Annotated in this window: 97 protein-coding genes, 3 pseudogenes and 3 riboswitches (1 of these 103 cut by a window edge); of the genes and pseudogenes, 51 read left to right on the forward strand and 49 right to left on the reverse strand. The window is 72.7% G+C overall.

Going from position 1 to position 113901, the window contains the following annotated elements; all coding sequences use genetic code 11:
* Positions 1 to 96: the final stretch of an NAD(P)/FAD-dependent oxidoreductase gene (locus ABZW10_RS08485; RefSeq protein ID WP_355361726.1), read on the forward strand. The gene continues 1410 nt to the left of window position 1, outside the view; 96 of the gene's 1506 nt are visible here — the last part of the coding sequence; its start codon lies off the left edge, out of view; its stop codon occupies positions 94 to 96.
* 151 nt (positions 97 to 247) lie between these two features.
* On the opposite strand, the gene ABZW10_RS08490 is transcribed toward ABZW10_RS08485, so the two are convergent.
* On the reverse strand, positions 248 to 1150 hold the full coding sequence (locus ABZW10_RS08490; RefSeq protein WP_355361728.1) for a hypothetical protein: 903 nt from the start codon (positions 1148 to 1150) through the stop codon (positions 248 to 250).
* Positions 1151 to 1273: 123 nt separating this feature from the next.
* A complete protein-coding gene (metF, locus tag ABZW10_RS08495) occupies positions 1274 to 2188 on the reverse strand; it encodes a methylenetetrahydrofolate reductase [NAD(P)H] (protein WP_355361730.1) in 915 nt (304 codons plus the stop codon).
* A 221-nt stretch (positions 2189 to 2409) separates the two neighbouring features.
* Here metF and ABZW10_RS08500 point away from each other — a divergent pair, with 221 nt between their 5' ends.
* On the forward strand, positions 2410 to 3516 hold the full coding sequence (locus tag ABZW10_RS08500; RefSeq protein ID WP_355361732.1) for a polyprenyl synthetase family protein: 1107 nt from the start codon (positions 2410 to 2412) through the stop codon (positions 3514 to 3516).
* Between the two features lie 50 nt (positions 3517 to 3566).
* On the opposite strand, the gene thiE is transcribed toward ABZW10_RS08500, so the two are convergent.
* From thiE to ABZW10_RS08515, 3 genes are read right to left on the reverse strand one after another with little or no spacing between them, the layout of a single operon-like run.
* Positions 3567 to 4211 carry a thiamine phosphate synthase gene (gene thiE, locus ABZW10_RS08505; RefSeq protein ID WP_355361733.1) on the reverse strand — a complete coding sequence of 215 codons (645 nt, stop codon included), beginning with the start codon at positions 4209 to 4211 and terminating at the stop codon, positions 3567 to 3569.
* A complete protein-coding gene (locus ABZW10_RS08510) occupies positions 4208 to 4573 on the reverse strand; it encodes an Rv2175c family DNA-binding protein (protein WP_355361735.1) in 366 nt (121 codons plus the stop codon). Before ABZW10_RS08510 ends, thiE begins: the two co-directional genes overlap by 4 nt.
* A 59-nt stretch (positions 4574 to 4632) precedes the next feature.
* Positions 4633 to 5871, reverse strand: a complete 1239-nt coding sequence (locus ABZW10_RS08515; RefSeq protein WP_355361737.1) for an FAD-dependent oxidoreductase — start codon at positions 5869 to 5871, stop codon at positions 4633 to 4635.
* A 98-nt stretch (positions 5872 to 5969) separates the two neighbouring features.
* Positions 5970 to 6076, forward strand: a riboswitch (TPP riboswitch).
* Between ABZW10_RS08515 and thiO the strand changes: the two genes are divergently transcribed.
* The 4 genes from thiO (at position 6071) to pknB (ending at position 10177) form a co-directional block, all read left to right on the forward strand.
* Positions 6071 to 7234: a glycine oxidase ThiO gene (gene thiO / locus ABZW10_RS08520; RefSeq protein WP_355361739.1), complete on the forward strand. Its 1164-nt coding sequence runs from the start codon at positions 6071 to 6073 to the stop codon at positions 7232 to 7234. Its footprint overlaps the riboswitch before it by 6 nt.
* The gene (thiS, locus tag ABZW10_RS08525) at positions 7231 to 7452 is read left to right on the forward strand and encodes a sulfur carrier protein ThiS (RefSeq protein ID WP_350549453.1); all 222 of its coding nucleotides are present in this window, start codon (positions 7231 to 7233) and stop codon (positions 7450 to 7452) included. The genes thiO and thiS overlap by 4 nt, the downstream gene beginning before the upstream one ends.
* 3 nt (positions 7453 to 7455) lie before the next feature.
* Positions 7456 to 8253: a thiazole synthase gene (locus ABZW10_RS08530; protein ID WP_355361741.1), complete on the forward strand. Its 798-nt coding sequence runs from the start codon at positions 7456 to 7458 to the stop codon at positions 8251 to 8253.
* 139 nt (positions 8254 to 8392) lie between these two features.
* Positions 8393 to 10177 (forward strand): Stk1 family PASTA domain-containing Ser/Thr kinase, encoded by a 1785-nt coding sequence (gene pknB, locus ABZW10_RS08535; protein ID WP_355362105.1) that lies wholly within the window; start codon positions 8393 to 8395, stop codon positions 10175 to 10177.
* 46 nt (positions 10178 to 10223) lie between these two features.
* On the opposite strand, the gene ABZW10_RS08540 is transcribed toward pknB, so the two are convergent.
* Positions 10224 to 10853, reverse strand: coding sequence for a molybdopterin-dependent oxidoreductase (locus ABZW10_RS08540; RefSeq protein ID WP_355361743.1), 630 nt, complete (start codon positions 10851 to 10853; stop codon positions 10224 to 10226).
* A 249-nt stretch (positions 10854 to 11102) separates the two neighbouring features.
* On the opposite strand from ABZW10_RS08540, the gene bfr reads away from it, so the two are divergent.
* Complete coding sequence (gene bfr, locus ABZW10_RS08545; protein ID WP_355361745.1) at positions 11103 to 11582, forward strand: bacterioferritin; 480 nt, start codon at positions 11103 to 11105, stop codon at positions 11580 to 11582.
* A 10-nt stretch (positions 11583 to 11592) separates the two neighbouring features.
* Here bfr and ABZW10_RS08550 read toward each other — a convergent pair whose 3' ends face one another.
* Complete coding sequence (locus ABZW10_RS08550) at positions 11593 to 11871, reverse strand: (2Fe-2S)-binding protein (RefSeq protein WP_355361747.1); 279 nt, start codon at positions 11869 to 11871, stop codon at positions 11593 to 11595.
* Positions 11872 to 12060: 189 nt separating this feature from the next.
* On the reverse strand, positions 12061 to 13398 hold the full coding sequence (locus ABZW10_RS08555) for a class II 3-deoxy-7-phosphoheptulonate synthase (RefSeq protein ID WP_355361749.1): 1338 nt from the start codon (positions 13396 to 13398) through the stop codon (positions 12061 to 12063).
* 309 nt (positions 13399 to 13707) lie between these two features.
* Between ABZW10_RS08555 and ABZW10_RS08560 the strand changes: the two genes are divergently transcribed.
* Entirely contained in the window at positions 13708 to 15666 is a 1959-nt protein-coding gene (locus ABZW10_RS08560; RefSeq protein WP_355361751.1) for an anthranilate synthase family protein, read from the forward strand.
* Positions 15667 to 15718: 52 nt separating this feature from the next.
* Here ABZW10_RS08560 and ABZW10_RS08565 read toward each other — a convergent pair whose 3' ends face one another.
* The 3 genes from ABZW10_RS08565 to ABZW10_RS08575 all read right to left on the reverse strand — a co-directional run bounded on the left by ABZW10_RS08565 (position 15719) and on the right by ABZW10_RS08575 (position 18599).
* Positions 15719 to 16417, reverse strand: coding sequence for a response regulator transcription factor (locus tag ABZW10_RS08565; protein WP_355361753.1), 699 nt, complete (start codon positions 16415 to 16417; stop codon positions 15719 to 15721).
* A 68-nt stretch (positions 16418 to 16485) separates the two neighbouring features.
* A complete protein-coding gene (locus ABZW10_RS08570) occupies positions 16486 to 17658 on the reverse strand; it encodes a DUF5931 domain-containing protein (protein WP_355362107.1) in 1173 nt (390 codons plus the stop codon).
* A 101-nt stretch (positions 17659 to 17759) separates the two neighbouring features.
* The gene (locus ABZW10_RS08575; protein WP_355361755.1) at positions 17760 to 18599 is read right to left on the reverse strand and encodes a lysophospholipid acyltransferase family protein; all 840 of its coding nucleotides are present in this window, start codon (positions 18597 to 18599) and stop codon (positions 17760 to 17762) included.
* 249 nt (positions 18600 to 18848) lie between these two features.
* Between ABZW10_RS08575 and ABZW10_RS08580 the strand changes: the two genes are divergently transcribed.
* Both ABZW10_RS08580 and ABZW10_RS08585 read left to right on the forward strand, forming a co-directional pair.
* Entirely contained in the window at positions 18849 to 19643 is a 795-nt protein-coding gene (locus ABZW10_RS08580; protein ID WP_355361757.1) for an alpha/beta fold hydrolase, read from the forward strand.
* A gap of 10 nt (positions 19644 to 19653) precedes the next feature.
* Entirely contained in the window at positions 19654 to 20439 is a 786-nt protein-coding gene (locus ABZW10_RS08585; protein WP_355361759.1) for a hypothetical protein, read from the forward strand.
* A 26-nt stretch (positions 20440 to 20465) separates the two neighbouring features.
* Here the strand turns inward: ABZW10_RS08585 and ABZW10_RS08590 are convergent, their stop codons facing one another.
* The 5 genes from ABZW10_RS08590 to ABZW10_RS08610 form a co-directional block, all read right to left on the reverse strand.
* Positions 20466 to 21227 (reverse strand): endonuclease/exonuclease/phosphatase family protein, encoded by a 762-nt coding sequence (locus ABZW10_RS08590; RefSeq protein WP_355361760.1) that lies wholly within the window; start codon positions 21225 to 21227, stop codon positions 20466 to 20468.
* Positions 21228 to 21363: 136 nt separating this feature from the next.
* A complete protein-coding gene (locus ABZW10_RS08595) occupies positions 21364 to 22308 on the reverse strand; it encodes an ROK family glucokinase (protein WP_355361762.1) in 945 nt (314 codons plus the stop codon).
* A 192-nt stretch (positions 22309 to 22500) separates the two neighbouring features.
* Positions 22501 to 22875, reverse strand: a complete 375-nt coding sequence (locus ABZW10_RS08600) for a DUF5304 family protein (RefSeq protein ID WP_355361764.1) — start codon at positions 22873 to 22875, stop codon at positions 22501 to 22503.
* 93 nt (positions 22876 to 22968) lie between these two features.
* Positions 22969 to 24144 carry an ArsA-related P-loop ATPase gene (locus ABZW10_RS08605; RefSeq protein ID WP_355361766.1) on the reverse strand — a complete coding sequence of 392 codons (1176 nt, stop codon included), beginning with the start codon at positions 24142 to 24144 and terminating at the stop codon, positions 22969 to 22971.
* Positions 24145 to 24194: 50 nt separating this feature from the next.
* Positions 24195 to 24650, reverse strand: coding sequence for an SRPBCC family protein (locus ABZW10_RS08610; protein ID WP_355361768.1), 456 nt, complete (start codon positions 24648 to 24650; stop codon positions 24195 to 24197).
* A 347-nt stretch (positions 24651 to 24997) separates the two neighbouring features.
* Here ABZW10_RS08610 and ABZW10_RS08615 point away from each other — a divergent pair, with 347 nt between their 5' ends.
* Positions 24998 to 26791, forward strand: coding sequence for an AMP-dependent synthetase/ligase (locus tag ABZW10_RS08615; RefSeq protein ID WP_355361770.1), 1794 nt, complete (start codon positions 24998 to 25000; stop codon positions 26789 to 26791).
* Positions 26792 to 26859: 68 nt separating this feature from the next.
* Here the strand turns inward: ABZW10_RS08615 and ABZW10_RS08620 are convergent, their stop codons facing one another.
* The gene (locus tag ABZW10_RS08620; protein ID WP_355361772.1) at positions 26860 to 27996 is read right to left on the reverse strand and encodes a glycosyltransferase family 4 protein; all 1137 of its coding nucleotides are present in this window, start codon (positions 27994 to 27996) and stop codon (positions 26860 to 26862) included.
* A 253-nt stretch (positions 27997 to 28249) separates the two neighbouring features.
* Between ABZW10_RS08620 and ABZW10_RS08625 the strand changes: the two genes are divergently transcribed.
* Positions 28250 to 29689 carry a glycosyltransferase family 87 protein gene (locus ABZW10_RS08625; RefSeq protein WP_355361774.1) on the forward strand — a complete coding sequence of 480 codons (1440 nt, stop codon included), beginning with the start codon at positions 28250 to 28252 and terminating at the stop codon, positions 29687 to 29689.
* On the opposite strand, the gene ABZW10_RS08630 is transcribed toward ABZW10_RS08625, so the two are convergent.
* From ABZW10_RS08630 to ABZW10_RS08655, 6 genes are all read right to left on the reverse strand, one after another.
* Positions 29690 to 30646 carry a hypothetical protein gene (locus tag ABZW10_RS08630; protein ID WP_355361776.1) on the reverse strand — a complete coding sequence of 319 codons (957 nt, stop codon included), beginning with the start codon at positions 30644 to 30646 and terminating at the stop codon, positions 29690 to 29692.
* 236 nt (positions 30647 to 30882) lie between these two features.
* A complete protein-coding gene (locus ABZW10_RS08635) occupies positions 30883 to 31947 on the reverse strand; it encodes an NlpC/P60 family protein (protein ID WP_355361778.1) in 1065 nt (354 codons plus the stop codon).
* 248 nt (positions 31948 to 32195) lie between these two features.
* Positions 32196 to 33398, reverse strand: coding sequence for an NlpC/P60 family protein (locus ABZW10_RS08640; RefSeq protein WP_355361780.1), 1203 nt, complete (start codon positions 33396 to 33398; stop codon positions 32196 to 32198).
* A 10-nt stretch (positions 33399 to 33408) separates the two neighbouring features.
* Positions 33409 to 33565: riboswitch (cyclic di-AMP (ydaO/yuaA leader) on the reverse strand.
* Positions 33566 to 33910: 345 nt separating this feature from the next.
* On the reverse strand, positions 33911 to 34954 hold the full coding sequence (locus tag ABZW10_RS08645) for an NlpC/P60 family protein (protein ID WP_355361782.1): 1044 nt from the start codon (positions 34952 to 34954) through the stop codon (positions 33911 to 33913).
* Positions 34955 to 35164: 210 nt separating this feature from the next.
* Positions 35165 to 36466 (reverse strand): NYN domain-containing protein, encoded by a 1302-nt coding sequence (locus ABZW10_RS08650; protein WP_355362109.1) that lies wholly within the window; start codon positions 36464 to 36466, stop codon positions 35165 to 35167.
* Positions 36467 to 36816: 350 nt separating this feature from the next.
* Positions 36817 to 37071, reverse strand: a complete 255-nt coding sequence (locus tag ABZW10_RS08655; RefSeq protein WP_355361784.1) for a hypothetical protein — start codon at positions 37069 to 37071, stop codon at positions 36817 to 36819.
* A gap of 202 nt (positions 37072 to 37273) precedes the next feature.
* Between ABZW10_RS08655 and ABZW10_RS08660 the strand changes: the two genes are divergently transcribed.
* Positions 37274 to 38095 (forward strand): rhomboid family intramembrane serine protease, encoded by an 822-nt coding sequence (locus tag ABZW10_RS08660; RefSeq protein ID WP_355361786.1) that lies wholly within the window; start codon positions 37274 to 37276, stop codon positions 38093 to 38095.
* Positions 38092 to 38373 (forward strand): Lrp/AsnC ligand binding domain-containing protein, encoded by a 282-nt coding sequence (locus ABZW10_RS08665; protein WP_355361788.1) that lies wholly within the window; start codon positions 38092 to 38094, stop codon positions 38371 to 38373. The genes ABZW10_RS08660 and ABZW10_RS08665 overlap by 4 nt, the downstream gene beginning before the upstream one ends.
* 16 nt (positions 38374 to 38389) lie before the next feature.
* Here the strand turns inward: ABZW10_RS08665 and ABZW10_RS08670 are convergent, their stop codons facing one another.
* The 3 genes from ABZW10_RS08670 to ABZW10_RS08680 form a co-directional block, all read right to left on the reverse strand.
* Complete coding sequence (locus ABZW10_RS08670) at positions 38390 to 39754, reverse strand: aminotransferase class V-fold PLP-dependent enzyme (RefSeq protein WP_355361790.1); 1365 nt, start codon at positions 39752 to 39754, stop codon at positions 38390 to 38392.
* Positions 39755 to 39805: 51 nt separating this feature from the next.
* Positions 39806 to 39923, reverse strand: a riboswitch (SAM riboswitch).
* Positions 39924 to 40030: 107 nt separating this feature from the next.
* A complete protein-coding gene (trpD, locus tag ABZW10_RS08675; RefSeq protein ID WP_355361792.1) occupies positions 40031 to 41107 on the reverse strand; it encodes an anthranilate phosphoribosyltransferase in 1077 nt (358 codons plus the stop codon).
* A 164-nt stretch (positions 41108 to 41271) separates the two neighbouring features.
* Positions 41272 to 41697 carry a hypothetical protein gene (locus ABZW10_RS08680; RefSeq protein ID WP_355361793.1) on the reverse strand — a complete coding sequence of 142 codons (426 nt, stop codon included), beginning with the start codon at positions 41695 to 41697 and terminating at the stop codon, positions 41272 to 41274.
* 393 nt (positions 41698 to 42090) lie between these two features.
* Here ABZW10_RS08680 and ABZW10_RS08685 point away from each other — a divergent pair, with 393 nt between their 5' ends.
* The 5 genes from ABZW10_RS08685 to ABZW10_RS08705 all read left to right on the forward strand — a co-directional run bounded on the left by ABZW10_RS08685 (position 42091) and on the right by ABZW10_RS08705 (position 46941).
* Positions 42091 to 42711, forward strand: coding sequence for a heme-copper oxidase subunit III (locus tag ABZW10_RS08685; RefSeq protein ID WP_355361795.1), 621 nt, complete (start codon positions 42091 to 42093; stop codon positions 42709 to 42711).
* 187 nt (positions 42712 to 42898) lie between these two features.
* Positions 42899 to 43708, forward strand: coding sequence for a c-type cytochrome (locus tag ABZW10_RS08690; RefSeq protein WP_355361797.1), 810 nt, complete (start codon positions 42899 to 42901; stop codon positions 43706 to 43708).
* An 8-nt stretch (positions 43709 to 43716) separates the two neighbouring features.
* Positions 43717 to 44775 carry a Rieske 2Fe-2S domain-containing protein gene (locus ABZW10_RS08695; RefSeq protein ID WP_355361799.1) on the forward strand — a complete coding sequence of 353 codons (1059 nt, stop codon included), beginning with the start codon at positions 43717 to 43719 and terminating at the stop codon, positions 44773 to 44775.
* Complete coding sequence (locus ABZW10_RS08700; RefSeq protein ID WP_355361801.1) at positions 44772 to 46430, forward strand: ubiquinol-cytochrome c reductase cytochrome b subunit; 1659 nt, start codon at positions 44772 to 44774, stop codon at positions 46428 to 46430. The genes ABZW10_RS08695 and ABZW10_RS08700 overlap by 4 nt, the downstream gene beginning before the upstream one ends.
* 127 nt (positions 46431 to 46557) lie before the next feature.
* Positions 46558 to 46941 (forward strand): GntR family transcriptional regulator, encoded by a 384-nt coding sequence (locus ABZW10_RS08705; protein ID WP_355361803.1) that lies wholly within the window; start codon positions 46558 to 46560, stop codon positions 46939 to 46941.
* A 9-nt stretch (positions 46942 to 46950) separates the two neighbouring features.
* On the opposite strand, the gene ABZW10_RS08710 is transcribed toward ABZW10_RS08705, so the two are convergent.
* The 4 genes from ABZW10_RS08710 to coxB all read right to left on the reverse strand — a co-directional run bounded on the left by ABZW10_RS08710 (position 46951) and on the right by coxB (position 51427).
* The gene (locus ABZW10_RS08710) at positions 46951 to 48213 is read right to left on the reverse strand and encodes an Ig-like domain-containing protein (RefSeq protein WP_355361805.1); all 1263 of its coding nucleotides are present in this window, start codon (positions 48211 to 48213) and stop codon (positions 46951 to 46953) included.
* Positions 48214 to 48384: 171 nt separating this feature from the next.
* On the reverse strand, positions 48385 to 48801 hold the full coding sequence (locus ABZW10_RS08715; RefSeq protein ID WP_350549522.1) for a cytochrome c oxidase subunit 4: 417 nt from the start codon (positions 48799 to 48801) through the stop codon (positions 48385 to 48387).
* Positions 48801 to 50486: a cytochrome c oxidase subunit I gene (gene ctaD / locus ABZW10_RS08720; RefSeq protein WP_355362111.1), complete on the reverse strand. Its 1686-nt coding sequence runs from the start codon at positions 50484 to 50486 to the stop codon at positions 48801 to 48803. The genes ABZW10_RS08715 and ctaD overlap by 1 nt, the downstream gene beginning before the upstream one ends.
* An 86-nt stretch (positions 50487 to 50572) precedes the next feature.
* Entirely contained in the window at positions 50573 to 51427 is an 855-nt protein-coding gene (coxB, locus tag ABZW10_RS08725; RefSeq protein ID WP_355361807.1) for a cytochrome c oxidase subunit II, read from the reverse strand.
* 335 nt (positions 51428 to 51762) lie between these two features.
* Between coxB and ABZW10_RS08730 the strand changes: the two genes are divergently transcribed.
* On the forward strand, positions 51763 to 53343 hold the full coding sequence (locus ABZW10_RS08730) for an aminotransferase class V-fold PLP-dependent enzyme (RefSeq protein WP_355361809.1): 1581 nt from the start codon (positions 51763 to 51765) through the stop codon (positions 53341 to 53343).
* Here ABZW10_RS08730 and ABZW10_RS08735 read toward each other — a convergent pair.
* The gene (locus tag ABZW10_RS08735; RefSeq protein ID WP_355361811.1) at positions 53336 to 54313 is read right to left on the reverse strand and encodes a carbohydrate kinase family protein; all 978 of its coding nucleotides are present in this window, start codon (positions 54311 to 54313) and stop codon (positions 53336 to 53338) included. The two genes, ABZW10_RS08730 and ABZW10_RS08735, sit on opposite strands and share 8 nt — an antisense overlap.
* Before the next feature lie 275 nt (positions 54314 to 54588).
* On the opposite strand from ABZW10_RS08735, the gene ABZW10_RS08740 reads away from it, so the two are divergent.
* Positions 54589 to 54807 carry a hypothetical protein gene (locus tag ABZW10_RS08740; RefSeq protein ID WP_355361813.1) on the forward strand — a complete coding sequence of 73 codons (219 nt, stop codon included), beginning with the start codon at positions 54589 to 54591 and terminating at the stop codon, positions 54805 to 54807.
* 115 nt (positions 54808 to 54922) lie between these two features.
* Positions 54923 to 55621 carry a hypothetical protein gene (locus tag ABZW10_RS08745; protein ID WP_355361815.1) on the forward strand — a complete coding sequence of 233 codons (699 nt, stop codon included), beginning with the start codon at positions 54923 to 54925 and terminating at the stop codon, positions 55619 to 55621.
* Between the two features lie 114 nt (positions 55622 to 55735).
* Here the strand turns inward: ABZW10_RS08745 and erpA are convergent, their stop codons facing one another.
* Positions 55736 to 56089 (reverse strand): iron-sulfur cluster insertion protein ErpA, encoded by a 354-nt coding sequence (gene erpA / locus ABZW10_RS08750; RefSeq protein ID WP_355361817.1) that lies wholly within the window; start codon positions 56087 to 56089, stop codon positions 55736 to 55738.
* 242 nt (positions 56090 to 56331) lie between these two features.
* Here erpA and ABZW10_RS08755 point away from each other — a divergent pair, with 242 nt between their 5' ends.
* A complete protein-coding gene (locus ABZW10_RS08755; protein ID WP_355361819.1) occupies positions 56332 to 57201 on the forward strand; it encodes a GNAT family N-acetyltransferase in 870 nt (289 codons plus the stop codon).
* A gap of 86 nt (positions 57202 to 57287) precedes the next feature.
* Here the strand turns inward: ABZW10_RS08755 and ABZW10_RS08760 are convergent, their stop codons facing one another.
* The 3 genes from ABZW10_RS08760 to ABZW10_RS08770 form a co-directional block, all read right to left on the reverse strand.
* Positions 57288 to 58655: a pyridoxal-dependent decarboxylase gene (locus tag ABZW10_RS08760; protein ID WP_355361821.1), complete on the reverse strand. Its 1368-nt coding sequence runs from the start codon at positions 58653 to 58655 to the stop codon at positions 57288 to 57290.
* A 193-nt stretch (positions 58656 to 58848) separates the two neighbouring features.
* Positions 58849 to 59313 (reverse strand): Lrp/AsnC family transcriptional regulator, encoded by a 465-nt coding sequence (locus ABZW10_RS08765; protein WP_355361823.1) that lies wholly within the window; start codon positions 59311 to 59313, stop codon positions 58849 to 58851.
* Positions 59314 to 59464: 151 nt separating this feature from the next.
* The gene (locus ABZW10_RS08770) at positions 59465 to 60388 is read right to left on the reverse strand and encodes an NADP-dependent oxidoreductase (RefSeq protein WP_355361825.1); all 924 of its coding nucleotides are present in this window, start codon (positions 60386 to 60388) and stop codon (positions 59465 to 59467) included.
* A 213-nt stretch (positions 60389 to 60601) separates the two neighbouring features.
* Between ABZW10_RS08770 and nadA the strand changes: the two genes are divergently transcribed.
* Complete coding sequence (gene nadA / locus ABZW10_RS08775; RefSeq protein WP_355362113.1) at positions 60602 to 61774, forward strand: quinolinate synthase NadA; 1173 nt, start codon at positions 60602 to 60604, stop codon at positions 61772 to 61774.
* Positions 61775 to 61867: 93 nt separating this feature from the next.
* On the opposite strand, the gene ABZW10_RS08780 is transcribed toward nadA, so the two are convergent.
* Positions 61868 to 62161, reverse strand: coding sequence for a hypothetical protein (locus ABZW10_RS08780; protein WP_355361827.1), 294 nt, complete (start codon positions 62159 to 62161; stop codon positions 61868 to 61870).
* 60 nt (positions 62162 to 62221) lie between these two features.
* Positions 62222 to 63031 carry a PspA/IM30 family protein gene (locus tag ABZW10_RS08785; protein ID WP_355361829.1) on the reverse strand — a complete coding sequence of 270 codons (810 nt, stop codon included), beginning with the start codon at positions 63029 to 63031 and terminating at the stop codon, positions 62222 to 62224.
* 300 nt (positions 63032 to 63331) lie between these two features.
* Between ABZW10_RS08785 and ABZW10_RS08790 the strand changes: the two genes are divergently transcribed.
* Together ABZW10_RS08790 and ABZW10_RS08795 are read left to right on the forward strand one after the other, a co-directional pair.
* On the forward strand, positions 63332 to 63931 hold the full coding sequence (locus ABZW10_RS08790) for a DUF3043 domain-containing protein (RefSeq protein ID WP_355361831.1): 600 nt from the start codon (positions 63332 to 63334) through the stop codon (positions 63929 to 63931).
* A gap of 242 nt (positions 63932 to 64173) precedes the next feature.
* The gene (locus tag ABZW10_RS08795) at positions 64174 to 64869 is read left to right on the forward strand and encodes a methyltransferase domain-containing protein (RefSeq protein ID WP_355362115.1); all 696 of its coding nucleotides are present in this window, start codon (positions 64174 to 64176) and stop codon (positions 64867 to 64869) included.
* A 39-nt stretch (positions 64870 to 64908) separates the two neighbouring features.
* Here ABZW10_RS08795 and ABZW10_RS08800 read toward each other — a convergent pair whose 3' ends face one another.
* Positions 64909 to 65112, reverse strand: coding sequence for a hypothetical protein (locus ABZW10_RS08800; RefSeq protein WP_355361833.1), 204 nt, complete (start codon positions 65110 to 65112; stop codon positions 64909 to 64911).
* 124 nt (positions 65113 to 65236) lie between these two features.
* Between ABZW10_RS08800 and cobU the strand changes: the two are divergent.
* From cobU to ABZW10_RS08835, 7 genes and pseudogenes are all read left to right on the forward strand, one after another.
* Positions 65237 to 65791: pseudogene (cobU, locus tag ABZW10_RS08805) on the forward strand (bifunctional adenosylcobinamide kinase/adenosylcobinamide-phosphate guanylyltransferase); the annotation flags it as partial.
* Positions 65792 to 65819: 28 nt separating this feature from the next.
* Positions 65820 to 66935, forward strand: coding sequence for a nicotinate-nucleotide--dimethylbenzimidazole phosphoribosyltransferase (locus ABZW10_RS08810; protein ID WP_355361835.1), 1116 nt, complete (start codon positions 65820 to 65822; stop codon positions 66933 to 66935).
* Positions 66936 to 67049: 114 nt separating this feature from the next.
* A complete protein-coding gene (locus ABZW10_RS08815) occupies positions 67050 to 67781 on the forward strand; it encodes an adenosylcobinamide-GDP ribazoletransferase (protein ID WP_355361837.1) in 732 nt (243 codons plus the stop codon).
* Positions 67782 to 68080: 299 nt separating this feature from the next.
* A complete protein-coding gene (locus tag ABZW10_RS08820; protein ID WP_355361839.1) occupies positions 68081 to 69589 on the forward strand; it encodes a leucyl aminopeptidase in 1509 nt (502 codons plus the stop codon).
* A 411-nt stretch (positions 69590 to 70000) separates the two neighbouring features.
* Positions 70001 to 71389, forward strand: a complete 1389-nt coding sequence (gene lpdA, locus ABZW10_RS08825; protein WP_355361841.1) for a dihydrolipoyl dehydrogenase — start codon at positions 70001 to 70003, stop codon at positions 71387 to 71389.
* A 56-nt stretch (positions 71390 to 71445) separates the two neighbouring features.
* On the forward strand, positions 71446 to 73254 hold the full coding sequence (gene sucB / locus ABZW10_RS08830; protein ID WP_355361843.1) for a 2-oxoglutarate dehydrogenase, E2 component, dihydrolipoamide succinyltransferase: 1809 nt from the start codon (positions 71446 to 71448) through the stop codon (positions 73252 to 73254).
* A gap of 195 nt (positions 73255 to 73449) precedes the next feature.
* The gene (locus ABZW10_RS08835; RefSeq protein WP_355361845.1) at positions 73450 to 73965 is read left to right on the forward strand and encodes a DUF4240 domain-containing protein; all 516 of its coding nucleotides are present in this window, start codon (positions 73450 to 73452) and stop codon (positions 73963 to 73965) included.
* Between the two features lie 71 nt (positions 73966 to 74036).
* Here the strand turns inward: ABZW10_RS08835 and ABZW10_RS08840 are convergent, their stop codons facing one another.
* Positions 74037 to 75071, reverse strand: coding sequence for a DUF2510 domain-containing protein (locus tag ABZW10_RS08840; protein ID WP_355361847.1), 1035 nt, complete (start codon positions 75069 to 75071; stop codon positions 74037 to 74039).
* 199 nt (positions 75072 to 75270) lie between these two features.
* The gene (locus ABZW10_RS08845) at positions 75271 to 75771 is read right to left on the reverse strand and encodes a GNAT family N-acetyltransferase (protein ID WP_355361849.1); all 501 of its coding nucleotides are present in this window, start codon (positions 75769 to 75771) and stop codon (positions 75271 to 75273) included.
* Between the two features lie 138 nt (positions 75772 to 75909).
* Here ABZW10_RS08845 and ABZW10_RS08850 point away from each other — a divergent pair, with 138 nt between their 5' ends.
* The 3 genes from ABZW10_RS08850 to ABZW10_RS08860 all read left to right on the forward strand — a co-directional run bounded on the left by ABZW10_RS08850 (position 75910) and on the right by ABZW10_RS08860 (position 79928).
* Positions 75910 to 76815 (forward strand): TIGR01777 family oxidoreductase, encoded by a 906-nt coding sequence (locus tag ABZW10_RS08850; RefSeq protein WP_355361851.1) that lies wholly within the window; start codon positions 75910 to 75912, stop codon positions 76813 to 76815.
* Between the two features lie 433 nt (positions 76816 to 77248).
* Entirely contained in the window at positions 77249 to 78577 is a 1329-nt protein-coding gene (locus ABZW10_RS08855) for an NAD(P)/FAD-dependent oxidoreductase (protein WP_355361855.1), read from the forward strand.
* Positions 78578 to 78695: 118 nt separating this feature from the next.
* Positions 78696 to 79928 (forward strand): cation:proton antiporter, encoded by a 1233-nt coding sequence (locus ABZW10_RS08860; RefSeq protein WP_355361857.1) that lies wholly within the window; start codon positions 78696 to 78698, stop codon positions 79926 to 79928.
* Positions 79929 to 79967: 39 nt separating this feature from the next.
* On the opposite strand, the gene ABZW10_RS08865 is transcribed toward ABZW10_RS08860, so the two are convergent.
* The gene (locus tag ABZW10_RS08865; protein WP_355361859.1) at positions 79968 to 81836 is read right to left on the reverse strand and encodes a regulator; all 1869 of its coding nucleotides are present in this window, start codon (positions 81834 to 81836) and stop codon (positions 79968 to 79970) included.
* Between the two features lie 620 nt (positions 81837 to 82456).
* Between ABZW10_RS08865 and ABZW10_RS08870 the strand changes: the two genes are divergently transcribed.
* The 5 genes from ABZW10_RS08870 to ABZW10_RS08890 all read left to right on the forward strand — a co-directional run bounded on the left by ABZW10_RS08870 (position 82457) and on the right by ABZW10_RS08890 (position 87689).
* Positions 82457 to 84388, forward strand: coding sequence for a GAF domain-containing protein (locus ABZW10_RS08870; RefSeq protein WP_355361861.1), 1932 nt, complete (start codon positions 82457 to 82459; stop codon positions 84386 to 84388).
* A gap of 142 nt (positions 84389 to 84530) precedes the next feature.
* Positions 84531 to 85301 (forward strand): lipoyl(octanoyl) transferase LipB, encoded by a 771-nt coding sequence (lipB, locus tag ABZW10_RS08875; RefSeq protein ID WP_355362117.1) that lies wholly within the window; start codon positions 84531 to 84533, stop codon positions 85299 to 85301.
* Positions 85302 to 85510: 209 nt separating this feature from the next.
* Entirely contained in the window at positions 85511 to 86464 is a 954-nt protein-coding gene (gene lipA, locus ABZW10_RS08880; protein ID WP_355361863.1) for a lipoyl synthase, read from the forward strand.
* Between the two features lie 219 nt (positions 86465 to 86683).
* Positions 86684 to 86920, forward strand: a complete 237-nt coding sequence (locus ABZW10_RS08885; RefSeq protein ID WP_355361865.1) for a hypothetical protein — start codon at positions 86684 to 86686, stop codon at positions 86918 to 86920.
* Positions 86921 to 86999: 79 nt separating this feature from the next.
* Complete coding sequence (locus tag ABZW10_RS08890) at positions 87000 to 87689, forward strand: DUF4191 domain-containing protein (protein WP_355361867.1); 690 nt, start codon at positions 87000 to 87002, stop codon at positions 87687 to 87689.
* Between the two features lie 131 nt (positions 87690 to 87820).
* Here ABZW10_RS08890 and ABZW10_RS08895 read toward each other — a convergent pair whose 3' ends face one another.
* Positions 87821 to 88288, reverse strand: coding sequence for an RDD family protein (locus tag ABZW10_RS08895; RefSeq protein ID WP_355361869.1), 468 nt, complete (start codon positions 88286 to 88288; stop codon positions 87821 to 87823).
* A gap of 281 nt (positions 88289 to 88569) precedes the next feature.
* Here ABZW10_RS08895 and glnA point away from each other — a divergent pair, with 281 nt between their 5' ends.
* The 3 genes from glnA to ABZW10_RS08910 all read left to right on the forward strand — a co-directional run bounded on the left by glnA (position 88570) and on the right by ABZW10_RS08910 (position 92719).
* Complete coding sequence (glnA, locus tag ABZW10_RS08900) at positions 88570 to 89982, forward strand: type I glutamate--ammonia ligase (RefSeq protein WP_355361871.1); 1413 nt, start codon at positions 88570 to 88572, stop codon at positions 89980 to 89982.
* 811 nt (positions 89983 to 90793) lie between these two features.
* Entirely contained in the window at positions 90794 to 91327 is a 534-nt protein-coding gene (locus ABZW10_RS08905; protein ID WP_355361873.1) for a very short patch repair endonuclease, read from the forward strand.
* A gap of 81 nt (positions 91328 to 91408) precedes the next feature.
* Positions 91409 to 92719, forward strand: coding sequence for a DNA cytosine methyltransferase (locus tag ABZW10_RS08910; RefSeq protein WP_355361875.1), 1311 nt, complete (start codon positions 91409 to 91411; stop codon positions 92717 to 92719).
* On the opposite strand, the gene ABZW10_RS08915 is transcribed toward ABZW10_RS08910, so the two are convergent.
* From ABZW10_RS08915 to ABZW10_RS08930, 4 genes and pseudogenes are all read right to left on the reverse strand, one after another.
* A complete protein-coding gene (locus tag ABZW10_RS08915; RefSeq protein ID WP_355361877.1) occupies positions 92688 to 93575 on the reverse strand; it encodes a DUF6339 family protein in 888 nt (295 codons plus the stop codon). The genes ABZW10_RS08910 and ABZW10_RS08915 overlap by 32 nt on opposite strands.
* Positions 93572 to 94564 carry a hypothetical protein gene (locus ABZW10_RS08920; protein ID WP_355361879.1) on the reverse strand — a complete coding sequence of 331 codons (993 nt, stop codon included), beginning with the start codon at positions 94562 to 94564 and terminating at the stop codon, positions 93572 to 93574. Before ABZW10_RS08920 ends, ABZW10_RS08915 begins: the two co-directional genes overlap by 4 nt.
* Positions 94561 to 96468 (reverse strand): annotated as a pseudogene (locus ABZW10_RS08925) (transcriptional regulator); the annotation flags it as partial. The pseudogene ABZW10_RS08925 and the gene ABZW10_RS08920, both read right to left, overlap by 4 nt.
* 351 nt (positions 96469 to 96819) lie before the next feature.
* Positions 96820 to 97986 (reverse strand): annotated as a pseudogene (locus ABZW10_RS08930) (sigma-70 family RNA polymerase sigma factor); the annotation flags it as partial.
* Positions 97987 to 98135: 149 nt separating this feature from the next.
* Between ABZW10_RS08930 and ABZW10_RS08935 the strand changes: the two are divergent.
* The 4 genes from ABZW10_RS08935 to ABZW10_RS08950 all read left to right on the forward strand — a co-directional run bounded on the left by ABZW10_RS08935 (position 98136) and on the right by ABZW10_RS08950 (position 105892).
* Positions 98136 to 99752 (forward strand): NERD domain-containing protein, encoded by a 1617-nt coding sequence (locus ABZW10_RS08935; protein ID WP_355361881.1) that lies wholly within the window; start codon positions 98136 to 98138, stop codon positions 99750 to 99752.
* Positions 99749 to 102907: a helicase-related protein gene (locus tag ABZW10_RS08940; protein WP_355361883.1), complete on the forward strand. Its 3159-nt coding sequence runs from the start codon at positions 99749 to 99751 to the stop codon at positions 102905 to 102907. Before ABZW10_RS08935 ends, ABZW10_RS08940 begins: the two co-directional genes overlap by 4 nt.
* A gap of 4 nt (positions 102908 to 102911) precedes the next feature.
* Positions 102912 to 104795 carry a DUF1998 domain-containing protein gene (locus ABZW10_RS08945; protein WP_355361885.1) on the forward strand — a complete coding sequence of 628 codons (1884 nt, stop codon included), beginning with the start codon at positions 102912 to 102914 and terminating at the stop codon, positions 104793 to 104795.
* Positions 104796 to 104902: 107 nt separating this feature from the next.
* Positions 104903 to 105892 carry a hypothetical protein gene (locus tag ABZW10_RS08950; protein ID WP_355361887.1) on the forward strand — a complete coding sequence of 330 codons (990 nt, stop codon included), beginning with the start codon at positions 104903 to 104905 and terminating at the stop codon, positions 105890 to 105892.
* 440 nt (positions 105893 to 106332) lie between these two features.
* Here ABZW10_RS08950 and ABZW10_RS08955 read toward each other — a convergent pair whose 3' ends face one another.
* Positions 106333 to 108882 (reverse strand): FtsX-like permease family protein, encoded by a 2550-nt coding sequence (locus tag ABZW10_RS08955; RefSeq protein ID WP_355361889.1) that lies wholly within the window; start codon positions 108880 to 108882, stop codon positions 106333 to 106335.
* 50 nt (positions 108883 to 108932) lie between these two features.
* A complete protein-coding gene (locus tag ABZW10_RS08960; protein ID WP_355361891.1) occupies positions 108933 to 109667 on the reverse strand; it encodes an ABC transporter ATP-binding protein in 735 nt (244 codons plus the stop codon).
* A gap of 272 nt (positions 109668 to 109939) precedes the next feature.
* On the opposite strand from ABZW10_RS08960, the gene ABZW10_RS08965 reads away from it, so the two are divergent.
* Positions 109940 to 111175: a histidine kinase gene (locus tag ABZW10_RS08965; RefSeq protein WP_355361893.1), complete on the forward strand. Its 1236-nt coding sequence runs from the start codon at positions 109940 to 109942 to the stop codon at positions 111173 to 111175.
* On the forward strand, positions 111172 to 111852 hold the full coding sequence (locus tag ABZW10_RS08970; protein ID WP_355361895.1) for a response regulator transcription factor: 681 nt from the start codon (positions 111172 to 111174) through the stop codon (positions 111850 to 111852). Before ABZW10_RS08965 ends, ABZW10_RS08970 begins: the two co-directional genes overlap by 4 nt.
* Before the next feature lie 259 nt (positions 111853 to 112111).
* Here ABZW10_RS08970 and ABZW10_RS08975 read toward each other — a convergent pair whose 3' ends face one another.
* Positions 112112 to 113329: a cytochrome P450 gene (locus ABZW10_RS08975; protein WP_355361897.1), complete on the reverse strand. Its 1218-nt coding sequence runs from the start codon at positions 113327 to 113329 to the stop codon at positions 112112 to 112114.
* A gap of 174 nt (positions 113330 to 113503) precedes the next feature.
* On the opposite strand from ABZW10_RS08975, the gene ABZW10_RS08980 reads away from it, so the two are divergent.
* Positions 113504 to 113860: an arsenate reductase family protein gene (locus ABZW10_RS08980; RefSeq protein ID WP_355361899.1), complete on the forward strand. Its 357-nt coding sequence runs from the start codon at positions 113504 to 113506 to the stop codon at positions 113858 to 113860.
* The last annotated feature ends 41 nt before the right edge of the window (positions 113861 to 113901 follow it).

The raw sequence follows: 113901 nt of genomic DNA on the forward strand, positions 1-113901 counted from the left end.
CTCTACCTCACCGGCGGCGCCGCCCACCCCGGCGGCGGCCTCGCCCGCGTCGGCATGTCCGCCTGCATCGTCGCCAACCTCATCGGCCCCGCCTGACCCCCGCCGCAGAAAGTCGGATCCGCCGACTTCCTGTGCGCACCGCCACGCTTCTACGCGCATAGAGCACGCTGCGAGGCGGTCTGGCGACCGGAGATCGAGGGGGGTGGAGTGGGAAGTCGGCGGGGCCGACTTCCCGGGCGCGCTCGGGTCAGGGCTGCTGCTGCCAGGTGGGGTGCTGCTGCTGGTAGCCGTACTGGTCGTAGTGGGGCTGCTGCGGCTGGTGGGGGATGCCGGTGATGGGCTGGTCGGGCTGCGGCTGGGGTTCGGCGGGCTGCCACGGCTGCTGCTGGTCGTAGCCGTACTGCTGCTGCTGTTGTTGCTGCTGGGGCTGTTGGTAGCCGGCGTACGGGTCGGCCTGCTGCTGCTGGTAGTTGCCGTACGCGTCGGGCTGCTGCTGGTAGGTGCCGTAGCCCTGGTCGTAGCCGTACTGCTGCTGCCACTGCTGCTGGTCGTAGCCGTACTGCTGCTGTTGTTGTTGCTGCTGCTGCTGCTGCTGCGCCGGGTCGTAGCCGGCCTGGTAGGCCTCGGTGTAGGCGGCGGCGTCCTGCTGCTGCTCGTAGTAGGCCGGCGCGTACACGCCGTCGGCGGCGAGCTCCTGCATCTCGAACGCGGCGGTCTGCTCGACGGCCGCCTCCTCCGCCACCACCGGCGCCACGGCCGGGGCCTCCTCGACCGCGCCCACCTCGCCGACCTGCTCCACCGCGACCGCCGCGGCGGCGGCCGCCGCGCCCCCGCCGGTGAGCGCACCGAGCAGCGGCACCTTGGCGAGCGGCCCGGGCAGCCTGCCGTCCGCCGCCCGCAGCGACCACCCGGAGGCGTACCCGCGCTTCACCGAGAGCGTCACGAAGGTCTGACCGACCGCGAACATCGCGGCGCCCGCGCCGATCACCGGCACGGACCCGGCCGCCATCCCGGCGGCCACCGCGAGGAAGCCCGCCAGGGCGAGGCCGCGCCAGTGCAGCGGGGCCCGGTTCTGGAACAGCAGCTCGGCGACCAGCCAGAGCGCCACCACCGCCAACGCGACGTACAGCAGCAGGTATCCGATGCCCATCCCGCCCGCTACCTCCCAGTCGCGTGCCCGCGCCCGCCGCGCGTGTGCGGCGACTGTACCGGTTCAACGGCCCGGGTACCGCATCGCGTTCCCGTCCCCCGCGGGAACGCGACGCGCCGCAGCTCAGCGCCGGTGCAGACCCAGGTTCTGGTAGATCTCCAGCGTCGCCGTCGAGTGGTTCAGCGTGATGAAGTGCAGCCCGGGGACGCCCTCCGCCAGCAGCCGCTCGGACATCGCGGTGGCGTGCTCCATGCCGATCGCGCGCAGCGCCGCCGGGTCGTCGATCGCCGCGCGCAGCCTGGCCTCCAGGTCTGGCGGGAAGGCCGAGCCGCTCAGCTGCGGGAAGCGCTCCAGCTGCTTGGCGTTGGTGACCGGCATGATCTCCGGGATGATCGGCGTCTCGCACCCGGCGGCCGTCACCCGGTCGCGCAGCCGCAGGTAGTCGTCCACCTCGAAGAACATCTGGGTGATCGCGTAGTCGGCCCCGGAGCGGACCTTCGCCACGAAGTGCCGGATGTCGTCGTCCCAGTTGGTCGAGCGCGGGTGCATGTTCGGCGAGGCCGCCACGCCGACGCAGAAGTCGCCGATGCCCTTGATCAGCTCGACCAGCTCGTACGCGTAGGTGACGCCCTCCGGGTGGCTGACCCACTCGCCCAGCGGGTCGCCGAGCGGGTCGCCGCGCACCGCGAGGACGTTGCGCACGCCCTGGTCGGCGTACTGGCCGATGATGTTGCGCAGCTCGGCCACGGAGTGGTCGACGGCGGTCAGGTGGGCGACCGGGGTGAGCGTGGTCTCGGTGGCGATCCGCCCGACCATGTTCACCGTGCGTTCGCGCGAGGAGCCGCCGGCGCCGTACGTCATGCAGACGAAGTTGGGGTCGAGCGGTTCGAGCCGCCGGATGGCGTCCCAGAGCTTCTGTTCACCGGCCTCGGTGCGCGGCGGCATGAACTCGAAGGAGAAGGACCGCTTTCCGGCCGCCAGGAGTTCGCGGACCGTCTGCGCGCGGTCCGGTCTGGTCGAAGCGATACCGAGTGCCATGCTGGCAGATTAGCCGCCGGTGGAAGGGCGCGGACAACTCGGTCCCAGCCCTTGAGACGCCGGATGGACGACAGGTGGACGCCGGATGGACGACGCCGGGGCCCGGCACGGGATCCGCGCGGACGACGGGTCGCACGCCCGGCCGGAGCTCGCGCGTACGGCTGTTCCCCTCCACCCCGGATACGCTTGCTGCGCACCCCAGCTACCTCCGGAGCCCCATCGTGACCTCCTCCAGCCACCGGCCGGCCAACCCGATTGACGTGGAGGACGTGCGCGAGCGCGTCAACGCGGCCCTCGTCGGCTTCATGGACGGCCAGTCGGCCCTGCTCGGCAAGGTCTCCCCACAGCTGGAGCCGGTCACCGAGGCGCTGCGCGACTTCCTGCTGGACGGCGGCAAGCGGCTGCGCCCGGCGTTCTGCTACTGGGGCTGGCGCGGCGCCGGCGGCCCGGCGGCGGGCGAGGGGATCACCCGGGCGGCGGCGGCCCTGGAACTGCTCCAGGCCAGCGCGCTCGTCCACGACGACCTCATGGACCGCAGCGACACCCGCCGCGGCCTGCCCTCCGTGCACCGCCGCTTCGAGGCGATGCACCGCGAGCGCGGCTGGCGCGGCGACCGCGAGCAGTACGGCGCCTCGGCGGCGGTGCTGCTCGGCGACCTGCTGCTGATCTGGTGCGACGAGCTGTTCCTGAACTCCGGCCTGGACCCGGCGGCGGTGCTGGCCGCCAAGCCGATGTTCGACCTGATGCGCACCGAGGTGATGGTCGGCCAGTACCTGGACGTGCTGGAGCCGGTCGCCGGGGACTCCACCGACCAGGGCGCACTGGACCGCGCGCAGACCGTCCTGCACTACAAGTCGGCCAAGTACACGATCGAACGGCCGCTCCAGGTCGGCGCCCTGCTCGCGGGGGCCCCGCCCCGGCTGGTGGAGGCGTACGGGGCGTTCGGCCTGCCGCTGGGCGAGGCGTTCCAGCTGCGGGACGACCTGCTCGGCGTGTTCGGCGACCCGGCGGTCACCGGCAAGCCGGCCGGCGACGACCTGCGCGAGGGCAAGCGGACGCTGCTGGTCGCGCACGCGATGCGGGGCCTGCCGGCCGCCGAGGCACGGCACCTGGACGAGCGGCTGGGCGCGCCGGACCTGACCGCCGGGGAGGTCGCCGGGCTGCGCGAGCTGGTGGCCCGCAGCGGCGCGCCGGAGCGGGTGGAGCAGCGGATCGAGGAACTGCTGCGCCAGGCGCTGGCCGCGCTGGACGAGGCGCCGCTGGCGGACCCGCGGGCCCGGGAGACGCTGCTGGCGCTGGCCGAGGCCGCCACCGTCCGCAAGTACTGACCCCTCCGCACAGGCGCGGGGGCGGAGCGGACGGCGGCGGCCCCGGTCGGTCAGTGGGCGCGCAGCCGGCGGGCGAACTCGGCGGCCGCGGCCCCCGGGTCGTCCGCGGCGGTGACGGCCCGGACGACGACCACCCGGCGGGCGCCGGCGGCCAGCACCTCGTCCAGGTTGCCGAGGTCGATGCCGCCGATGGCGAACCACGGGCGGTCGCTCCCCAGCTTCGCCGCGTACTCGACCAGGCCCAGGCCCGGCGCGGGGCGTCCGGGCTTGGTCGGGGTCGGCCAGACCGGACCGGTGCAGAAGTAGTCGACGCCGGGCTCGGCGGCGGCCGCGTCCACCTCGGACTCGGCGTGGCAGGACCGCCCGATCAGCACGTCCTCGCCGATGATCGCCCGGGCGGCGGGCACCGGCAGGTCGTCCTGCCCGAGGTGCAGCACGTCGGGGCCTGCCGCGTGGGCGACGTCGGCGCGGTCGTTGACGGCGAGCAGCTTGCCGTGCCGGCGGCAGGCGTCGGCGAAGACCTCCAGCGCCGCCAGTTCCTGCCGGGCCTCCAGGCCCTTGTCCCGGAGCTGGACGATGTCGACGCCGCCGGCCAGCGCCGCGTCCAGGAACTCGGCGAGGTCGCCGCGCTCGCGCCGGGCGTCGGTGCACAGGTACAGCCGGGCGTCGGCGAGCCGCTCCCGTCGGTCCGTCACAGCGCCATCGCCTGGGCGCGGCGCTTGACCTCGGTGGCCCGGTTCTCCCAGAGCGCCTGGACGGGGGTGCCGGGCAGCGACGGGTCCTCGCTGAACATCCACTCGAGGATCTCCTCGTCGCTGAACCCGCTGTCGCGCAGCACCGTCACCGTGCCGACCAGGTGCTTCACCGGGCCGGTCTCGTCGATGAACGCCGCCGGGACCTGCAGCGACTTGTTGGGGCCGCGGCGGACGGCGATCAGGTCACCCTTCTTGACCATGTTGCGGACCTCGGTGACCACCAGACCCCACTTCTCGGAGATGTCGGGGAGGTACAGCCACGCGGGGACCAGGGCTTCAATCTTGGCTTCGATCTCACTCACAAGCACCAGACTGCCACCTCGGCGGCCCGCCGCGCACCAACCGGGTCCGCCGCCCGGCGCTACCCGGCGGCCAGGGCCGACTTCAGCGGGACCGCCGGGTCGGCCGCGCGGGCCGGGTCGAGCACGGCGCCGCGCTCGATCAGCCGCCGTCCCTGGGTCAGGTCGCGCGGCCGGTCGACCGCGAGCAGCGCCCGCAGGGCGCCGTCGCGCAGCCAGAGCACCGACCAGCCGGCGTCCGACGGCGAGCCGCGCCACAGCAGCTCGTCGCCCGCGCCGTGCCGTCCGGCGTACTGCGCCATCCGGCCGAACTGCTCGGACCAGAAGTACTGCACCGGGTCGTACGGCGGCGCGTCCGTTCCGAGCAGGGTGGCGGCGACGGCCTCGCCGGACTGCAGTGCGTGGTCCCAGTGCTGGACGGTGAGCCGGGCGCCGGAGCGTGCCGAGGGGTAGCTGACGCAGTCGCCGGCCGCGAGGACGCCCGGCACGGTGGTGCGCAGCCGCTCGTCCACCAGCACGGCGCCGGCCGCGTCCAGGGCGACCCCGGTGCCGGCCAGCCAGCCGGTGGCCGGGCGGGCGCCGATGCCGACCACGACCTCGTCGGCGGGCAGGTGCGAGCCGTCGGCGAGCAGCACCGCGCCCGGTTCGACGGCGGCGACGCCGGTGCCGCAGCGCAGGTCCACCCCGGCCTCGGCGTACCAGGCGGCCATCGCCCGGCCGACCTCGGCGGGCAGCGCGCCGGGGACGGGCGCCGGGCCTGCTTCGACGACGGTCACCTCGCAGCCGGCCGCCCGGGCGGCGGTGGCCACCTCGGCGCCGATCCAGCCCGCGCCGACCAGCACCAGGCGCAGGCCGGGGCGGAGCAGGGCGCGCAGCGCCAGCGCGTCGTCCAGGGTGTGCAGCAGGTGGGCGCGCTCGGCGCCGGGCAGGGCGCGCGGCTCGGCGCCGGTGGCGATCACCAGCGCGTCGTACGGTTCGTCCCCGGCGTCGGTGTGCAGCAGGCCCGCGCCGCCGGGGCCGCCGGCGGTGAGTCCGGTGGCGCGGCGGCCGGTGAGCAGCTCGACGCCGAGCTCGGCGAAGTCGAGGTCGAGGGCGGTGCTGTCGGCCTTGCCGAGCAGGACGTCCTTGGAGAGCGGCGGCCGGTCGTACGGCGCGTGCGGCTCCTCGCCGACCAGCGTGATCCGCCCCTGCCAGCCGTCGCGCCGCAGCACCGCGGCGCACTGCGCCCCGGCCAGCCCGGCGCCCACGACGACCACCCGATCCGTCTGTCCCGTTCCGTTCAGCTCAGCCACGCCCGTCACTGTACTGAGCCCGGTTCCGGGTCCGAGGTCCTAGGCCCTTCCCCGCCCCCTCTCGCGGGCACCTTCAGGGGGCGCACCCCCCGGAGTTAAGGTGGGGGCACCATCACGGGAGCCCGGCGCACCGGGCTGAGAGGCGGGCTGGCACGGCCCGCGACCGTCCGAACCTGATCCGGGTCATACCGGCGAAGGGAGAGCAGCTTTGACACGCCTGGTACGGGGCGCCCATGCCGAGGTGCTGGTCATCGGCGGTGGGATCATCGGCCTCGTCGTCGCCTGGCGGGCGGCCCAGCGCGGGCTGCGCGTCCTGCTGATCGACCCCTGGCCCGGCCACGGTGCCGCCCAGGTCGCGGCGGGCATGCTCGCCCCGGTCACCGAACTCCAGTACGGCGAGGAGCCGCTGCTGCGCCTCGGGATGGCCTCCAACGAGCGGTACGCGTCCTTCGCCGCCGAACTCACCGAGGCGAGCGGCGGCCGGGACATCGGCTACCGGCAGTGCGGCACCCTCGCCGTCGCCCTCGACGCCGACGACCGCGCGGAACTGCGCGAGCTGCACGCCTTCCACCAGCGGCTCGGCCTGGACTCGCAGTGGCTCACCGGCCGCGAGGCCCGCCGGCTGGAGCCGATGCTCGCCCCGGGCGTGCGCGGCGGCCTGCACGTCACCGACGACCACCAGGTGGACGGCCGCCGGCTGGCGGAGGCCCTGCTGCACGCGTGCGAGCGGGCCGGCGCGGTGGTGCACCGCACCGAGGCCACCGAGCTGCTGGTCGAGCACGACCGCGCGACCGGCGCCCGGCTGGCCACCGGCGAGAGCGTCACCGCCGACCGGATCGTGCTCGCGGCCGGCTCGCGCAGCCACCTGCTGCCCGGCCTGCCCCCGGGCGTGCTGCCGGCGATCCGCCCGGTCAAGGGGCAGGTGCTGCGGCTGCGGGTGCCCGAGGCGTACCGGCCCTTCCTCTCCCGCAACGTGCGCGCCGTGGTCCGCGGCGGCCACCTCTACCTGGTGCCGCGCGAGAACGGCGAGCTGGTGGTCGGCGCGACCACCGAGGAGCAGGGCCACGACACCACGGTCACCGCCGGCGGGGTGTACGAGCTGCTGCGCGACGCGCACGAGCTGGTCCCCGGCATCACCGAACTGCCACTGGTGGAGACCGGCGCAGGGCTTCGCCCCGGCTCGCCGGACAACGCGCCGCTGCTCGGCCCGACCGCGCTGCCCGGCCTGGTCGCCGCCACCGGCCACTACCGCAACGGCGTCCTGCTGACGCCCGTCACCGGCGACCTGCTGGCCGACTACCTGGCCACCGGCACCCTGCCGGAGCTCGCCCACCCGTTCTCCCCCACCCGATTCACGAAGGTCCCGGCATGAGCCCCCGCACCAGCGACATCCCCCTGAGCGTCAACGGCGAGCCCCGCGAGGTGCCCGCCGCGACCACCCTCGCCGAGGTGGTCGCCACCCTCAGCCAGGCGCACTCCGGCGTCGCCGCCGCCCTGAACGAGGCCGTGGTGCCGCGCGCCGAGTGGCCGCGCACGCCACTGTCGGCGGGCGACCGGATCGAGATCCTCACCGCCGTCCAGGGAGGCTGACCGATGGCCGACGACCTTCTCACCATCGCCGGGACGTCCTTCTCCTCCCGGCTGATCATGGGCACCGGCGGCGCCCCCAGCCTGGAGGTCCTGGAGCAGGCGCTGCGGGTCTCCGGCACCGAGCTGACCACCGTGGCGATGCGCCGGGTGAACGCCGGCACCCAGGGTTCGGTGCTGGACGTGCTGAGCCGCAACGGCATCCGGGTGCTGCCCAACACGGCCGGCTGCTTCACCGCCGGCGAGGCCGTGCTGACCGCCCGGCTGGCCCGCGAGGCACTCGGCACCGACTGGGTGAAGCTGGAGGTGATCGCCGACGAGCGGACCCTGCTGCCGGACCCGATCGAGCTGCTGGACGCCGCCGAGACCCTGGTCGACGACGGCTTCACGGTGCTGCCGTACACCAACGACGACCCGGTGCTGGCCCGCAAGCTGGAGGACGTCGGCTGCGCGGCGATCATGCCGCTGGGCTCGCCGATCGGCTCCGGTCTGGGCATCCGCAACCCGCACAACTTCCAGCTGATCGTGGAGGGCGCGGGCGTCCCGGTGATCCTGGACGCCGGTGCCGGCACCGCCTCGGACGTCGCGCTGGCGATGGAGCTGGGCTGCGCCGCGGTGATGCTGGCCTCGGCCGTCACCCGCGCCCAGGACCCGGTGCTGATGGCCGACGCGATGCGGCACGCCGCCGAGGCGGGCCGGCTGGCCCACCGGGCGGGCCGGATCCCGCGCCGGTTCCACGCCGAGGCCTCGTCCGCGATGGCCGGCCGTGCCGACCTGGACACCCGCGAGCACCCGGCGTTCTGACGGTCCGTTCCGGGCACCCGACATTCCGGATAACCAATACGATCATCATCCCGGTGTCACAAACCGGGCACAGAGCGGCCCCGGGAGCGGTGTCTCCCGGGGCCGGCGGACCCCCACGTCCTAGACTCGCCGGGTGGACATGGCATTGCGCGACCCCCTGATCGGTACCCTGCTCGACGGCCGGTACCGGGTCGAGCGGCGGATCGCCACCGGCGGCATGTCCACCGTCTACCAGGGCACCGACACCCGGCTCGACCGGGTCGTGGCGCTCAAGGTGATGCACCCCTCGCTGGCCGGCGACACCGCGTTCACCACCCGCTTCATCCGCGAGGCCAAGGCCGTCGCCCGGCTCGCCCACCCCAACGTGGTCAACGTCTTCGACCAGGGCGCCGACGGCGCGCACGTCTTCCTCGCCATGGAGTACGTGCCCGGCGGCACCCTGCGCGACCTGCTGCGCGACCGCGGCGCGCTCTCCGTGCGGGCCGCCCTGGACATCCTGGAGCCGGTGCTCGCCGCCCTCGGCGCCGCCCACCGGGCCGGACTGGTGCACCGCGACGTCAAGCCCGAGAACGTGCTGATCACCGAGGACGGCCTGGTCAAGGTCGCCGACTTCGGCCTGGTCCGGGTGCTCAACGCCGCCGACGGCGCCACCACCTCCACCGCCGCGACGGCCGGCACCGTGCTCGGCACCGTCTCCTACCTCGCGCCCGAGCAGATCCGCCTGGGCGCCGAGACCGACCAGCGGGTGGACGTCTACGCGGCCGGCATCCTGCTGTACGAGATGCTCACCGGCGCCCGCCCGCACACCGGCGAGAACCCCGTCCAGGTGATGTACCGCCACCTGCACGAGGACGTCCCGCCGCCGTCCGCCGCCGTCCCCGGCGTGACGCCCGGGCTGGACGCCATAGTGGCCGGCGCCTGCGCCCGGGACCGCGCGAACCGCCCGCACGACGCGGTCGAGCTGCTCGCCGCGCTCCAGCGGGTGCGCCGCGGGCTCACCCCGGACCAGCTGGACGCCGAACCGCCGGCCTCCACCCGGCCCAGCCCGCGCTACCCGACCGGCGAGGCGACCTCGGTGCTCACCCCGGTGCTGCTGCCGTCGCCCCCGGTCGAGCGCACCAGCGTGCTGGACGTGCCGCCGGACCTCATGGACCAGCTGCTCACCGAGCCCCGCCCGTACGACGAGCCGCCGCCGCCCCGCGCCCCGCGCCGCGCCCGGCGCCCCCGGTCCGCCGCCCGCCGGCTGCCGCGCGGGCCGCTGATCTGGACGGCCGTGGTCGCCGCCCTGGTCCTGCTGGTCGGCGGCGCCACCTACACGATCTCCGGCGCGGTGTACGGCACGGTGCCGGGCGTGCTCGGCAAGGACCGGACCGAGGCGGAGCGGATCCTGGACGCCGCGGGCATGCACGGGCGGGTCTCCGAGGTGTACAGCGAGTCCGTCCCGGTCGGCCAGGTGATGGCTGCCGCCCCCGGGGTGGGCACCCGGACCAGGAAGAGCGACGCGATCACCCTCACCGTCTCGCGCGGGCCCAAGCGGATCGCCGTCCCGGACGTGGTCGGCCGCCCGGCCGCGCAGGCCTCCTCGACGCTGACCGGGGCGCAGCTGACCGCCGGCACGGTGACCGAGACGTACAACGACACCGTCCCGGAGGGCTCGGTGATCAGCAGCTCGCCGGCGGCCGGCCAGCAGGTGCCGGAGAACACGGTGGTCGCGCTGGTGGTCAGCAAGGGCATGGTGCCGGTCCCGGACGTCACCGGGATGTCCAAGGAGGCCGCCGAGAAGGCGCTCCAGGCGGCCGGGTTCACGATGCAGAGCAGTGGGGTCAACCTGTTCGGCACCGGCAAGGTGACCGGCCAGTCCCCGGCAGCCGGCGAGCGCCGCCCGCAGCGCACCGTGGTCACGGTCAACTTCCCGTTCCTGTAGGCCTTCCCGCGGGATCCGCCGCCTGCGGGACCCGCCGCCCGCCGGCTCAGCGCAGCGGGCCGTCGCCCGGCTCCTCCTGGTGGGAGTAGCGCTGCTCCCGCCACGGGTCGGCCCGGTTGTGGTAGCCGCGCTCCTCCCAGAAGCCGCGCCGGTCGGCCCGCATGTACTCGACCGCCCGGACCCACTTGGGGCCCTTCCAGGCGTACAGCCGCGGGACGACCAGCCGGACCGGGAAACCGTGCTCGGCGGTGAGCACCTCGCCGTCGCGGTGGGTGGCGAGCAGCGTGTCGGAGGCCGCGAAGTCCTCCAGCCGCAGGTTGGCGCTGTAGCCGTACTCGGCCCAGACCATGACATGGGTGACGCCGGTGTCCGGCGGCGCGAGGTCGAGCAGGGCCGCGGCGGCCACCCCGGTCCACTCGCCGTCGAGCACCGAGAAGCGGGTGACGCAGTGCAGGTCGGCCCGGACGGTGGTGCGCGGCAGGGCGTTGAAGCCCTCGAAGTCCCAGCTGTGCTTCTCGGCCGAGGCGGTCGCGCCGAACACCTGGAGATCCCAGGTCAGCGGCTTGAAGCGGGGCACCGGGCCGTAGTGCAGGGCGGGCCAGCCGCGCTGGACGCGCTGGCCGGGCGGGAGCCTGGGGTCAGACGGCGACGACGGTTCTTGTTCGGACTGACCCATGGATCCATGGTGACAGACGGCGGGCGGCACCCGAAGTGCGCCCCTTCCGTACTCCACGCGCCCCGCTCGTACGGGCCAACGACGGGGGCGAGGGCTTTCCCGTGCGCTGGGCAAATCGGATATTCCGACACATGTCCTAGTGAGTGTGAACTTACTGGAATTTCCCCCCAAAGCGGTGCCAGGATGCCTCCAGCCGGAGCCGACGGGCACACGGCCCCGATCCCGCACGCCGAGCAGGAAGGCAACACCATGAAGGGCGACGCAGAGGTCATCGAGTTCCTCAACGAGCAGCTCACCGCCGAACTGACCGCCATCAACCAGTACTTCCTGCACGCCAAGATGCAGGAGAACTTCGGCTGGACGAAGCTCGCCAAGTACACCCGGCACGAGTCCTTCGACGAGATGAAGCACGCCGAGGTGCTCACCGACCGGATCCTCTTCCTCGACGGGCTGCCCAACTACCAGCGGCTCTTCCACGTCCGGATCGGCCAGACGGTCAAGGAGATGTTCGAGGCGGACCGGCAGGTCGAGGTCGAGGCGATCGACCGGCTCAAGCGCGGGATCGTGGTGATGCGGGCCAAGAACGACGTCACCTCGGCCAACATCTTCGAGTCGATCCTGGCGGACGAGGAGGAGCACATCGACTACCTCGACACCCAGCTCGCCCTGGTGGAGAAGCTCGGGGAGGCGCTCTACATCGCCCAGCTGATCGAGCAGCCGGAGTCCTGAGCGCCCCCGGTCAGGCGGCGCGCAGCGGCGCCGGCACGACGGCGGGCGCGACGGCGGGTACGGCGGGCTCGGCCGTCGGGTCGGCCAGGCCCAGCCTGGCGGCCAGCCGGGCGGTCGGGCAGGGCCGGGCGCCGTGCTCGCCAAGCAGGGCCTGGATCCGCCGCACGCAGGACCCGCAGTCCGTCCCGGCCTTGCAGCCCTTGGCGATCTGGCGCGGGGTGTTGGCACCGCCGTCGATCGCCCGCTTCACCTGGTCCTCGGTGACCGCATGGCACATGCACACGTACATCGCGGTCTCTCCCGGGGGTGAAGCGGTGAAGCGGACTGGATCTTGACTAAGGCAAGCCTTAGTTCACTGAGCCTCACCTTACCCCGGTGGAGCGAGTACGCAAAAGCCTCTCCGGCCCGGGAAACCCCCAGGCCGGAGAGGCTTTTGTCACATGCGCGGCACCCTCGGGCGCCGCCCGTGAGGCGCTGTTCAGTTGCCGCCGCGGTACATCTCGGCGACCAGGAACGCCAGGTCCAGCGACTGGCTGCGGTTGAGCCGCGGGTCGCAGGCCGTCTCGTAGCGCTGGTGCAGGTCGTCGACCAGCACCTCGTCGCCGCCGCCGACGCACTCGGTGACGTCGTCACCGGTCAGCTCGACGTGGATGCCGCCCGGGTGGGTGCCGAGCGCGCGGTGCACCTCGAAGAAGCCCTTGACCTCGTCGAGCACGTCGTCGAAGCGGCGGGTCTTGTGACCGCTGGACGCCTCGAAGGTGTTGCCGTGCATCGGGTCGCAGATCCAGACCGGCTGCGCGCCCGAGGCGGTGACCTTCTCCACCAGGGTGGGCAGGTGCTCGCGGACCTTGCCCGCGCCCATCCGGGTGATGAAGGTGAGCCGGCCGGGCTCGCGCTCCGGGTCCAGCTTCTCGATCAGGGTCAGCGCCTCGTCGACCGAGGTGGTCGGGCCGAGCTTCACGCCGATCGGGTTGCGGATCTTCGAGGCGAACTCGATGTGCGCGTGGTCCAGCTGGCGGGTGCGCTCGCCGATCCACACCATGTGGCCGGAGACGTCGTACAGCTCGCCGGTGCGCGAGTCCACGCGGGTCAGCGCGGTCTCGTAGTCCAGGATCAGCGCCTCGTGGGACGAGAAGAACTCGACCGTCCTGAACTCCTCCGGCGCCACGCCACAGGCGTTCATGAACGCCAGCGCGTTGTCGATCTCGCGGGCGAGCTGCTCGTAGCGCTGGCCGGCCGGCGAGTTGCGCACGAAGTCCTGGTTCCAGGCGTGCACCTGGCGCAGGTCGGCGTAACCACCGGTGGTGAAGGCGCGCACCAGGTTGAGCGTCGCGGCGGACGCGTTGTACATCCGCTTCAGCCGCTCCGGGTCCGGGATCCGGGACTCGGGGGTGAACTCGAAGCCGTTCACCGAGTCGCCGCGGTAGACCGGCAGGGTCACGCCGTCGCGGGTCTCGGTCGACTTGGAGCGCGGCTTGGAGTACTGGCCGGCGATGCGGCCGACCTTGACGACCGGCACCGAGGCCGCGTACGTCAGCACGGCCGCCATCTGCAGCAGGGTCTTGAGCTTGTTGCGGATGTGCTCCGCCGAGACACCGTCGAAGGCCTCGGCGCAGTCACCGCCCTGCAGCAGGAACGCCTCACCACGGGCCACGGCACCGAGCCGGGCGCGCAGCTGGTCGCACTCGCCTGCGAAGACGAGCGGCGGATACGAGGCGAGCTCGGCAAGGGTCTTGCGCAGAGCCTCTTGGTCCGGCCATTCAGGCTGCTGCGCCGCGGGCAGGGTCTGCCAGGTGTGGAGATTCGTCACGGTCACGCGACCAAGGCTACGGGGTGCGACAACCGATTTGTGACCACCGCCCGAGGGGTGAGACACCGTGCGGACAATCGGGTGACGGGCCTCACTCCCGGCCGGGCATCCGCTAGGCTCGGGCCCGTGAACACGCCGCACACCTTCTCCTGGTGGTGGGCCGACCCCCTGGGTGGCCCACAGCCCGCGCGTTCCTAGACGCAGACGACCGGCCGCCCCTCGGGGCGGCCGTCGGCGTTCTCAGCCGGTCGACGGCCCTCCCGGGAGCGGAATCCCCACCGCCGCAGAAGCCACCCCGGAAGGAACGCCGTTACCGTGACCAGTGCCGCCGACCTGCTCGCCCGACTCACCGCCGCCGACGCACCGGCCTTCGCCCTGCTGCACCGCCGCACCCCGCGCACCGCCCCGGACACCGTCGAGGTGCTGCTCGGCACCGTCGGCGTCCACGACCGGCTGGCCGACCTCCCGGTCCGGCACGGCGCCCCCGCCGACGGCCCCGTGCACGACCTGCTCGCGCTCGTCCCCTACCGGCAGATCCGCGAGCGCGGCTTCGAGGCGCACGACGACGCCACCCCGCTCCAGGCCCTGGCCGTCACCGAGCAGTACGCCCTGCCGCTCGCCGAGGTCGCCGCCGCACTCCCCCGGCTGCCGGTCACGCTCAGCAACGGCGGCTTCGACATCGACGACGCCGAGTACGCGGCGATCGTGCGCCGGGTGATCGACGAGGAGATCGGCCGCGGCGAGGGCGCCAACTTCGTCATCCGCCGCGACTTCACCGCGACGCTGGAAGCCCCCGGCGGAGCCGGTGGTGGAAGCTGCTCCCCCGCCCTCGCCCTCACCCTGTTCGGCCGGCTGCTGGAGCAGGAGCGCGGCGCCTACTGGACCTTCCTGGTGCACACCGGGGACCGCGTCCTGGTCGGCGCCTCCCCCGAGGTGCACGTCCGGCAGAGCGGCGGGACGGTCGTGATGAACCCGATCTCCGGCACCTACCGCTATCCGGCCGCCGGCGCCGGACTGGACTCGCTGCTCGACTTCCTCCACGACCCCAAGGAGCTGGAGGAGCTGACCATGGTGGTCGACGAGGAGCTCAAGATGATGTGCACCGTCGGCGACCTCGGCGGCCAGGTGCTCGGCCCTCGGCTCAAGGAGATGTCCCACCTCGCGCACACCGAGTACGAGCTGCGCGGCCGCACCTCGCTGGACGTCCGCGAGGTGCTCAGGGAGACGATGTTCGCCGCCACCGTCACCGGCAGCCCCGTGCAGAACGCCACCCGGGTGATCAAGCGCTACGAGCGCGGCGGACGCGGCTACTACTCCGGCGCCCTCGCGCTGATCGGCCGCTCGGCCAGCGGCGGCCAGCTGCTCGACTCGCCGATCTGCATCCGCACCGCCGACATCGACCCGGCCACCGGCCGCCTCGCCGTCCGGGTCGGCGCCACCCTGGTGCGCCACTCCGACCCGCTCTCCGAGGTCGCCGAGACGCACGCCAAGGCCGCCGGGGTGCTCACCGCGATCGGCGCCCGCCCGGCCCCCGCCCGGCCGGCCGGCCCGAGCGGCCCGCGGCTGGCCGACGACCACCGCGTCCAGGCCGCGCTGGACGCCCGGCGGGCCGGCCTCGCCCCGTTCTGGCTGCGGATGCAGCAGCCGGCCCGGGCCACCGAGGCGCTGGAGACCCTGGTCGTCGACGGCGAGGACACCTTCACCGCGATGCTCGCCCACCTGCTGACCTCGCTCGGCCACCGGGTCACCGTGGTCCGCTACGACGAGCCGGGCCTGCGCGAGCGGGTCGCCGCCCACCCCGGCCCGCTGGTGCTCGGCCCCGGCCCGGGCGACCCGGCCGCCGCGGACGACCCCAAGATGGCCGTGCTGCGCCCGGTCGTCGCCGACGCGCTGGCCGCCGTCCGCGACGGCCGGCGCACCGCCCCGGTGCTCGCCGTCTGCCTCAGCCACCAGCTGCTGTCCGCCGCGCTCGGTCTGCCGCTGGTCCGCAAGGCGGTGCCGTACCAGGGCGCGCAGGAGGACATCGAGCTGTTCGGGACGCGGCGCACGGTCGGCTTCTACAACGCCTTCACCGCCCGCTGCACGGACGACGACGCCGCCCGGCTGGCCGCCGAGGACGTCGAGGTGGCCCGCGACCCGCTGACCGGGGACGTGCACGCGCTGCGCGGGCCGGGCTTCGCCGGGCTGCAGTTCCACCCGGAGTCGGTGCTCACCCGGGAGGGCGTGGAGATCGTCGCCGGGCTGCTGCGCGGCGCGGTGCCCGCCGCCGGCTGAGCCGGGGCACGCACCGGGCGGGGTGCCGGACCGCACCCCGCCCGGTGGGGCGTCAGATCTCGTCGTCCAGCCCCTGCTCGATCGCGTACCGGACCAGCTCGACCCGGTTGTGCAGCTGGAGCTTGCCGAGGGTGTTCTGGACGTGGTTCTGCACCGTGCGGTGCGAGAGCACCAGCCGATCGGCGATCTGCTTGTACGACAGGCCCTTGGCGACCATCCGCAGCACCTCGGTCTCCCGGGCGGTCAGCTGCGGGACGACCGGCGCGGCGGCGGCGGGCGGTTCGGCCGCCAGCCGGCGGAACTCGCCGAGCACCAGGCCGGCCAGGCCCGGGGTGAACACCGCGTCGCCGACGGCCGTACGGCGCACCGCGTCCAGCAGCTCCTCCCGCCCGGCCGACTTGACCAGGTAGCCGGTCGCACCGGACTTCACCGCCTCCAGCACGTCCGCGTGCTCGCCGCTCGCGGAGAGCACCAGGACGCGCACCGTCGGGTCGTGCGCGACCACCTGGCGGCAGACCTCGGCGCCGGGCAGACCGGGCAGGTTGAGGTCGAGCACCACCACCTGCGGGGCGCAGGCGCGGGCCCGGCGCACGGCCTCCTCGCCGTCGCCGGCGGTGGCCACCACGTCCAGTCCGGCCTCGGCGAGGTCGCGGGAGACGGCGTCGCGCCACATCGGGTGGTCGTCCACCACCATGACCCGCACCGGTCGCCCCGCGGGCGCCTGCTGGTCGATCGGCTGCTGGGTCGTCATGCTCGGGGCCCTTTCGCGGGAGGTGTCGGCACGGGGGTTCTCGCACGGGGGTTCTCGCACGGGCGTTCTCACAGCGCAGCGGCCGGGGCGCCGGAGCCGGCGCGCGGCACCCGCAGCTCCACCTCGACGCCCTCGCCGGGCGCCGAGTACAGCTCGGCCGAGCCGCCGAGGTCGCGCAGCCGGCCGCGGATCGACTGGGAGACGCCGAGCCGGCCGGCCCGCTCCGCCTCGCCGAGCCGCCCGGGGGCGAAGCCCGGGCCGTCGTCGCGGATCGAGACGGTGACGGCCTGCGGCTCGTCCTCCAGCAGGATCCAGGCGCGCGCGGCGGGCCCGGCGTGCCGGCGGACGTTGTCCACCGCGGCGCCGACCGCGGCGGCCAGCTCGCCGGCCGCCGGGGCCGCGAGCAGCACCGGGGTGCCGGGGGCGGAGAGCGTGACCCGCTCGTCCGTGTACGGGGCGAGCAGGGCGCGCAGGTCCTGCGGCCGCTCCGGCTCCTGCGCGCCGCGCGGGGCGGGCAGCGGGCCGCCGCTCATCAGCGCGCGCAGGGCGCGCTCCTGCTCGCCGGCCAGCCGGCCCAGCTCGGCGAGGTCCGCGCCGTCCGCGGACCCGGCGCCGGACGGGGCCTCGGAGCCCCGGCGCTGGACCAGGGCGAGCACCTGGAGCACGCCGTCGTGGATGTCCCGGGAGAGCCGCTCGCGCTCCCGGGTCGCCGCCTCGACCTGGAGTGCCCGGGTGAGCGTGGCCTCGCTGGCCCGGGCGAGCTCCATGACGTAGCCGATCGCGCAGCCGGACAGCATCAGCAGCACGATGTTGTGGATGTTGTCGCCGGTCGGGCCGCCGTGGCCGAGGATGTTGGCCACCCCGATCACCGAGCCGGCCGCCGCCGCCCAGCGCCAGCCGCCCCGTCCGGCGAAGCCGAGCACGGTGCCGGCCGCCCAGATGGTGGGCAGGGTCGGCGCGCCGTGGCTGATCCGGGACGGCTCGTCGATCACCCCGCTCATCACGATGCCGGTGACGACGAGGACCAGATCGGTGGCGAGCACGTACCAGGTGCAGCGGTGCGGGCCGGAGAAGGCCCGGGTGGAGGCGAGCGTCCACAGGGTCAGCGCGCCGAGGTAGATCCAGCCGGCGACCGGGTGCAGGAACTGCAGGTAGGAGTCGAAGTACCGGAGCAGCGCGTAGCAGAGCGCCAGCACCCGGAAGAAGGAGATGGCCCGCCAGAGCGGCAGTTCGACGGACATGCCGCCCGCCGCCACCGCCGCGCCGACCGTGCCCGGGCCGGGCCCGGTTCTGCCGCCGTCCGTCATGCCCGCCGTCCTCCCCCCGTGCGGCCGGCCCCGGCTCAGGCCGGCCCGGTCCCCTGCTGCGGTTCCTGCCCGGCCTTCTCGGCCTCGGCCGCCTTCTCCGCCTCCGCCTTCTCCTCGGCCTTCTCGGCCTTGGCGGCGGCCTGCTCGGCCTTCTGGACGGCCTTGCGCTCGGCGTCGGCCTTCTTCTTGTCCTCGGCGATCTGCCGCTTGGCGGCGGTCGCGTAGACGTCGACGTACTCCTGGCCGGACAGCCGCATGATCTCGTACATCACCTCGTCCGTCACCGAGCGGAGGATGAAGCGGTCGTTCTCCATGCCCTGGTAGCGGGAGAAGTCCAGCGGGCGGCCGATCCGGATGCCCGGGCGGATGCCGAAGTTCGGGACCACCTGGCCGGGCGGCTGCACCTTCTCGGTGTCGATCATCGCGACCGGGATGACCGGCGCGCCGGTCGCCAGCGCGACGCGGGCCAGGCCGCCGACCTTGCCCCGGTAGAGCTTGCCGTCGGGCGAGCGGGTGCCCTCCGGGTAGACGCCGAACAGCTCGCCGCGGTCCAGCACGGCGATCGCCGAACGGATCGCCGCCTCGCCGGCGCCGCGCACGCCCGAGCGGTCCACCGGGAGCTGGCCGACGCCCTTGAAGAAGGCGGCGGTCAGCCGGCCCTTGATGCCCGGCGTGGTGAAGTACTCGGCCTTCGCGATGAAGGTCACCCGGCGCTTGATCAGCGCGGGGAAGAAGAAGGAGTCCGAGAAGGACAGGTGGTTGCTCGCGATGATCGCGGCACCCTCGGTGGGGATGTTCTCCTCACCCTCGATCCACGGCCGGAAGAAGATCCGCAGCAGCGGCGCGACGATCATCTTCATCAGTCGGTAGAACAACCCGGGCCTCCTGTATTGCGGACCGGTCGATCCTAATGCCCCGCGGTGTCCGCCCGTGCCCCGCCCCGCCCCGACGGGGTGTCCGGGCTGCCGGGTGACGGGGTGTCGGGCCGGCTTCCCGGCGGGGGTGTACGGAGCGGGCGGGCCCGTGGGACGATGCGAATTCCGCAGCCGCCCGCACCGGTCCGCCCGCACGCCCCCGTCCGTCCAGCGCCACCTCCAGCGTCCTCGCCCGCGAAGGAGTCCGCCATGCCGCTGCTGCCCGGCGCCGAACCGTACCGCCACCGGGGCGGGCCGGTGGGCGTCCTGCTCTGTCACGGGTTCACCGGCTCGCCGCAGTCGCTGCGGCCGTGGGCGGAGGACCTCGCCGCCGCCGGGTACACCGTCTCGCTGCCGCTGCTGCCGGGCCACGGCACCCGCTGGCAGGACATGCAGGTGACCCGCTGGGAGGACTGGTACGCCGAGGTCGAGCGGGAGCTGCTGGCCCTGGCGGCGGAGTGCGAGCGGGTGTTCGTCGTCGGGCTGTCGATGGGCGGCGGCCTGGCGCTGCGGCTGGCGGCGGTGCACGGGACCGCGGTCGCCGGGCTGGTGCTGGTCAACCCGTCGGTGCGCTCGGACAACCCCGCGAGTGTCATTCTGCCGGTGCTGCGGCACCTCCTGCCGAGCCTGCCCGGGGTCGCCAACGACATCGCCCGGCCCTGCGCGGTCGAGCTGGGCTACGACCGGACGCCGTTGCATGCCGCCTGGTCGCTGGCCCGGCTGTGGAAGGAGGTCCAGGCGCGGCTGCCGGAGGTGACCCAGCCGGTGCTGCTCTTCCACAGCCCGCAGGACCACGTGGTCTCCGCGGCCAACTCCGAGCTGGTGCTGGCCCGGATATCCTCGACCGATGTGACGGAGCGGCTGTGCCAGCGCAGCTACCACGTCGCGACGCTGGACCACGACGCGGCGGAAATATTCGCGACCGCCCAGGACTTCATCCGACGGTTGGCCCCCGCGCAGGCGGCGGGCGCCACCTCGGTGAAATCCGACCACCACCAAGGCTGAAGGGCCGGAAGTGCACGAGAGCAGCACGGCGGGCGGCGAGGACGAGACGCCCCGCGAGGAGGGTGCGGCCACCGGCGGCGCGCGGCCGGGTGCCGGGCGGACGGACGGCGAGCAGACGGGCCGCGGACCGGCCGGTGAGACGGTGGCCGGTTCCGGCGACGCCCCGGCGGCGGGCGAGGAGACGGGCGGCGCGGGCACCGGCACGACGTCGGGCACCGGCACGACGCCCGGCGCGGGCGCGACGGCCGGCCAGTCCCGCCCCCGGCGCGCGCCCGAGCGCAGCCAGGCCGAGCAGGACGAGATCTTCGCCGCGCTGATCGCCCAGTTCGACGACCCGGTCGACCTCAACAACCCGAACTGGCCGGAGATCGAGAACCTCCGGGCGCGCGGCGAGCTCAAGGGCTTCAAGGAACCCGACGGCCTGCCCGGCGAACCCGGCGACCTCTCCGACCTGGCGCCCCAGCCGCGCCCCCGCTCCGGCCGGCCGGTCATGCCGGCCGCCGGCTCCGGCCCGCGCGACTTCGAGCTGGCCGAGGAGACCGACGAGGGCCACTTCGAGCCGCCGGAGCCGCCGCCGCTGCCGGAGGCCGACACCACCGCCAAGTTCGCCTGGCTGGCGGTGCTCGGCGGGCCCGCGCTGCTGCTCTTCGACGCGGTCGTCTGGCGCGAGGTCTCCGGCTGGCCCGCCTGGGTCGGGGTGGCCGCCTTCCTCGGCGGCTTCGCCACCCTGGTGGTCCGGATGAAGGACCGCGACGAGGACGAGCCCGAGGACCCGCACGGCGGCGCGGTCGTCTGACCGCCGCGGCCCGGGGAGCCCGGCCACTACCCGGCGGGCAACTGCAGGACGGCGAGCACCGGGAGGTGGTCGGTGGCGGCCCGCAGGTCGGCCCCGGTGACGCCGGGCAGGCCGTGCGGGACGCCGCAGGCGAGCACCTCGATGCCCGGCGTGGCGAAGACGGCGTCCAGCCGCTGGTAGGGGTTCTCCGGGACGGACGTCATCTCGCCGCCCCAGGGCGCCACCACGTGCCCGTCCTGCAGCCGTGCGGCCAGCGAGCGCCAGCCCGGGCCGTCCGGGTGCTCGTTGAAGTCCCCCGCGATCACGCCGAGTTCGGCGTACCGCAGCTGCCCGGTGAGCAGCTCGAACTGGCGCAGCCGCTCGTCCGCGTCCAGGCTGAGGTGACAGCTGGTGACGGTGAACCGCGCGGCGCCGGGCACCTCGACCAGCGCGGTGGCGAAGCCGCGCGCGTGCAGTCCGCGGGTCTTCGGCAGCAGCCGGTCGTGGACGGCCGCCACCCGGACGCCAGGCCGGCCGAGCAGCAGCGGCCCGGCGGCGGCCCGTCCGCCGCCGGCGAGCACCGCGGTGCCGGTCCGCCGGGCGAGCCAGGCCGCCTGCCCCCGGGGACGCCAGTAGCGCGGTGACTCCTGGACGCAGACCAGGTCGGGCGCGCAGGCCCGGATCACCCGGACCAGGGCGCGCCGGTCGTCGCGCAGCGAGCGGACGTTGTAGCTGAGCAGCCGCAGCCGGCCCGGCGCGGGCGGCGGCAGTTCGGCCGGAGCGGCAGGTGCGGCCGGTTCGGTGGTCATCGCGGTTCCTCCCCTGGGCGTCCTCGGTGACGACCGTACGGCAGGACGGGGCGTCGAGGCGTGAACACGGACACGGCGCGGCCCGCCCCTCCGGGCGGAGGGACGGGCCGTGGTGCGCGCGTCGGGGGCCTGCCGGTCAGACCGTACGGGCCAGGTCGGCCGCGCCGGCGATGCCGGCGGCCGAGCCGGTGGAGGCGAGCACAACCTCGGCGCGCGGGCGGTGCACCCCGCCGGTCAGGTAGTGCTCGAAGGCCTTGGCGACCGGGTCGAGCAGCAGCCGGCCGGAGTCGGAGACCCCGCCGCCGAGCACGAAGACGCCCGGGTCGAAGAGCGCCGCGAGGTCCGCCATCCCCCGGCCCAGCCAGTCGGCCAGCTCGGCGTAGCACTCCAGGGCGAGCGGGTCGCCCTCCTCGGCGGCCTGGGTGATGTGGATGCCGCGGATCGTCTCGGCGACGCCGTCGTTGAGTTCCAGCATCCGCCGGCCGCGCACCGGGTCGGCGGCGGCGCGCTCGCGGCCGTAGCGGCGCAGCGCCCGGCCGGAGCCGTACTGCTCCCAGCAGCCCTTGCCGCCGCAGCCGCAGGGCAGGCCGTCCGGGACCATGTTGAGGTGGCCGATCTCGCCGGCCACGCCGAACCGGCCGCGGTGCAGCCGGCCGTCCAGGACGAGGCCGCCGCCGATGCCGGTGCCGACGGTGATCAGCACCATGTCCTCGTGGCCGGCGCCGGCGCCGAACCGGTACTCGGCCCAGGCGGCGCAGTTGGCGTCGTTCTCGATGACCGCGGGCAGGCCGGTGAGCTCCTCGATCCGGCCGCGCAGGGGCTCGTCCTCCCAGTCGATGTTGGGGGCGAAGATCACCGTCGAGCGGCTGCGGTCGACGAAGCCGGGGGCGCCGATGCCGGCCGCGGTCACGTCGGGGTACTGCTCCTTGAGCTCGCGCACGGCCTGCGCGATCGCGTCGACCGCCCACTGCGGGTCGGCCGGGGTGGGCACCCTGGTCCGGGCGAGGATCTCTCCCGCCTCGTCGACCACGCCTGCCGCGATCTTGGTCCCGCCGACGTCGACGCCGATGGTCAGAGCCATGTGTCCCTCAGCTATTCACTCGTTCCCGCTGGACGGAACGCTACCGCCCAACCATGCCCCCGTACACACCGCCGCCTACATTAACCGAAGACATTCTCGGGCCAACCCGCCTGAGACCGTTCAAAAGTCGTACATTTTCACCGGTCGCATCACAGAGTGAAGCCAGGACGTGGCCCACCGGGCATCAGGGGTTCACTGCTTGTCGGACGGTCCCTCAGGCGTGTCGTCCAGGTCCACCCGCTCCGGGCGGGCCGGCTCGCCGGCGGTCCAGCGGCGCTCGTGGCCGGTGACGGCGGCCCGGTAGGCGGCCAGCAGTTCGGTGCCGGCGGCGGCCAGACCGGTGCCGGCGGCGGCGAGGTGCCCGTACACCTCGGGCTGCTTGTCCCGCAGGCGGTCGGCCAGCCCGGCCAGCGAGAGCAGGGTCTCGGCGCTCGCCTCCTGGGCCTTCTCCCCGACGACGGTGGCGAACCGGCGCACCTCGTCCACCAGCGGGCCCAGCTCCGGGCCGAACGGGTGCGGGCCGCCGTCCCGGTCGGCGGTGGGCTCGGTCCGGTCCGTGGTGGTCATCGCGCAGGCCTCCTCAGCAGCGGCGGCCGCACCCGCGGCCGCCCGCCCCGACGCTACCGGACCACGCCGGGCCCTCCGGACGCCGAACGGGCCCTAACTCCGGGGCCAGAGCGCGGGGTCGGGGGCGAAGCGGACGGCGAGGACGCCGTCGTGCAGGCCCGCGCCGGCGACCGTGCAGCGGCGCAACGCCGAGGGCAGGGCGAGCACCCGCCGGTGGGCGCCGAGGCCGACCACCAGTTCGTCGCCGCGCCGCACCAGGTCGAGGTCGGCGCGCTCGGCACCCGGCAGGGCGAGGTGCCAGACCAGCAGACCCTCCGAAGCCAGCCGGTCCTCGACGGTCCACGGCCCGGCCGGGTACGGCTCGGGGCCGGGACCGGCGCCGTAGAGACGGTCGGCGACGGCCTCCGGGGTGGTCTCGGCGGGCCCGGTGGTGAGCACCGGGACGCCGTCGCAGGCGGCGGCCAGCGCGGCCAGCTCGTCGCGGTGGCGGCGGGCCAGACCGGCCAGCCAGGGGTCGGGCGAGTCGGCGGCGGCGTCCGGCAGCACGCCGTGCACCACCACGGCGTCCGGGCGGTGGCCGTGCAGGGCCAGTCCGGTGCGGATCCGGCGCAGTTCGTCGAAGGGATGGGCGTCGGCCGCGGTGACCAGCCGGACGCTGGTGCCGGGCGCGGTGATGGCGGCGCGCGCCTCGGCGAGCGCGCCGGTCGCCTTGGCGCGCGTCTCGTACAGCCAGTCGGCGGGCATCGGCACCCCGGCGAGGCCGGCCAGCAGCGGGCGCAGCGCCCGGGCCGCCTGGCGCTGCTCGGGGACCAGCCGGGCCAGGTAGCGCTCCAGCTGCTCGGGCAGCGCGAGGGTGGCGATGAGGTCGGCGGGCGGCGGGGCGAGCACCACCAGGACGTCCGCGTCGGCCGCGGGCAGCGCGCGCAGCAGGGCGAGCCGGGCGGTGCCGGGGAGGGCGGTGAGCTCCTCGGCGTCGAGCGGGTCGGCGCCCAGCAGGTCGAGGGCGGGCTTCAGCCGGCCGCCGATCCCGTCGAGGGCGCGCCGGAAGGCGGCCTGCTCGTCGGTGCGGGCGACGGTCAGGCCGGGCGCGTACGCCGTCGGCCCGGCCTCCAGTCGGACGCCGAGGGCGGCGTCCAGGGTGCGGTGCGGGTCGTCGGCCGCCAGCAGCAGGGTGCGCCGGCCCCGCCGGGCGGCGTGCAGCGCGGTGGCGGCGGCCACCGCGGGCGCCGCGTGGTCGCCGCTGACCAGGATGGTGCGTGTCGCCGTCATGCCGTGCCGCCCCCGTTCGTCGGTGCCGTCGGTCCTGTCGAGTGCCCGGTTCAGAGCGCCTTGCCGGCGGCGGTGTCCTCGACGCGCTTCTTCAGACCGGCCAGGGCGCGGTCGATGATGACCTTCTCGGCCTTGCGCTTGATCATGCCGAGCATCGGGATCTTGACGTCGACCGCGAGCTGGTAGGTGACCTCGGTGCGGTCGGCGCCGAGCGGGGCCAGGGTGTAGGAGCCGTCGAGCGAGCGGAGCATCTGGCTGCGCACCAGGGTCCAGCCGCACTCGCGGTCGCCGTCCCAGGTGTAGGCGAGGACGTGCTCGTCACGGATCGCGCCGGCGTCGAGCACCAGCCGGACCTGGGAGGCGCGGCCGTTCTCCGCGGTCTCCAGGACCTCGATCTCCTTGACCTCTCCGGTCCAGGCCGGGTATGCGGCGAAGTCGGCGATCACGGCCATGACCGTCGCCGGGGTCGCGTCGATGGTGATGCTCGACCTGGTGTGCTCCGCCATGGAATGGCCCTCCGCGTCGTCCCTCGCTGCTGGTCCGGCCGAGCCTGCTCGGCCGGGTGCCGCCCGGAGCAGGCTATCGCGCCCCGCCCCCGGGCCCGTCCTTCGGTGCACCCCCGGAGCCGGGCCGGGCGCCGCGGCGTCGGACGGGTCCCGCGCGGGACCCGTCCGACGGCTACCGGCCGGTACCGGCGGGCTGCCGTAGGGTGCCATTCGAACGACCCGGTCCCGACCTGGTCGGACGGGTCAAGGTGTGACACTTCGAACACCGGAGCCGCCCCCCCTGGTCGAAGCTGCCTACCGGGCAGTAACGTCCTGCCGTCCCGCAGCGTCGCGAACGAGGAGCAGTCTTGCTCGACTTCAGCCTTCCGGCCCTCTACCAGGTACCGAGCGGCGGTAACCTCTCGGACATCGTGGTCCAGAACGCCGAGCGGCACCCCGACGTCGCGGTGCTCAGCCGCAAGGTGGACGGCCGGTGGCAGGAGTTGACCGCCGCCCAGTTCCTGGTCGAGGTGCAGGCCGCCGCGAAGGGGCTGATCACCGCGGGCATCGAGCCGGGCGACCGGGTGGGCATCATGTCCCGCACCCGGTACGAGTGGACGCTGCTGGACTTCGCGATCTGGACGGCCGGCGCGATCACCGTCCCGGTGTACGAGACCTCCTCGGCCGAGCAGGTCGAGTGGATCCTCGGCGACTCCGGGGTGGTCGCCCTGTTCACCGAGACCGCGACGCACAGCGCGGTGGTCGCCGAGGTCCGGGGCCGCCTGCCGGAGCTGAAGCACACCTGGCAGATCGAGGGCACCGCGCTCGCCGCGCTGGCCGAGTCGGGCCGCGAGGTCACCGACGCCACCGTCACCGAGCGCCGCTCGACGGCCGGCCCCGACTCGATCGCCACCATCGTCTACACCTCGGGCACCACCGGCCGCCCGAAGGGCTGTCAGCTGACGCACGGCAACTTCCTGGCCGAGTGCGGCAACGTGGTGGAGCGCCTGGCTCCGCTGTTCCGCACCGGCGAGAGCTCCGTGCTGCTCTTCCTGCCGCTGGCCCACGTGTTCGCCCGGATCGTCGAGATCGCCCCGGCGATGGCCCCGATCAAGCTCGGCCACGTCTCCGACGTCCGGGACGTCACCACCGAGCTGGCCGCCTTCAAGCCGACCCTGATCCTGGGCGTGCCCCGGGTCTTCGAGAAGGTCTACAACACGGCGCGGGCCAAGGCCCAGGCCGACGGCAAGGGCAGGATCTTCGACAAGGCCGCCGACACCGCGATCGCCTACAGCCGGGCGCTGGACGCGGGCGGCGCCGGGCTGCTGCTCAAGCTCAAGCACGCCGTCTTCGACAAGCTGGTCTACAGCAAGCTGCGGGCGGCCCTCGGCGGCCGGGCCACCCACGCGATCTCCGGCGGCGCCCCGCTCGGCGAGCGGCTCGGCCACTTCTACCGGGGCATCGGCTTCACCGTGCTGGAGGGCTACGGCCTGACCGAGACCTGCGCGGCCACCGCCTTCAACCCGTGGGACAAGCAGAAGATCGGCACGGTCGGCCAGCCGGCGCCCGGCGCCTCGGTGCGGATCGCGGAGGACGGCGAGGTCTTCTTCAAGGGCCCGCACGTCTTCACCGGCTACTGGAACAACCCGCAGGCCACCGCGGACACCCTCAAGGACGGCTGGATCGCCACCGGCGACCTCGGCTCGCTGGACGACGAGGGCTACCTGACCATCACCGGCCGCAAGAAGGAGATCATCGTCACCGCGGGCGGCAAGAACGTCGCCCCGGCGGTGATCGAGGACCGGATCCGGGCGCACGCCCTGGTCGGCGAGGTCATGGTGGTCGGCGACCGCAAGCCCTTCGTCGCCTGCCTGATCACGGTCGACGAGGACTTCTTCCCCAAGTGGAAGGAGCTGAACGGCAAGCCGGCCGGCGCCACGGTGGCCGACCTGCGCGAGGACCCGGACCTGCTGGCCGCCCTGCAGACGGCGGTGGACGACGGCAACGCGGCCGTCTCGCACGCCGAGGCGGTGAAGAAGTTCCGCCTGCTCGACACCGTCTTCTCCGAGGAGAGCGGCCATCTGACGCCCTCCCTCAAGCTCAAGCGCAACGTCGTGCTGAAGGACTTCGCGGCCGACGTCGAGGCGATCTACCGGAAGTAGCCGCTCCCCCGCACGCGCCGGTGCGGCCCGCCCCACCGTTCGGAGGCGGGCCGCACCGGCGCGTGCGCTCAGCCCGCCAGCAGTGAGGTCAGCCGCCCGGCCAGCAGGTCCCAGCGCCAGGAGCGGTCCACCCAGCGCCGCCCGGCCTCGCCCATCCGCCGGCGCAGCTCCTCGTCCTTCAGCAGCCGGACGATCCGCTCGGCCGCCGCCGCGGGCGTGCCGCCCGGCACCACGTAGCCGGTCTCGCCCTCCAGCACCGCGTCCGGTGCGCCGCCGGAGTCCCCGGCCACCACCGGCAGGCCGGTCGCCGAGGCCTCCAGGTAGACGATGCCGAGCCCCTCGACGTCCAGCCCGCCGCGCCGGGTGCGGCAGGGCATCGCGAAGACGTCCCCGGCGCCGTAGTGCGCGGGCAGCTCCTCCCACGGGACCGAGCCGGTGAACCGGACGGCGGAGCGCACGCCGCGGGCGTCCACCAGCTTCTCCAGGTCCGCCCGGTAGGGGCCGCCGCCGACGATCAGCAGCACGGCGTCCGGCACGTCGGCGAGGATCTGCGGCATCGCCTCGATGAGGGTGTCCTGGCCCTTGCGCGGCACCAGCCGGGAGACGCAGACCACCACCGGCCGGTCGGCCAGCCCGAGCCGCTCGCGCACCGCGGCGCCGCCGGAGTCCGGGTGGAAGGTCCGCTCGTCCACGCCGGGCGGCAGCTGCACCATCCGGGCGGCGGCCTCCGGGCCGACGGCGGCGGCGATCCGGGAGCGGGTGTACTCGCCGAGGTAGGTCAGCACGTCGGTGCCGGTGCCGATCCGGCGCAGCAGCTGCCGGGCCGCCGGAAGCTGGGCCCAGGCGGCCTCGTGGCCGTGGGTCATGCCGAGCAGCCGCCCGGCGCCGGCCCGGCGCAGCGCGGGGGCCATCAGCCCGAGCGGCGCGGCGGCGCCGAACCAGACCGAGTCGCAGCGCTCGGCGCGCAGGATCTCGGCGGCACGCCGGGTGACCCGCGGTGTGGGAACCATCACCTTCGTCCGGTCGCGGATCACCGGGAACGGCTGTTCGGCGTCGAAACGCGCCACCTCGGTGCCGTCGCGCCAGGTGGAGGCGTACACCACGACGCTTCCTGCGGGCTGACGGACGGCCATGTTGTGGACGAAGGCCTGGATGCCGCCGGGCCTCGGCGGGAAGTCGTTGGTCACGATCAAGGTCTTGTGCATCAGGCCACGGCTCGCTCGGTCGGGGGGTGCTCGGTGTACCGCTCAGTGATCCGTACGATAGGTCAACACCATGACCCGCCGGGAACGGATCCGCGCACGGCAACCGTTCCTCCCCCGGGTCTGTCCTAGTACCCGGGTGGTCGGCGCGGCCGGTCCGGCCCGTGACGGCGGCCCGGCGCCGACCTGCCCGGACCCCCGGGCATCCGTCGCGCGGCGCCGCCGGCGGCACGTCCGAGACGAACGAGGGAGCGCAGTGGAGTTGGCCCCGGCCACCGAGTCCGGTACATCCAGCGGCGCCGAGGGCTCCGGCACGGCGCTCGCCGTCCGCCGCGAGCCGGTGCAGAGCTCCACGCGCCCCTCCGGCCGTTCGGGCGCGCTGCTGGCGCTCGGCGCGACCTGGGTGGCCACCCGGACGCTCCTGCTGCTGCTGGTGACCGGCGTGCTGCGGATGCCCGGCGGGGACATCACCGCCGACGTCTGGCTGATCTACCACGGCTGGTACGGCGTCCTGCAGACCGGCACCTTCCCGCTCGACGACGTCACCTGGCAGTACCCGCCCGGCGCCGCCCTGGTGATCCTGCTGCCGGGCCTGCTGCCCTGGTCGTACCTGGTGTCGTTCTGGGTGATCTGCGGGATCGCCGACGCGGCCGCGATGGCCCTGCTGGTGCGCACCGGGCTGCGCAAGGGCCGGGCGCTGACCGGTGCCTGGGTCTGGGTGGCCGGCGTCCCGCTGCTCGGTCCGATGATCTACAACCGCTACGACGTGATCGTCACCGCGATCGCGGTGGCCGGTCTGCTGGCGCTGATCCGCCGCCCGGCGATCGGCGGCCTGCTGCTGGGTCTCGGCGGCATCGTCAAGATCTGGCCGCTGCTCGGCCTCATCGGCACCCCGTCCGGGCGGCGCACCCGCCGCTCCTGGACGGCCGCGGCCGCCGCGACCGCCGCGATCGGCTTCCTGCTGGCGGCCGGGATGAACGGCGCGTTCGAGTTCCTGACGTTCCAGAAGGACCGCGGCATCGAGGTGGAGTCGGTCGGCGCGCTGCCGATCCACTTCGCCCGGATCGCCGGCGTCTGGGACGGCAAGGTGATGATGAACTACGGCTCGGTGGAGATGCTCGGGCCGTGGGTCGAGGTGGTCAGCAAGGTGATGCTGGCCGGCACCGTGCTCGGCTTCGGCTGGCTGCTGCTGTGGCGCTTCACCGCCCGGCGGCGCAACGCGGCCACCATGTACGACGCGGCGCTCGCCGCGCTGCTGATCTTCACCGTGACCAGCCGGGTGATCAGCCCGCAGTACCTGGTCTGGCTGGTCGGCGCGGCGGCGGTCTGCCTGACCGTGCGCGGCACCAGCCAGCGGCCGGTGGCGCTGCTGATCCTGGCGGCGACCCCGCTGACCCTGGTGGAGTTCCCGCTGGTTTTCGGCGACGTGGTCGCCAGCCGGCCGGGCGCGATCGCCGTGCTGACCGTGCGCAACCTGCTGCTGCTGGCCGCCACCGGGCTGTCCTGCGTGCGGCTGTGGCGCTCCACCCGGCGCACCGAGCCGCTCCCGGAGACCGTGGTGATGACCCGCCCGGAGCCGGTGCCGGCGGCCGCGTTCTCGGTCCGCCCGGGCATCGCGTACGAGCAGGACCTGCTGGACGGCATCGAGCGGCCGGCCGCCGCGCCTCGCGAGCGGCGCCAGGGAGCGCGGCCCTAGTCAGGCCGCCAGCGCCCGGAGCTCGGCCTGCCAGAGGCCGGTGAACTCGGCCAGGCCGAGGCCGAGCCGGTCCCGGAGCAGCCCGTCCAGCCAGGCCCGCCGGTCCGCGCCCGGGCCCGCCGCGCCGACCGCCCGGTAGAGCTCCACCAGCCGCCGCGGCCCGTACCGGCGGGCGATCAGGTCGCAGGCCAGCCAGGCCTGCTCGTAGACCTGCGCGAGGCCTTCGCCGCCGGCCGTGAAGGCGGCGTCCTCGGGCAGCGTGGCGGGCAGCCGCCCGGCGGCGACGTCCCGGGCCAGCTCCGGGGCGAGCTGCCGGGCCGGGCGGCCCGCGTCGTGGTAGCCGGTCCAGTCGGCGACGCCCTCGGAGAGCCAAAGCGGCGTCCAGGCGCTGGTGTCGGCCCGGGTCGCCACGTGCACCGCCTCGTGGGTGACCACCACCTGGCAGCCGAAGTCGCTCAGGCCCGGGTAGGTGTCCGGATTGACCAGGACCCGGTCGGCCGGGGCGTTCAGCGGCGCGCCGGGCGCGGCCACGGTGACCGCGGCCATGCCGGACCAGCCGGACCGCTCCTCCGCCAGCAGCCGGGTGAACTGCTCACCGGTGGCGGGCAGTTCCAGCAGCAGCCGGCCGGCCCAGGCGGTGCCCCAGAGGGCCTCCACGGCGGTCACCGCCCGGTCGCCGACGGCGGCGAGCCCGGCGAGGGCGGCAGGGGCGGACGCGCCCGAGGCGTCCGCCCCGAGCACGCCGAGCACCAGACAGCGGGCGCCGGCCGCGGCCCGCACGGCGCCGAGGTCCCACAGCGGCGGCGGCCCGCCCGCGCCCTCCTCGCGTTCGACCCGCCAGCCGGCGGCGGACCGGGCCAGGACCAGCCGGCGCGGGTGGACCACCGGCAGGCGGTCGTACCCGGTCACCTCGACGGTCAGCTCGGCGGTGGCGGCGCACCGGCCGGCCGGGTCCACCGGGCCGAGCAGCAGGTTCCGGTACCCGGCCCGCAGCGGCAGCTCCGGCGGTCCCGCGGTCAGCGCCCGGGCCCGCCCGTCGAGCAGCGCCAGGACGTCGGCGTGCTCGTCCGAGGCCGCGGCGGCGGGCCGCGCCGGACCGGCCCCGGGCAGCGAGAGCTGGGCCAGCCCGCCGGCCGCGAGCAGCAGGGCGGTGCGCCGCGACGGCAGGCGGCCGACGGCGGGATCCGGGCGGCTCAGAGCCGGATCACCCCCGCGACCGGCATCGTGCCGACGCTCTCGTAGCGGACCTTGGCACCCGGGTAGGGGGCATGCACGACCACCCCGCCGCCGGCGTACATCCCGACGTGGTGCATGTCCCGGTAGAAGATCACCAGGTCTCCCGGCCGCGCTTCGGAGAGGCTGACCCGCTGCCCGGCGTACGCCTGGGCCTGCGAGGTGCGCGGCAGGGTCACTCCGGCCTGCCGCCAGCTCCAGTACATCAGACCGGAGCAGTCGAACGCCTTGGGCCCGGCGGATCCGTAGACGTAGGGCGAACCGATCATCCGCACCGCGGCGGCCAGCGCGGCGGCGCCGCGTTCGGAGGCGGGCGGGGTGCTGCCGAGGTCCAGCCGGTCGGTGCCGCGGGTGACGCGCTGCTCGGCGTCCCGGGCGTCCTGCGCGGCGAGCCGGGCGCGCTCGGCGGTGCCGAGGCTGTTGAGCAGCCGCTGCGCCGTGGCGAGCCGCTGCTGGATCTGCTGCTTGCTCTCGGCCAGCGCCTTGCGGGTCTGCTCCAGCTCGGCGAGCTTGGCGGTGGCCTCGGCCCGGCGCTGGTCGAGCACCCGCTGACGGCCCACCACCTCGTGCAGGGTCTCGTTCTGTCGCTCGGCGGCCTGGTCGAGGGTGCGGGCCCGGGAGAGGTAGCCCTCCGGATCGGTGGAGAGCATCAGCTGGACGGTACGGGTCATCCCGCCGCCGCGGTACTCGGCGCCGGCCACGGTGGCGAGGTCGCCGCGCAGCCGGTTGAGCTCGTCCTGGGCGACGGCGATCTGCTGCTGCAGCGTCCCGGTCTCGTACTGGAGCTTCTGCTGGGCCTCCTGGGCGGCGTTGAAGCGCTCCGAGGCCTGCTCGGCCTCGTCGTAGAGCTGCTCCACCTGGGCCTTGACGTCCTTGCGGTCGGCCGGGCCGTCCGGCGAGCCGGGCGCGGCCTGGGCGCAGCCGCCCGTCGCCACGCCGAGCGCGGTGGTGGCCGCCGCGGTGAACACCAGCGCCCGGGCGAGCGCGTGCGCACCTGACAGCGGGGAACGGCGGTGCACGGCCATGCGACGTCGGCTCCGATCCTGGGCCCGGCCCGCCGCCGCGCCGGGACGGGCGGCGGTCGAAGCGGGCGTCCGGTGGCAGACGTTAGCGAGTCCGGGCAACCGATTCCAAACCCCTCCGAACCCGAATATTCGGACACTAATCGGACGTCAGATCGGTTCGCGGACCGAGCGCCCCGTCGGGCCGGGGAAAGCCGCGGGCCCGGTCCCCCGCGCGGGGGACCGGGCCCGAGGAGCCTGCCGACCGTGGGTCAGAGGCGCACGATGGTGTTGACCGGCATGTTGGAGGCCGACTCGTAGCGGACCGACGCGCCCGGCTTCGGGGCGTGGATGACCTGGCCGCCGCCCACGTAGATGCCCACGTGGTGGCGGTCGCCGTAGAAGATCACCAGGTCGCCGGGCTGGGCCTTGGAGATGTCCGACCCGATCTGGGTACCGGCGGTCGCCTGCGCCTGCGAGGTGCGCGGCAGCGACACGCCCGCCTGGGCGTACGCCCAGCCGGTGAGGCCCGAGCAGTCGAAGGAGTTGGGGCCGGTGGCGCCGTAGACGTACGGCGAGCCGAGCTTGCTCTCGGCGGCGGCGATCGCGGCGGCGGCACGCGAGCCGTTGGCGGCGGGCGCGGCCGGCTTGGCGGCCTCGGCGGCCGGGGCCGACGCGGTCGAGGAGCTCGACGAGCCGGAGGAGCTCGATGAACCCGAGGACGGCGCGCTCAGGTTGCTGCGGTTGTTGTCCCGGGAGGCGCGCTCGGCGTCGGCCTTCTCCTTGGCGGCCTTGGCGGCCTCGGCCTTGGCGGCGTCCGCCTTCGCCTTCGCCTCGGCGGCGGCCTTCTCCTCGGCCGCGCGGATGGCCTGACGCTCCTGCTCGGTGAGCGTGTTGAGCAGGTCCTGGGCCTTCTGCAGCTTGCCCTGGACCTCCTCCTTGGAGGACTTCAGCTGCTGGGTGGTGGCCTCCAGCTCGCCGAGCTTGGCCTGGGTCTCGGTGCGGTCCTGGTCGAGCCTGCGCTGCTGCTCCTGGAGCTCCTTCAGCGCGCCGGACTGGGTGGAGCCGGCCTGGTTCAGGGCGTCGGCCTGGCTGAGGAAGTTGTCCGGGCTGGCGGAGAGCATCAGCTGGACGGTCTGCGAGATGCCGCCCGTGCGGTACTGCTCGCCGGCGATCTCGGAGAGACCACCCTGCGCCTCGATCACCGAGGCCTGCTGACGGGCCACCTTGTCCTGCAGCTCGGCGACCTGCTTCTGCAGCTCCTGCTGCTTGGCCTGGGCGCCGTTGTACTTCTCGGTGGCGACCTCGGCCTGCTCGTTGAGCTGGTCGACCTGCTCCTTGACCTGGTCCTTGGTCGGCGCCGGGTCGGCGTGGGCGCCGGACTGCGCGGAGAGGGCGACGGCAGCGGCGGCGACCCCGGTCAGGATCGAGACACGGGCGCGGCCGGCGGGCTTGGGACGACGATGGGACGCCACGAAGGCGGACTCCTTCTTCCTCATCCGCCTACCGGGTGAGCTGACGGGTTCGGGCGGAAGCGTGCCCTACGACGCCTCACCCGCCGCTCGCGCGGCCGGCCTGGCGCCGATTCACCCCGGAGGAACGTGGTTCCCCGGCTCCGCTCCACAGCGGGCCCCCCGACTGCTGGGTCCTCACTCGAACGGGCGACCCGAAGGCCCCGTCCCACTGCTTCGCGAACTCGGCGGCGAACCCCGCCGCCACCCAGGCTGGGTGATCGACTGTGCGTGGTTCGAGTCACGACCCTAGTAACAGATCCGTGATCCGTTCAAATCCTTGTCAGAAAAAAGCCGGAAGAATGCCCAAGTTCTTTTGTGAATATGACCGACCGTGACCAACCATCCACGTCCGGCTGATCATTTTCCGTCAGACGGTCGAACGGGTGGGCGAAACGCCAACGCCACCCCCGTGCGGAGGTGGCGCTGATCACAGGGGCCCTCGGCGGGCGCCCCGGGCGTGTCGTGCCGGTCCGTCAGACCCGGCGGATCGTGTTGATCTTCATGGCGTCGGCCTTCATCACCTTCACCACGTCACCGGTGTGCGGCGCGTGCACCACCATGCCGTTGCCGATGTACATGCCGACGTGGCTGCGGTCGTCGCGGTAGATGATCAGGTCGCCCGGCTGGGCCTCGGCCAGCGACGGCACCCGGGAGCCGTAGTTGCCCTGCGCCTGCGAGGTGCGCGGCAGCGAGACGCCGGCCTTCCCGTACGCCCAGACCATCAGGCCGGAGCAGTCGAAGGTGCTCGGGCCGGTGGCACCCCAGACGTACGGCGAGCCCTGCTTGCCCATCGCGTTGGAGACCGCGGCGCCGGCCATGCCGCTGGCCTGCGGCAGGCTGCCCAGGTCGGTGCGCTCGTTGCCGCGCGAGGCGCGGTCGGCCTGCTGCTGCGCCGTCTTCAGCGCGGCGCGGTCGGCGGCGCTCAGCGAGTTCAGCAGGTCCTGGGCTTCCTTGAGCTTCTTGTTGACCTCGGCCTTGGACTGGTTCAGGTCCTTGGTGGTGGTGTCCAGCGAGGCCAGGACGGCGGCGGCCTCGGTCTTCTGCTGGTCGAGCCGGCGCTGCTGGTCCTGCAGGCCCTTGAGCGCCTCGGCCTGGCTGGAGCTGGCCTGCTGCACGCTGGAGGCCTTGTCCAGGTAGCCGGACGGGTCCGAGGAGAGCATCAGCTGGACGGACGGGTCGATGCCGCCGGTGCGGTACTGCTCGCCCGCCACCTCGGACAGCCCGGCCTGAAGCTGGGTCATCTGCTCCTGGCCGCGGGCCACCTGGTCCTGCAGCTGGTCGGCCTGCTTGCGCAGCTGGTCGGCGCGCTCCTTGGCGCCGTTGTACCGCTCGGTGGCCTGCTCGGCCTCCTCCTGCAGCTGGTCGATCTGCGCCTTGACGTCGTCCTTCTTGGGCGACGGGCTGGGCGCGGCGTGGGCGGCGACCTGGGCGGAGAGAGCGACCGCGGTCGCAGCGGCAGCGGTGAGCACGGAGACCCGCGCGCGGCTCGGCTGCTTGGGACGGCGGTGGGAGGCCAAGGGACCGGCTCCTTCTTCCAATGGCCTCACCCGAACGGGTGAGAATCCGGAAAATAGGTTTGACGCCAGACCCTAGTGAAGATCCACGATTCGCGCCACTCCCCCGATCGCGTGAACCCGCGCCGCCGATCTGACTTCACAGAACTCGCACAACATTGCCATCAGGGCGCTGACCAGCCGTCATGCCGGCCTGCTCGCGCCCGGGGGCGGTTACGGCCGGGCCAGCCGGTTCAGCAGCAGGACCGATGCGACGGGGCGCGCGCCGGCCTTCCGCACGCCCTCCGCGACCTCCCGGTCGGTGGAGACCACCACCACCGGGCGCCCCTGCGGCTCCGCCCGGACCAGTCGGCGGATCAGCTCGTCCGCCGTCTCCCCGGTCCGGCTGAACCGCACCCGCACCCCGCGCGGCGGCGCCATGATCACCGGCACGTCCAGGTCCTGGCCGTCGAACACACAGGTGACCTCCGCCTGGGTGCGCTGCGCCAGCATCGCCAGCCCGCCCAGCAGCCGGATCCGCTGCTGCTCCAGCGGCAGCGTCGGATAGCCCGTCTTGGTCACGTTGTAGCCGTCCACCACCAGATGGACCTGCGGGATCGCCAGCAGCTGGTCCAGCAGCGCCGGATCGTCCTCGGCCAGGCCGCGCCGCGCCACGTCGTGCGGCGAGGCCGAGCCCGGCTCCACCGCCTCCACCAGGTCCGCCGGGCGGATCTGGGACACCGGCAGCGCCAGCTCCCGCTGGAGCCCCTGCGCCGACTGCAGCACGGTGTCCAGCAGCAGCCGCAGCCGCATGTCCTCGACGCCGCGCCCCTCACGGGCCGACCGGCGCCCCTGCTCGGCGGCGTTCTCCAGCTCCGTGACCCGGTGCCGCAGCCGGCGCGCCTCGCTCTCCGCCGTGTTCCGCTCGGCCGCCGCCTGCGCCCTGACCGCCTCCAGCTCGGCGGCCACCTTACGGGTCTCCGCCTGCGCCCTCCGGGTGTCGCTCTCCAGCGACCGCAGCCTGCGGCGCAGCGAATCCGCCTCCCGGCGGACGTCCTCCGACTCGGCCCGCTGGCGGTCCAGGTCGGCGCGCGCCGCCGAGCGCACCTCGGCCAGCTCGGCCTGCAGCTTCTCCACCAGCCGGGCCGCCTCGGCCGCCGCGCCCTCGGCACCCGCCCGCTCGGCCTCCTCGCCGGCCTCGGCGACCAGCCGGCTCCACCCCGCGGAGCGCACCAGGTAGGCGGCCGCCGCGACGTCCATCGGGTCCGCGGCGCCCGGCACGGTGCCCGACTCCAGGGCCCTGACCAGGTCCGGCTGGCCCAGTCGCAGCCGCTCCGCTATCCGCGACCGGAAGGCCGGCTCCGCCTCCAGCGCCGCCGCCAGCGCGGTCGCCGCGTACTTGGCCCGGCGCGCGGGGGTGAACTTGGCGTACTGGCGCAGCGACTGGGGCAGTTCCGCGAGCGGCAGCCCGCCGAGCGCGTCGGAGGCCAGGCCCACCACACGCCGGCGCACGCCCTCGGGCAGCGGCCGGTCCAGGGTCTCGGCGCCGCCCGTCGCGCTGCCCGCGACGTCCCGGGCCGACCCGTCGACGGCTGCCGCCGGCTCGTCACCGCCGCCCGACTCCTCGCCGGCGGCCGCCTCGGCCGGGGCGTCGGTGCCGGAGGGGGCGGCCCCCGCCGCGTCCGGCGTCCGCGCGTCCACAGCGGGCTGCCGCCCCTGCGGCCCGCCGGGCTCCTTCGCTGCGTCCACCACGTCCTCGGCTCCGATCCTGGTCCAGCGGGGTACGGCCCCCGGCCGCCGCCCCCGTCACACTCGTGCGTTCTCTCTGTATTGTCCTGTGCGGCGGTCGGCCATGCCCCGCACCGCCCGCCGCACGGATCAGGCGGTCAGGCCTGCTCGGCGCCGTCGGCCGCGCCCGGGCGGGCGACCAGTTCGACCTGGTCCACCGCGTTGCACCAGCGGCAGCGCACCGACTCGACGGTCTCGCTGAGCACCTGGGTCTCCTCGACCTTCGACTCGCCGGCCAGGTCGAAGTGGAGGAACTCGGTCACCCGGGCGGTCCGGGTCACGTCGAAGCGGGTCAGGTTGCCGCAGAGCGTGCAGCGCCAGCGCGTCTCGGCGGTCAGGGCGGGGACGGTCATCGGGGGTCCTCTCGGGTGGTCCCTGGGTGGGCTCAGGCGCTCCCCCCGGAGCCCCGGCGTCGGCGGCGGGAGGCGGGATTGCCCGCCCCAAGCCTATTGCCTGGGGCAACCTTCACGGCCACCGGCCGACCGGCCCGCACCGGGTAGCCCACCTGCCGTAACCGCACGGTGGGCGCCGCGTGCCGGAGGGATGCTGGGGCCCATGGCCCTCCCGGTCCTCCCCGACCTCACCGGCGCGCGCCTCGGCCGTCCGGCCGCCGCCGCACCGGCCGTCTGCTACGCGCTGATCGCGCTCAACACCGCGGTCTTCCTGCTCGGACCGGCCGCCGGGCTCAACCCGCTCTACGGCCACGGCCGGGCCCGGGTCTGCGCGGAGCAGCGCTACGAGCAGCGCTGGGGGGCCGTCCCCGCCGAACTGCTGACCGGTCGCCCGCTGACCGCCGGCCAGCTCGCCGAGGCCCCCGACCCGGTGCCCGGCTGCCCGGCCGCGCCCACCCCGGGCAAGCACCCGGCGCTCTCCGTGCTCAGCGCGCTCTTCCTGCACGGCGGCTGGCTCCACCTGCTGGGCAACCTGCTCTTCCTGCACGTCTTCGGCCCCACCGTGGAGCGGCGGCTGGGGCGCCCCCGGTTCCTCCTCTTCTATCTGGCGTCCGGGGCGCTGACCACCTACGGCTTCGCACTGGCCGAGGCGCACTCGCCGGACGCGACCCGGGTGCTGATCGGCGCCTCCGGGGCGATCTCCGCCGTGCTCGGCGCCTACCTGCGCTTCCACCCGCGGGCCCGGGTCACCACGCTCGTCCCGCTGCTGCTCTTCCTGCCGCTGCGCTTCCCGGCCTGGCTGGTGCTCGGGCTCTGGTTCGCCCTGCAGTGGTGGTCGGTGCACGCCGCCGGGCCCGGCGTGGCGTACCTGGTGCACGTGATCGGCTTCGCGGCCGGGTTCCTCTACGCCTGCACCCTGACCGGGCGCCGGCCCCGGACCGCCCGATACGCTGGCGGCACCTCACAAAGGAGTACGCCACCGTGATCACCGCCATCGTCCTGATCAAGACCAGCGTCGACCGCATCCCGGAGATCGCCGAGGCGATCGCCGCCATCGAGGGCGTCAGCGAGGTCTACTCGGTGACCGGCGGCTACGACCTGGTCGCGATGGTGCGGGTGGGCCGGCACGACGACCTCGCCGAGGTGATTCCCGGCCGGCTCAACAAGGTCCCGGGTGTCGCCCACACCGAGACCCAGATCGCCTTCCGCACCTACTCCCAGCACGACCTGGAAGCGGCCTTCTCGATCGGTCTGGACGAGTAGCGCCGTCGGCGGGGCCTCAGCCCTCCCGGCGGGTGTCCGCGACGCAGCGGCCGCCCTCGTTGCGGTAGGTCCAGGCCGCGCCGTCCGTGACCAGCTCGCGGACGGCGGTCAGGAACCGGTCCACGTGCTCGTCCGGGGTACCCGCACCGAAGCTCACCCGGATGGCGTTCAGGCTGCGCTCGCCGGGCAGCGAGGGCTCCGGCGCGCCGCACTCCGAGGGCGCGGCCTCCTCGTCGCCGAGCAGCGTGCGGACCAGCGGGTGGGCGCAGAACAGGCCGTCGCGCACCCCGATGCCGTACTCGGCGGACAGCGCGGCCGAGAAGTGCGAGCTGTTCCAGCCCCGGACGACGAAGGAGAGCACGCCCACCCGGTCCGAGTCCGCGCCGAACAGGTTCAGCACCCGGACCTCGGGGATCTCGGCCAGCCCGGCCTTCAGCCGCGCGACCAGCGCCCGCTCACGGGCCTCCAGCGCGTCGAAGCCGGCCTCGGTGAGCGCCCGGCAGGCCGAGGCGATGGCGTAGGCGCCGATGACGTTGGGCGAGCCGGCCTCGTGCCGGGCCGGGCCGGTGTGCCACTGCACGGCCACCGAGCCGTCGGCCTCCCGGGCCACCGTGCGGGTGGCGCCGCCGCCGGCCAGGTACGGGTCGGCCGCGTCCAGCCAGTCGGCCCGGCCGGCCAGCACCCCGGCGCCGAACGGCGCGTACAGCTTGTGGCCGGAGAAGGCGATCCAGTCGACGTCCAGCTCGCGCACCGAGACCCGGTGGTGCGGGGCCAGCTGCGCGGCGTCCAGCACCACCCGGGCACCGTGCCGGTGGGCGGTGCGGGTCAGCTCGGCGACCGGCCAGAGCTCGCCGGTGACGTTGGAGGCGCCGGTGACGCAGAGCAGCTTCGGGCCCTCGGGCGAGGCGGCCAGCGCGGCGTCGAAGGCCTCGACCGCCTCGGCGTGCGAGCGGGGGGCGCGCAGGTAGGTGACGGCCAGACCGGCGTGCGCCCAGGGCAGCAGCGAGGCGTGGTGCTCGGTCTCGAAGGCGAACACCTGGGTCCCCGCCGGGACGGCGCCGGCCAGCAGGTTGAGCGAGTCGGTGGTGGCGCGGGTGAAGACCACCTGGTCGCCCTCGCGCAGGTCGAGGAACTCGGTGACGGTGCGGCGGCTCTGCTCGAACAGGTCGGTGGAGAGCTGCGACAGGTAGCCGGCGCCGCGGTGCACGCTGCCGTAGTACGGGGCGTAGGCGGCGACGTCGTCCCAGACCCGCTGGAGCGCCGGGGAGCTGGCCGCGTAGTCGAGCGCCGCGTAGCCGACCTTGTCACCGTTGGCCAGCGGGACCTGGACGTCGTGGCCGAGGACGGCGAGGGGGGCGCGGAGAGAGGTGCCGACGGACATGAGGATGCACTCCTGTACGGGTCAGGGACCCCGGGAGTGTTGTCGGTCCGGCGTCCGCGCTTGCCACGCGGACGATGCGCCACGCGACCCGGTCCTCACCCAGGGCACCCCGCCACGGACGGAGGGTTGCCGGACAGCCAGCTGGGGCTTGACGCTGTCGCTCATGACCTGGCGAAGACTCTAGGTCGCGTCCGTCCCGCGGTCAAACAGGAGTCCGCATCCCGGACAGCCGGAAGGGCCCGGGGGATGCTGCTCCCCCGGGCCCCGATTCCCGCGTCACGGCCGGGCGGTGGCCTCCGACCAGTGCTTCAGCAGATCGCCCGCCGCGCCGGAGTCGATGGCCGCCGCGGTGCGCCGCATGGCCGTGCCGAGCTGCTCGGCGAGCGGCGCGTCGGTCAGCTCCAGCGCCACCAGCGCGGCCGCCGAGTTCAGCAGCACCGCGTCGCGCACCGGCCCGTGCTCCCCGGCCAGCAGCCGGCGCGCGACCTCCGCGTTGTACGACGGGTCCCCGCCGCGCAACGCCTCGATGCCGACCGGCTCGATGCCGACCTCGCGCGGGTCGAAGGTGGTCTCGGTGACGGCGCCGTCCCGGACGATCCAGACCCGCGAGGTGGTGGTGATGGTGAGTTCGTCCAGCCCGTCGTCGCCCCGGAAGACCAGCGCGGCGGCGCCGCGCTGCGCCAGCACCCCGGCGATCAGCCCGGCGAGGCGGGTGTCGAAGCAGCCGATGGCGTGCGAGGTCACCCGGGCCGGGTTGGTGAGCGGGCCGAGGATGTTGAAGGCGGTCGGCACCCCGAGCTCGCTGCGGGCCGGACCGGCGTACCGCATCGACGGGTGGAAGGTGGCCGCGAAGCAGAAGGTGAGCCCGACCTCCTCGGCGATCTCGGCGACCCGGCGCGGGCGCAGGTTCAGGCTGATGCCCAGCTTCTCCAGCACGTCCGAGGAGCCGCTCGCCGAGGAGGCGGCCCGGTTGCCGTGCTTGACCACCTTGGCGCCGGCCGCCGCGGCGACGATCGCCGACATGGTGGAGATGTTGACGGTCTTGGCCCGGTCGCCGCCGGTGCCGACGATGTCCACCGCCGGACCGGGGATGGACAGCGGCTCGGCGTGCGAGTACATCGAGTCCACCAGACCGGAGATCTCGTCGACCGTCTCGCCCTTGGCCCGCAGCGCCACCATGAAGCCGGCGATCTGCACCGGGGAGGCCTCCCCGCTCATGATCCGGTCCATCGCCCACGCGGTGGCCGCGCGGTCGAGGTCCTCCCCCCTCAGCAGCGCCGACAGGATGTCGGGCCAGGTGCGGACCACCTGCGCGGGCTCGCTACCGCCGTTCGCAGGGTGCGCGTTCACCATGGCTGACTCCAGCTCTCGCTCCCCGCGGACGGGGAAGGACGTAGGGACGGAGTCAGCCTATCGAGCGGCGGGTGCCGGGGCTCCGCCGTTCGCCCTTCTTCTCTTGTACTGAGACGCGAGGTGAGACGGCCGCCCCGGACGGCCGCCCCGGACGGCCGGGCCGCCTACCGCGAGGCGGGCGCCCGCTTGGCCACCCGCGCCCGCAGCAGGGTGGCGACGGCCTCGGCCAGCGCCACCGGGTCCACCGGCTGGGAGATCGCCGCGTCGGCCCGGCTCCAGGCGGCCAGCCAGGAGTCCTGCGGCCGGCCGATCAGCACCAGCAGCGGCGGGCAGCCGTAGATCTCGTCCTTCAGCTGCCGGGCGAGCCCGAGCCCGCCGGCCGGCACCGCCTCGCCGTCCAGGACGCAGAGGTCGACACCGCCCTTCTCCAGCGCCTTGAGCACCGCGGGAGTGGTCGCGCACTCCAGGTGGTCCAGCTCCGGCAGGTCCTCCGCGGGCCGCCGGCCGAGAGCGGTCAGCACCTGCTCGCGGGTGGTGCGGTCGTGGCTGTAGACGAGAACGGTCAGCGTCTCGTCGGTCGTGTACGCCATGGGCCTGCTCCCTCACGTGTGATCCGGACCACGTTCGCCTCTCCCCGGATGCTACTCCCGATCACCCGCCGCCGAGCCCTTCCCGCGAGATCCTCCCCGAACCGCCGCCGCCCGCCACTGGTCCGGGCGGAGCACGGCGCGTCACCCCCGCCCGCACGGACCACCCGTACGGCGGACGAGTGGTCTCTCCCCTTACTACCGATGGCCCCGCAGGACCGCCGCGACACGCCGCCAGGGCCCCCGGAAGGGCCTTCGAGGAACCGTCAGAAAAGGGACACGCCGCTGCTCAGCACGGGTGGGTGCGGTCCGCGGGGTGCCAGGGGGGCATACCGCACGCACCGGACACTCCGAGGGAGACCCCCCGGCGTGAAGACGGAATAAGGGACCGACATAATGTCCGTCGTGGCGACAGCAACAGCAGTAGAAACCGGGCACGCGCACGGATCGGTCAACCGGCCGAACATGGTCAGCGTCGGAACGATCGTCTGGCTCAGTTCCGAGTTGATGTTCTTCGCGGCCCTCTTCGCGATGTACTTCACGCTCCGCTCCGTCAAGGGGCCGGAGTTCTGGACCGAGAAGGCGCACGCCCTCAACGTGCCCTTCTCCTCGGTCAACACCACGATCCTGGTGCTCTCCTCGCTCACCTGCCAGCTCGGCGTCTTCGCTGCCGAGCGCGGTGACGTGAAGAAGCTCCGCTCGTGGTTCACCCTGACCTTCGTGATGGGCGCGATCTTCATCGGCGGCCAGATCTTCGAGTACACCGAGCTGGTCAAGAAGGACGGCCTCTCGCTGTCCTCCGACCCGTACGGCACGGTGTTCTACCTGACCACCGGCTTCCACGGTCTGCACGTGACGGGTGGTCTGATCGCCTTCCTGCTGGTCCTGGGACGGACGTACGCAGCCAAGCGCTTCACTCACGAGCAGGCCACCGCCGCGATCGTGGTGTCGTACTACTGGCACTTCGTCGACGTCGTGTGGATCGGCCTGTTCGCGACCATCTACCTGATCAAGTAACCAGCTGATCAGGTCGCTGGCCACCGGCCTCGGGTCCCGCCCTCACCGGCGACGGCCCGATTTCGCCGGTGCCGACGCTCCCACCGACCGACCGCGCGCGCAGCCCTAGACAGGCAGCCTCGTGCCGGCCAGACCGGCCGCCGGGTGCACCCACCAGTCGACCAGATCCTGACACCGGGGTTATTCCGTGAAAAAGCTCTCCGCACGACGGCGCCACCCACTGGCGGCGCTGGTCGTCCTACTTCTCGCCCTGGCGGCAACCGGGGGGCTGTACGCCGCGTTCGCGCCCGCCGACAAGGCGCAGGCCGACGTCGCCGCGCAGTCGCTCGCGATCGACGAGGGCAAGAAGCTCTTCGCCGTGGGCTGCTCCTCCTGCCACGGCCTGAACGGCCAGGGTTCCAGTGACGGTCCGAGCCTCGTCGGCGTCGGCTCCGCCGCGGTGGACTTCCAGGTGGGCACCGGCCGCATGCCGGCCCAGCAGCCCGGCGCCCAGGTGCCGCGCAAGCCGAACATCTACTCGCAGGCGGAGATCGACCAGCTCGCCGCCTTCGTCGCCTCGCTCGGCCCCGGTCCGGTGACGCCGACCGAGGAGCAGTACACCTCGACCAACCCCGAGGATCTGTCCAAGGGTGGCGAGCTGTTCCGCACCAACTGCGCCCAGTGCCACAACTTCTCCGGCCAGGGCGGTGCCCTGACCCAGGGCAAGTACGCCCCGTCGCTGGAGGGCGTGGACGCCAAGCACATCTACGAGGCCATGCAGACCGGCCCGCAGAACATGCCGTCGTTCCCGGACAGCACCATGCCCGAGGAGCAGAAGAAGCAGATCGTGGCCTTCGTCCGCCACACCACCAACGATGAGCCCAACCCCGGCGGTCTCACGCTCGGCAGCCTCGGTCCGGTGACCGAGGGTCTGTTCGGCTGGATCTTCGGTCTCGGCGCGCTCATCCTGGTCGCGATCTGGGTCGCCGCCCACACCACCAAGGCCAAGAAGTCATGAGCCACGACATGTCAGAAGAGAACCTGCCGGAGTCGCACGGCTCCGCCGGGCACCACGAGGTGGCTGCCCACGGCGATCCGTTCGCCGACCCCGGTCTGCCGGCCCACGAGCCGCGCCGCACCGACATCGACGAGCGGGCCGCCAAGCGGGCCGAGCGTCAGGTGTCGCTGATGTTCGTCCTCTCGATGCTCGCCACCATCGGCTTCATCGCCTCGTACGTGGCCATCGACCCGGACAAGATCGTCTACATCTGGCCGCTGGGCCATGTCAGCGCGCTGAACTTCGCGCTCGGCATGACCCTGGGCGCGGCGCTGTTCCTCATCGGCGCGGGCGCGGTCCACTGGGCCCGCACCCTGATGTCGGACCACGAGATCCCGGCCGAGCGTCACCCGATCGAGGCCGACGACGAGGTCCGCGCGGACGTCATCGAGCAGTTCAAGACCGGTGCCGCGGAGTCCGGCTTCGGCCGCCGCAAGATGATCCGCAACACCCTCATCGGTTCGATGGCGCTGGTCCCGCTCTCCGGCGTGGTCCTGCTCCGCGACCTGGGCCCGCTGCCCGAGGACAAGCTGCAGCACACCGGCTGGGACGAGGCCACCGACGCCAAGCCGCTCCAGCTGATCAACATGAACACCAACCTGCCGATGAAGGCCGAGGACATCGTTCAGGGGTCGCTGACCTTCGCGATGCCCGAGGGCCTGACCACGCACTCCGAGGACTTCCAGGTTCGCATCGCGAAGGACGCCCTCATGCTGGTGCGCATCGCGCCGGAGGACATCAAGGACGAGAAGTCCAAGGAGAAGGGCTTCGAGGGCATCCTCGCCTACTCCAAGATCTGCACCCACGTCGGCTGCCCGATCAGCCTGTACGAGCAGCAGACCCACCACGCGCTCTGCCCCTGCCACCAGTCGACCTTCGACCTGGCGGACGGCGCGCGCGTCATCTTCGGCCCGGCCGGCCACCCCCTGCCGCAGCTGAAGATCACCACTGACGAGAAGGGCTTCCTGGTCGCCCACGGCGACTTCGACGAAGCCGTCGGCCCGAGCTTCTGGGAGCGTGCTCGATGAGCAGTGCGAGCAGCACCACCTCCGGCGCCGCCAAGCCCGCCAGCACGCGCGCCAAGCCCGCGAACAAGTGGGAACAGGCCGCGGACTGGACGGACGGCCGGCTGGGGATCTACTCCCTCGCCAAGGCCAACCTGCGGAAGATCTTCCCGGACCACTGGTCCTTCATGCTGGGCGAGATCTGCCTCTACACCTTCGTCATCATCATCCTGACCGGCGTCTACCTGACGCTGTTCTTCAAGCCCTCGATGGGCGAGGTCATCTACGACGGCTCGTACGTGCCGCTCAAGGGCCTCCCGATGTCCGAGGCCTACGCCTCGACCGTCGACATCAGCTTCGAGGTGCGCGGCGGCCTGCTGGTCCGCCAGATCCACCACTGGGCCGCCCTGGTCTTCGTCGCGGCGATGCTCGTGCACATGCTGCGCGTCTTCTTCACGGGCGCGTTCCGCAAGCCGCGCGAGATCAACTGGGTCTTCGGCTTCCTGCTGCTGGTCCTCGGCATGTTCGACGGCTTCTTCGGCTACTCGCTGCCCGACGACCTGCTCTCGGGCACCGGTATCCGGTTCATGGAAGGCGCGATCCTCGCGGTCCCGCTGGTCGGCACCTACATCCAGATGTTCCTGTTCGGGGGCGAGTTCCCCGGCACCGACATCGTGCCGCGGTTCTTCACCATCCACGTGCTGCTGATCCCGGGCATCATGCTCGGCCTGCTGGTGGCGCACCTGATCCTGGTCTTCTACCACAAGCACACCCAGTGGGCGGGCCCGGGCAAGACCGAGAAGAACGTCGTCGGCATGCCGCTGATGCCGGTCTACATGGCCAAGGCCGGTGGCTTCTTCTTCCTGGTGTTCGGCCTGATCGCCGCCATCTCGGCGCTCGCCACGATCAACCCGATCTGGTCGGTCGGCCCGTACCGTCCGGACCAGGTGTCCACGGACGCCCAGCCCGACTGGTACATGGGCTTCTCCGAGGGCCTGATCCGTGTCATGCCGGGCTGGGAGATCGGCCTCTGGGGCCACACCCTGAACCTGGGTGTCATGGTCCCGCTGGCGATCTTCCCGCTGGTGCTGGTCTCGATCGCGCTCTACCCCTTCATCGAGGGCTGGATCACCGGCGACAAGCGCGAGCACCACATCCTGGACCGTCCGCGCAACGCCCCGGTCCGCACCGCCCTGGGTGCCGCCTGGATCAGCCTCTACCTGCTCCTCCTGGTGGCCGGTGGCAACGACCTGTTCGCCACCCACCTGCACCTGTCGATCAACTCGGTCACCTACTTCGTCCGCGTCGGCTTCTTCGTCGTCCCGGTCGTGACCTTCATCGTCACCAAGCGCTGGTGCCTCGGCCTCCAGCGCCGCGACAAGGAGAAGGTGCTGCACGGCCGCGAGACCGGCGTCATCAAGCGCCTGCCGCACGGCGAGTTCATCGAGGTGCACGCCCAGCTGCCGCAGCAGGACCTGCACAAGCTCACCGCGCACGAGCAGGTGCAGCCGTACGAGCTGCCGGCCGGGACCGACGAGAACGGCGTGGCCCGCAAGGCCGGCGTCGTCAGCCGGACCCGGGCGAAGCTCGCCCGCGGCTTCTACGGCGAGGGCAGCCAGATCCCCAAGCCGACCGCCGAGGAGCACCACGAGATCACCAGCGGCCACGGCCACCACTGATCCCGTACGCGTCGCCGCGTCGCACCCGAGGGCCGCTGACCAGAGTTCTGGTCGGCGGCCCTCGGGCTTTGCCGTACCCTCCCCCGCACCCGTGTCCCCCGTCCGCAGCGAACGTCAGGAGTCCACCGTGCAGCTGTCCGTCGACCCCGCCTCCGCCACTCCCCCGTACGAGCAGATCCGCGCCCGGATCGCCGAGCAGGCCCGCAGCGGCGAGCTGGCCACCGGGCTGCGGCTGCCCACCGTCCGCGCGCTGGCCGAGCAGCTCGGGCTGGCCGCCGGGACGGTCGCCCGCGCCTACCGGGAGCTGGAGGCCGACGGGGTGGTGGAGACGCACGGCCGGCGCGGCACCCTGATCGCCGCGGTCGGCGACTCCGCGCACCGGCTGGCCGCCGCGGCCGCCGCCGAGTACGCCGAGCGGGTCCGGCGGCTCGGGCTGCCGCTGGCGGACGCCCTGGGCGCCGTGGACGGCGCGCTGCGGGTGGCGTACGGGGACGACGCCGCGGCGGGCTGAGCGGGCCGCTCAGAGCTGCGGGGCGATCATCCCGGTGGCGGGCGCCCGGGTGACCGGGGCGGTGGTGCTGACGGGTCCGCCGAGGGCGCTGTGCTTGACCCAGTCGGTCCAGGCGATGTTCCAGTCGCCGAAGCCGTTGCCGAACGGCTCCATGGACTTGCCCGCGCTGTTCACCACCGTCACCAGGTCCCCCACCCTGGTGTTCTGGTAGAACCAGTGGGCGTTCTCGGTGCTCATCCCGGTACAGCCGTGGCTGACGTTGTCCACCCCCTGGGAGCCCACCGACCAGGGCGCGGCGTGCACGTACTCGCCGCTCCAGGTGACCCGGGTGGCCCACTCGACGTCGAGGTCGTAGGACTCCTGGCTGCCGGCCGCTATGCCGATGGTCTCGCCGCTCATCCGGACCTTGCGCTCCTGGCCGAGCACCACCTTGACACCGTTGCGGGTGTCGAAGCCGGGCTTGCCGGTGGTGACCGGGATCGTCCGCACCGGCCGGCCGTCCCGCTTGAGGGTCAGTTCGTGCGCGGCGGCGTCGACCACGGTCTCGACCCGCTCGCCGATCCGCAGCGCCAGGGCGGCACGGTCGCCGCCGTACAGGCCGTCGGAGATCCGGCTGCCGGTGGCCTCGAAGGCCAGGCTGACGGTGGTGCCGGTCGGCCAGTACTCCTCGGGGCGGAAGTGCAGGTTCTTGTCGTCCACCCAGTACCAGCCGCCGGTGACGGCGGGCTGCGAGGTCACCGTCAGCGCGCGCTCCACCTCCTGGCGGGCCTGCGGGTCCTTGACGGCCTCGGAGAGCTGGACGGTGAGCGGCTGGCCCACGCCGTAGACGCCGCTGCCGGAGGAGTCCGGGCCGAGCTTGGCGGTCAGCAGGTGCTGGGCGGCCAGGGTGGAGAAGCCGGCGGTGGTCTCGCCACGGCCACCGCGGCCGTCGTCGGCGGCGATCCGCACGCTGTAGGAGGTGCCGGCCTTGAGCCGGCCGGTGGTCTGCCAGCTGCGCTGGTCGTCCGAGAGCCGCCCGGCGACCGTCCGCCCGTCCGGGCCGACCACGGTGACGTCGGTCAGCCGGCTGCCCGCCTCGGCGGTCACCGTGACCGGCTGGGAGGGGTCCGCCCGGTCGGTGGCGGACAGGTGCACCAGCGCGGCGGCGTCGACCTTGCGGACCGCCTCGGCGACGTCCTCGCCGCCGCCGGCGGTGCAGCCCGCCAGCGGGACCAGCACGGCGAGGGCCAGGGTGATGCCACCGAGACCCGCGACTGCGCGTCTGTCGGCCATGACCGCCTCCCGGGGTTTCGCACGATTGGTCAGATCGTAGGAACCGCCTCCGGCGGAGCGACATCCGAACGGGGCGCCGTTGGGCCGGCAGGGTGAGGCCGTCACTCCGGGGACGCAACAGGGCCGGGCATCCCGTGCGGGATGCCCGGCCCTGTGCGAGGGAGCCAGTGCCTACTGATTCTGGTTCTCGCCCCGGTAGAACTCGAAGACCCAGCCGAACAGGCCGATCAGGATGATCGGGAGCGACCAGAACATCAGCCACCAGCCGAAGATCACACCGAGGAAGGCGAGCGCGCCGCCGATCGCGAGCGAGAGCGGCTGCCAGCTGTGCGGGGCGAAGAAGCCCAGCTCGCCGGAGTCGTCCGCGACCTCGGCCTCGGGGTTGTCACCCGCGCCGCTGTCCACCCGGCGGGCGGTGAAGGCGAGGTAGTAGCCGATGAAGGCGCACAGACCGAAGGCGAGGAACAGCGCGGTGGTGCCGGCCGCCTCGATGCCGTGGTCGGAGCTGTTGGTCCACAGGCCGTAGGTGATCGCCATGGCCAGCACGAAGACCGACAGGCCCAGGAAGATCTTGCCCTGTTCCTTCATCAGACGTCACCCTCCTTCTTGCCCTTGCCCAGCTGCGGCGCGTCGTACTTCGCCGGGGTCACACCGGCGAGGTGCTTGGCCGGCTCGCCGTGGTTCTCCAGGTAGTCCAGCGCGGCGATCTCCGGGTAGTGGAGGTCGAAGGCCGGGGATTCGGAGCGGATCCGGGGCAGGGTGAGGAAGTTGTGCCGCGGCGGCGGGCAGGAGGTCGCCCACTCCAGCGAGCGGCCGTAGCCCCACGGGTCGTCGACCTCGATCTTCTCGCCGTACTTGGCGGTCTTCCAGACGTTGTAGAGGAACGGCAGGATCGACAGACCGAGCAGGAACGAGCCGATGGTCGAGACGGTGTTCAGGGTGGTGAACCCGTCGGCGGCCAGGTAGTCGGCGTAGCGGCGGGGCATGCCCTCCGCGCCGAGCCAGTGCTGCACCAGGAAGGTGGTGTGGAAGCCGAAGAACAGCGTCCAGAAGGTGATCTTGCCGAGGCGCTCGTCCAGCATCTTGCCGGTCATCTTCGGCCACCAGAAGTGGAAGCCGGCGAACATCGCGAAGACGACGGTGCCGAAGACCACGTAGTGGAAGTGGGCGACGACGAAGTACGAGTCCGAGACGTGGAAGTCGATCGGCGGGGAGGCCAGCAGCACACCGGTCAGACCACCGAAGAGGAAGGTGACCAGGAAGCCGACGGTCCACAGCATCGGGGTCTCGAAGCTGAGCGAGCCCTTCCACATGGTGCCGACCCAGTTGAAGAACTTCACACCGGTCGGGACGGCGATGAGGAACGTCATGAAGGAGAAGAACGGCAGCAGCACCTGGCCGGTGACGTACATGTGGTGGGCCCACACCGTCACCGACAGACCGGCGATCGCGATGGTGGCCGCGATCAGGCCGGAGTAGCCGAACATCGGCTTGCGGCTGAAGACCGGGATGATCTCCGACACGATGCCGAAGAACGGCAGCGCGATGATGTACACCTCGGGATGGCCGAAGAACCAGAACAGGTGCTGCCAGAGCAGCGCACCACCGTTGGCCGGATCGAAGACGTGTGCCCCGAACTTGCGGTCCGCCTCCAGGGCGAACAGCGCGGCGGCCAGCACCGGGAAGGCCAGCAGGATCAGCACCGCGGTCAGCAGGACGTTCCAGGTGAAGATCGACATCCGGAACATCGTCAGGCCGGGGGCCCGCATGCAGATGATCGTGGTGATGAAGTTGACCGCACCGAGGATGGTGCCGAAGCCGGAGAAGGCCAGACCCATGATCCACATGTCGGCGCCGATGCCCGGCGAGCGGACCGCGTCCGACAGCGGCGCGTAGGCGAACCAGCCGAAGTCGGCGGCACCCTGCGGGGTGAGGAAGCCGGCGACGGCGATCAGCGAGCCGAACAGGTACAGCCAGTAGGCGAACATGTTCAGACGCGGGAACGCGACGTCCGGCGCGCCGATCTGCAGCGGCATGATCCAGTTCGCGAAACCGGCGAACAGCGGCGTCGCGAACATCAGCAGCATGACCGTGCCGTGCATCGTGAACGCCTGGTTGAACTGCTCGTTCGACAGGATCTGGGTCCCGGGACGAGCCAGCTCGGCACGCATGACCAGCGCGAGGATGCCGCCGATCAGGAAGAAGGCGAACGACGTCCCCAGGTACAGGGTGCCGATCGTCTTGTGGTCAGTGGTGGTGAGCCACTTGATGATGGTGGAACCCGGCTTCCGGGTCCGCTGCGCCCCGACCGTGACGGCCCCGGCGCCCCCGCCGGCCGCGGCGGGCTCGTTGAGGATGGTCACTTCTCTTCACTTCCCATGGTCGTGATGCCGGAGGGCACCGCGCCGGTCTGACCCTTGGCCCGCAGGTCCTTCAGGTGCTGGTCGTACTCGGCACGGTCGACGACCTTCACGTTGAACAGCATGCGCGAGTGGTCGACGCCGCAGAGCTCGGCGCACTTGCCCATGTACTCACCCTTGACGGTCGGGGTGACCTCGAACTTGTTGACCACGCCCGGCACGACGTCCATCTTCATCATGAAGTTGATGGGCCAGAAGTCGTGGATCACGTCACGAGAGGTGAGGCGGAACTGCACCGTCTCGTCGACCGGCAGGTACAGCGTCGGCGGCTGGCCGGGGGTACCCACCTCGTACGCGGCCTGCTCGTTGGCCGGGTCCGGGTTCTCGGTGTTCTCGTAGTTGAACGCCCAGCTCCACTGGAAACCCACCACGTTGACGGTGTGCTGCGGCTTCTCGGAGACGGCGGTCAGCTTCGACTCGTCGCGGGCGACGAAGTAGAAGAGGACCGACACGATGATGATCGGGACCGCGGTGTAGAGCGCCTCGATGGGCACGTTGTACCGGGTCTGCGGGGGGACCTGCACGCCGGTGCGGCTGCGCCGGTGGAAGATCACGCTCCAGATGATCAGACCCCACATCAGTACGCCGACCACCAGCGCCGCGATCCAGGAGCCCTGCCACATGTGGAGGACCATCGGCCCTTCCTTGGTGACGGGGCTCGGGAGGCCAAGCCTGGGGAGGTCGTTGGCCGAGCAGCCGGTGGCGGTCGCGATGACGAGGCCCAGTGCCAGCGCCTGAGGCAGCTTCCGCCGCATCGTGCGCCGCGGCGAGCGGTCGGAGCCGTTGGGACTCACGTAGCGCCTTCCCGAAGTCTCGCCCGCCTTCGCGTCGCCCCGGGGAGGTTTCCCCTCCTCGGCGACCCGTCCACGGGCACGGTTTGAATGCTTATGCGGGCCAAACCCTACTCCAGCCTTATGCGCTGCTGACGGGCAGGTCCCGGTAACGCGCCGCCCGAGCACCCGATCAGGCCCGGCAGGGGCTGCGCCGCAGGTCATCCTAGGCATTCGGGGTCCGTACGCCCGATCGGGGGATGACCTCGGACAACACGAGTGACGCCCCGTCGGACGCGGACGATACGGACATTCGGGGTGATCGACTGACGATCGGTGAGCCGCCGCCGGAGGCCGGAATGCACCCGGGAGTGTCGTTAAATGTGACCGTGTACTTCGATGTGGCCTCCACCGCACCGCTCCACCCCGTCGCCCGGCAGGCGCTGACCGCCGCCCTCGACGAGGGGTGGGCCGACCCGGCCCGGCTCTACCGCTCCGGGCGACAGGCCCGGATGCTGCTGGACGCGGCCCGGGAGACCGTGGCCGAGGTGCTCGGCTGCCGGGCCGACGAGATCTCCTTCACCGCCAGCGGCACCCAGGCCGTCCAGCTCGGTGTGCTGGGCGCACTGCACGGCAACCGGCGGCGCGGCCGGCACCTGGTGCACTCCGCCGTCGAGCACTCCAGCGTGCTGCACACCGCGGAGCGATGGGGGTCCCCCCGGCCGGAGGCTGGGGGACAGACGGCGGGCGGCGAGGTCACCGTGGTGCCGGTGGACCGGCAGGGCCGGGTCGACCCGGCGGAGTTCGCGGCCTCCCTGCGGCCGGACACCGCGCTCGCCGTGCTGCAGTCCGCCAACCACGAGGTGGGCACGGTGCAGCCGGTCGCCGAGACGGCCGCGCGCTGCGGGGAGGTGCCGCTGCTGGTGGACGCGGCGCAGAGCGCCGGGCGGGTGGACGTGCCGGCCGGCTGGTCGCTGCTGGCCGCCAGCGCGCACAAGTGGGGCGGGCCGGCCGGGGTCGGGGTGCTGGCGGTGCGCAAGGGCGTGCGGTACGCCTCGCCGCTGCCCGCCGACGAGCGCGAGGGCGGCCGGGTGCCGGGGTTCGTCAACGTGCCGGCGATCGTCGCGGCGGCGGCCTCGTTGCGCGCGGTGCGGGCCGAGGCGGAGCGGGAGAACGCCCGGCTGCACGAGCTGGTCGAGCGGATCCGGGCCCGGGTGCCGCGGCTGGTCCCCGAGGTCGAGGTGGTCGGCGACCCGGTGCGGCGGCTGCCGCACCTCGTCACCTTCTCCTGCCTGTACGTGGACGGCGAGGTGCTGCTGGGCGAGCTGGACCGGGCCGGGTTCGCCGTCTCCTCCGGCTCCTCGTGCACCTCCTCCACGCTGACCCCGAGCCATGTGCTGGCGGCGATGGGCGTGCTCACCGAGGGCAACGTCCGGGTCTCGCTGCCGTTCGGCGCCGCCGAGGCGGACGTCGAGCGGTTCCTGGCCGTCCTGCCGGAGGTGGTGGCGGGCGTCCGCGCGCCGCTGGGGCTGGACCTGGCACCGCCCTCGGCCGCCGGGGAGGTCGTCCCGCCCCGGGCCGAAGGGCGCACCGGTGCCGAGAGCGAGGAGCGACAAGCGACCGACGAAGGAGGGAGTGCCGGAGCGAGGAGCGTCGGCACCGGGTCGGAGCGCCCGGAGGCGAGCGGGCGCATCACCGGGCGGCTGCTGGTGCTCGACGCGCTGGGCAAGCGGTGTCCGCTGCCGGTGATCGAGCTGGCGAACCGGATCGGCGAGGTGCCGGTGGGCGGGACGGTCGCGGTGCTGGCCGACGACGAGGCGGCCCGGTTGGACGTCCCCGCCTGGTGCGGGATGCGCGGCCAGGAGTACCTGGGCGAGGCCCCGGCCGCCGAGTACGGCGGCGACCGGGGGTCGGCCTATCTGGTGCGGCGGGTCAGTTGACCAGGTGCGCGCGGACCTCGGCGCCGGCCTCGTCGCCGTAGGCGGCGGTGAAGCGCTGCAGGAAGTCGTGCGGGCGCAGCTCGTACTCCTGGGTGCCGACGGTCTCGATCACCAGGGTGGCGAGCATGCAGCCGATCTGGGCGGAGCGCTCCAGCTCCAGGTCCCAGGAGAGGCCGGCCAGGAAGCCGGCGCGGAAGGCGTCGCCGACACCGGTCGGGTCCACCTTGGCGGTCTCGGGGGCGCAGCCGACCACCACCGGGGCCTCGCCCTTGCGGTCGATCCGGACGCCCTTGCTGCCCAGGGTGGTGATCCGGGTGCCGACCCGGGTGAGGATCTCCTCGGAGTCCCAGCCGGTCTTGGACTCGATCAGCGCGGCCTCGTACTCGTTGGTGAAGAGGTACGCGGCGCCGTCGACGATCTGGCGGATGTCGTGGCCGTCGAGGCGGGCCAGCTGCTGGGACGGGTCGGCGGCGAAGGCGTAGCCGCGGGTGCGGCACTCCTGGGTGTGGCGGACCATCGCCTGCGGGTCGTCGGCGCCGATCAGCACCAGGTCGAGGCCGCCGATGCGGTCGGCGATCGGCTTGAGCTCGATGTTGCGGGCCTCGGCCATGGCACCGGTGTAGAACGAGGCGATCTGGTTGTGGTCCTCGTCCGTGGTGCACATGAAGCGCGCGGTGTGGCGGGTCTCGGAGATGTGGACGGCGCGGCAGTCCACGTTGTTGCGCTCCAGCCAGCTGCGGTACTCCGCGAAGTCCGCGCCGGCCGCACCGACCAGGACCGGGCGCAGGCCCAGGACGCCCATGCCGAAGGCGATGTTCGGCGCGACGCCGCCGCGGCGGATGTCCAGGGTGTCGACCAGGAAGGACAGCGACACGGTGTGCAGCTGCTCGGCGACCAGCTGGTCGGCGAACCGGCCGGGGAAGGTCATCAGATGGTCGGTCGCGATCGAGCCGGCGACGGCGATACGCACGAGGTCTCCTCAGGATGGCGGCAGGGCCACGGGACAGCGGGGTGGAACGGCGGTGCAACCCACCCACGGTACCCGGCGGGGGCGGGGCACCGGCAAGACAGCGGGTACCGGTCCCCCGTCCGCTGTCACCCGCCGTCCCCGAAGGTGTACTACCCCGCGGTAGCTCTGGTGGGCTCCGGTCCGACCGGCCTAGGGTCGGCAGGGAGGGGCCGTTTCGGCCCTGCCCAGGCCCGTGGCGACGCTGCCACGGCACCGGTGGATCGGAGTGATGGCCGATGATGCCCAGTCACCACCCGCTGCGGGTTCCGCCCGCCCTGCGCGGCGACGCGGACGGCGAGTCGCTGGACGCGCTGGTGGACTCCTCGCGCCGGCTGCGGCGGTTCTGGCCGCTGCTGGCGACCGGCCGGCAGGACAGCGCGCCGGCCGGCTCCGGCTTCCGGGTCCCCGCCGGGGCTCAGCGGCTGGTCGCGGGGATGCCCGAGTACGGACCCTGAGCCGGGGCGTCCGGTCCCGGGGAAGCGGGACGGGAACCGGAATCGCCCGGGGCACGTCACATCCGCGCGGTGCGGCCGGCACGGCGTACCGCTGAACCCTCGGGAGGATGTGCAGATGGATCTGGAGACCATGCCCCGGCGTTCCGGCCGGGTGCGCGCGACGGCACTGGCGGGCCTGGCGCTGGCGGCGGCCACCGTCCTGGCCGGATGCGGCGGCGCGGCGAAGGCGGGTTCGGGGGCGACGTCCGCCACCGCGGAGCCGGCGGCGGCGAGCGCGTCCGCCTCTCCCGGCCCGGCCACCGACGGTGCCGCGGCCACGCCGGCTCCGGTCACCACGCCGCCGTCCGACCCCTCGGCCACCGCCCCGGACCCGCGGCCGGCCAGCCCGGGCCCGGCGCTGACCCCGACCCCGGCACCCACTCCCCCGGGTTCGGGCGGCAACGGCATCGCGGTGGGCGAACCGGCGCCGAACGGCTCCGGGACCGGCTCGCAGGTGCACCCCGCGATCACCTACCGGTCGGACGGCAACCGTCTGACGGTCTGGTTCTACGGCGGGGTCTGCCAGAGGTACGCGCTCAAGGCGGACGAGTCCAAGCCGGGCCGGGTGGACATCCGGGTGACCACGGCGGCGCCGGTGCCCGCCGGGCAGGACTGCATCGCGGTGGCCCAGCGGCAGACGGTGACGGCCGACCTGAAGGAGCCGCTGCGGGGCCGGACGGTGACCGATCTGGCGACCGGGCAGGAGGTGCCGCTGGAGGCGGACCCGAAGATCGGCCCCGACCCGGTGGTCCCGGACATCCCGGGCAACCCGTGACGGTGTGACCGGTGCGGTCGGCACAGCCGGTGTGACCGGAACGACCGGCACGGCCGGTGTCCGGACACGACGAAGGCGGCCCCGGGGATCCGGGGCCGCCTTCGCGTCAGGCCGTTAGCTGAACGAGTCGCCGCAGGCGCAGGAGCCGGTGGCGTTCGGGTTGTCGATCGTGAAGCCCTGCTTCTCGATGGTGTCCACGAAGTCCACCGTGGCGCCGCCCAGGTACGGGGCGCTCATGCGGTCGGTGACGACCTTGACGCCGTTGAAGTCCTTGACCACATCGCCGTCGAGCGAGCGCTCGTCGAAGAACAGCTGGTAACGCAGGCCGGAGCAGCCACCGGGCTGGACGGCGACCCGCAGCGCGAGGTCCTCCCGGCCTTCCTGCTCCAGCAGGGCCTTGACCTTGCCCGCGGCGGCATCGGTGAGGAGGATGCCACTTTCGACAGTGGTCTCGTCCTGGACGGTCATCTGCTTTCTCCCGGTCTTGACGACGGTCTGCCGCCAGTGCCAACCGACGGTCGCCCGGATTCATTTCCCGGACGGCGGTGTTTTCGGAGGATTCGTGGCGGCGTGATTCCGTGGGCCGGGCGTGCACCCGCTCCCCATACGCTCCCCATGCTCGCACACCGGCGGACCCCGGTCACCGCCCGATGGGGCCGATCCGGGTGAACGGGCCACGCGGCGGCGCCCGGACGGCCAGGATGGTGGGCATGATCCTGCGCCCGGTCCAGGACACCGCCGCCGACGCGGAGGTGGTCCAGTACGTCGCCCGTGCAGCGTTCGCCTCCCTCCCCGACGCCGCGCCCGCCACCGAGCCGCCCCGGCCGGCCGTCTACCAGCTGGCCCGGACGAGACACCTGGCGCGCACCGATCCGCAGGGCTGCTGGCTCGCCGAACTCGACGGCGAGCCGGTCGGCGCGGTGCTCTCGCTGCGCCGCGAGGGCGTCTGGGTGCTGGCGCTGCTGGTGGTGCTGCCCCGGGTCCAGGGCAAGGGGGTGGGCCGGCTGCTGCTGGAGCGGGCCCTCGCGTACGGGCGCGGCTGTCTGCGCGGGATGCTGTGCGCCTCGCCGTCGCCCGCCGCCGTGCGCCGCTACCGACTGGCCGGCTTCACGCTGTACCCGGCGATGCGGCTGACCGGGCGGGTGGACCGGTCCGGGCTGGTCGATCCCGGGGACATCCCGGTGCACCCGGGGAACGCGACCCACCGGCATCTGCTGGACTCGGTGGACCGCCGGCTGCGCGGCTCCGCGCACGGCCCGGACCACGAGCTGCTGCTCGCCCACAGCGAGGAGCTGCTGATCGCGGACGCGCTGGCGGGCAGCGGCTACTGCTACCGCGACGGCGGCGAGGTGAAGCTGCTGGCGGCCACCTCCAAGCGCATCGCCACCCGGCTGCTGCGCGAGGCGCTGGCCCGGGTGCCGGAGGGGGCGGAGGCCCTGGTGGAGGCGCTGACCGCGGAGCAGGAGTGGGCCCTGGACGTCGGTCTCGAAGTGGGCCTGACGGTGGAGACCCGCGGCTTCGTGGGCCTGCGCGGAATGCGCCCGCCGACGCCGTACGTGCCGAACGGCGGGCTGCTGTAGGAGCTGCGGCCGGAACGGACGGACCCCCGCCGGGCCGGGGCCGGGCGGGGGTCCGTCCGTGCGCGCACGGGCGCGTCGGGTGTGCGTCACACCATGGTGTCGAGGATCTCCCTGACCATCTCCATGGTGGTGCCGGGGTGCAGGAAGGCGAAGCGGGCGACGGTCTCGCCGTCCCAGCCGGTGGGGGTGACGAAGCCGATCTGGTCCGCGAGCAGCTGCTGCGACCAGCGGTAGTAGTCGTCGTTGGTCCAGCCCGTGCGCTTGAAGCAGACCGCGGAGAGCTGCGGGTCGAACAGCAGCTCCAGGTGGTCGGTGTCGCGGATCAGCTGCGCGGTCTCCCGGGCGAGCGTGAGGCCGGCCTCGATGGCGTCGGTGTAGGCCTGGACGCCGTGCACGGCGAGCGAGAACCAGAGCGGCAGGCCGCGGGCGCGCCGGGTCAGGTGGTAGGCGTAGTCGGTGGGGTTCCACTCGTCGCCCTCGGTGTGCAGGACGTCCAGGTAGGAGGCGTCCTGGGTGTGCACGGCGCGGGCGAGCTGGGGGTTGCGGTAGACCAGCGCGGCGCAGTCGAACGGCGCGAAGAGCCACTTGTGCGGGTCGACGACGAAGGAGTCGGCGAGCTCGATGCCGTTGTAGCGCTCCCGGACGGAGGGGGCGAACAGGCCCGCGCCGCCGTAGGCGCCGTCCACGTGGAACCAGAGCCCGCGCTCGCGGGCGACCTCGCCCAGGCCGCGGAGGTCGTCGACGATGCCCTCGTTGGTGGTGCCGGCGGTGCCGACGACGCCGATCACCGTCTCCGGGTTCGGGTCGGCGGCCAGCGCGGCGCGCAGCGCCTCGCCGGTGAAGCGGCGGTTCACGGTCGGCACCTTGAACGCCTCGACGCCGATGATGTTGAAGGTGTTCTTGACCGAGGAGTGCACCTGGTCGGCGACGGCGATCCGCAGCCGGGCCTCCGGGCCGACGCCCAGGCGGCGGCGGGCGGTGTCGCGGGCGACCACCAGCGCGGAGAGGTTGCCGGCCGAGCCGCCGGAGACGAAGGTGCCGCCGGCCGACTCCGGCAGGCCCGCGCGGTCCGCTATCAGGCGCAGCACCTGGTTCTCGGCGGCGATCGCGCCCGCCGCCTCCAGCCAGGAGATGCCCTGGAGCGAGGCGCAGGAGACGACCATGTCGAAGAGCAGCGCGGCCTTGGTGGGGGCGCACGGGATGAAGGACAGGTAGCGCGGGCTGTCGGCGGAGATCACCGCGCGGGAGAGCTCGTGGTCGTAGAGCTTGAGCACGTCGGCCGGGTTGTTGCCGTCCTGGTTGAGCAGGCCGGACAGCTGGGTGCGCAGGTGCTCGCCGTCACCGGGGTGGTCGAGCGGGACGGGGTCGTACTGCAGCCGCTCGCGCATGTAGTCGAAAACCAGGTCGACCAGGTCGCTGTCGGGCCGGTGCATGCGGTCGGGGGCTGCGGACACGGGTGTCCCTCTCGGCTGTGGGGTGTCGGGGGTCCGGCGGCGCGGGGGTTGGCACCGCACGGCCGGACATGATCAGCGTAGGCAGCGACGGGCCCGGTCCGCGCGTCGGAACGCGGCCGGTCGGGCAGCTTTCGGGCGTCTTCGACGGGCTGCGCGCAGGATTCCTGCGCCGGCCCGGGACGCGGCCGGCCGATCAGCCGATGAGCTGGGAGAGGACGACGGAGGAGCGGCTGCGCTGGACGCCCGGCTCGCGGCGGATCCGCTCGATGACCGCCTCCAGGTGCCGCATGTCGGCGGCCCGCAGGTGGACCAGCGCGTCCGGGTCGCCGGTGACCGTCCAGGCGGCGATCACCTCGGGGAACTGGCGCAGGCTGGCGAGGATCTCCTCGGGGGCGGTCCGCTCGCGGCAGTAGACCTCGACGAAGGCCTCGGTCTGCCAGCCGAGCACCGAGGGGTCGAGCACCACGGTGAAGCCGCGGACCACCCCGCGCGCCCGCAGCCGGTCGATGCGGCGGCGGACAGCGGTGGCGGAGAGGTTCACCTGGAGGCCGATCTCCGCGTAGGAGGCGCGGCCGTCCCCGGCCAGCCGGGCGAGGAGGAGGCGGTCCGTCTCGTCCAGGGAGGCCCCGACCAGCTCGTGCGCTCGGCTGCTGCTCATCGGTGCGGGGCTCCACGGGTCGTGCGGCGTCGGGAACGGCGGCGGGGCGACGGCGGCCCGCCGAAACGGTTCGGCAACCATTCTGGCTGATGTCAGGAGTGAGTCCACCGCTGACGGATGACGCGGAGGTGTCCGCGCGCCCCCGGAGGCGTCAGTCCACGAGCAGGACGATCTTGCCCCGGGTGCGGCCCTCCGCGCTGAGCGCCTGGGCCGAGGCGGCCTGGGCGAGCGGGAAGGTGGAGGCGACGGTCACGGTCAGCCGTCCCTCGTCGGCGAGCGCGGCCAGCTCGGCCAGCCCGGCGGCGTCCGGACGGACCCAGACGTACCGGCCGCCGCGTGCCCTGACCCCGAAGTCGGCGACCGAGGCGATCCGGGCCGGGTCGGCGACCAGGGCGGCGGAGACCTCGACGGCCTCGCCGCCGACCAGGTCCAGCGCGGCGTCCACGCCCTCCGGGGCGAGCGCCCGGACCCGGTCGGCCAGGCCTTCGCCGTGCCGGACCGGCTCGGCCCCGAGGGAGCGCAGGTAGTCGTGGTTGCGCTCGCCGGCGGTCCCGATCACCCGGGCCCCGAAGGCCCTGGCGAGCTGGACGGCCAGGTGGCCGACCCCGCCGGCGGCGGCGTGCACCAGGACGGTGTCCCCGGCGCCGACGCCCACCGCCCGCAGCCCCTGGAGGGCGGTCAGCCCGGCCAGCGGCAGCCCGCCGGCCTGCGCCCAGTCCAGCGCGGCGGGTCTGCGGGCCAGGGTGCGGACCGGCGCGGCGACCAGCTCGGCGTAGGTGCCGTGCTCGACGGCGTCCTTGCGCACGTAGCCGTAGACCTCGTCACCGGGGGCGAACTCGGTGACCCCGCCGCCGACCGCGCGGACCACCCCCGCCGCGTCCCAGCCCATCACCAGCGGGAAGTGCGCGTCGAGCAGGCCGTCCAGCCGGCCCTCCCGCACCTTCCAGTCGACCGGGTTCACCCCGGCCGCCCTGACCTGCACCAGGACCGCGTCGGGGCCGACCTTCGGGTCGGGCAGGTCGGTGTACTCGACCACCTCGGGGCCGCCGTAGCGGTGGATCGCGATTGCCTTCATGCCACCAGCGAAACCCGGACGGGCCGGGATCCCGTTTCGGCCACGCCGCGAGCGCCCGGGAAGGCTCCGAACCGGCGAGCGGTTCTCGTCACATCGACAGGATGGCCATCGTCACTCTGACGCTAACCGGTTATCATAGATTGCGTCAGATAGACGAAAAGGCTGCACCGCTTGATCGGCCGCACAGAAGGGCGCCCGCCCGTGACCACCACCATCACCGAGACCTACGGCGTCGACCCCACTCCGACGCCGCTCGCTCTGCTGCTGCTCGGCCGCGAGGCCGACCCGAACAGCGAGCGCGGCGTCGAGTGCCCCGGTGACCTCCCGCCGGCCTCCGACCCGGACCTCGTCGAGCGCGCCCGGGCGGCCAAGGCCGCGCTCGGCGACCGCGTCTTCATCCTGGGCCACCACTACCAGCGCGACGAGGTGATCGAGTTCGCCGACGTCACCGGCGACTCCTTCAAGCTCGCCCGCGACGCGGCGGCCCGCCCGGAGGCCGAGTACATCGTCTTCTGCGGTGTGCACTTCATGGCCGAGTCGGCCGACATCCTCACCGGCGACGACCAGCGGGTCGTCCTTCCGGACCTCGCGGCCGGCTGTTCGATGGCCGACATGGCCACCGCCGAGCAGGTCGCCGAGTGCTGGGACGTACTGACCGACGCCGGCATAGCCGACGTCACCGTCCCGGTCTCGTACATGAACTCCTCCGCCGACATCAAGGCCTTCACCGGCCGGCACGGCGGCACCATCTGCACCTCCTCCAACGCCAAGCGGGCCCTGGAGTGGGCGTTCGAGCAGGGACAGAAGGTGCTCTTCCTGCCCGACCAGCACCTCGGCCGCAACACCGCGGTGCGCGACATGGGCTTCTCGCTGGACGACTGCGTCGTCTACAACCCGCACAAGCCGAACGGCGGCCTGACCGCCGAGCAGCTGCGGGACGCCAGGATGATCCTCTGGCGCGGCCACTGCTCGGTGCACGGCCGGTTCACCCTGGAGTCGGTGAACGACGTGCGCGAGCGGATCCCCGGTGTCAACGTCCTGGTGCACCCGGAGTGCCGGCACGAGGTCGTCGCGGCCGCGGACATGGTGGGCTCGACCGAGTACATCATCAAGGCGCTGGACGCCGCCGAGCCCGGCTCCAAGTGGGCCATCGGCACCGAGCTGAACCTGGTGCGCCGGCTCGCCAAGGCCCACCCGGACAAGGAGATCGTCTTCCTGGACCGGGCGGTCTGCTTCTGCTCCACCATGAACCGGATCGACCTGCCGCACCTGGTGTGGGCGCTGGAGTCGCTGGTCGAGGGCCGGGTGCCGAACGTGATCACCGTCGACCCGGAGACCGAGAAGCACGCCAAGGCGGCGCTGGACCGGATGCTGGCCCTGCCGTAGCGCGGGGCGGTCCGCCGCTCGGGCGGCACGGACGAAGGGCGGGCCCCCTCCCGGTGGGAGGGGGCCCGCCCCTGTGTCTGGCCGAGACGGCGGCTACTCGGGAACGCCCGGGATGAGACCGTCGCCCTCGTCGCGCAGCAGCACCCGGACCTCCTCGATGGAGGCCTCGGCGTCCGGCAGGATCAGGTCGGACGGCTCCAGAGAGTCGTCCGGCAGCGGGGTGCCGAACTTCTTCACGGCGCCCAGCAGCTCACCGAGCGCCCGGCGGAAGTGTTCCTCGTCCCCCGAATCCAGTGCGGTGAGGAGCTCCTCGTCGAGCTCGTTGAGCCGGTTGAGGTGGGTCTCGCCCACCTCGAACTGCCCCTCACCCATGACCCTCATGATCATGCCGTGCGTCTCCCTGTTCCTGGGGATGTCTCCCGGAGCTGCTCCTCGGTGGAGCTCAGGTCACTTGTTGTAGTTGATCCGCGGGGTGTCCTGCTGCTGCTGCTGCGCGGCGTCCTGCGGGCGGCCCTGCTCGATCGCCTGCGGGCCGGAGGCCGGGGAGCCGCCGGTCAGCTCGGCCTTCATGCGGGCCAGCTCCAGCTCGACGTCGGAGCCGCCGGCCACCCGCTCCAGCTCGGCCTCGATGTCGTCCTTGCGGCCGAGACCGCTGGCGTCGTCGAGCGCGCCGGAGGCCAGCAGCTCGTCGATCGCGCCGGCCCGGGCCTGCATCTGCGCGGTCTTGTCCTCGGCCCGCTGGATCGCGAGGCCGACGTCGCCCATCTCCTCCGAGATTCCGGAGAAGGACTCGGCGATCCGGGTCTGCGCCTGGGCCGCGGTGTAGGTGGCCTTGATGGTCTCCTTCTTGGTGCGGAAGGCGTCGACCTTGGCCTGCAGCCGCTGGGAGGCGAGCGTGAGCTTCTCCTCCTCGGCCTGGAGCTGCTGGTACTGCACCTGCAGGTCGTTGATCTGGGACTGCATGCTCGCCTTGCGGGTCAGGGCCTCGCGGGCGAGGTCCTCCCGGCCGAGCGAGAGCGCCTTGCGTCCCTGGTCCTCGTACTTCGACGACTGCTGCTGCAGCTGGGTCAGCTGCAGCTCCAGGCGCTTGCGCGAGGTGGCCACGTCCGCGACGCCACGACGTACCTTCTGCAGCAGCTCCAGCTGCTTCTGGTACGAATAATCCAGCGTCTCACGCGGGTCTTCCGCCCGGTCCAGGGCCTTGTTCGCCTTGGAGCGGAAGATCAGCCCCATACGCTTCATGATTCCGTCGCTCATGGGCCTCGGGTGCCCCCTTCTCCGGCCTGCGGTCTCTATCTCGTTACCAGACACGACGAGTGTATGTGCAGCGAGCCCGTCGCCGCAGTGCACCTGCCTGCAACAAGAGTGCTACAGGTCGGTCCCGTAAAGCCTCCTCCGCGGGGTGGATCCCGTTCTCGTACCACCCGCCGGTCAGCGGAGTGATCCCCTACGGGGAACCCCGGGGAAACCCGAGGCCGGCCGCCCGGGACGCGATCGATATGCGTTTGGTTCCCGGGGGACCGGAGGAAGCCGTCCCGCACCCCGTAGGCTGGTGGTGTGTTCCGACGCCGTTCAGATGATGCCGCTGCCTCCGCCGCCGTGCTGGAGAAGCAGGACGAGACGACCCAGCCCCGCGACCCGCAGGCGAAGAAGGGCCGCCCCACGCCCAAGCGCAGTGAGGCCGAGGCCAACCGGCGGACCAGGGTGAACGTGCCCAAGGACCGCAAGGAGGCCACCCGCCAGGCCCGCGAGCGGATGCGTGCCGAGCGCGAGAAGCAGCGCACCGCGCTGCTGGAGGGCGACGAGCGCCACCTCCCGGCCCGTGACAAGGGCCCGGTGCGCAAGTTCACCCGCGACTACGTGGACGCCCGCTGGTCGCTGGCCGAGTTCTTCCTGCCGGCCGCGGTCGTGATCCTGGTGCTCAGCATCGTCAAGGTGCCGGCCCTCCAGCTGCTCTCCACGCTGCTGTTCCTGCTCTTCTTCGTCCTGGTGGTGCTGGACTTCGTCCGGCTCGGCTTCGGCCTGCGCAAGCAGCTCGCCGAGCGCTTCGCCGGGCAGAACACCCGTGGCGCGGTCGCCTACGGTCTGATGCGCATCCTGCAGATGCGCCGGCTGCGACTGCCCAAGCCGCAGGTGCGGCGCGGGGAGAAGCCCTGACCGCCGAACCGGTGGACTCCGGCTGGGCCCCTCCCGTCTGGGACGGGCCCGGCCTCTACGCGCTCCCCGGCCAGGGCGGCGGCGGCCACGACCGGTTCGCCCAGGAGCGCGCCGGGTACGACCGCGGCGGGTACGAGCTGACCGGGTACGAGCGGCGGCTGCCCTCGCGCAGCGGCTCCTTCGCCGGCGCCGGCCCGTCCGCCGGGCGGTCCGGCTCGCTGCGCAACCTCGTCCGGCAGGAGATGGTCGCCCGGCAGCTCGCCGAGCAGTTGGCCGGCCGCGACGCGCAGCGCGTCCTCGACATCGGCTGCGGCCAGGGCACCCAGGCGCTGCGGCTGGCCCGGGCCGGGCACTACGTCACCGGCATCGACTCCGACCCGGCCGCGCTCGGCGCCGCCCAGGGCGCGCTCGCCGAGGAGTCCGAGGCGGTGCGGGAGCGGGTCCAGCTGCTGATCGGCGACGGCCACCAGTGCGGGCGCTGGTTCGGGGCGCGCAGCTTCGACGTCGTGCTCTGCCACGGTGTGCTGATGTACCTGCCCGACCCCGATCCGATGATCGCCTCGCTGGCCCGGCTGCTCGCCCCCGGCGGACTGCTCTCCCTGGTGGTGCGCAACCGCGACGCGCTCGCCCTGCGGCCCGCGGCCGCCGGCGACTGGCGGGCCGCCCTGGAGGCCTTCGAGAGCGACCGGTACTACAACCGGCTCGGGCTGGCGGCCCGCGCCGACCGGATCGCCGACCTCGCCGTCACCCTCTCCGAGGTGTCCGTGCCGCTGCGGCGCTGGTACGGCGTGCGGGTCTTCACCGACCACGCCCCCGACGACGCGGCGCCGGTCGACGGCCGGCAGCTCGCCCAGCTGCTGGAGGCCGAGGAGCGCGGCGGGCGCACCGACCCGTACCGGCAGGTCGCCGCGCTGCTGCACGTCGTCGGCATGAAGTAGCCCCGGAGCCGGGCCGGCTGCGGGGCCACCTCCGGCGGCTCAGTCCTCGTGCAGGCCCATCGTGTAGACCTCGCGGCCGTCGTCCAGCAGCACCGCGCGGTCCACGCCGTCCTCGGCCAGCTGCTTCCAGTTCTCCCCGATCCAGGTCTCCGCGTCCCCCTGGCCGGCGAACTCCTCCGCCTGGCCGCTCTCCGGGGCCACCACGGTGCCGTCCGCCTTCTCGTACCGCCATGTCCAGACCATGCCCGGCTCCTCCCGCCGACGATCAGCGATGCGCTGTGTGCGCACCCTAAGCCCTCAGGTTGCCCGGCCGGATCTTCGCTATGCGCGGTGCGCGAGGATGGGGTGCATGACATCCGACGCCCCACTCCCCCGCACCCTGCTGCTCGGCGGCGCCCGGTCCGGCAAGTCCACCAGGGCCGAGCAGTTGCTCGCCCACCACGAGGACGTGCTGTACGTCGCCACCGGCGGTACCCGGGACGGCGACACCGAGTGGGCGCAGCGGGTCGCGCTGCACCGGGAGCGGCGACCGGCGGGCTGGCGCACCGCCGAGACCTGCGACCTGGAGGCGGTGCTGGCCGACCCCGCCGACCCGGCACCGGTGCTGGTCGACTGCCTGGCGCTGTGGCTCACCGCCGTCATGGACGAGTGCGGCGCCTGGGACGACGCGGTCTGGGTGGACGGCGGCGAGGCCGCGGTGCAGCGGCGCTGCGCGGCGCTGGCCCGGGCCTGGGCCGGTACCCGGCGGCAGGCGGTGGCGGTCAGCAACGAGGTCGGCATGGGCGTCGTCCCGGCCACCGCCGCCGGCCGCCGGTTCCGCGACACCCTGGGCCGGCTCAACATGGCGATCGCCGACGCCTCCGAGCGTGTGCTGCTGGTGGTCGCGGGGCAGGTTCTCACCGTCAAGCCCGCCGCCGACTGAACGACGGCGGCGTGTAGCCTTCCGGACGATGGACACGACCGTGGATCTCGATACGTTCTCCTCGCTCGTCGAGCGCCCCGACGAGAGCGCCCGGCGCGCCGCCGAGGAACGGTGGCAGGAGCTGGACCGGCCTCGCAACGGCCTCGGCAGGCTGGAGGAGCTGGGCGCCTGGCTGTCGTCCGTGCAGGGGTGCTCCCCGGTACGGCCGCTGTCGGCGCCCAAGGTGGTGCTGTTCGCCGCCGACCACGGGGTGGCCCGCCTTGGGGTGTCCCGGCTGCCCGCGCAGGGCGGTACGGCGGCGCGGGTGCGCGCCGTGCTCGACGGCACCGCGCCGGTCGCGCTGCTCGCCCGCCGCTTCGGCGCCGGGGTGCGGGTGGTGGACGTCGCGGTCGACGCCGACGCCGACGGCTTCCCCGGCGAGGTCACCGAGCACCGGGTGCGGCGCGGCTCCGGGCGGATCGACGTCGAGGACGCGCTGAGCCCCGAGGAGACCGCGAGGGCGTTCCGGGCCGGCATGGCGGTGGCCGACGAGGAGGCCGACGCCGGGACCGACCTGGTGGTGCTGGGCGACCTCGGGGTCGGCTCGACCACGGTGGCGGCGGTGCTGGTCGGCGCGCTCTGCGGGACGGACGCGGCGGCGGTCACCGGGCGCGGCTCGGGCATCGACGACCGGGTGTGGATGGTCAAGTGCGCGACCGTGCGGGACTCGCTGCGCCGGGCCCGCCCGGTGCTGGGCGACCAGCTGGCGCTGCTCGGGGCCACCGGAGGGGCGGACTTCGCGGCGATCACCGGGTTCCTGCTGCAGGCCGCGGTGCGCAAGCTGCCGGTGGTACTGGACGGGGTGGTCTCGGCGGCGTGCGCGCTGGTCGCGCAGCGGATCGCGTTCCGGGCGCCGGAGTGGTGGCGGGCCGGGCAGACCAGCGGTGAGCCGGCGCAGGCGAAGGCCTACGACCGGCTGACGCTGACGCCGCTGCAGGAGCAGGGCATCACGATGGGCGAGGGGGTCGGCGCGCTGATGGCGCTGCCGCTGCTCCAGGCCGCGGCGGACACGCTGGCCGAGGAGGTGCCGGAGGTGTTCGTGTCGGCGGCGCCGAGGGAGCCGGCGCGGCTGCCGACGGCGGCGGAGCTGCTGGGGAAGCTGTAGGACGGGTCGGGGGCCCGGGTCCGGTCGGTGACGACGGGTCCGGGCCCTTCGGCTGTTCCGAGTGGTCGGTGGGTGGTCGGTGTGCGGGACGGGTTGCGGTTCGCGTTCGGGACCTTGTCGGTGCTGCGGGTGCGGGTCGAGCGGTGGGACCGGGAGGCCGGGGGGCGGGCGATGGTGCTCGCTCCGGTGGTCGGGGTGGTGCTGGGGGCGCTCGCCGCGGGTGCGGGGGCCCTGGTCGCCTGGCGGGCGGGCGGGCCGCTCGGGGCGGTGGCGGCGGTCGGGGTGCTCGCGGCGCTGACCCGGGGGCTGCACCTGGACGGGCTCGCGGACGTCGCGGACGGCCTGGGCAGCGGGAAGCCCGCCGAGGACGCCTTGCGGATCATGAAGCAGTCGGACATCGGCCCGTTCGGCGTGCTCACCCTCGTCCTGGTGCTGCTGGCGCAGGTCGCGGCGCTGGCCGGGCAGTTCGCCGTCTCCCCGCTGCGCGGTGCGCTCGCGGTGCTCGCGGCGGCGGTGGCCGCGCGGTGCGCGCTCGCCTGGGGGTGTCTGCGGTCGGTGCCGGCGGCCCGGCCGGGCGGGCTGGGCGCGATGGTGGCGAGCACGGTGACGCCGGGTGCGGCCGTCGTCTCGACGGGCGCGGTGGCGGCCCTGCTCGCTCTCGCCGGCATGACGGACGGATGGTCAGCTGCCGTGCTGCCGACGGCCGTTGTTCTTGGCCTCGGTGGATCCTGGCTGCTGCTGCGGCGCTGCGTGCGGCGGTTCGGCGGGATCACCGGGGACGTGCTCGGCGCGATGGCGGAGACCGCCGCGACCGGTGCCCTGCTGGCAGTCGCGCTGCTGCGCTGAGGAGGACGCCAAGGCCCGTGCGCCGAAAGGCGGTACACCGGGCGGCGCGTGATCCCAGCATGCGGACTACCATGCGGGGAGCACCGCAGCCCTGCACCGCCGCAGGTCCTGCCCGTCCTGCGCACGTCGAGGCGCCGGGGCCTCTGGTGTGCGCGACCGCCCCGGCGGTGGGCGCGCGCAGCCAGGGGTCCCGGGTCCGGCGGACGCCGGCCGGTCGGCCTGGCCGGCGGACCGGGCTGCGCCGGTGCGGCACACGCGCCGCGACCGGTCGTGGACCGCGAAAGAACAGGACGTTTTACGTGACTGCATTGTCTGTGAGCACCTCCTCCGCCGCCTCGCTGCGCGCGGACGCCCTGGTGGTCGGCGTGGCGAAGGGCCCCAAGGGCATCGTGCTGGCCCCCGGCGCCGAGGCCGTGGCCGAGGCGTTCGAGGGCAAGCTGACCGAGGTTCTCAGCACGCTGGGCGCCACCGGCGCCGAGGGCGAGACCGTCAAGGTCCCCTCCCCGGCCGGTCTCAAGGCCGCGCTCGTGCTCGCGGTCGGCCTCGGTGACGCCGCCGAGGGCGGGTACGAGCTGGAGGCGCTGCGCCGCGCCGCCGGTGTGGCCGCCCGCGCCCTGGCCGGTGCCAAGAAGGCCGCGCTGGCCCTGCCGGCCGAGTCGGCCGACGAGATCGAGGCGGTCGCGCTGGGTGCCCTGCTCGGCGCCTACGCGTTCGGCACCTACAAGAACAACGGCAACGGCGGCAAGGAGCCGGTCGGCGAGCTGGTGCTGCTGTCGACCCGCAAGGGCAGCAAGGACGCCAAGGCCGCGGTCGAGCGCGCCCTGGTCGTCGGCGAGGAGATGAACCGCGCCCGCGACCTGGTCAACACCGCCCCGAACGACCTGAACCCGAAGTCCTTCGCCGCGCTCGCCCAGGCGGCCGGCAAGGAGCACGGCCTCAAGGTCGAGGTGCTGGACGAGAAGGCGCTGCTCAAGGGCGGCTTCGGCGGCCTGCTGGGCGTCGGCAACGGCTCGGTCAACCCGCCGCGCCTGGTGAAGGTGGCCTACACCCACCCGAAGGCCAAGGCCAGCCTGGCGTTCGTCGGCAAGGGCATCACCTACGACTCGGGCGGCATCTCGCTGAAGCCGGCCGGCCACAACGAGACCATGAAGTGCGACATGGCCGGCGCCGCCGCGGTGTTCGCCGCCGTGGTCTCCGCCAAGCGTCTCGGCCTGCAGGTCAACGTCACCGCCTGGCTGGCGCTGGCGGAGAACATGCCGTCCGGCTCGGCCACCCGCCCGGGCGACGTGCTGCGGATGTACGGCGGCAAGACCGTCGAGGTGCTGAACACCGACGCCGAGGGCCGCCTGGTGCTGGCCGACGCCATCGTGCGCGCCGGCGAGGAGAACCCGGACGTGATCGTCGACGTCGCCACCCTGACCGGCGCGATGATGATGGCGCTGGGCAACCGCACCTTCGGCGTGATGGCCAACGCCGACGAGCTGCGCGACACCCTGCACGCGGTCGCCGGCGAGGTGGGCGAGCAGTCCTGGCCGATGCCGCTGCCGGCCGAGCTGCGCAAGGGCATGACCGAGTCGACCGTCGCCGACCTGGCCAACATGGGCGAGCGGATGGGCGGCGGCCTGGTGGCCGGCCTGTTCCTCAAGGAGTTCGTGGCCGAGGGCATCGACTGGGCGCACCTGGACATCGCCGGTCCGGCGTTCCACGAGGGCGCGCCGTTCGGCTACACCCCCAAGGGCGGCACCGCCTCCGCGGTGCGCACCCTGGTCCGCTTCGCCGAGCAGAAGGCGGCGGGCGGCAAGGCCTGACGGCCCGGCACGACCGACGGACGGGGTCCGGTGCGCACGCCGCGCCGGGCCCCGTCCGGCTATCCGGGGCGGGTTACCTGCCGGTAGGGGACACGGGGCGGCCACCGCACCTCTGTTCGCTGCGGGCGAAACTTTGTTCCACAGTGCGGAACCCGGGGCCCCGAGGGCTCGCCGACCGCTCGCCGCCCTCCCGGCCAACCCCGCTCTGAGCTGCGACGATGGCCCCGGACATGGACTGTTCCCGGCGTTCCCACCACCCCTCGGGCCGCCCCCGGGGCGGACCCGGACATCAGTCGCCGCGAACAAGTGCGAAGATGTATTTCCGGCACGACTGGGCGCCCCACAAAGGCTTCCGACCCACCGGACCGCGACCGGCCCGGCGATCCACACCCCTTGCTTGGAGGACGTGACGTGGCGAACGACGCCAGCACCGTTTTCGACGTAGTCATTCTCGGAGGCGGAAGCGGCGGTTACGCCGCGGCGCTCCGTGGCGCCCAGCTGGGCCTGAGCGTCGCCCTGGTCGAGAAGGGTGAGCTCGGCGGCACCTGCCTGCACCGCGGCTGCATCCCGACCAAGGCCCTGCTGCACGCGGCCGAGATCGCCGACGAGACGAAGGAGGCCGCCGAGTTCGGCGTGCTGGCCACCTTCCAGGGCATCGACATCAACGGCGTCCACAAGTACAAGAACGACGTCGTCGCCGGCCTCTACAAGGGCCTGCAGGGCCTGGTGGCGTCCCGCAAGGTCACCTTCATCCAGGGCGAGGGCAAGCTCTCCTCGCAGACCTCGGTGGACGTCAACGGCCAGCGCATCGAGGGCCGCCACATCGTGCTGGCCACCGGCTCCGTGCCGCGCTCGATCCCGGGCCTGGAGATCGACGGCGACCGCGTCATCTCCTCGGACCACGCCCTCAAGCTCGACCGCATCCCGAAGTCGGCCGTCATCCTCGGCGGCGGCGTGATCGGCGTCGAGTTCGCGTCCGTCTGGAAGTCGTTCGGCGTCGACGTCACCATCGTCGAGGCCCTGCCGCACCTGGTCCCGCTGGAGGACGAGGGCTCCTCCAAGCTGCTGGAGCGCGCCTTCCGCAAGCGCGGCATCAAGTTCGAACTGAAGGCCCGCTTCTCGGGCGTCGAGTACACCGAGACCGGTGTGCGCGTCTCCACCGAGAACGGCAAGCAGATCGACGCCGACCTGCTGCTCGTCGCCATCGGCCGCGGCCCGGTCTCGGCCGGCCTGGGCTTCGAGGAGAACGGCGTCGCGATGGACCGCGGCTACGTCCTCGTCGACGAGTACATGCGCACCAACGTGCCGACCGTCTCGGCCGTCGGCGACCTCGCCCCGACCCTGCAGCTGGCGCACGTCGGCTTCGCCGAGGGCATCCTGGTCGCCGAGCGCCTGGCCGGCCTCAAGCCGGTGCCGATCGACTACGACGGCGTCCCGCGCGTGACCTACTCCAACCCCGAGGTGGCCTCCGTCGGCATCTCCGAGGCCAAGGCCGTCGAGCTGTACGGCAAGGAGAAGGTCGTCACCGTCAAGTACAACCTGGCCGGCAACGGCAAGAGCAAGATCCTGAAGACCGCCGGCGAGATCAAGCTCGTCCAGGTCAAGGACGGCGCCGTCGTCGGTGTCCACATGGTCGGCGCCCGCATGGGCGAGCAGGTCGGCGAGGCCCAGCTGATCTACAACTGGGAGGCTCTGCCGGCCGAGGTCGCGCAGCTCATCCACGCCCACCCGACCCAGTCCGAGGCCCTCGGCGAGGCGCACCTGGCGCTGGCCGGCAAGCCGCTGCACGCGCACGACTGATCGCGCCCCCCACCCCCCATTCCAGTTCGCAAGACTTGATAGGAGTCGCTGAAACCATGGCGGTCTCAGTAACACTGCCCGCGCTGGGCGAGAGCGTTTCCGAGGGCACCGTCACCCGTTGGCTGAAGGCCGAGGGTGAGCGCGTGGAGGTCGACGAGCCGCTGCTCGAGGTCTCCACCGACAAGGTCGACACCGAGATCCCGGCCCCGGCCTCCGGCATTCTGGCCTCGATCAAGGTCGCCGAGGACGAGACCGTCGAGGTCGGCGCCGAGCTGGCGATCATCGACGACGGCTCGGGTGCCCCGGTCGCCGCTCCGGCTCCGGTCGCCGAGGCCGCTCCGGTTGCCCCGGCCGCTCCGGTCGCCGCCCCGGCCCCGGTCGCCGAGGCCCCGGTCGCCGCTCCGGCCCCGGCCGCCGAGGCTCCGGCCGCCCCCGCCACCGCTCCGGCCGCCGACGCCACCCCGGTGCTGCTGCCGGCGCTGGGCGAGTCGGTCACCGAGGGCACCGTCACCCGCTGGCTGAAGGCCGAGGGTGACACGGTCGAGGTCGACGAGCCGCTGCTCGAGGTCTCCACCGACAAGGTCGACACCGAGATCCCGTCGCCGGTCGCCGGCACGCTGGTGAAGATCCTGGTCGGCGAGGACGAGACCGCCGAGGTCGGCGCCCAGCTCGCGCTGATCGGTGCCGCGGGTGCCGTCGCCGCCGCTCCGGTCGCCGCTGCTCCGGCCGCCCCGGTCGCGGCTCCGGCCCCGGTCGTGGAGGCCCCGGTCGCCGCTCCGGCTCCGGTCGCCCCGGCTGCTCCGGCTCCGGTCGCCGCCCCGGTCGCCGCTCCGGCTCCGGTTGCCGCCGCTCCGGCCGCTCCGGCCCCGGTCGCCGCTCCGGCCCCGGCCGCCCCGGCTGCCCCGGCTCCGGCCGCCCCGGTCGCCGACGCCGGTGACGCCTACGTCACCCCGCTGGTGCGCAAGCTCGCCGCCGAGCACGATGTCGCGCTGTCCGCCGTCACCGGCACCGGTGTCGGCGGCCGCATCCGCAAGCAGGACGTCCTGGCCGCCGCCGAGGCTGCCAAGGCCGCCCAGGTGCAGGCCCCGGGCCCGGTCGCCGCCGCTCCGGCCGCCGCACCCAAGGCCGCCGTCGCGCCGTCCGCCCTGCGCGGTCAGACGGTCAAGATGACCCGCATGCGCAAGGTCATCGGCGACAACATGATGAAGGCCCTGCACGAGCAGGCGCAGCTCACCAGCGTGGTCGAGGTGGACGTCACCAAGATCATGTCGCTGCGCGCCAAGGCCAAGGACGGCTTCCTGGCCCGCGAGGGCGTCAAGCTCTCCCCCATGCCGTTCTTCGTCAAGGCCGCCGCCCAGGCGCTGAAGACCCACGCGGTCGTCAACGCCCGGATCAACGACGCCGAGGGCACCATCACCTACTTCGACACCGAGAACATCGGTATCGCGGTGGACTCGGAGAAGGGTCTGATGACCCCGGTCATCAAGGGTGCGGGCGACCTCAACATCGCCGGCATCTCCAAGAAGACCGCCGAGCTGGCCGGCAAGGTGCGCGACAGCAAGATCACCCCGGACGAGCTGTCCGGCGCCACCTTCACCATCAGCAACACCGGTTCGCGCGGTGCGCTGTTCGACACCGTCATCGTGCCGCCGAACCAGGCCGCGATCCTGGGCATCGGCGCCACGGTCAAGCGCCCGGTGGTCATCGAGGCCGACGGCGGCACCGCCATCGGCATCCGCGACATGACCTACCTGTCGCTCTCCTACGACCACCGCCTGGTGGACGGCGCCGACGCCGCCCGCTACCTGGTGGCCGTCAAGGAGATCCTGGAGGCCGGCGAGTTCGAGGTCGAGCTCGGCCTGTAAGGCCCCGGGAGTCCACCTCCGGCAGCACCGGAACCCCGCACCGTCCCCGGACGGCGCGGGGTTCCGCGTGTCCGGGGCCCTCCCGGCGGCCACGGCCGGGGGCTTCGCGCCGTTCCGGGTTTTTCGAGCGGTTCCGGGTGATTCACCCGTTCTTCGCATGCGCGCGTGCGGCCGAACAGGGATGCTGGAGCGGTGATGGACGAGACCGACTTCTGGCTGATCATCGACGAGACCCGGGAGGCCGCCGAGGGCGACCCGGACGAGCAGGCGGACCGCCTGGTGGAACGGCTCGGTGAGCTGGCCCCGGACGACGTCATCGACTTCGCCCGGCTCTTCGAGGCCCGCTTCCAGCGCGCCTACCGCTACGACCTGTGGGGCGCGGCGTACCTGCTGCTGGGCGGCGCCTCCGAGGACTCCTTCGACTACTTCCGGTGCTGGCTGATCGGCCAGGGCCGGGACGTCTTCGAGGGCGGCCTGTACGAGCCCGACGACCTGGCGGACCTGCTGCCGGAGTTCGACGAGGAGGAGGACGGCGAGGCCGAGGACCTCGGCTACGCCGCCGACGAGGCCTACGAGCAGCTGACCGGACTGCCGCTGCCCGAGGTGGGCGGGCGGCAGCCCGCGCGGCCGTCCGGAGCCGCCTTCGACTTCGACGACCCGGACGTCATGGCGAAACGGTTTCCCAAGCTCTGGGAGCGGTACGGGGATTGAGGACGGGGGACTGAGGACGGGGGCCGAGGACGGGGGGCCGAGGACGGCCGGCACCGGGCGCGGCCGGGGGCTCAGACGCTCGAACCGCCCGCCGCGCCGGTGTCCTGCTTGATGCCCTTGAGGATCTGGTCCAGGGCCGAGGGGTCGGGCGCGCCCGCGGCGTCGTCCACCCCGCCCTCGAAGGCCACGTAGCCGCCGCCCTTGGCCGGGACGGCCGCCAGCAGGATGTAGCCCTTGCTGCCGTCCGAGGTCACGATGTGCCAGCGCACCGCGTACCCGGCGATACCCGCCACCGTGGTGCTGGAGGAGCCGGCGTCGGTGTGCGAGCTGATGTCGGTGAAGATCGCCGCCGCGTAGGCCGGCATCGCCGCCTCGGCCGCCGCGCGGGCGGTGCTGCCGGAGATGGTGTCCTTCTCAACCGAGAACTGACCGCGGATGCAGTTGCCGCCGCCGGGGCAGGTGTACTGGCCGGTGCCGAGGAAGACGGTCGAGTGGGCGCCGCTGGTGTTCGCCTGCCAGCCTTCGAGGACCGGCACGGTGATGCCGTGCTGGGGGTCGGCGACGGTGTCCTTGACCGCCGGGGTCGGGCGCGCCGACGCGGTGGGCGACGACGAGTCCGGCCCGGTCGTGGTCGGGGCCGGGGCCGGGGTGTCGGTGACGGTGACCGTGGTCACCGGACGGGACCTGTCGGCGGACGGGCCGTCACCGCCGCTGTTGAGCGCGATGGCGGCCACCACGCCGACCACGGCCAGCACCGCGACCCCGATACCGACGGCCGTACCCGTCCTGATCCGGTTCGGCCTGGAGGGCGGCGGGTAGGCGGCCGGCGGGTAGCCGTAGGCCGGCGGGTTCTGCGCCGGGTAGCCGTAGCCGGGCTGCCCCGGCTGCGGCGGGCCGTAGGCGTACGAGGGCGGCGGGGGCGCGGCGGACGGGCCGCCGGGGCTCTGCCAGGAGACCTGCGTCGGGGCGTCGGCAATCGGGCCGCCGCCCGCCTGGACGGGGCGCACGTCACTGGTCCAGGCCGTGCCGTCCCACCAGCGCTCATGACCGGCCGTGCCGTCCGCACCCGGAACCGGGTACCACCCGGGAGGCGTCGAGTTGCTCACGGCAAGACCGTACCCGCCCGGGTGATGCTCCAGACAGGCCGGGTCCGTCACGACTCTGCACCACCCGGACAACGTTTCTGACGAAGTGTCAGTCGAGTGCCGAGCGGTGCGGGGGCCGGCCGAGGTTCGGCGGGGTCGTCCGGGTCGGGCGGGGTCAGCAGGGTCGGCGGGGTCGGCGGGGTCGGCCGGTTCAGTCGGTTCAGTCGGTGAGGGGGCGGGCCATCCAGACGTCGTCGACGTAGGCACCGTCGATCAGGAACTCCTCGGCGAGCACGCCCTCGACCACGAAGCCGCAGCGCCCGTAGAGCGCGCGGGCCGGGGCGTTGTGGCCGAGCACCCGCAGGGTGAGCTTGCGGGCGCCCTGGCCGCGGGCCGCCCGGCAGGCCTCCTCGATCAGCGCGACGCCGATGCCCCGGCCGCGGACGGAGGCGTCGACGGCCAGTCCCTGGATCTGGCGCACGTGCTGGTTGCTGGCCAGCGGGGTCGGCGGGGCGATCCGGATGTAGCCGACGATCCGGCCGTCGAGCAGGGCGAGGCGGAACTGGTCCGGGAGGTGGCGCTCGTCGAAGACCCCCGCGTCCTCGGCGGGCCGCGGGCCGACGTCGGCCAGCGGGGTCCAGGTGGTGCGGTTGAGGACGGCGAGTTCCTTCTCGTCCTCGGGCCGGGCCGGGCGGATGATCAGATCGTCGGTTTCGTGCATGCGCGGCATGCTAACGACGGGCCGCGCGGACGTACACGGAATTTTCCTCCCTCCGCCGCTTCGCCCCCGGCTCCTCGCCGGAGCCGCACGGCACCGGCGCTCCCGTGAACGGGCACGACCGGCTGCGAGGATGGGCGCATGAGAATCGCGGTCACAGGATCCACGGGACTGATCGGCTCGGCACTCGTCGACTCACTGCTGGCGGACGGGCACCAGGTGGTGCGGCTGGTCCGGCACCGCTCGAAGACCGGGCCCCGGCCGGACGGCACCACCGCCATCGGCTGGAACCCGCTGCTGGGCCAGGTCGACCGGGCCGGGCTCGCCGGGGTCGAGGCGGTGGTGCACCTCGCGGGCGCCGGGGTCGGCGACCGTCGCTGGAGCGAGGGCTACAAGCGGGAGATCCGGGAGAGCCGGGTGCTCGGCACCGAGACGCTGGCCGCCGCACTGGCCGGGCTGGACGAGCCGCCGAAGGTCCTCGTCAGCGCCTCGGCCGTCGGCTACTACGGCCAGACCGGGGACCGGGTGATCGACGAGTCCTCGCCCGCCGGGGACGACTTCCTGGCCGAGGTCTGCGCGGAGTGGGAGTCCGCCGCCGCACCGGCCGAGCGGGCCGGGATCCGGGTGGTCCACCCGCGCACCGGCCTGGTGCTCTCCGCGGCCGGGGGTGCGGGCGGCCGGCTCGTGCCGCTGTTCCGGCTGGGCCTCGGCGGGCGGCTCGGCGACGGCCGGCAGTACTGGAGCTTCATCTCGCTCGCCGACGAGGTCGCCGCGCTGCGCTTCCTGATCGACCGGGAGGACATCGGCGGTCCGGTCAACCTGACCGCCCCGGAGCCGGTGACCAACGCGGAGCTGACGGCGGCGCTCGGACGGGCGCTGCGCCGGCCGACGCCTTTCCCGGTGCCGCGGGCCGTACTGGAGGCGGTCCTCGGCGAGTTGGCGATCGAGGTGGTCGGCAGCCACCGGGTGGCGCCGCGCCGGCTGCTGGACGCGGGCTTCCGGTTCGAGCACCCGGACGTCGACTCGGCGGCGCGGGCGGCGCTCTGAGGAAGGGGCGGGAGCCTTCGGGGGCCGGGCGCGCGGTCGTGCCCGGCCCCCACGCGTAGCCGCGCTACGACGTTCACCCTGGCCAGGGGCATATGCCGAACGGAGCCCGGGCGATCGCGGGGCGCCTGCCGGGCACTTGCGGGGCGATTCCCGGGAGGGGGCTCCGGGAGGGGGCGCACGGGAGCACGGGGCGGGCGCGCTACGCGCCCCCGGTGACGGTGTGCGCCCGCCGGACGCCATCACGGCCGGATCGACGCACAGTCCGTGACGGCACCTCCACTGGATGCGATCACTCCTCTTCCCCGCCTCGGATCGGGCCCGATGCGCTTGTCTGACCGTCGCACTGACTGGGCATCACACCGATCGGACCGTGTCCCAGCACCCCGCTGCCTGCGCCGGCCCGAAACATCCGGGACCAGGGAGGGAGCCACCCGTGCCCACGTACGACTTCACTCGCCGCACCCGCCGACAATCCGATCCGGACGTCGTCGTGGTGGGAGCCGGCCTCGCGGGCCTCGCCGCCGCCCGCGTGCTCACCGGCCACGGCATCACCGTCCAGGTCCTGGAGGCCGCCGACCGGATCGGGGGCCGCGCGGCCTCCCACGAGCAGGACGGCTTCCGACTCGACCACGGCAGCCATCTGCTGAACACCGCCTTCCCCGAGCCGCGACGCGTGCTCGACCTCGACCGCCTCGACCTGCGCCCGCTCGCCCCGGGCGTCCTGGTGCACAACGGCGGGCGCCGGTACCGGGTCGGGGACCCGCAGCTGACCACCGCCCGGCAGGCCGCCGCCCGGGCACCGCTGGGCAGCCCGCTGGACAAGGCACGCCTCGGCAGCTGGCTCAACCGACTCGCCGCCACCCCGCCCGGCCGGCTGAAGGCCCGGCCGGAGACCACCGCCGCCCGGGCCCTCGGCGAACGCGGGCTCGCCCCGCGCACCGTCGACGGCCTGCTGCGCCCACTGCTCGGCGCCCTGCTCAGCGACCCCGCCCTCGGCACCAGCAGCCGGGTCGCCGACCTGGTGCTGCGCTGCTACGCGCGCGGCCGGCTCTGTCTGCCCGCCGGGGGGATCGCGGCCGTGCCGGCCCAGCTGGCCGCCGCGCTGCCCCCCGGCACCGTCCGCACGGGAGTGCGGGTCACCGCGATCGCGGCCGACGGCGTGGAGACCGCCGAACACGGGCGGATCGGCGCACAGGCCGTGATCGTCGCGACCGATCCGCGCTCCGCCGCCGAGCTGCTGCCCGGACTGCGGCTGCCGGACTTCCACCCCGTCACGACCTTCCACCACGCGGCCGACCGGGCGCCGCTGGGCGAGGCCGCGCTGCTGCTGGACGGCGACCGTCCGGGCGGACGTCCGTCGCTGGTCTCGCACTCGCTGGTGCTCAGCGCGCTGCACCCCTCGTACGCCCCGCCCGGGCAGGCGCTGATCGCCACCACGGTGCTCGGCCTCCGCGCCTTCGACGCCGGCGGGCCGGCCGCGCTGGAGCCGGCCGTGCGCAAACGGCTGGCGGAGCTGTACGGCACGCCGACCGGCGGCTGGCAGTTCCTCGGCGTGCGGCACCTGCCGGACGCGGTGCCCGCCATGCCGCCGCCGCACAACACCCGGCGGCCGGTACGGCTGCTGGCCGGACTGTACGTGTGCGGCGACCACCGGGACACCAGCAGCGTGCAGGGGGCGCTGGTCTCCGGGCGGCGCGCGGCCGAGGCCGTGACGCGCGACCTCGGGCTGCCGACCAGCACCCCGGAGGCCGCCGCGGCCTGACGGACCCGAGGGCACGCGGTCCGTCCCCGGTCCGGCTGCCGGACGGGTGACGGACCGCATGCCAATATGCCGATATGACCGCTGATCGGATGACGACCGCCACCCCACCGGCCGCCGCGTGAGCGCCGGACCCACCGTCCAGCCGCTCGCGCTGATCCTGGTCCCCGCCGCCGCGGTCGCCGCCCCGCTGCTGGCCGACCGGCTGCTGCGGTGGATCGCCGTGCCCAGCGTGGTGTTCGAGATCCTGCTCGGCGTCCTGATCGGCCCCGACGTCCTGGGCTGGGTGCACGTCGACGTCCTGATCGACGCGCTCTCCCGGTTCGGGCTGGCCATGCTGATGTTCCTGGCCGGGTACGAGATCGACTTCGCCAGGCTGCGCGGCGGCCCGCTGCACCGGGCCGTCGCCGCCTGGCTGGTCACCGTGCTGGCCGCGCTCGGCCTCGGCGCGCTGGTCGACCCGCACCCGCTGGACGGCGCCTTCGCCGGGCTGGCGCTCACCACCACCGCGCTCGGCACCATCCTGCCGGTGCTGCGCGACTCCGGGGAGCTGCCCACCCCGTTCGGCTCGCTGGTCATGGCCACCGGCGCGGTCGGCGAGTTCGGGCCGATCATCGCCGTCGCCGCGCTGCTCAGCGGCAACACCCCGGCCCGCACCGCCGTCATCCTGGCCGCCTTCGCGGTGATCACCGCCGTCGCGGTCGGCGGCGCCCGGCGCCCGCGGCCGGCCTGGATGACCGGGCTGATCCGGCGCACCCTGCGCACCTCCGGTCAGTTCGCCGTGCGCACCGTGGTCCTGGTGCTCGCCACCATGGTGGCCGCCGCGCTCTGGCTGGAGCTGGACATGCTGCTCGGCGCGTTCACCGCCGGCATCGTCTCCCGGCTGCTGCTCCGCGACATGCCCCGGCACACCGAGGAGGTCATCGAGGCCAAGCTGGAGGGCATCGGCTTCGGCTTCCTCGTCCCGGTGTTCTTCGTGGTCAGCGGTATGAACTTCGACCTGGACGCGCTGCTCGGCGACCCGGGCACGCTGCTGCTCGTACCGGTCTTCCTGCTCCTGCTGCTCGCCCTGCGCGGGGTGCCCGCCGCGCTGCTCGCGCCCGCCGGGCTGGGGCGGCGTGACCGGGCCGCGCTCGGCCTGTACGGCGCGACCGCGCTGCCGCTGGTCGTGGTGATCACCACGATCGAGGTGGACACCGGCCACCTGCCGTCCTCGACCGCGGCCGCCCTGGTCGGCGCGGGCATGCTCTCGGTGCTGCTGTTCCCGCTGACCGCGCAGCGGCTGCGCGGGGACGTCCGGCCGCCGGCCGCCGTCGGGGGCGGCCGGCCGCGGGTGAACGCCGAGAGCTGGTGACTCCTCGGACCGGTCGGGGCCGGTGAGTTCTCGGACCGGTCAGATCACCCCCGCCTGGCGGGCCGTTTCCTCGAACGCGCGCGCCACCGGGCTGCCCCGGTACGGGGTGAGCCGGCGGTGGAAGTCGCGCACGTACTCCAGCGACCGGGCCGACCGCATCTCCCCCGCCGCCCGCAGCGCGTCGGTCGCCATGCCGCAGGCCTCGTCGAGGTCCCCCATGCCGAGCCGGGCGGTGGCCAGCACCAGCCGGCAGAAGATCCGGCTGCGGGCGTACGCGGGCGAGCGCAGCCGCAGCGACTTCTCGGCGTGCTGGGCGGCCGTGCGCCACTGCTGGAGGTCCCGGTAGCAGTGCGCGAACTCGTCGGAGAGCTGCGCCTCGTCGAAGAACCGGGCCCAGGACGGCAGCTCGTCGCCGGTCCGGGCCGCCGCCAGCGCGCGCTCGGCCCGGACCAGCGCGGTGGTGCAGGAGCGGACGTCGCCGAGCAGGCCGTGCCCGCGCGCCTCGGCGGCGTGCAGCAGTGCCTGCACGGTCGGCGGCACCGCCGTGCCCACGCCCTGCTGGGCGACCCGGGCCAGCTGGACGGCCTCCCGGCCGTGGCCGAGGTGGACGGCCTGCTGGCTCATCGTCACCAGCACGTACCCGCCGAGCGCGCGGTCCCCGGCGGCCTGGGAGAGCCGCAGCGCCTGGACGAAGTAGCGCTGGGCCAGACCGTGCGCGGCGATGTCGAAGGACGTCCAGCCGGCCAGCCGGGTGAGGTCGGCGACGGCCCCGAACAGGGCGCGGCCGATCTGCTCGCCGTAGCGGCCGCGCAGCATCGGCTCGGCCTCGCTCTCCAGGTAGCGGACCAGCGCCTGGCGGGCGTGGCCGCCGCCGTAGGCGTGGTCCAGCGCGCGGAACAGGTCGCCGACGGCGCGGATGGCGGCGATGTCGCCGCGGCCGACACGCAGCGCCGGGCGCTGTTCGCGGCCCGGGTCGTGGAACGGCGGCTCGACGGCGATCGGGGGGCGCCGGCTCTGGGTGGGCACCCGGGCGCCGAGCGCGGCGGCGCCGGCCGTCGGGGCGGTGCCGGGCCCGGCGGGGCCGGTCCGGGCGACCGGGGCCGGGCCGCGCGGCGCGGGGCCCGCGGGGTGGCCGACGGCCCCGCCGGGCGGGCCGACGGGCGGCACACCGGTTCCGGGGTCGGGCCGGGCCAGGGTGGAGCCGTCCCTGGCGACCCGCTCGTCGGTGCGGCCGATCAGCCAGTCGCGGCTGGGCACCACCAGGCCGGCCGGGGTGAAGGCGATCCGGCGCAGCTCGGACTGCGGCCCGATGTCCTTGCGCCACATGCTCGCCACGATGTCCACCGCCTCCTGCGGCGTCTCGGCGAACTCCAGGCCGGCGTAGACCGGGGCACAGGCGTCCAGACCGAGGTCCTGCGCGGTGAGACGGCGGCCGAGCCGGCGGGTGAACACCTCGGCGATCAGCGCCGGGGTGGCGCCGCGGGGCTGCTGGCCGCGGAGCCAGCGGGTGACGGAGGTCTTGTCGTAGCGCAGGTCCAGGCCGTGCTCCAGGCCGAGCTGGTCGACCCGGCGGGCCAGGCCGGCGTGCGAGAAGCCGGCCTCCTCGATCAGCGCGGCGAGCTGGAGGTTCTGGGTGGTGCCGGCCGACTGGTGCCGCTCCGGGGCGTGCGGCCGCTCGGGCGCGTGCGGCCGCTCCGGAGCGTGCCGGTCGGCGGCAAGGCGCTCTGCGGCATGGTGCTCGGCGGCGTGCCGGTCGGCGGGTGTGGCCTGCTCGGGCAGCCGCAGGTCGTCGGCGGCGGTCGGGGCGTCGGGGGCGTCCGGAAGGGCCCGGCCGACCGGACCTCGGTGCTGGTCGAGCGGGTCGAGCGGTCCGTACGCCGGGCTGTCGGTTGCAGGCCTTTGGGGCATAGTCAGTCAACACCTCTCGGACGCCGCACCGGCTCCACCAGCGGTTCGGCTGCCTGTGGCGACGCCCCCTGTCGGGAATCGGCGTGAATGTAGCGAGCATTCGGGCGCTATGGGTGGTTCTGACCCAGCAATCCTCCGAACGGGTGAAGCATCCGCGCCCATTGTGGGGAAGACACCTCTGGATGGGTTTGGCTTGGAGGACGCTCTTCGGCCATCGGCCGCGCTGACGGCGTGATGGCGGGGAACACCACAGTTCAGCGGGGTGCTGTAGGGAGCCGCCACATTGGAGGCGGGGCCGGCCGACGCCGGCGCCGTGGTCGAGGACACGCCCCCGCGGTCGAGGCCGGATCGCCGACCGGACCGCTCGGCGGCCTCCGGACGACCCACCGAGGACGTGGGCCGCGCACCTATGACGATCCGCCGGGATGTAGCGACCGTTCACATAGTGCCGCTCCCCCGCGCTTCCTACCGTGGTCCGACAGGGCCCTGACGGGGCGTCCGGAGCTCGGCGCGCACTACCGCATGCCCGCCGGCTCCCGACGACCGGCGGGGCCGAACAGCTACGATCTCGCTTCCCTCCTTGGGGCACGAAACACCCACTGTCGACGGGCGGCCGCACGATGAACGACCTCCACACCAGCTCGGCACCCGCGCTCCGCCGCCTGCTGGACCTGCTCGTCTCCGGCGCCGCCACCGAGGACTTCGCCGACGTGCTCGCCGACGCCCGCCGGCAGGGCGCCCCGGCGCCGGTGCTGAGCGAGATCGACGACGCCACCTGGCAGGCCCTGCGGGTCCACCGCACGATGCGCCAGCACCGGCGCCGCGAGGCCGAGCTGACGGCGCTCTTCGACACCGCCGGCGACCTCGCCGCCTCCCGCGACCTGGACGCCGTGCTGCAGGCGATCGTCCGCCGGGCCCGGATGCTGCTGGGCACCGACACCGCCTATCTGACCCTCCCGGACGAGGCCGCCGGCGACACCTACATGCGGGTCACCGACGGCTCGGTCTCGGTGCTCTTCCAGACCCTGCGGCTGAGCCTCGGCGACGGCCTCGGCGGCCTGGTCGCGCAGACCGCCCGCCCGTACGCCACCCCCGACTACCGCACCGACGGCCGCTTCCACCACACCGGCACCATCGACGCGGGCGTGCTCGACGAGGGCCTGGTGGCGATCATCGGCGTGCCGCTGCTGCTCGGCGGCCGGGTGATCGGCGTGCTGTTCGCCGCCGACCGCTCGCCGCGCGCCTTCTCCCCCGACGAGGTCGCGCTGCTCTGCACGCTGGCCGCGCACGCCGCCATCGCGCTGGACACCGCCAAGTCGCTGGCCGACACCCGGGCCGCGCTCGCCGAGCTGAACAGCGCCAACGAGCTGATCCGCGCCCACTCCGCCGCCGTCCAGCGCGCCGCGCAGGGCCACGACCGGCTCACCGACCTGGTGCTGCGCGGGGCCGAGGTGCCGGACGTCGCCGCGGCGTTGGCCGCCCTGCTCGGCGGCGAGATAGCCGTCCTGGACGCCGAGGGCGAGCCACTGGCCGGCCGGGCCGCCGCACCGGGCACCGGACCGGCCGAGGCGGCGGCCGCGTCCCGGGCCGAGGGGCGGTCGGTGCGGCACGGCGCGGCCTGGGTGTGCGCGGTGCTGGCCGGGCAGGAGCAGCTCGGCACCCTGGTGCTGCGCGGCCGTCCGGACCTCGACGACGCCGACCGCCGACTGTTCGAACGGGCGGGCGTGGTGACCGCGCTGCTCCTGCTGCTGCGGCGCTCGGTCGCCGAGACCGAGAACCGGGTGCGCGGCGAGCTGCTGGCCGATCTGCTCACCGCTGCGGACCGGGACCCGGCCGGGCTGACCGCGCGCGGCCGGCGGCTGGGCGTGGACCTCGGCCGCCCGCACCTGGTGCTGGTCGCGGAACCGGGCGACCCGAGGGACGCCGCCGCCCGCTCCCGGCTGGCGGGCGCGGCCGGGCGGTACCTGTTCGGCTCCCGGGGCATCGGCGCGGAGCACGGCGAGGCGGTGGTGCTGCTGGTCCCGGCCGGCGAGGGCGGGGCCGCCGAAAGGGACGCCACGGGAGGCTCCGAGGCCGCGCAGCACGCCGCCGAGCGGCTCGCCCGGCTGGCCGGGTTCCCGGTCACGGTGGGCGCCGGCCGTCCCGCCGCCGGCCCGGTCGCGCTGGCCGCCGCCTACGGGGAGGGGCTGCGCTGCGTCCGGGCGCTGCGCGTGCTCGGCCGGTCCGGCGAGGGCGCCTCGGCGCGGGCGCTCGGCTTCCTGGGCGTGCTGCTCGGCGACGGCCACGACGTGGCGGGCTTCGTGCGCGCGACGCTGGGCCCGCTGCTGGAGTACGACGCCCGGCGCGGCACCGAGCTGGTCCGCACCCTGCGCGCGTACTTCGACTGCGGCGGCAGCCTGACCCGGGCCAAGGACGAGCTGCACGTCCATGTGAACACGGTGGTGCAGCGACTGGACCGGGTCGAGGTGCTGCTGGGCGGGGACTGGAACGGTCCGGAGCGGTCGCTGGAGCTCCAGCTGGCGCTGCGGCTGCAACGGCTGTCCGGGCCGTGAGCGGCGTGCGGGGCCCTGTTCGGCCGGGGCCCCGCGGGGAAGGGGCCCGGCCGGTCCGCCGACGGGCGGGCGTACAGTGGGGAGGTTGGTCTCGAACGCCTGGCAAGGAGCAGTGGTGAGCGAGAACGTGCGGTTCATACGCATGGGCATCGGCGAGGGCGCCGTCCCCTACCAGGAGGCCTGGGAGGAGCAGCAGCGGCTGCACGCCCTGCGGGTCGCGGATGAGATCCCGGACACGGTGCTGCTGCTGGAGCACCAGCCCGTCTACACCATGGGCAAGCGCACCAACCCGGCCGATCTGCCGCTGGACGGCACCCCGGTGGTCGAGGTCAACCGGGGCGGCGAGATCACCTGGCACGGCCCCGGCCAGCTGGTCGGCTACCCGATCGTCAAGCTGCCGGACCCGATCGACGTGATCGCGTACGTGCGGCGGCTGGAGGAGGCGCTGATCCGCAGCTGCGGCGCGTTCGGCGTGGAGAGCACCCGGGTCGAGGGCCGCAGCGGCGTCTGGGTACTGGGCGAGTCCATCCCGGACGCGGTGGTGGACCCGGCGCAGGTCGTCGACATCGGCAAGCTCACCCTGCGGATGGGCCTGCCGCTGGGCATCGACCCGCGGCTGGCCGGCCCCGAGTACGCGCCGTCCAACGCCGGACAGCGCGGTGACGACCGCAAGCTGGCCGCGATCGGCGTCCGGGTCGCGCGCGGGGTCACCATGCACGGCTTCGCGCTGAACTGCGATCCGGACATGACCTGGTTCGACAAGATCGTGCCGTGCGGCATCCGGGACGCCGGGGTCGCCTCGCTGACCGGCGAGCTGGGCCGGGACCTCACCGTCTCCGAGGCGCTGCCGCTGGTCGAGAAGCACCTGGCCGAGGTGTTCGCCGAACTTCCCGAGCCGGCCCCCGGCCGCTGAGGCCCGCCGCCCCGGTTTCCGTTCGCCCCCGTTCTCGCTCGTCCCCGTAGCCGCTCGTCCCCAGAGCCGCTCGTCCCCGTCAACACCCCCCCGGGAATCTACCCGCCAGTAGCCCTGTTGCCCTGCGATTGCGGGGCCACTGCCCCGGCGAAGGCCGTACAAGCACAGGCGTACCCTGGGGGTACCCCGTCTAGTTCTAGGAGTCGCACGTGTCCGCTGTCGCACCCGACGGCAGGAAGCTGCTCCGCCTGGAGGTCCGCAACAGCGAGACCCCCATCGAGCGGAAGCCCGAGTGGATCAAGACCCGCGCGAAGATGGGCCCGGAGTACAACGCCCTCCAGTCGCTGGTGAAGAAGGAAGGGCTGCACACGGTCTGCCAGGAGGCCGGCTGCCCCAACATCTTCGAGTGCTGGGAGGACCGCGAGGCGACCTTCCTCATCGGTGGTGACCAGTGCACCCGCCGCTGCGACTTCTGCCAGATCGACACCGGCAAGCCCGCCGAGTTCGACCGGGACGAGCCGCGCCGCGTCGCCGAGTCCATCGTCACCATGGACCTCAACTACGCCACCATCACCGGTGTCGCCCGTGACGACCTGCCGGACGGCGGCGCCTGGCTGTACGCCGAGACGGTGCGCCAGGTGCACGCGATGACCGCCGGCCGCGAGAGCGGCCGCACCGGCGTCGAGCTGCTGATCCCGGACTTCAACGCGGTGCCGGAGCAGCTGGCCGAGGTCTTCTCGTCCCGCCCCGAGGTGCTGGCGCACAACGTCGAGACGGTGCCGCGGATCTTCAAGCGGATCCGGCCCGCCTTCCGCTACGAGCGCTCGCTGGACGTCATCACCCAGGCGCGCGCCGCCGGGCTGGTCACCAAGTCCAACCTGATCCTGGGCATGGGCGAGACCCGCGAGGAGGTCAGCCAGGCGCTGGCCGACCTGGTCGGGGCCGGCTGCGAGCTGATCACCATCACCCAGTACCTGCGCCCCTCGCTGCGCCACCACCCGGTGGAGCGGTGGGTCAAGCCGCAGGAGTTCGTCGAGCTGCAGGAGGAGGCCGAGGAGCTCGGCTTCGCCGGGGTCATGTCCGGTCCGCTGGTCCGCTCGTCGTACCGCGCCGGGCGGCTGTACCGGCAGGCGCTGGAGCGCCGGGAGCAGGCCGCGGTCTGAGCCGACCGGCCACGAGCCGAACCGGTCGACCGGCCGCGCTCGCCGAGCGTGAGCGTGTTTGAGCCATTGGAAGGGCGGAGCCGAGGCTCCGCCCTTCCGCGTTCATCACGCTTTGACTGCCTGGTCACGGGCTGGTAACACGGGGTGGTGACGATGGACTCGTCGCGAGTGTTCGATTCTTCTCAGCCACGGCCGCGGCCGCGAGGGGAGCTGTTCGGCATGCAGATGCGGATCCGGTCGATGGGGGTTGCGCTGCGGTTCGCCGAGAGCGTCCTGCTGTCCGGCGGACAGCGGCAGGCCCGGCGCAACGCCTGGGCGGCGGTGTGCGAGAACCGCCGGTACGCGGCCGACCGACGACACGACGCACTGGTGTCGGGGGCTCCGCCGGGCCCCCCGTCCGGCCCCGCCACGGGGCCGGCGACGGGTCGGCCGGCACGCCGCCGACCGCTTCCGTAGCGGCACCCGGGTCACGGTTCGGGGCGAACGGGCACCCGGGCTTGGATATCCCGTACCCACGCCACGTACCATGAGCCCTATGGCGAGGGAAACATCCGAGAACCCCGGGCGACTGAAGCAGATCCGCCTGGCGTACACCATGACCAAGAAGGTCGACACCAAGATCGGCCTGATCATCGCCGGCGTCGGCCTGCTGACCTTCGGCGTGTTCCTCGCCATCGGCTTCGCGATCGAGCACCCCGTCTACCTGGGCATCCTGGGCTTCATCGTGGCCGTCCTGGCCATGGCGATCGTCTTCGGGCGCCGGGCCGAGCGCGCCGCGTTCGGGCAGATGGAGGGCCAGCCGGGCGCCGTCGCGGCGGTGCTGAACAACATCCGGCGCGGCTGGAGTGCCAACACCACCCCGGTGGCCGTCACCCGCAGCCAGGACGCGGTCTACCGCGCCGTGGGCCGGGCCGGCATCGCGCTGATCGGTGAGGGCAACCCGAACCGGGTCCGCCAGCTGCTCGCGTCCGAGAAGAAGAAGATGGCCCGGGTCGTCGGCGACGTGCCGGTGCACGACATCGTGGTGGGCAACGGCGAGGGCGAGGTCCCGCTCAAGAAGCTGCAGATCCACCTGATGCGTCTGCCGCGCGCCATCACGCCCGCCCAGGTCACCGAGACCAACGACCGGCTGCGCGCGCTGGGCGACCTGCTCTCCAAGGCCCCCATCCCCAAGGGCCCGATGCCCAAGGGTGCCCGGATGCCCAAGGGCGGCCAGGTCCGCTGACCCCCTCCCCCGTCGACAGCACGAGAACGGCCCCGCCGCGGAAGCTCCGCGGCGGGGCCGTTCGTCGTTCTCGTGCGCTCCCGGAGGACCGGGGTGCCCGGATCCGGACCTCGCCGGCCGGACCGGGGTCCTCAGATCCGGACCTCGACGGTGCCGACCGCCTTGTCGTGCAGCCCGCGGGTGTCCCGGTCCCAGACCAGCGCCGGCACCAGCAGGCAGAGCAGCACCGTGCGCAGCAGCACCTGCGGAATGGTCGCCCGGCTGCCGTCCAGGCGGACGACCCGCAGCCCGAACAGCCGCTTGCCCACGGTCGTCCCGGTGGTGGCGAGCAGCAGCACGGTGACCGCGAAGAACAGCGGGGTGGTCCACATGTTCGCCGAGGACGTGGAGCCCTTGGCGATCAGCCCGTAGGCGACCAGGGCGACCAGCCAGCCGTCGACGAGCAGCGCGCCCATCCGGCGGCCGGGTCCGGCGATCGAGCCGGGGCCCTCCTTGGGCAGTCCGAGGCGCTCACCGCGGTGGCCGAAGTCGGCGCCCATCTTCTCGGCGGCCGCCTTCGGGCCGTCGATCCACGATCCCAACGCTTCTCTGGTGTCCACGAATCCACACTAACCGGGCGAACGCCGGGGACGGCCACCGCCTCCCCCGCCGGACCCGCCACCGACGGGTGAATCGGCCGTCGCCGGCTTTCCACCACCCCCGCCGAATGGTCCAGACCACTCCGGTGGCCCCACCTGGCAGGCCGAGGCGCTTTGTCCGGTCCCGTACGGCTTTGCCGTCCTCCGGACAGGTGTGGTTAACATTCAGGAAACGACTGGGTCACCGACCGGAAACGGCCCGTTCCTAGGGTGAGCCACATTCGCAACACCGAGGAGGATGGATGTTCAACAACGCCGCCGAAGTGAAGCAGTTCATCCAGGACAACGACGTGAAGTTCGTCGATGTCCGCTTCTGCGACCTGCCGGGCGTCTTGCAGCACTTCTCCGTACCCGCGGCGACGTTCGACCCGTCCGAGATCCTGATGTTCGACGGCTCGTCGATCCGCGGCTTCCAGGCCATCCACGAGTCCGACATGGCCCTGGTCCCCGACCTCGCCACGGCCCGGCTCGACCCGTTCCGCCAGGAGAAGCACCTCAACATCAACTTCTTCATCCAGGACCCGGTGACCGGCGAGGCCTACAGCCGCGACCCGCGCAACGTCGCCAAGAAGGCCGAGGCCTACCTCGCCTCCTCCGGCATCGCGGACACCGCGTTCTTCGGCCCCGAGGCGGAGTTCTACGTCTTCGACTCGGTCCGGTTCGACACCAGCGCCAACGCCTCGTACTACCACATCGACTCCGAGGCCGGCGCCTGGAACAGCGGCTCCACCGAGGGCGACGTCCGCGGCTACAAGGTCAAGTACAAGGGCGGCTACTTCCCCGTCCCGCCCGTCGACCACTTCGCCGACCTGCGCGCCGAGATGTCCCTGGAGCTGGCCAGGGCCGGCCTGGAGGTCGAGCGCCAGCACCACGAGGTCGGCACCGCCGGCCAGGCCGAGATCAACTACAAGTTCAACACCCTGCTGCACGCCGCCGACGACCTGATGCTGTTCAAGTACATCATCAAGAACGTCGCCTGGCGGAACGGCAAGACCGCCACCTTCATGCCGAAGCCGATCTTCGGCGACAACGGCTCGGGCATGCACGTCCACCAGTCGCTGTGGACCCAGGGCGCGCCGCTCTTCTACGACGAGCAGGGCTACGCCGGGCTCTCCGACACCGCCCGCTACTACATCGGCGGCCTGCTCAAGCACGCCCCGTCGCTGCTCGCCTTCACCAACCCGTCGGTGAACTCCTACCACCGCCTGGTCCCCGGCTTCGAGGCCCCGGTCAACCTGGTCTACTCCCAGCGCAACCGCTCCGCCGCGATCCGCATCCCGATCACCGGCTCCAACGCCAAGGCCAAGCGCATCGAGTTCCGCGCCCCCGACCCCTCCTCCAACCCCTACCTGGCCTTCTCCGCCATGCTGATGGCCGGCCTGGACGGCATCAAGAACAAGATCGAACCCCTCGAGCCGGTCGACAAGGACCTCTACGAGCTGGCCCCCGAGGACCACGCCAACGTCCCCCAGGTCCCCTCCTCCCTCCCCGCCGTCCTGGAGGCCCTCGAAGCCGACCACGAGTACCTCCTCGCCGGCAACGTCTTCACCCCCGACCTCATCGAGACCTGGATCGACTTCAAGCGCACCCAGGAGATCGCCCCCATCGCCCTCCGCCCCCACCCCCACGAGTTCGAGCTCTACTACGACCTCTAAAGGGCTCTCCGACCTGCGGAAACGCGGTTCGGCCCCTCATCGTTTCCGCAGGTCAGCACCTCGCTGACCTGCGGAAACGCCAGGCCGCCGACGCGCGCCGAACGCTCTGGGGCTCGCGATGTGAAATGGGTGTGCACTGAGTTCGATCTCGGCGCAGGACCTCTCAGTGGCCTGAACCGCCACTATGCGGCCCACAGCGACGTGACGATGAGCAGCCGTTGCCTTTGTGTCGTCCTGACTGCCGTTTAGCGGGCCAACGCGAGAAGCCGCCGCATCACGTGGTTGATCAGGGCGCGAACAGTCCGCGCCTGCGGTCGGCTGGGTCTCCCGGCCGACCACATTGCATGGCAGCAGTCCAACTCATCGGCGAGGGCAAGCAAGCACTCCAGGCCGCCCACCCGTACGCCGGAGCCGCCGCACAACAGCCTCGCCGGGTCCGCCCGTCACCGCAGCCCACCGGCAAACCGACTCCAACCGGGCAAACGGCCTCCGCACACGAATTCCGAGTGGTGGAAGATCGTCGTCGGCACCCTTACCGGCACCGACCTGCCCCCCCGCACCCCCCGGCGCCAGCCCGCTGGGCTGAACCGTCGCGGCGCCCTGCTTCGCGATCGTTCGGGCAGCGGTGGGGTGGGGCATCTCGGCGATCGTGGGACACAGCCCAGGAGCACAACCGGCGGCCACGCCGGAAGGCGCGGCCGGAGAACCGGCCTCGGGTAACCGTGACAGCATCGTGCAGTGACGCCAGCCGTACCCCGGCAAGACGGGCACACGGTACCGATGCACCCCATGAGAACGAGACAATGGAGGTATGCCAGCTGTACTGCCCTCCAGCCCTAAGGTCTCGGCCCGGATGAGTCGCCAGGCCAGCCGTGACACAGCGGCCGAGCTAGCCGTACGGAAGGTCCTCCATGCCTGGGGTTACCGCTATCGCACCCATTTCCCCGTGCCCGGCATGCGCCGACGCAAGATCGACATCGCGTTCACGAGAGCCAGGTTGGCCGTTCTCATCGACGGCTGCTTCTGGCACGGCTGCCCGGAGCACGCCACGAGCCCCAAGGCGAACGCGGACTGGTGGCGGCAGAAGCTCGACCGCAACATCGCACGGGATCTGGACACGAACGCCCAGCTGATATCCGAGGGTTGGACGGTCATGCGCTTCTGGGAACACGAGCCACCGGATACCGTCGCGCGCAAGGTCGCCACGGCCGTGGAAGAGAAGAAGGCGGCTCGCACAGCTCCTCGTGAGAAACCCTGTGACCGCGGACAACACCACAGCGGCGGGGGGACTCCGCACGGAGCAGCGGCCCCGGTATTGCGGACTCGACAGGCCAAGGGCACCTGACGCTCAGCGCACCCCTGGCTCACGACCAGCTGATCGACGCATCGGCGGCGTTGTCGCGGCGGCCGGATAGACTTCAGCCCCATGAGCAGCCCAGAAGCACAGACCGACCCTCTCGACGGAGTCCGCATTCTGGACCTCTTCGCGGGTCCCGGCGGTCTCGACGTGGCCGCGCACTTCCTGGGGTTCAAGAGCATCGGCATCGAATGGGATCGGAACGCCTGCGAAACCCGTTATGCGGCCGGCCTGCCGACGTTCCATGCCGACGTCAGCGTCATGCGCCAGACACGCTTCGACGAGATCCCCCGGTCGGTGGACGTGTTGGCCGGCGGCCCCCCGTGCCAGTCCTTCTCCGTGGCGGGGCGTGGCAGCGGAAGGGCAGCGCTCGACACGGTGAAGGAGTTCATCCGCCGGCTCGTCTCCGGCGAGGACGAAGCCCGGATCGACGAGGATCTCCACTCCCTGAACGTGGATCCACGCACCGCGCTGGTGTTGGAACCCCTCCGCTGGCTGCTCAAAGCAATAGAGACCGAGGACCGTGACCCGTATCGGGTGATCGTCCTGGAACAGGTGCCTGCTGTACTGCCCCTATGGGGCGTCTACGCCCAGCTTCTGCGCAGTGGCGAAGGGCGACTCGGAGGCGTCAAGTACGAGGCGGATTGCTGGGAGTTGAAGACCGAGGAATTCGGGGTCCCGCAGACACGCACTCGAGCAGTGCTCATCGCGCGTCTCGTGGGCTCGGGTCCCGTCTCACGGCCCGGCACGACCCACCGCACCTTCGACGTACGTCGTGGAAAGGGCAGGGCAGGTCAGACGGAGGCGTTCGCGGTCGATTCCCGTCCTGCGGACAACTGGGTCTCCATGGCGGACGCACTCGATGCTGCTGACGTTCTGCCGGGATCGTCTGTCGACATGTCCAGGTTCCGCTCCAAGGGCCGGACGAAGTTCTTCGTCGTATCCAACTACGGTTCCAACGGCAACCCGAAGAAGCGTGGTCGGCGATTGTCCTCGGAACCCGCCTTCACCGTCACCGGAAAGGTGTCCCGCAACAAGATCTACCGGACACAAACGGATTACGAGGAGAACAAGTTCGACCGTTTCACGATCGCCGAGTCCGGAGTGCTCCAGACCTTCCCGCACAACTTCCCCTGGTCGGGCAACGATCGGGCGCAGCAGGTCGGAAACGCCGTGCCTCCTCTGCTCGGCATGCACGTGCTCGGCCACGCGCTGCACGACGCCGCCCCCTCGGACGCACAGTTGGCGGACTCGGCGACCTGGCCGGAGGCGAGCGACGACCTGACCGCCCGTCTGCGTGACATCGGATGCGGCGACCGGACCCGATGCCCCGAGGACAGCCACAAGGTCAGCCGGACTCGCCGGAAACCCGCCCCCTGACCGAGACGTCGGAGAACAGGTCCTCGAATCGGGCGACCAGGTGCCGCACCGATTCGTCCGGGACCCGTTCCTCCTCAGGCCCGTCCGGCAAGGTGTTCCGCGGAGCAGGAAGCGCCGAGTCGCCTTCCTCGATCCACTCGCGCAAGGGGTCTCCGTCACGATCGACGTCAGGAGCGATGACGTCGTACATCAGGGTGGCCGCCGCGGCGTTGATCGCCGGCATCAGAGCATTGACCTCCCGCCCGGTCCGCACCGTTCCCCGCTCCAGGAGTCGGACCAGGGCCTGGGCGGTCGGGCGGTGGTCGATGACATCGAGCCGCACAGCGTAGTTGAGCATGTCCTGGTTGCCGCAGGCGACGACAACCGGCCGGTAGTCCGGGCCGTCACGGAACAGCTCGGCGGTCCACCAGAGCCTGGCGAACGCCTGCTTGTAGTGCGGACCGACGAACCTGTCCCGGGCCACGGCACGCGGTGACCCGTCGGCCTTCGGGTCGGGCAGGTGACGCCACACGACGTAGTCGGGCGCAACGCCGAGGGCCAGGTAGGTCCAGAATCCCTTCTCCGCGGCCTCCCTGCGGGTCAGTCGAAGGGTTTCGTGGAGTCTCGGTGCCAACCACGCGTCCGCCGCGGTCGGCCGTTCGGTGCGGAACCTGTCCATCGCGTCGTCGATCAGATCCCGGACCCGGTACAACTCCGCTCGCACGTCATCCCCGGGCAGCGGCTCCGCCGCCTTGCTCAGGGCGATGGAACGGACATCGTCCCGCCCTTCAAGCACTCCCGCCGTCAGGTACTCGGCGGCCTGCGCATCGGAGATCAGAGCGAGTCGCTCCGGCAGGTGCTCCGGTCGGGAAGTCACGCGTGGGTCTCCTGCTCGAATCGTTCGATATCGCGGACAGCGGTGGTCAATGCCTTGGGAACATCGGCGCGTCGAGCCGCGGCGTACTGGATTCGCGGTTGCAGATCGGTCCAGCTCCCCTCGCCGACACGTCTGTTGTGGACTTCGCGCAGGGCCGCCTCGGCCGATCGTCCGGGGACGATGTCCGGAAGCATCTCCCGGAGCACCGCGCCGCGCCAGTCCGGCGGGAAGAGCGGGGTCCCGTCCTCCTCGATCTCCAGATCTCCGATGGCCGTGTGGAACACCGCCGTCCACACCTCCGCGCACATCTGCGCCAACAGCATCTCGCCCACCATGGTCTCCATCTTCGAACCCGGGCTCTGGACGAGTGCCGCGAATCCTTCGAAGTCGGAGTTCAGACGCACTGCGGGCATCCGTCCGGAGACGTCCACTATCCAGGGAACTTCCCTGAAGGGCCTCAACCACTCCTTGCCCCGGGCGAAGCTCACGGTGGACACGTCCAGTTGGCGATCCCTCAGCGGCGCGTCGGAGATCACGTCGACAAGCCAGTCCTGCTCTGTGGAGCCGATGATCCTACCCGCCACACCTCCCACCGTCGCAACCAAGTGCACGGTGAGGGACGCCCGGTCGACGTGGCTGTCCCGGTCGAGCTCGACCTCCCCGGTCCACTCCTGGCCGCCATCGGTGCCGGGCCTCAACCGGGCCGCCGTTCGGGCGTTGGTGACCCCCTCCGTCAGGACGGCGATGACGGCGACGTCCGACCAGTGTTTCTTCGTCTCGATCTCCCGAGCAGGCACCGTCACCGCGAGCGAGAGCCTGGCCGTGTGCCAGTCGTCCCGCTCCGCCATGCCCAGCGCGACGACCTGCTCGACCACCGACCAGCCGCGGGATTCCAGGTGCTCCCGGCTTTCGCCCGGACCGCGCAGCCGGACCGCGGTGACCCTGGCCGTCACCGGGCCGGTCAACCGGGGATAGGCGTAGGCCTTCATGCCTCGGTCTCCTTGCTCTCCTGAAGTTCGACGACGAGTCCGGACAGCCCGGCTCGTACCGGATGCGTCGACACGTCGGTGACGCCGCGGAACACCGCCCGACGGCCGCCGCCCGGCGCGAAATGCAGCACACCGTCGACCAGTTCGCAGTTGCTGACGGCGGCCAGCTCGGACCATCGCACCAACGGCCGCGGGCCGGATCGCACTTCCACCTTCGCCACCGGTCTCATGGCCCACGCCTCCTCTCCCGGCGACACCTTGACGACAGCCGTGATCTGCCAGGCACCGGAGGAGTCGATGACGGCTTCCAGATCATCGAGCCGGGGCGGCGTGATCGTACCCCTGACCTTGACGGCGGGCTTCCCCGAGATCTTCAGTCGCCTGCCCACCCTGCTCGTGCCGTCGCGCTTGTCCTTCCTCGCGACCGCCACGAGCTGCTGCACCGCCTTGTTGATCTCCGACGTCATCGCCGCGATCCGACGGTGCGCCGAGGGTGAGTAGCGCATTCTCAGTTCGTCGGTCTGACCCCACTTGTTGTGCTCCGGCGGCTCCGAGGCACGCAGGAACTCCTCCGCCTCGACGGCGAACGGCGCGTCCTCCCCCGCCGCCCGGCCCGCGAGCAGCACGGCCTGGAACGGATTGGTCCCGACGGGGAGCCCCGGTACCCGGCTGGTCCTGACCGTCATGCGGTTCCCGCGCATCCCGGTCACCTGGTTGATCCTGCCGTCCGTGTCCGTGGCATCGGTGACCAGCAACACCGCTCGGTGCTCGCCCGCGGTGCCGGCAAGGCCTTCCCGCCCGGGAAGGTTCAGGCGCACCGTGGCGAGAGCCACCTGCCCCGCAGCAGTGAGCCGGTCCACCGTGGTGCCGGCCAGGAATGCCTTGAGTGCGCGGGTACGAGCGGGCTGGTGCAGCTGGGGATCCACCCGCTCCTCCGCGATGTGCGTCACACCGTTGCACAGCGTTCGGACCGACGCCTCCAGGAGCGGGGGACGATCCCCTCCCTCCGTCATCGCGGCCCAGAAGTTGCGTCCCAGCGCACCGACCAGACGCTGGTGCATGCGCTCCAGACTGTCCTCGTCGTCGCTCGGGTCGCCGCCACCGTCCGCTCCCGCACCGACGAGGCTGGCCACGTCGTGCGCCCCCACGATCAGGAAGGACGTCCCGGGGTCGTCGTGCTCCCTGGCGAGGTGCAGGCGCTCGGCCGTCTCCTCGTCCGCCCACCAGGAGCGGACCACGCTCGTGTTCTCCGCCTCGGGGTCGGGCTGCCCGAACCAGGCGGGACCCGCGAACCTCTCACCGGCCACCTCCCGCCACGGCAGGTCGAGCCGTCCGATCAACCGGCGCTCGGTGTGTCCCTCGTACGGTTCGGAGAGCGTCGAGTTCATGAGCACGAGACCGAGCCGACTGGTGGCCCACAGGGTCGCCTTCCCGAGGCCGTACGAGCCGCCGGCCGAGGCGTCCGCCTTCCGGCTGTCGAGCTGCCGTCGGACCACCGCGGCGAACCGGCCGTCCTCGTAGTCGTCGCCGGTCAGGCCGTTCGCGTTGTAGTCGTCGATCCGGAGCAGGACCAGCCGATTCCCCTCGGACATCTCGCGCAGACCTGTGCTGATGACGCGCCCGACCTTCTGATCCTGTGCGGCGGCAGCCTCGTAGTGCGGTCTGAGGCGGTCCCAACGGATCGCGTCACGGAATCGGGCCAGATGGTCCCCGGTCAGCTCGTGGAGCGTGTAGCGGACCCTGACCGGACGGTCGTTACGCCGATCGCGCTCGTCCAGGCTGTTCTGCGTGGCTTCGCGTGCCAGCACCTCCAGATCCGCCTCGAAGGCGAACGCCGCCGCGTTGCCGAACTCCCGCCCACCGTCCTCGTGACCGGGCCGGTGGTACCAGACGGGCGGTACGCCGACGCCACCCGAAGAACCTTCCACCGTGGCCGGCGGCCGCCTGAGGTCCGTGGCATCCATGCCGTGCTCAGCCACCGGCCCGGCCGTCTGCGGACCGGGCCCGGTCTCCTTCGAGGTCACCGTTCCCCCTCTCTCCTCGGAACTGTGCGTTGTTTCCGCTTTGCCGAGCGTGCCGCGGCGCCCCGCTGCTCCGCCGCGTGCGGCCCGATCGAGGGCCGCACGCTTCACGGCCGCCTTCGACCGCCGCCGCTCGGAAGCGGCGTTGTCCGGCAGCAGGCCGAGCAGAATCCCGAGGTCCTTCAGCGCCCTGCTCTCGATCTGCCGAATGCGTTCGCGTGTGACATCGAAGCGCTTGCCGATGTCGTCCAGGGTCCACTGCCGGCCGTCGACGAATCCGAATCTCAGGAACAGCACTTCGCGGTCCCGTTCCGCCAGTCCGCCGTCCTCGAACCACTGCAGGAGCTCCTGGCGTTGGAACCGCGACCAGAGCGCGTGCTCCGGCCCCGGGACCGATGCCGTGTCGACGACCATCAACTGTCCGAGTGTCACGCCGTCACCCGCGGGCTGGTCCATCGAGAAGACCCTCCGTCGACCGAGCCGCAGGTACTCGGTCACCTTCTCCAGGGACAGGTCACATGCGAGCGAGAGATCGAGGGCGGTCGGTCGGGCTCCTCGCTCGAGGAACTCCCGCTCTCTCCGCCGGAGTTTGTCGATCTCGGTCCATATGTGGACCGGAAGCCGGATGGCCGACCCTTCGTCGGCCACCGCGCGAGTGATGCGCTGCCGGATCCACCAGGTGGCGTAGGTCGAGAACTTGCACCCGACGGAGATGTCGAACTTCTCCACGGCCCGCATCAGACCGATCATGCCGTGCTGCAGAAGATCGTCGTAGTCGGGGTGATCCGCCCGGTATCCCAGCGAATGCGCGGTACTCACGACCAACCGGCGGTTGTGGACGACCATCGCGGAGAAGGCCTGATACGGCTCGCCGTCGCGTGCGAGAGAAGCGACGTAGCCCTCCAGCAGTTCTTCCTCCGCCGCGATGCCGTCGCGGAAGAGAAGGGAGAGTCCCACCTCCTCCTCCGCGCTCAACAGATACGCGTCCGGAGCCGGCCGCCTTCGATCGACGCGGAGCACGACCCGGGCCAGGCGGCGTGCCGCTTCCAGGTCGTCGATACGCACCGTACCCCGGAGGCGGTCGAGGTCCGGAGCCTCCTCGTCGTCATCGGGGCCGCGCGAGGCGGCGTCCCCCATGTCCTCGACGAACACCGCTTCGGACCGGTCGGCAGGCCCGGACCCGCACCCCTCCCCCTCGTCGGAGGAGGAGTCCACTCTGCTCCTGAGGACCGAATGCCACAGGTCGACGGCCTGTTCCTCGTCGAGTCGCGCGGCCCTCACCACCTGTGCCAACGCGGACCTGGCGTCCACCCCTTCCGCCTCGAACCGACCGATCAGACCGACGAGGAAGTCCCGGTCGATGCCGTGCAGGCGCTCATCGCATGCACCACCGTTCACCATGATCGCCTCGCCTGCTCGCCGATATCTGCCCGTAGTTCATCACTTAACCGGCCACTACTGCCAGCGACTGATCGCCACGGCCCGCACTCGAGAGCCGGAAGCCGGCATTCGGTATGTTGAAGATCTGTCGGTAAGGGTGGGGAGAATTGATGCGGATCATCCCGAGCGAGATCTCGAACAGCACGCAGAGCCGGGCGGAGCGCAGCGTCTTCACGGCACTCAAGGCCATGCCTGACGCCCGGAGCGTCGCCCTGCACTCGGTCCACCTTCCACGGCACGCCCGCAAACGCGTCGGCGAGATCGACTTCGTCGTCATCATGCCGGAACTGCTGCTCTTCATCGAGGTCAAGGGCGGCCGCGTCTGCCAGCGGGACGGCAAGTGGTACTACGGGCCGTCCGGCACCGACGAGCGCCCCGGCGAGAGCCCCTTCGCCCAAGCGAGCGGGGGCATGCACGCGTTCGAGCGGCAGCTCGGCGAGCGGGTCGGCGATCTGCGCACGCTGAAGGTCCCGAGCGGATACCTGGTGATCACGCCGGACGTCGACCTCGACCGGACCACCGAGTTCGAGCCCGAGCAGTACCTGGGCAGCAAGGCCTACGGCGGCGGCCGCGGGCTGGCCGAGGGCATCGCGCGGGCCACCCGCTTCTGGCGCACACGCAACTGGTGGGCGGAGACCGACGTACCGGCGGCGCTGCGCGACAAGATGCTCAAGGCGGTCCGCCCGGACTTCGACCTCGTACCGAACCTGCGCGCCCGGCTGACGGACCTTGACGTGGCCTTCGAGCGCCTCACCGAGGAACAGTTCGACAGACTCGACGAGCTGGCGTCGAACCGCCGCCTCGTCTGGACCGGAGGCGCCGGCACCGGCAAGACCTTCCTGGCTGTCGAGGCCGCGCGACGCAGTTCCGCCACTGGCAGCGTCCTCTTCACCGCCGTGAGCCCCACCCTGACCACCCACCTGGCCCGGATCCTCTCCGACCACCCGGTCACCGTCCTGCCGTTCGATAGGCTGGCGGAGGTCCAGGGTCAGGTCTTCGACCACCTGATCGTCGACGAGGCTCAGGACCTGATGACCTTCGACAGGCTCGGCGTCCTGGACGACCTGTCGGCGGGCGGGCTCGAACAGGGCCGATGGACCTTCATGCTGGACCAGAACAACCAGGTGCTCGCCCCGACGACCTTCGACCCCGAGGCATGGGACTACCTGCGCGGCATGGGCACGGTGTACGGGCCGATGAAGCGCAACTGCCGCAACACCGTGCAGATCGTCAGGGAGGTCCAGACGTACACGGGCGCAGATCTGGGTGTCGCCTCGGCCGGTGAAGGGGAACCTCCCCTCTTCCGGAACGTCCAAGACGTCCGGGACGAGGCCGCGCAGCTCGATGCCTATGTGAACGACCTGTTGCAGCAGGAGGTGTCCCCGCAGGACATCACACTGTTGTCCGTCGCAGGCGACTGGGAGTCGAGCTCCGCCCGCTTCTCGCAGCGCGTGTCCAAGATCGAACGCTTCACCGACGTGGTCGGCTCGGCTCGTACCAGGCGCAGGCTCACCTGGTCGTCCGTCGCCGACTTCAAGGGACACGAGAACCACGTCGTCTGTCTCATCGACCTCGAGCCCCAGCACCTGAACGGCCGGCTCGACGCGCTCTACGTCGCCTGCACCAGGGCTCGCGCCCAGCTCTGGGTCGCGTGCCGACCAGGCGTCAGGAAGGCGCTGGGCGACCTGGGAATGGCCGTGATCACGCGAACGGGAACACCGAAGTGACCGACACCGAGCAGTCGCTCTCCGCGCACCGGGACGCCTACGTCTCCTACCTCCGCCGTCAACTGGTCGGTCCCGGGCCCGAGGAGGAGGAACACCTCGTCGATCCGCCGGACCGCCGCTACCTGATGGGCACGCTGTACCCGCGCGGTTCCTCCATGCTCGAACACGCGCTGTCCGAGGGCGAGGAGAGCTTCGACGAGTCCGAGGCAGGGTCCGGCGAGGAGGACGGCTTCGCCGACGATCCGGTCGCCGAGGCCAACGCCTGGCTCCCCTCTTCCCTCGGCTTCTCCTTCTTCACCGACGCCCGTCGAATCGAGGTCGTCTGCGAGGCCTCGCGCTACCTGACGCTCCGCGAGGGCGGGCGACGCAGTTGGGAGCGACAGCCGCGGTTGTCGACTCCCCTGACCGTGGAGCTCGGATCCGACTCTCCGGTCCCCTGCCTGGAGGGACACGGCCTGCTCCACGTCCGCTGGCGAAGCTTCGGCGCCGGGCACCTCGTCACCTGCGTCCTGTCCAACGCGCACAAGGAGGACGAGAGCCGTCACAAGGACCGGGAGCTGATGCTCTTCCAGGTCTCGCTCCGTGCCACCACGAGCGACGGCACCGTGCTCGAGTACCCGAGCACCCGCCTCAACAGCCGGGACGAGGAGGAGCAGGAGCTGCGCGTCCAGTACCGGCACATCATCACCCGTGCCGTGGGCCACGGATGTGCCGTCGTGTGGGACGACAGCTCCGGTCCGGTGGCCGCCCTGCGCACGGAGGTCATGCCGGAACAGGTCGTCGCCCACATCAAGCCCGACGGACCCCGGAACCTGCCGGTCCTCAACCTCGCGTACCTGTCGAATCCCGAGCTCACGGTCGAGGATCTGCGGGACGGGCTGAACTCGTTCGTCCTCGGGTACCGCAAGTGGTTCGAGACCCAGCAGTCCGAGGCCGAGTCCCTGCCGCGGTGGGCCGCCGCTCCCGCCGGGCGTCTGCTGGGCCGGATCGGCGCAGCGCTCGACCGGATGGCCTCCGGAGTGGCCGCGCTCACCTCGTCGACACCCACCGGGGAGCGGGCGCGGGCTGCCTTCCGCCTGGCCAACCGGGCCATGGCGCTCCAGATGCTCCACAGCCGTCCCGAGCTGGCGGGCAGCCGCAGGCGCAGGAACAGCGAGGTGGTCGAGCTCACCGAGCCTCCCACCGAATACGCCTGGCACCCGTTCCAGCTCGCCTACTTCCTGCTCGTGGTCGAGAGCCTGATGATCCCGGAACACGAGGACCGGCGGACGGTCGACCTCATCTGGTTCCCGACCGGTGGTGGGAAGACCGAGGCCTATCTGCTCACCGCCTGTTTCGAGATCCTCCGCCGCCGGCTCCAGTACGGCATCGCGGGCGGCGGCACGGCGGTCCTGAGCCGGTACACGCTCAGCCTGTTGACCACGCAGCAGTTCCAGCGCACGGCGACCGCGATCTGTGCACTGGAGTACATCAGAGCCGGGCACGACGGTGAGCTTCGCCACGACCTCGGGCAGGAACCCATCAGTATCGGGCTCTGGGTCGGCCAGGAGACGACACCGAACAGGATCTCCGCCGCCGAGCAGGAACTCGACGCCCTGAAGCAGTCGCCCGAGCCGGACGACCGGTTCCTGCTGGAGCGCTGCCCCTGGTGCGGCACCGAGATCGTCCCCGAACGCAGCGGTCAGGGCCACGACTTCGGCATCCACGCGAACGGAGGCGAAACCTGGTTCTTCTGTCCGCGGCCGACGTGCGTCTTCCACCACCGGTTGCCCGTCGCCGTGGTGGACGAGCAGATCTATCGGGAACCGCCGACCTTCGTACTCGGCACCGTGGACAAGTTCGCGCGCCTGGCTTGGGAGTCCGAAGCCGGCAACCTCTTCGGCAAGGACGGCAGACGGGCACCGTCGCTGGTGATCCAGGACGAGCTGCACCTGCTGGCGGGTCCCCTGGGCACCACGGTCGGCCTGTACGAATCCGCCGTCCTCGAACTCTGCTCATGGCAGGGCACGACGCCGAAGGTCATCGCGTCCACGGCGACGATCCGACGCTCGCAGGACCAGATCCGAAGCCTCTACGGTCGTCCCGTGCAGTTGTTCCCGCCTGCGGGTCTCGAGGCAGGTCGCTCCTACTTCGCCTCGCCCGACGAGGAGAAGCCGGGACGTTTGTACGTCGGCGTGATGGCCCAGGGCCACACCGCCTCCACATCGACCGTCCACGTGGGCGCCGCCGGCCTCCAGGCGCCGATGGACCTGGGAGACGACGAGGCGCGGCGGGACGCCTACTGGACCATGGTGGCCTACCACAACAGCCTCAGGGAACTCGGCCGGACCGTCACGATCGCGAGGGACGACATCCCGGCCCGGCTGGAGCACCTGACCAAGGACGAATCCCGACGCCGCCGGCTGGACGACGACTCGGTGGTCGAACTCACCAGCAACGTCCCGCGAGCCGATCAACCCCGGCTGCTCGATCGGCTGGGAAGGCGGTTCGGGGAACAGGGCAGTGTCTCCTTCCTCGCCACCACCAACATGCTGTCGGTCGGTGTCGACGTTCCCCGGCTCGGCCTGATGCTCATGAACGGGCAGCCCAAGACGACTTCCGAGTACATCCAGGCCACCAGTCGTGTGGGCCGACGCGACGTACCGGGACTGATCGTCACGTTGTTCCGATCGACCAAGCCTCGCGACCGGTCCCACTACGAGTCATTCGGCGTCTATCACCGCTCGCTCTACCGGCACGTCGAACCCACCAGCGTCACCCCGTGGTCGCTCCCGTCCCGGGATCGCGCCCTGCACGCCGTGCTCACCATCCTCGTGCGCCACGGGATCGGGCTCTCCGCCGAGAACAGGGCCGGGGAGATCCTGGAGCACATGGACGAGGTCGCCCGGATCCGGGATCTCATCGTCGACCACGTGCGGCTTGCCGACCCGGACGAGGCCGAGGACACGGCGAAGCGCCTGGACGAGCGGATCGACGAGTGGCAGCAGGCGGCCGAGAATGCACGGGGCGAAGGTGGGCGACTGTACTACCGTCCCCAGGGCCGCACGTTCAGTTCCCTCCTGACCGACTTCGGCAAGCAGGAGGGCCTGTGGGAGACGGCCCAATCGATGCGCAATGTCGACCGCGACTGCCTTGTCGTCGTCAGGGGGGCGTGAAGCCGTGAAGGACATCCGTCGCAAGGTCCGCAGGACACAGACCATCGTTCCGTTCGGGGTCGGCGGGATCATCGACCTCCGAGGCGAATCGTTCGTGGCCGCGGACATCCGCAGTTGGTCCAAGACCGCCGTACGGGTGGAGTCTCCCCGGCTCGCGGCGAAATTGCGCGTGGAAGACTTCCGTTCGGCTCCCGTCATCCCGTCGGGAAAGGCGGCCTACACCAGCCGCAACGGGCCAACGTACGTGCGCTTCCCGAAGTGGCTCTTCTGCCCCCTCTGCCGGACGATGGCGTTCTGGAAGACCTCGCTCGAGGAAAAGGACCGGGCTCCCACCTGCGGGCGCTGCCCGGGCAGGCCGAAACTGGCGCCCATGCGTTTCATCCAGGTCTGTCGGGCCGGTCACCTGGCGGACATCCCCTGGGTCCGCTGGGCTCATTCGGCGAGTGAGGGGCACGATCAACGACAGTGCCGGTCCAATCGGCTCCGGTTCCTCGCCACCCCCGAATCGTCCGGCCTCGAGGCCCTGCACGTCGTATGCGAGACCTGCCACGCCCGGCGGGATCTCTCGGGGATCAGCCACAAGAACGTCCTGCGGAAGTTGGGGATGAACTGCCCGGGAACCCATCCCTGGCAGTACGACGCCGACGAGCCGGAATCCTGTGAGGAGACCCCTCAGGCAGTACAGCGCGGTGCGGCCAACGTCTACTTCCCGGTCGTCCACTCCGCGATCGACATCCCGGCCCCGAGCGGCCCGTCGGAGCAGGACCCCGCGACCCAGCTGGTCCTCGACAACCGCCTCTGGCCCGACTATCGGGACCGCTACGGCAGTCCGATCGCCGACAACTTCCGGGCCATCATCGCCGACGAGTGCGGGGTTTCCGAGGAACTCGTCGAAGAGATCGCGCTCCGCGCCTCCGAGCAGGGCGCCCCGTCCTCGCCGTTCGGCTCGGACGAGCACCTCAGCATCGCCGAGTGGGCGGCGTTCTCCGATCCGGAGTCCGTGCCCGAGTCGAAGACGTTCTCCGTGCGCCGGACGCGTCTCGACATCGCCGGCACCGCCCCACATTCGATGCAGGAGCTGGATCGAAGGGTCGCCTCCGTCGTCGTGGCGGACAGGGTGCGCGAGGTCCGAGCACTCGAAGGCTTCTCCCGCTACGAACCCAGCTCCGGCGACAGCGACGAGGGTGGTCGACTCGTCTCGGTCGACACCGCGAAGCGGGCGAAGTGGCTGCCCGCGGTCGAGACCTACGGCGAGGGGATCTTCGTATCCCTGGACGAAGAGCGCCTGACCGACTGGGAGCGACTCGAACCGGTCCGCCTCTGGACCCAACGGATCGAGCGGGATCTGACCACCTCATTCAAGGTCGACCGGCTGAGGGACAAGTCGGGGCCGGTGCTGCTCCCGCGCTTCGTCATGCTGCACACGCTGGCCCACCACTTCATCCGTCAGCTGTCCTACGACAGCGGCTACAACGCGGCATCCCTGCGAGAACGCGTCTACGCCCGGAGCCACCCCACGGACAGCACGTACCCGCCACAGGCCGGCGTGTTCATCTACACGGCCGCCGGGGACACCGAGGGGACCCTCGGCGGGCTCGTCCGTCAGGGTCGGCCACCGTATCTGAGGGAGACGTTGATCCGCCTGCTCGAATCGGCCCAGTGGTGTTCGCAGGATCCGCTGTGCGCCGACTCGACGGGCCGGTCGCTGGCCAACCTGAACCGCGCGGCGTGCCACGCCTGCACCTTGCTCCCGGAGACCTGCTGCGAGATCGACAACTCCCTCCTGGACCGGACACTCCTGATCGGCGGCAACGAGGTTCCCGGCTTCTTTCAGGAGGTGCTGCAAGCGGCCCTGTTGGAGTCGGCCGAGGCGGTGGAAGGGGCATGAGGTTCCCTTCGCTGCTGGAACTCAGGGACGACCAGAGGGCGGTGGTCGGACTACCGTTCCGGGGAAACCATGTCGTGACCGGTCCTCCTGGCGGAGGAAAGACCGTGATGGCCGTCTACCGTGCGTGGGCGCTGGCCACGGCAGGCCGAGAGGTCGTCCTCCTCACCCGCTACAACCTGCTGCACCAGTACATCGCGCAGTTGGCCCCGGAGCTGACCGGGACGCCACGCGTGACCACTTGCGCCCGGTGGCTCAACGCCTTGTGGCGGGAGAACTTCGAAAGCGAACCGCCACGGTCCGCCGAGGACGAGCGGCGCTACGACTGGGTCGAGATGCAGCGGAGCTGCGTGCTGCGGGGCGTAGGGATGACAACGCATCTCGTCGTCGACGAGGGCCAGAACCTGCCGCTCGGCTTCTACCGCCTCTGCCGCGTCCTCGGTGTCGATGTCACGGTCTTCGCGGACGAGAACCAGCGCATCGGTGCGGAGGAGATGGCACTGTCCGAGGTCTGTCGAACACTCGGTGTGCCGGCCGCTCCGATGGAACTGCGGCAGGACCACCGGAGCAGCCGTGAGATCGCCCTGCTGGCATCGGAGTTCCACGTGGACAGCCGAACCGGGCCGCCGTTGCCAACGCGTTCCGGCAGCGTGCCCGTCGTCATGCGGGTTCCGTCCCTCGACGGTCTCCTCACCGGAATCGTCCAGTACTTCAACGCCCATCAGGACCGGAGCATCGGGATCATCTGCAGGTCAGTCCAGATGATCCGAGAGATCCAGGGCGGGCTGGCCTCCCGCGGGCTCGCGAAGATGACCCAGGCGTACGTCTTCGACGACCGTTACCGGGACGCCATGGACTTCTCGACCCGTCCCATCCGGATCGTCAGCACGGCAAGCATGAAGGGCCTGGAGTTCGACAGCGTCTTCGTCCCCGACCTGGACGGCTACACCGAGGACCCGACCGGAGTCGAGGCACGCCTCCGCTTCCTCGTGCTCTGCACCCGAGCCCGCGAGGATCTGCACTTCATCCATCGAGGAACTCACGAGCCCCCCATCACGGCAGCGATCCCCGACGCCCTGCTGACACGCCACCACGGCTGACAGGACTCGCTCCCTACAGTGCGACAACCTCTCTGCTTCCGCTCGACGTTTCTCACCGCGTCTCGTCGTCAAACGCTCCGAGTGTGCACTGGTTGTGAAATGATCTTCCATGCTGTCCATATTTCCGCACCCATGAGGGCCGGGCCTGGGGCATGTTCGATCAGAACTACGACCTCTAAAGGGCTCTCCGACCTGCGGAAACGCGGTTCGGCCTCTCATCGTTTCCGCAGGTCAGCACCTCGCTGACCTGCGGAAACGCTGGCCTGTCGACTCGCAGGAAGCCCAGGAGGCCGCTCAGCCGCTTCCCGGCGCCATCCGCAGCGGCTTGGACCGGGGCCGTCTCCGGCACCGAAAGGTTCCGGGTCTACGCGGACACCGAGACGCTGCCCGGGTTCGAGCCGTTCCGCGCGGTCTTCGCCGAGCAGGAACGCAGCGCGTTTCTAGTCCGCGGCCAGCGCGGACAGGATGTCGAGGCGAGCCGCCCGCGCAGCCGGGGTCAGCGCGGCGAGGACGCCGGCGATCACGGCAGCCGCCGCCAGTTCCGCGAGGGTGATCCAGGGCACTGACAGGATGGTCTGACCCTCACCCGCCATGCGATGGAGGGCGATCCCCCAAGCGATGCCGAGCGACACTCCTGACAGAGCCCCCAAAGCAGTGATCACGACCGACTCCAAGCGGACCATACGGCGGACTTCGCGGCGTGAGGCGCCGACCGCGCGCAGCATGCCGATCTCGCGCGTCCGTTCCCCGACCGACATGGCCATCGTGTTGGCCACGCCCAGCACCGCGATGACGACCGCGAGGGCCAGGAGCCCGTACGCCATCGAGAGCATCTGGTCGGCGCTGCTTCGGACGGATGCCTTGTAGGCCGCCCGGTCCTGCACGGCCAGCTGCGGATACCCGGCCAGCGCCGTGGTGAGCGCCTTCCCGACCGCTGCCGGGTCCGCGCCGCGGGCCGCGAAGGCGAACAGGGTGGTGTCGGAGGCGGTGGGAGCCAGGGCGGACAGGACGTCGAATCCGACGCTGGGCGCGAGTCGTACCCGGCCCATCGACATGCCGGGCGGTTCTTGGCGTTGAACGGCGCCGATCGTCAGGGTCACCGGGGGGCTGCCCGGTCCGGCGAGGGTGACCTGGTCGCCGATGCCGACGCCGAGTCGCTCGGCCATGGCGTCCACGAGGACGATCTGGCCGTGGGTGAGCGCGGCTTGCGGATCGCCCGCCGTGTAGGTCTCGTGCATCGCGGTGGGGAAACCGGGCTCGTCGCCGTAGACGGTGGTGGACAGCGTGGTCGATCCCGCGGTGAGTGTGGCCTTGGTGATCCGCTCCCTGACGACCCCGCCGATTCCCGGTACGCGCCGCGCCGCCGCGACGGCCTCGGGTCCGAACTGCGCCTGCGAGTGCTGTCCGCTGATGATGAAGTCCGCGCCGAGCATCCGGTCGGTGCGAGCCGCCATGGAGTCCGAGGCGGAGGCCGCCGAGACGGCCATCGCCGTCGCCACGCAGATACCGATCATCAGCGCGGCCGAGGTGGCGGCAGTGCGGCGCGGGTTGCGCAGCGTGTTCCCGACAGCGATCGCGCCGATCGGCCCGAAGAGCCGCGGGAAGGCAGCCGTCAGGACCGGGACGACGCCGCAGACAAGAGCGGGCCCGAGCGGGAAGAAGGCGAGCAAGGTCAGGAACATGCCCGGCACCGTCGCGGCATGGCCCGCGATCAGCAGACCGGCCCCGGCCAGCAGCAGCGCCGCGCCGGTCAGCGTGCGGCCCCGACCGGGCCGGGTGCTCGGCGCGGCCGCCTCGCGGAGAGCGGCCATCGGCGGGATGCGTCCCGCGCGCCGCGCGGGGATCACCCCGGCGGCCAGCGTGGCCACGGTGCCGACGGCGTAGCCGACGAGCACGGCAGCGGGCCCGACGACCAGCGAGGTCGAGCCCAGGTCGAGGCCGAAGGAGGCCATAGCCGCGTGCAGCCCGACGGCCAGCCCGATCCCGGTGCCGATGCCGAGGGTGGAGCCCACGAGGCCGAGAACCAGGGCTTCGAGCAGGACGGACCGGTTCACCTGCCGGCGGCTCGCGCCGATCGCACGCAGCAGGCCGAGCTCGCGGGTCCGGGCCCCGACCAGCATCGAGAACGTGTTGAAGATGAGGAGCACGCCGACCAGGACGGCCACCACCGCGAAGCCCATCATCACCGTGCCGAGGAAGTCAGTGGTCTGACCGGCCCCGTTGTCCGGACTCACGGCGGTCGGATCCTTGGCCTGGACCTGGACCGCGCCGCCCAGGGCGGCAGCCAGGCTGCGACGGAGATCGGCGGGCGTCACACCGGCGGCGGCGTCCACCCGGATCGAGGTGGCCGCGCCGGGCTTGCCGAGCAGCTGCTGCCGGGCGGTGGCGGTGTCGACGTAGATGCGGGTGTTGCCCTGGCTGGCGGCCTTGAAGTCGGCGATGCCGGTGACCCTGACCTCGAACGTGCCGGGGACGGCGACCACCCGGATCGTGTCCCCGATCCGCACGTGGGCGCGGTCGGCCGAGATGCGGTCGAGCACGGCCTCGCCAGGGCCCTGCGGGGCACGGCCGCCGGCGAGCCTCACCGGCGACCGGTCGGAGTCGAACCAGTTGCCTGCCAGTACGGGGATGCTGCTCTTGGCGCCGATGCCGGACATCCCGCCGGCCGCGTCGATCGCCTTGCCCTGCGAGTCGGTCAGCGTCGCGGTGTCGACCGTGACGTCGGGGTACGCCGCCGCCACGCCCGGCACGGCGCGCACCTTCCCGACCAGGGAGTCGGCGTCCGGCAGTGTGCCGCCCTCGCCGACCACGGCCCGCTGCACCGCGTCGCCGACCTCGGCCGGCCCCGTGCCCGCCGGCAGCGGGGCAGTAACGGTGACGTCCGGGGCGCTCGCCGCCGCGGCGTCGTCCAAGGCGCCGTTGATCGTGCCGGTGAAGATCATCGTGCCGGTGACGAAGGCCACCGAGAGCACCACGGCAAGGCAGGACATCGCAAGTCGTCCTTTGTGCGCGAAGATGCCGCGCAGCGCCACCTTCAGCATCAGCGGTGCCCCCCGCCTCGGCGCATCCGCTGCAGGACGGCCTCAGCGGTCGGGGACCGCAGCTCGCCGGCCACCCGGCCGTCGGCGAGGAAGACCACGCGGTCGGCGAAGGACGCGGCGGTCGGGTCGTGGGTCACCATGACGACGGTCTGTTCGAGCTCGTCCACGCTCCGGCGCAGCAGCCGCAGCACCTCGGTCCCGGCCTGGGAGTCCAGGTTCCCCGTGGGCTCGTCGGCGAACACGATCTCCGGCTGGCCCGCGAGGGCGCGAGCACAGGCGACCCGCTGCTGCTGCCCGCCGGACAGTTCCGAGGGCCGGTGGCGCAGCCGGTCCGTCAGGCCGAAGGTCACCAGGATCTCGTTGAGCCAGGCCCGGTCGGGCGTGCGGCCCGCGATCGCCATGGGCAGGGTGATGTTCTCCAGGGCGGACAAGGCCGGGATGAGGTTGAACGACTGGAAGATGAAGCCGATCCGGTCGCGGCGCAGCTCGGTGAGTTCGCGCTCGCGCAGCGCGGTGAGCTCGATGTCGTCGATCCAGATCCGGCCGCCGTCCACTGAGTCCAGGCCCGCCAGACAGTGCATCAGGGTCGACTTGCCCGAACCGGACGGGCCCATGATCGCGGTGAACGCGCCGCCCTCGATCTCGACGTCGACGGCGTCCAGCGCTGTGACCTTCGCGTCGCCCGTGCCGTGGATCCTGGTGATCTTCTCGCCGCGGGCAGCGGGCTCGGACACGGGAGCCGGTGCCCGGCCGGAACCCGGTGCCTGATCCGGAGCGGGTGCTCGGTCGAGAGTCATGCGGATGCTCCATCCTTCGAAGATCGTCAGGTATCGGATGGCTTTCCACGATGGCGGTCGCGGTCGGTCCGCCGGATCAGGCCACGGCACGGAGCCGGTGTCCGGGCCCCGGACCCGGACACCGTGTGCGCGCCTGGTCGGAGGTACAGGTCCGAAGATGCGACCGCGGACGGATGACCCGCCCACGCGCCCGCGCATAGTGTCAGGACGTGCACCTTCGGCCCCCGCTCACCAAACGGCTGACCCGCGTCCAACTCGTCGGGCTCGACGTCGCGGTCGGCATCGCGCTCCTGCTGTGGGGGCGTCCCACCGACGCCCAGCTCGCCACCGCCGGACTCTCGCTCCGGGGCTGGTACGCGCTGTTGACCTTGCTGGCCTGCGCGGTGGCGGCCAAACGGCTGTGGCCCCGGCTGGCCCTCGGGGTGTCGCTGGCGACGTACGCCACGATGGCGGCCTACGGGTTCGTCAAGTTCCCGTCGCTGGCGGTCGCGTTCTGCCTCTACCAGTTCGCGCTCTCGCAGGCACGGTACCGGGCCCTGGTCGGCCTGGTGCTCGCCGAGGCCGTCGTCGGCGTCGGCATGGCGATGGGCAGCAGCTCGATGCTCTTCGACAACGCGTGGGCCGCGATGTGGTTGGGACAGAGCGCGCCGATCGTGGCCTTCTGGGCGGCCGGCATGATGATCAGGTCACAGCGCGCCCACGACGCCGGGCTGCGGGCCCAGGCGGAACGCCAGGCGCAGGCCCGCATCGAGGAGGCGCAGCGGACGGTCATCGAGGAACGTCTGCGCATCGCCCGCGAGTTGCACGACGTGATGGCCCACAGCATGAGCGTGATAGCCGTGCAGGCCGGCGTCGGCCGCCACGTCATCACCGGACACCCCGACGAGGCCGCCAAGGCGCTGACCGCGATCGAGACGGTCAGCCGCACGGCTCTGCGCGAGATGCGGGCCCTGCTCGACGTGCTGCGGGAGGAGCCACCCGCCGACGACACGGCGGCCGCCTCGGACCTGGCGAAACCCGGCCTGAGCGACCTCCCCTCCCTGATCGAGCAGACCGGCCGCACCGGGCTCCAGGTCGAGCTGCGGATCAGAGGCGCCGCCCGGCAGCTCCCGCCGTCGATCGACCTGGCCGGCTACCGGATAGTTCAGGAGGCGCTGACCAACTCCGTCAAGCACTCTGCGACCGCCCGCGCCCAGGTCAGCTACCACCCGGACGGCATCGAGATCGAGGTGACCGACGAGGGCCGCGACTGCGCCGGTCTGTCCGGCCGACCCGGCCGACCCGGCCCCGCCGTCGCGCCCGACAGCCCTGGCGGCCATGTCGGTCACGGCCTGATCGGCATGCGAGAACGGGTCGCGCTCTCCGGCGGCGACTTCGCCGCCGGCCACCTTCCGCTCGGCGGCTTCCGCGTCTGGGCCCGGTTCCCCACCGGGGAACCGGCGTGAGCGGGGACGTGAGCGGGGACGTGCGGGTGGTGATCTGCGACGACCAGGCCCTCGTCCGCGCCGGCTTCCGAGTGCTCGTCGACACCACGCCGGGCCTCACGGTGGTCGGCGAGGCCGGCGACGGAGCCGAGGCGGTCGAGGTCATCCGACGGGAACGGCCCGACGTCGCCCTGATGGACATCCAGATGCCCGGGATGGACGGGATCGAGGCCACCCGGCGACTGCTCGGCGGCGAAGACCCACCACCGGTGCGGATACTGATCCTCACCACCTTCGACCTCGACCGTTATGTGTTCACCGCGCTCCACGCGGGCGCCAGCGGCTTCCTGCTGAAGGACACCCCACCGGAAGACCTCCTCGCGGCCATCGGCGTCATCGCGGACGGCGAGGCTCTGCTCTCGCCCCGCGTGACCCGGAAACTGGTGGCCGAGTTCACCAGGCGCCCCCAGGTGGCGGTCGGAGCGAACCGCCGCCTCGACGAGATCACCGACCGGGAGCGCGAGGTTCTCGTCCTGATCGCGAATGGCATGTCCAACACGGAGATCGCCGACGAACTGCACCTGTCGCACTCCACCGTCAAGTTCCACGTCAGCAGACTCCTCGCCAAGCTCGGCGCCCGGGACCGAGCCCAGCTCGTCATCGCCGCCTACGAGAGCGGCCTCATGAACCACCGGTGAATCGGCCCTCTCGCTTCCGCCGTGGTCCCTCGGGATTCGCCACCCAGTGGGGCGCACTTCCCGGCCGATCCCGCACTCGCGGTCCACCCGCGGGCCGGCAGGAACTCGTCCGGTGGCCAGGCTCACACCAAGATCTTCATCGGTCTTCCGGCCTCCGCTCCGGGGCCAGGCGCCGTCCTCGCGCCGTCCCGGCCGGTGGCGCCGGGTAGCAGCCGGCCTGGGCGGCGGAGGCGGCCGGGCGGCCCGCCCCGGGAGCGGGTCAGCGGACCGTGATCGGGAGGGTCTCGTAGCCGCGCAGGACGAGGCGGTCGCGGCGGGTGGGGATGCCGGCGGGGGCGAGGCGGGGGAAGCGGTCGAGCAGGGCGGGTACCGCGATCTCGCCCTCCAGGCGGGCGAGTTGGCTGCCGAGGCAGAAGTGCGGTCCGCCGCCGAAGCTGAGCGGCTGGCTGTCGGTGCGGGTGGGGTCGAAACGGTCCGGGCGGGGATAGCGGGCCGGGTCGTGGTTGGCGGCGCCCAGCAGGGTGAGGACCACGGTGCCGGTCGGGGCGGGCACTCCGGCCACCGTGAGGTCGGGCGCGGTGGAGATCCGGGAGGTCAGCTGGACCGGGGAGTCGTAGCGCAGCACCTCGTCGACGAAGAGCGAGGGGTCGAACGCGCCGGTGCGCAGGCCCTCGGCGGCCTCCGGGTGGCGGAAGAGCAGGGCGAGGCCGTTGCCGAGGAGGTTGGTGGTGGTCTCGAAGCCCGCCACCAGGAGGAGGGCGAGGTTGCTCAGCAGTTCCTCGCCGGAGATCCGGTCCGGGGAGTCGGCGGCGATCCGGGCCAGGTCGCTGACCAGGTCGCCGGTCGGGCGGGCCAGCCGCTCGGCGGTCAACTCCTCGAAGTAGGCCGACAGTTCAATGGCCGCGACATCGGCGGCGGCCAGTTCGCCGAGGTCCTGGATGAGTTCCAGGGCGATGGTGAGGTCCGAGGCGAGGCCGCGGAAGCGGTGGCGGTCGGCGGCGGGGATGCCGAGCAGTTCGCAGATCACCTCGACCGGGAGGCGGAAGGCGAAGGCGTCCATGAAGTCGACGGGCGAGCCGCCGGCGCCCCGGTCGGCCAGTTCGTCGAGCAGCCGCTCCACCGTGGCCTCGATCGCCGGCCGCAGCGCGGCCACCCGGCGGGCGTTGAAGGCCGAGGCGATGAGCGAGCGGACCCGGCCGTGGTCGGGGGCGTCGCGCTCGAGGATCGAGCGGCCGAACAGCGCGACGGAGGGATGGGCGAACAGTTCCGCGCGGTCGTCGGAGGGGGTGCCGGTTTCCTCCCGGGCGAAGGCGGGGTTGCGCAGCACCTGGTTGGCGGCGGCGTGTCCGACCACCAGCACCGCCCCGGGGCCGGCCGGGGCGGCCTCCCCGAGTTCGTGCGCCCGCGCGTAGAGCGGGTAGGGGTCGAGGCGCCCCTCGGTGGTCATGAGCTGCTCGATGATCGACGCGCCGTCCATCCGGTCTTCCCCTCCGTAGATCCAACTCCCGGACGGACAACTGTTGCTGGGCGGAGCGGAGTTCCCGGGGGAGGTCGCCAGGGGGTCCGGGGAGGTCCGGCGGGGGCCCTGGACAGGGCCGGGCCGGCGACGCGGGACGGGCCTCGGGGCGGGGACGGTCGGTAGGCTGGCGGGATGGAGATCTGGATCAACCCCCGTTGCGGGAAGTGCCGCACCGCGCTGAACGAGCTGAACGGCGCCGGCGTCACGTTCACCGTGCGGCGCTACCTGGAGGACCCGCCGAGCGTCGCCGAACTGGAGCAGGTGCTGGAGCGGCTGGGCCTGGAGCCGTGGGACATCACCCGGGCCGACGAGCAGGTGGCCAAGGACCTCGGCATGAAGCAGTGGGGCCGGGAGGCCGGTGACCGGGCACGCTGGCTCGCGGCGATGGCCGAGCACCCGATCCTGATCCAGCGCCCGATCATCACCGCCGACGACGGGCACGCCGTGGTCGCCCGCACCCCCGAGGCCCTCAAGTCCGTCATGCCCTGAGGAGTGGACGAGCGACCGGGCGGCGCGGCCGGAGAACGTGA

Origin of the sequence: Kitasatospora sp. NPDC004723 (assembly GCF_040609255.1) — a bacterium.
Classification (GTDB): domain Bacteria; phylum Actinomycetota; class Actinomycetes; order Streptomycetales; family Streptomycetaceae; genus Kitasatospora.

Coding starts and splice junctions, on each gene's coding strand:
- ABZW10_RS08490 (WP_355361728.1), bottom strand. CDS start 1,150: ATGGGCATCGGATACCTGCTGCTGTACGTCGCGTTGGCGGTGGTGGCG.
- metF (WP_355361730.1), bottom strand. CDS start 2,188: ATGGCACTCGGTATCGCTTCGACCAGACCGGACCGCGCGCAGACGGTC.
- thiS (WP_350549453.1), top strand. CDS start 7,231: ATGAGCCCCCGCACCAGCGACATCCCCCTGAGCGTCAACGGCGAGCCC.
- ABZW10_RS08530 (WP_355361741.1), top strand. CDS start 7,456: ATGGCCGACGACCTTCTCACCATCGCCGGGACGTCCTTCTCCTCCCGG.
- pknB (WP_355362105.1), top strand. CDS start 8,393: ATGGCATTGCGCGACCCCCTGATCGGTACCCTGCTCGACGGCCGGTAC.
- ABZW10_RS08540 (WP_355361743.1), bottom strand. CDS start 10,853: ATGGGTCAGTCCGAACAAGAACCGTCGTCGCCGTCTGACCCCAGGCTC.
- bfr (WP_355361745.1), top strand. CDS start 11,103: ATGAAGGGCGACGCAGAGGTCATCGAGTTCCTCAACGAGCAGCTCACC.
- ABZW10_RS08550 (WP_355361747.1), bottom strand. CDS start 11,871: ATGTACGTGTGCATGTGCCATGCGGTCACCGAGGACCAGGTGAAGCGG.
- ABZW10_RS08565 (WP_355361753.1), bottom strand. CDS start 16,417: ATGACGACCCAGCAGCCGATCGACCAGCAGGCGCCCGCGGGGCGACCG.
- ABZW10_RS08570 (WP_355362107.1), bottom strand. CDS start 17,658: ATGTCCGTCGAACTGCCGCTCTGGCGGGCCATCTCCTTCTTCCGGGTG.
- ABZW10_RS08580 (WP_355361757.1), top strand. CDS start 18,849: ATGCCGCTGCTGCCCGGCGCCGAACCGTACCGCCACCGGGGCGGGCCG.
- ABZW10_RS08590 (WP_355361760.1), bottom strand. CDS start 21,227: ATGACCACCGAACCGGCCGCACCTGCCGCTCCGGCCGAACTGCCGCCG.
- ABZW10_RS08595 (WP_355361762.1), bottom strand. CDS start 22,308: ATGGCTCTGACCATCGGCGTCGACGTCGGCGGGACCAAGATCGCGGCA.
- ABZW10_RS08600 (WP_355361764.1), bottom strand. CDS start 22,875: ATGACCACCACGGACCGGACCGAGCCCACCGCCGACCGGGACGGCGGC.
- ABZW10_RS08605 (WP_355361766.1), bottom strand. CDS start 24,144: ATGACGGCGACACGCACCATCCTGGTCAGCGGCGACCACGCGGCGCCC.
- ABZW10_RS08610 (WP_355361768.1), bottom strand. CDS start 24,650: ATGGCGGAGCACACCAGGTCGAGCATCACCATCGACGCGACCCCGGCG.
- ABZW10_RS08620 (WP_355361772.1), bottom strand. CDS start 27,996: ATGCACAAGACCTTGATCGTGACCAACGACTTCCCGCCGAGGCCCGGC.
- ABZW10_RS08635 (WP_355361778.1), bottom strand. CDS start 31,947: ATGGCCGTGCACCGCCGTTCCCCGCTGTCAGGTGCGCACGCGCTCGCC.
- ABZW10_RS08655 (WP_355361784.1), bottom strand. CDS start 37,071: ATGACCGTCCCCGCCCTGACCGCCGAGACGCGCTGGCGCTGCACGCTC.
- ABZW10_RS08660 (WP_355361786.1), top strand. CDS start 37,274: ATGGCCCTCCCGGTCCTCCCCGACCTCACCGGCGCGCGCCTCGGCCGT.
- ABZW10_RS08670 (WP_355361790.1), bottom strand. CDS start 39,754: ATGTCCGTCGGCACCTCTCTCCGCGCCCCCCTCGCCGTCCTCGGCCAC.
- trpD (WP_355361792.1), bottom strand. CDS start 41,107: ATGGTGAACGCGCACCCTGCGAACGGCGGTAGCGAGCCCGCGCAGGTG.
- ABZW10_RS08680 (WP_355361793.1), bottom strand. CDS start 41,697: ATGGCGTACACGACCGACGAGACGCTGACCGTTCTCGTCTACAGCCAC.
- ABZW10_RS08685 (WP_355361795.1), top strand. CDS start 42,091: ATGTCCGTCGTGGCGACAGCAACAGCAGTAGAAACCGGGCACGCGCAC.
- ABZW10_RS08695 (WP_355361799.1), top strand. CDS start 43,717: ATGTCAGAAGAGAACCTGCCGGAGTCGCACGGCTCCGCCGGGCACCAC.
- ABZW10_RS08700 (WP_355361801.1), top strand. CDS start 44,772: ATGAGCAGTGCGAGCAGCACCACCTCCGGCGCCGCCAAGCCCGCCAGC.
- ABZW10_RS08710 (WP_355361805.1), bottom strand. CDS start 48,213: ATGGCCGACAGACGCGCAGTCGCGGGTCTCGGTGGCATCACCCTGGCC.
- ABZW10_RS08715 (WP_350549522.1), bottom strand. CDS start 48,801: ATGAAGGAACAGGGCAAGATCTTCCTGGGCCTGTCGGTCTTCGTGCTG.
- ABZW10_RS08730 (WP_355361809.1), top strand. CDS start 51,763: ATGCACCCGGGAGTGTCGTTAAATGTGACCGTGTACTTCGATGTGGCC.
- ABZW10_RS08740 (WP_355361813.1), top strand. CDS start 54,589: ATGATGCCCAGTCACCACCCGCTGCGGGTTCCGCCCGCCCTGCGCGGC.
- ABZW10_RS08745 (WP_355361815.1), top strand. CDS start 54,923: ATGGATCTGGAGACCATGCCCCGGCGTTCCGGCCGGGTGCGCGCGACG.
- erpA (WP_355361817.1), bottom strand. CDS start 56,089: ATGACCGTCCAGGACGAGACCACTGTCGAAAGTGGCATCCTCCTCACC.
- ABZW10_RS08755 (WP_355361819.1), top strand. CDS start 56,332: ATGATCCTGCGCCCGGTCCAGGACACCGCCGCCGACGCGGAGGTGGTC.
- ABZW10_RS08765 (WP_355361823.1), bottom strand. CDS start 59,313: ATGAGCAGCAGCCGAGCGCACGAGCTGGTCGGGGCCTCCCTGGACGAG.
- ABZW10_RS08770 (WP_355361825.1), bottom strand. CDS start 60,388: ATGAAGGCAATCGCGATCCACCGCTACGGCGGCCCCGAGGTGGTCGAG.
- ABZW10_RS08780 (WP_355361827.1), bottom strand. CDS start 62,161: ATGATCATGAGGGTCATGGGTGAGGGGCAGTTCGAGGTGGGCGAGACC.
- ABZW10_RS08785 (WP_355361829.1), bottom strand. CDS start 63,031: ATGAGCGACGGAATCATGAAGCGTATGGGGCTGATCTTCCGCTCCAAG.
- ABZW10_RS08795 (WP_355362115.1), top strand. CDS start 64,174: ATGGTCGCCCGGCAGCTCGCCGAGCAGTTGGCCGGCCGCGACGCGCAG.
- ABZW10_RS08800 (WP_355361833.1), bottom strand. CDS start 65,112: ATGGTCTGGACATGGCGGTACGAGAAGGCGGACGGCACCGTGGTGGCC.
- ABZW10_RS08810 (WP_355361835.1), top strand. CDS start 65,820: ATGGACACGACCGTGGATCTCGATACGTTCTCCTCGCTCGTCGAGCGC.
- sucB (WP_355361843.1), top strand. CDS start 71,446: ATGGCGGTCTCAGTAACACTGCCCGCGCTGGGCGAGAGCGTTTCCGAG.
- ABZW10_RS08835 (WP_355361845.1), top strand. CDS start 73,450: ATGGACGAGACCGACTTCTGGCTGATCATCGACGAGACCCGGGAGGCC.
- ABZW10_RS08845 (WP_355361849.1), bottom strand. CDS start 75,771: ATGCACGAAACCGACGATCTGATCATCCGCCCGGCCCGGCCCGAGGAC.
- ABZW10_RS08850 (WP_355361851.1), top strand. CDS start 75,910: ATGAGAATCGCGGTCACAGGATCCACGGGACTGATCGGCTCGGCACTC.
- ABZW10_RS08865 (WP_355361859.1), bottom strand. CDS start 81,836: ATGCCCCAAAGGCCTGCAACCGACAGCCCGGCGTACGGACCGCTCGAC.
- ABZW10_RS08870 (WP_355361861.1), top strand. CDS start 82,457: ATGAACGACCTCCACACCAGCTCGGCACCCGCGCTCCGCCGCCTGCTG.
- lipB (WP_355362117.1), top strand. CDS start 84,531: ATGGGCATCGGCGAGGGCGCCGTCCCCTACCAGGAGGCCTGGGAGGAG.
- ABZW10_RS08885 (WP_355361865.1), top strand. CDS start 86,684: ATGCAGATGCGGATCCGGTCGATGGGGGTTGCGCTGCGGTTCGCCGAG.
- ABZW10_RS08890 (WP_355361867.1), top strand. CDS start 87,000: ATGGCGAGGGAAACATCCGAGAACCCCGGGCGACTGAAGCAGATCCGC.
- glnA (WP_355361871.1), top strand. CDS start 88,570: ATGTTCAACAACGCCGCCGAAGTGAAGCAGTTCATCCAGGACAACGAC.
- ABZW10_RS08905 (WP_355361873.1), top strand. CDS start 90,794: ATGCCAGCTGTACTGCCCTCCAGCCCTAAGGTCTCGGCCCGGATGAGT.
- ABZW10_RS08910 (WP_355361875.1), top strand. CDS start 91,409: ATGAGCAGCCCAGAAGCACAGACCGACCCTCTCGACGGAGTCCGCATT.
- ABZW10_RS08920 (WP_355361879.1), bottom strand. CDS start 94,564: ATGAAGGCCTACGCCTATCCCCGGTTGACCGGCCCGGTGACGGCCAGG.
- ABZW10_RS08935 (WP_355361881.1), top strand. CDS start 98,136: ATGCGGATCATCCCGAGCGAGATCTCGAACAGCACGCAGAGCCGGGCG.
- ABZW10_RS08950 (WP_355361887.1), top strand. CDS start 104,903: ATGGCCGTCTACCGTGCGTGGGCGCTGGCCACGGCAGGCCGAGAGGTC.
- ABZW10_RS08955 (WP_355361889.1), bottom strand. CDS start 108,882: ATGTCCTGCCTTGCCGTGGTGCTCTCGGTGGCCTTCGTCACCGGCACG.
- ABZW10_RS08975 (WP_355361897.1), bottom strand. CDS start 113,329: ATGGACGGCGCGTCGATCATCGAGCAGCTCATGACCACCGAGGGGCGC.
- ABZW10_RS08980 (WP_355361899.1), top strand. CDS start 113,504: ATGGAGATCTGGATCAACCCCCGTTGCGGGAAGTGCCGCACCGCGCTG.